Below are 115343 nucleotides of genomic sequence, written 5' to 3'. Positions count from 1 at the left end.
TGGTTTTTTAGGTGAAACAAAAGGTGGTGAACCAGTGCCTATGCGTAAATCAGAAGTAAATAGGATGTTAGGAAAAGTTGATGAACTTTCTGTAAAAGATGAAAATATTGCAATTCCTTTTAATACTGGTGAAACAGTAAAAGTAATTGATGGTCCTTTTAATGGTTTTGATGGAATTGTTGAAAAAGTTAATGAGGAAAAGCGTAAGTTAGAAGTAATGGTTAAAATTTTCGGAAGAAAAACTCCATTAGAATTAAACTATATGCAAGTAGAAAAAATATAATCGTTACACCTATATTTAGATGTGTTTAAAGCTTCCATTTTAAATATATCGTTTTTAAATCTTAAACAATGGCAAAAGAAATAAGTAAGTTAGTTAAACTACAAGTTAGGGGAGGTGCTGCGAATCCGTCGCCACCAGTTGGACCCGCTTTAGGTGCTGCCGGTGTTAATATCATGGAGTTCTGTAAGCAATTTAATGCTCGTACACAGGACAAACAAGGTAAAGTTTTACCTGTTGTGATTACTGTTTATAAAGACAAATCTTTTGAGTTTGTTGTAAAAACACCACCAGCTGCAGTACAATTGTTAGAAGCGGCCAAAATTAAGAAAGGTTCTGGGGAACCAAATAGGAAAAAAGTAGCAAGTGTTTCTTGGGATCAAATTCAAGTAATTGCAGAAGACAAAATGGTAGATATGAATGCCTTTAAAGTTGAATCTGCAATGAAAATGATAGCCGGAACCGCTCGTTCTATGGGATTAACAGTGACAGGTAATGCACCTGCTTAAACTTTAAAAGATATTTAGAAATGGCAATTACTAGAAAGCAAAAAGAAGCTCGTTCTAAGGTAGATAGCTCTAAAGTTTACAGCTTAAACGATGCAGCAACCTTAGTTAAAGAAATTACAACTGTAAAATTTGACGCATCTGTAGATTTAGCAGTACGTTTAGGAGTTGATCCTCGTAAAGCAAATCAAATGGTACGTGGAGTTGTAACATTACCTCATGGAACAGGAAAAGATGTAAAAGTATTAGCATTAGTTACGCCTGATAAAGAAGCAGAAGCTGTTGCAGCTGGTGCTGATTATGTTGGGTTGGATGAATACCTTCAAAAAATTAAAGGAGGTTGGACTGATGTTGATGTGATTATAACTATGCCTAGTGTTATGGGGAAGTTAGGTCCTTTAGGTCGTGTTTTAGGACCAAGAGGTTTAATGCCTAACCCAAAGACAGGTACAGTAACTATGAATGTTGCAAAAGCAGTACAAGAAGTTAAAGCTGGTAAAATTGACTTTAAAGTTGATAAAACAGGTATTGTACATGCTGCTATCGGAAAAGTGTCTTTTGATGCTCAGAAGATTCAGGAAAATGCAAATGAGTTATTACAAACGTTAGTTAAATTAAAGCCAACAGCGGCTAAAGGAGATTATATAAAGAGTATATTTATGTCTTCAACTATGAGTCCTAGTATTGCTGTAGATGAAAAATCTATATCATAGGCACTTAAACTTTTAATTATGACAAGAGAAGACAAATTACAAGTAATACAAGATTTAACAGCAAGATTAGCAGATACAGGTACCATCTATTTAGCAGATATTTCTGGATTAGATGCTGTTACTACTTCAAACTTAAGAAGAGCTTGTTTTAAAGCAAACGTAGAATTATCTGTTATTAAAAACACATTGCTATCAAAAGCAATGGAAGCTTCTGATAAAGATTTCGGAGATTTACCAGCTGTTTTAAAAGGGAATACTTCAATGATGATTTCAGAGGTGTCTAACGCTCCTGCTAAAGTTATCAAAGAGTTCAGAAAAAAATCAGAAAAGCCTCTATTAAAAGGTGCTTTTGTTGAAGAGTCTGTTTATGTTGGAGATGACCAATTAGACGCATTAGTTAACATTAAATCTAGAGAAGAACTTATTGGAGATATTATCTCATTATTACAATCGCCTGCTAAAAATGTTGTTTCAGCATTACAATCAGGAGGTAACAAATTATCTGGTATCTTAAAGACATTATCAGACAAATAAGCACGCGCACAAATAAACTAAATAATAAATTTCAAAACACAATTAAAATGGCAGAATTAAAAGATTTCGCAGAGCAATTAGTTAACTTAACAGTAAAAGAGGTTAATGAATTAGCTGATATTTTAAAAGATGAGTATGGTATTGAGCCAGCAGCAGCAGCTGTAGCAGTAGCAGGACCAGCAGCAGGAGGAGATGCAGCAGATGAGCAAACTGAATTTGATGTTATTTTAAAAGCAGCAGGTGGTTCTAAATTAGCTGTAGTAAAATTAGTTAAAGAATTAACTGGATTAGGGTTAAAAGAAGCTAAAGCAATCGTTGATAGCGCACCAGCACCAGTAAAAGAAGGAGTATCTAAAGATGAGGCTGAAGGTCTTTTAAAATCTTTAGAAGAAGCAGGAGCTGAAGCAGAGATTAAGTAATCTATATTCCTGGTTTTAACTAGGTAAAACAATTAAGGTTTAGGTACTAGAAACATCTGTTTCTGGTCCTAAACCATTTTGTGTATATATTCGTTCTTTATTTTATTACATAAGTAACATTGTAATAGTACGACTGTAAAGAGCTAACGTTAAGTTAGCAAAGCAATTAAAATTGCATTATTGAAACGAGATAGTTTCAAAAAATAATATTTTTAATTTAAAAATAGCATCTCTTTTGGCAACGATAAACACTACTGAAAGAATTAACTTCGCATCATCGCAATTAGGTACCGATTATCCAGACTTTTTGGATATTCAGGTGAAATCTTTCCAAGATTTTTTCCAATTGCAAACCAAAGCTGATGAGCGAGGTGAAGAAGGTTTGTATAAAACCTTCATGGATAACTTTCCGATTACAGATACCCGTAATCAATTTGTATTAGAATTTTTAGACTACTTTGTAGATCCACCAAGATATAGCATTCAAGAATGTATTGAAAGAGGTTTAACACATAGTGTGCCTTTAAAAGCAAGGTTAAAACTTTATTGTACAGATCCTGAGCATGAAGATTTTGAAACTATTGTTCAAGATGTGTATTTAGGAACAATTCCTTATATGACAAATTCTGGAACCTTCATTATTAATGGAGCTGAAAGAGTTGTTGTATCTCAATTACACCGTTCACCAGGGGTGTTTTTTGGACAATCTTTCCATGCAAATGGAACTAAGTTGTATTCTGCAAGAGTAATTCCTTTTAAAGGATCTTGGATAGAATTTGCAACTGATATCAATCAGGTAATGTACGCTTATATTGATAGAAAGAAAAAACTACCAGTAACTACGTTATTCAGAGCCATTGGTTTTGAAAGAGATAAAGATATATTAGAGATTTTTGATTTAGCAGAAGAAATTAAGGTTTCTAAAGCAGGATTAAAAAAAGTATTAGGGCGTAAACTAGCAGCTAGGGTTCTAAAAACTTGGCATGAAGATTTCGTAGATGAAGATACCGGTGAAGTGGTGTCTATTGAACGTAACGAAATTGTTTTCGACCGTGATACAATCATAGAGAAAGAACATATTGATGAAATAATTGATGCAGGTGCTAAAACTATCTTATTACATAAGGTAGATAATGACATGGCCGATTATGCCATCATTCATAATACACTGCAGAAAGATCCTACGAATTCTGAAAAAGAAGCAGTAGAACACGTCTACAGACAATTACGTAATGCTGAGCCGCCAGATGAGGAGACAGCAAGAGGAATTATTGAAAAATTATTCTTCTCTGAGCAACGTTATAGTTTAGGTGAAGTTGGTCGTTTTAGAATGAACACCAAGTTACAGTTAAATGAGCCGATTGATCAGAAGGTATTAACTAAAAATGATATTATTACCATTATCAAATACTTAATTGAGTTAATTAACTCAAAAGCAGAAGTAGATGATATTGATCACTTATCTAACCGTCGTGTAAGAACTGTTGGTGAACAATTAGCAGGTCAGTTTGGTGTAGGTTTAGCTCGTATGGCTCGTACTATTCGTGAAAGAATGAATGTGCGTGATAATGAGGTGTTTACTCCTATTGATTTAATTAATGCGAAGACCTTATCTTCAGTTATTAATTCGTTTTTTGGAACTAACCAGTTATCTCAATTTATGGATCAAACCAATCCATTAGCTGAGATTACACACAAACGTCGTTTATCAGCACTAGGACCTGGAGGATTATCTAGAGAAAGAGCAGGATTCGAGGTTCGTGATGTTCACTATACACACTACGGACGTTTATGTCCAATTGAAACTCCTGAGGGACCGAATATTGGATTAATTTCATCTTTAGCAGTATTTGCAAAGGTTAACAGTTTAGGTTTTATCGAAACTCCTTATAAAAAGGTTATCGAAGGAAACGTAGATGTACACCAAGAGCATATTTATTTAAGTGCTGAAGAAGAAGAAGGAATGAAGTTTGCACAATCTAATTTAGAGGTAAGTGCAGCTGGAGATTTTGTTGGAGATAAATTAATTTCACGTGAAGGGGGAGATTTCCCTGTAGTAACACCTACTGAAATTGATTATATGGATGTTGCCCCTAACCAGATAGCATCTATATCAGCATCATTAATTCCTTTCTTAGAGCATGATGATGCCAATAGAGCCTTAATGGGATCGAACATGATGCGTCAAGCAGTTCCATTATTACGTCCAGAGTCTCCAATTGTAGGTACAGGATTAGAGCGTAGAGTTGCAAAAGATTCTCGTATTTTAATTAATGCTGAAGGACCTGGTGTTATTGAGTATGTTGATGCGAATAAAATAAGAATTAAGTATGATAGATCAGATGAAGAGCGTTTAGTAAGCTTTGATTCAGATGATATTTCTTATAACTTAATTAAGTTTAGAAAAACAAATCAAGGTACGAACATTAACCTAAAACCAATTGTTAAAGTTGGAGATAGAGTTGAAGAAGGTCAAGTACTTTGTGAAGGATATGCAACACAAAAAGGAGAATTAGCTTTAGGTAGAAATATGAAAGTAGCCTTTATGCCTTGGAAAGGGTATAACTTTGAGGATGCGATTGTAATTTCTGAAAAAGTTGTTCGTGAAGATATCTTTACTTCTATTCATATTGACGAATATTCTTTAGATGTTCGTGATACGAAATTAGGAGCTGAAGAGTTAACAAACGATATTCCTAACGTTTCAGAAGAGGCTACTAAAGACTTAGATGAAAATGGAATGATTCGTATTGGAGCAGAGGTTAATCCAGGAGATATCTTAATTGGTAAAATTACTCCAAAAGGTGAATCTGACCCAACTCCTGAAGAAAAATTATTAAGAGCTATCTTTGGTGATAAAGCAGGTGATGTAAAAGATGCATCACTAAAAGCTTCTCCATCATTAAGAGGGGTAGTAATTAATAAAAAATTATTCCAACGTGCTGTAAAAGATAAAACAAAACGAGCAAGAGATAAAGAAGCTATTGCTGTTTTAGAAGCATCTTATGTACACAAGTTTGAAGATTTAAAAGATTTATTAATTGAAAAATTATTTAATCTAATTACAGGAAAAACTTCTCAAGGGGTATTTAATGATTTAGGAGAGGAAGTATTACCAAAAGGTAAAAAATTCACTCAAAAAATGTTAAATTCTGTAGGTGATTTTACGCACTTACACGGAACTTGGACTACCGATAAAGACTTAAATAGATTAGTTGTTGAATTAGTTCACAATTATAAAATTAAAGTTAACGATTTACAAGGTTCTTTACGTCGTGAGAAATTTACAATTTCTGTAGGTGATGAATTACCAGCAGGAATCTTAAAACTTGCAAAAATTTATGTTGCTAAAAAACGTAAATTAAAAGTAGGAGATAAGATGGCAGGACGTCACGGAAATAAAGGTATTGTTGCTCGTATTGTTAGAGCTGAAGATATGCCTTTCTTAGCAGACGGAACACCTGTTGATATTGTATTAAATCCATTAGGGGTACCATCTCGTATGAATATTGGTCAGATTTATGAAACTGTTCTTGGATGGGCAGGTCAAAAATTAGATCAGAAGTATGCAACACCAATTTTTGATGGAGCAAACATCGACCAAATAAACGAGTTAACTGATAAAGCAGGAATTCCACGTTACGGACATACATATTTATATGATGGAGGTACAGGAAAACGTTTCGATCAACCAGCAACGGTAGGTATCATTTATATGATTAAGTTAGGTCACATGATTGAAGATAAAATGCATGCGCGTTCTATTGGTCCTTATTCATTAATTACGCAGCAACCACTTGGAGGTAAAGCTCAATTTGGAGGTCAGCGTTTTGGAGAGATGGAAGTTTGGGCACTTGAAGCATATGGTGCATCAAGTATCTTAAGAGAAATCTTAACCGTTAAATCTGATGATGTATTAGGTAGAGCCAAAACTTACGAAGCAATCGTAAAAGGTGAAACTATGCCAGAACCAGGTTTACCAGAATCATTTAATGTATTAATGCACGAACTGAAAGGTTTAGGATTAGATGTTAAATTAGAGGAATAACAAACAGTGAAATATCATTCGGTAATTAAATTTACCGAATGATAAATCATTTTAAATATACGTCTCATTTAGAGGCAATTTTTAATTCGAATCCATTACTTATTATGGCAAGAAAGAACGAAAAATACACTGTTAAAAAGTTTAACAAAATTTCAATTGGTTTAGCATCACCTGAGTCTATTTTAGAGGCGTCAAGAGGTGAGGTTTTAAAACCAGAAACTATTAATTACCGTACACATAAACCAGAAAGAGATGGTTTATTTTGTGAGCGTATATTTGGTCCTATAAAGGATTATGAGTGTGCGTGTGGTAAATACAAAAGAATCCGTTATAAAGGAATCATTTGTGATCGATGTGGAGTTGAAGTTACTGAGAAAAAAGTACGTAGAGACAGAGTAGGTCACATTAATTTAGTAGTACCAGTAGCACACATTTGGTATTTTAGATCATTACCTAACAAAATGGGGTACCTTTTAGGTTTACCGTCTAAAAAGTTAGATATGATTATTTACTACGAACGTTATGTAGTAATTCAACCAGGTGATGCTAAAACTGCTGAAGGAGAGTCATTAAATAAAATGGACTTCTTAACAGAAGAAGAGTATTTAGATATTTTAGATGCACTTCCACAAGAAAACATGTATTTAGATGATAGCGACCCAACTAAGTTTATCGCTAAAATGGGAGCTGAATGTTTAATCGATTTATTAGAAAGAATTGATTTAGACTCTTTATCATTTGAATTACGTCATAAAGCAAATACTGAAACTTCTAAGCAACGTAAAAACGAAGCATTAAAGCGTTTAAATGTTGTTGAAGCTTTTAGAGATTCTCAAAAAAATAGAGAAAACAATCCTGAGTGGATGATAATGAAGGCTGTACCAGTTATACCGCCAGAATTACGTCCTTTAGTGCCATTAGATGGTGGTCGTTTTGCTACTTCAGATTTAAATGATTTATACCGTCGTGTAATTATCCGTAATAATCGTTTAAAACGATTAATGGAAATTAAAGCACCTGAGGTTATTTTACGTAATGAAAAACGTATGTTACAAGAATCAGTAGATTCTTTATTTGATAACACACGTAAATCATCAGCAGTAAAAACAGAATCTAACAGACCTTTAAAATCTTTATCTGATAGTTTAAAAGGGAAACAAGGTCGTTTCCGTCAAAACTTATTAGGTAAGCGTGTTGATTATTCTGCACGTTCGGTAATTGTTGTTGGACCAGAATTAAGATTATTCGAATGTGGATTGCCAAAAGATATGGCAGCAGAATTATACAAGCCTTTTGTTATTCGAAAATTAATCGAAAGAGGTATTGTTAAAACTGTAAAATCTGCAAAGAAAATTATAGATAGGAAAGAACCAGTTGTTTGGGATATCTTAGAAAATGTAATTAAAGGACATCCTGTTTTATTAAACCGTGCCCCTACATTACACCGTTTAGGTATTCAATCTTTTCAACCAAAATTAATTGAAGGAAAAGCGATTCGTTTACATCCATTAGCATGTTCGGCATTTAATGCGGATTTTGATGGAGATCAAATGGCTGTTCACTTACCATTAGGACCTGAAGCTATTTTAGAAGCTCAGATTTTAATGTTAGGTTCTCACAATATTTTAAATCCTGCAAATGGAGCACCAGTAACGGTACCATCTCAGGATATGGTATTGGGTCTTTATTATATGACTAAAGAAAGAAAATCTACACCTGAAGTGATTATTAAAGGTGAAGGATTAACTTTTTATTCTCCAGAAGAGGTAATTATCGCCTTAAATGAAGAAAGAGTAGACTTAAACGCAGGTATAAAAGTTCGTACAGCAGATGTTGTAGATGGTGAGCACGTAACTAGAATTGTAGCAACTACGGTTGGTAGAGTTTTATTTAATGAAAAAGTACCAAAAGAAGCTGGATATATTAATGAGGTTTTAACTAAAAAATCATTAAGAGGTATTATTGGTGACATTTTAAAAGTAACTAATATTCCTGCTGTAGGAGATTTCTTAGATGAAATTAAAAATATGGGATATAAATACGCCTTTGAAGGTGGTTTATCTTTCTCATTAGGAGATATTATTATTCCTGAAGAAAAGGAAGGAATGATTGCTGCAGCCAATAAAGAGGTTGATGCAATTGTATCTAACTATAACATGGGAATGTTAACAAATAAAGAACGTTACAATCAGGTAATTGATATTTGGGGGTCTGCAAATAACAGATTAACAGAATTATCTATGAAACGTTTACGTGAAGACCAACAAGGGTTTAACTCGGTATTCATGATGCTTGATTCTGGAGCAAGGGGTTCTAAAGAACAGATTCGTCAGTTAACAGGTATGCGTGGATTAATGGCAAAACCTAAAAAATCTACTGCAGGTGGTGGAGAAATTATTGAGAATCCGATTCTTTCTAACTTTAAGGAAGGGTTATCAATTCTTGAATACTTTATCTCAACTCACGGTGCTCGTAAAGGTTTAGCGGATACGGCATTAAAAACAGCCGATGCAGGTTATTTAACTCGTCGTTTAGTAGATGTATCGCAAGATGTTATTGTAAACGAAGTTGATTGTGGTACTTTAAGAGGATTAGAAGTTGCTCCTTTAAAGAAAAATGATGAAATCGTTGAATCTTTAAGCGATAGAATTACAGGTCGTACATCTTTAAATGATGTATATGCACCTAATTCTGATGATATGATTATTGCTGCAGGTGAGTTAATTACATCAAAATTAGCAGATGAAATTCAAGCAAGCGGTATTGATAAAGTTGAAGTTCGTTCGGCATTAACTTGTGAATCTGAAAGAGGAATTTGTGAAAAATGTTACGGACAATCATTATCAACAGGTAAAAAAGTTCAAAGAGGTGAAGCAGTTGGTGTAATTGCAGCACAATCTATTGGAGAGCCTGGTACACAGTTAACATTACGTACTTTCCACGTTGGAGGGGTAGCAGGAAACATTTCTGAAGAGAATAAGTTGATTGCAAAATATGAAGGTAACGTTAAAATAGAAGATTTACGTACTGTTGTTGGTAAAGATAAAGAAGGAAATGAAATAGAAATAGTTATTTCACGTACTGCTGAAATCAAAATTATCGACAAAAAGACAGAAATCGTATTAAGTACTAATATTATTCCTTACGGTTCAATTATCTTTAATAAAGATATGAAAACTATCAAAAAAGGAGATGCAGTATGTCAATGGGATCCATTTAACGGGGTTATTGTTTCTGAATTTGGAGGAAGAGTGAAGTTTAACAACTTAGAACAAGGTATTAATTACTCTGTTGAAGTTGATGAGCAAACTGGTTTCCAAGAGAAAGTAATGATTGACTCTAAAAATAAAAAAATCATTGCTTCATTAATTATTGAAGATGCTGATGGTAATGCGTTACGTTCGTACAGTTTACCTGTAGGTGCTCACTTAATGGTTAGTGATGGTGATAAAGTTCCAACAGGTCATACTTTAGTTAAAATTCCACGTAAGTCTGGTAAAGCAGGCGATATTACAGGAGGTTTACCACGTGTAACAGAATTATTTGAAGCACGTAACCCATCTAATCCAGCAGTAATTGCTCAGATTGATGGTGTAGTATCTTTCGGTAAAATTAAGCGAGGTAATCGTGAAATTATTATTGAATCTAAAACAGGAGATATTACTAAATATTTAGTGAAATTATCGAACCAAATTTTAGTTCAAGAGAACGATTTTATTAAAGCAGGTATGCCTTTATCTGATGGAGCAACTACTCCAGTAGATATTTTAAATATTCAAGGACCTTCAGCGGTACAAGAATATTTAGTAAATGAAATTCAAGAAGTATATCGTTTACAAGGTGTAAAAATTAATGACAAGCATTTCGAAGTAGTAGTACGTCAAATGATGCGTAAAGTTAGAATTATTGATTCTGGAGATACCTTATTACTAGAAAATCAATTAATTCACAAAAATGACTTTATCAAAGATAACGATGCTATCTACGGAATGAAAGTTGTTGAAGATGCAGGAGATTCTGAAAATTTACAAGCAGGACAGATTGTTTCGGCACGTCAATTAAGAGATGAAAATTCTATTTTACGTAGAGCAGATAAAAATTTAGTAGCCGCTCGTGAAGCGAAACCAGCAACAGCTGAACAAATTTTACAAGGGATTACTAGAGCTTCGTTACAAACGAAATCATTTATATCGGCAGCGTCGTTCCAGGAAACTACTAAAGTATTAAATGAAGCCGCAGTAAACGGTAAAATTGATACCTTAGAAGGATTAAAAGAAAATGTAATTGTTGGTAAACGTATTCCAGCAGGTACAGGAATGAGATCTTACGATAAGCAAATTGTAGGACCTAGAGAAGAAATGGAAGAAAATTTATAATTTTTTAATACCTAAAGGCCTCTAAATTTTTAGAGGCCTTTTTTTTTATTAATATTATGGAAAACAATAAAGACCCACAATTAAATATTGAATTAGATCAAGATATTGCTGAAGGAACCTATAGTAATTTAGCGGTAATCAATCATTCATTATCAGAATTTATCGTTGATTTTATCAATATTATGCCAGGTATTCCAAAACCAAAGGTAAAATCAAGAATTATTTTAACACCACAACATGCTAAAAGACTTGCAAAAGCTTTGGTTGAAAATGTTCAAAAATTTGAACAAACAAATGGTGAAATAAAAGATTACGAACAGCCACCTATTCCAATGAATTTTGGAGGAACAACAGGGGAAGCTTAAAAAATAAAAAACGTCTATAATTAGACGTTTTTTTATTTTATCAAATTTTAATAAAAGATATTATTATCTTTTTTATTAGGAATTATTTCTTACTTTTGAATTTTAAAACTTGTAAAAATTATATATGTTTTCAAAATCTTGTGAATATGGTTTAAGAGCAGCTATTTATATCGCAGAGCAATCTAGTTTGAAGAAAAAAGTAGGGCTTAAAGAAATTGCAAGTGCTATTGACTCTCCTGAACCATTTACAGGTAAAATATTACAAATTTTAACGAAAAATAATATAGCAAGTTCTTTAAAAGGACCACATGGAGGTTTTTTTATTGAAGAAGTAAATTTAAAAAAAATAAAACTAAGTAATATCGTATCAGTATTAGATGGTGATACTATTTATACGGGATGTGCTTTAGGATTAAAACAATGTGACCATAACTCACCGTGTCCTTTACATATAAAGTTTATCGAAATAAGAGAAAGTTTAAAAGTAATGCTAGAAGAAACCACTTTATATGATATTTTATATTCAGAAGATAAAAAGAATACTTTTTGGTTAAAGAGGTAACCAAAATCTAAAATTTATATTAATAAAAGATAAAAATATCTTTTTATACTTTTATGTAGGGGAGATTAAAAATAATAATTAAAATTAAATAAAAAGTAATAATGAGAAAAATTTGGACATGGTTTATAGCTGTAGTAGTACTATCCTTTGTGGCGTTAATTTGGGTAGGAACGGAAGTTTATCAAACCCAGCCACCGATACCAAACATGGTAACGGTAAAAAATACAGGCGAAGTTGTTTACACAAAAGAAGATATTCAAATAGGGCAAAATGTTTGGGAATCAATAGGAGGAATGGAAGTAGGTTCTATTTGGGGGCATGGTAGTTATGTTGCTCCAGATTGGTCGGCCGATTGGATTCATAAAGAAGCCGTATTTCTGTTAAATTATTGGGCGAAAAAAGATTTTAATACAGGATATGATGTTTTAAATGTAGAGCAAAAAGCAGCATTAAAAGCACGATTAATTAAAAATATTAAAACCAATACCTATGATACAAGTACAGGAAAAATTCAAATATCAGATGAAAGATTACTAGCGATTAAAGAAAATTCAAAATATTATGCTAGTATTTTTTCTGAAGGATATGAGCAATATGCAATTCCAAAAGGAGCTTTAACTAATGTTGATAAATTAAGTAAGTTAAATGCTTTTTTATTCTGGACATCATGGGCAGCGAGTACCAATAGACCCAATAAAGATTATACATATACGTCAAATTGGCCTCACGAACCATTAATTGATAACACGATTACAGCCGATTCTCAATTATGGTCAGGTTTTTCAATTATATTATTACTATTATTTATAGGGCTTTTAACTTATTATTATATTGTAAATCATGAAAAAGTAGAGGCAGTTACCAACCCAAAATCAGATCCGTTATTAAACATGAAAATGTTTAAATCGCAAAAAGCAGTATTAAAATATTTTATTGTTATTTCATTATTAATTGCATTACAAGTAATTTTAGGTATTGTAACGGTACATTATACGGTAGAAGGACAGGCTTTTTTTGGCTTTAATTTATCAGAATTTTTACCGTATTCAGTAACTAGAACTTGGCATACGCAATTAGCAGTTTTTTGGATTGCTGCCACTTGGTTAGCAACAGGATTATTTTTAGCACCTATAATTAGTGGAAAAGAAATGAAATATCAAGTATTTGGTATTAATTTTTTATTCGTAGCTTTATTGATAATTGTATTAGGTTCTATGCTAGGAGAATGGTTAGGAATTCATCAGTTTTTAGACTTAACAACGAATTTTTTCTTTGGGCACCAAGGGTATGAATACATGGATTTAGGGCGTTTTTGGCAAATATTTTTAGGTATTGGTTTAGTTTTATGGATGTTTATGGTTGGAAGACACGTACTATATGGAATTCGTAAAAAAGATGATTCAAAACATTTATTAATTATCTTATTAATAGCAGTAATTGCTATTGGGATGTTCTTTTTCTCAGGATTGATGTATGGCGAAAATAGTACATTACCTGTAATTAATTACTGGCGTTGGTGGTTGGTACATTTATGGGTAGAAGGATTTTTTGAAGTATTTGCAACTGTAATAATTGCCTATATTTTTTCAAGAATGAAAGTAATATCAATGAAAACAGCAGGGAAAGTATCGGTAGCATCAGCAACTATATTTTTATCAGGAGGAATTATAGGAACACTTCATCATTTATATTATTCAGGAACACCAGTACAGGCAATTGCTTTAGGGGCAACTTTTAGTGCTTTAGAAGTAGTTCCATTAACTTTAATGGGCTTTGAAATTCGTGAAAACTGGAATTTATTAAAAGGAAATAACTGGATACAGCGTTATAAATGGCCTATATATTTCTTTATATCAGTAGCATTTTGGAATATGTTAGGGGCAGGAGTTTTAGGGTTTTTAATTAATCCACCAATTGCATTGTACTATATTCAAGGATTAAATACCACTGCTGTACATGCACATGCTGCATTATTTGGAGTTTATGGAATGTTAGGAATGGGATTTATTTTGATATGTTTACGTTTTTATTCAGATGAATTATGGAATGAAAAACTAATTAGAAATTCATTTTGGCTTTTAAATATCGGTTTAATTTTGATGATTGTATTAAGCATGCTTCCCGTAGGAATTATACAGGCATATACTTCAATTACCAAAGGATATTCATTTGCAAGAGATGCGGAATTATTATACAGCCCAACAGTGCAAACCTTAAAATGGATGCGTATGATTGGAGATACCGTATTTTCAGTAGGAATTGGTTATTTCTGTTATTTTGTTATAAAAGTAACTGTTGGTGCTTTGAAAATGAAAAAAAATGTTAATTAATTTTTAAAAATAGGTTATAAAAAAACTCAGGATAAAATCCTGAGTTTTTTTATATAAATAAGTTTTTAGTTGCAATTTAAAACCCAATAGAAATATCTTTTAACGTTTGTTTATCAAGAATAAAAACTTCTTTTCCTTTTAAATCAATTAATTTTTTCTTTTTAAATTCAGAAAGTAACCGAATTGCCGATTCTGTAGCTGTTCCGATAATATTAGCAATATCTTCTCTTGATAAATGAATCCCTAAAGCCCCATTTTCATTATTTTTAAATTTATTATCAAGGTTTAATAAAGTAGAAGCTAAACGTTGTTTAACCGTTTTTTGTGCCATATCAACAATAAAATCATCTGCAGTTTTAAGAGAAGATGCCATTGTTTTAAGAACATCCATAGTAAATTTTTGGTTCTCTTCTAAATCTCTAACAATTTCTTCTTTAGGGATAAAACAAATCTCCATATCATTTACGGCTATGGCTTTTAAGTTAGAAGCTTCATCATTAATTAAACTCCGTTCGCCTAATAAATCGCCTTTTCTTACCAAATTTACAATTTGATCTCTACCATTATCACTCATTTTTGAAACTTTACAAATACCGTTTTTAATACAAAAAACACCATTTATATGTTCACCTTCTTCAAATAAAACATCACCTTTTTTTACCTTTTTAGAAGTTTTACATCCTGAAATTCTAATTAATTCATCTTTTGTGAGTGATTTTAGAGAGTTAAATTCACGAATAATACATTGTTCACATTTACTCATAATAGTTCTTCATTAAGCTAGTTCAAATATAATCAAAAGCTGATATATATCATATTTTAATTACAATTCTTATAAGACCTTTGCACTAGGCAAACGAGTAAATATGGAAAACGCAAAATGTTTTCATTGTGGTAACGAATGTGATACCAAAACCATCACTATAAAAGAGAAATCTTTTTGTTGTAATGGTTGTAAAACGGTTTTTGAAATTTTTTCAGAAAATGATTTAACCTGTTACTATGATTTTCAAAACAATCCTGGAGCAATTCCAGAAGAAATTCAAGGAAAATATGACTTTCTTGATAATAAAGAAATTACCGATAAACTATTAGAGTTTAATGATGGTAACTTACATGTTGTTAATTTATATATACCTCATATACATTGTAGTTCTTGTATTTGGGTACTAGAAAATTTACATAAATTACAACAAAATATTAGTTCATCACAAGTTGATTTCCCTAAAAAAACAGTTCGAATTACGTATAATTCTGAAATTATTTCTTTAAAAGAAATTGTTTTATTGTTGAGTTCTATCGGATATGAACCTTATATCAGTTTAGAAGATTACGAAGTTGGAAAAAAGAAAGTTGACCGAAGTTTAATTTATAAATTAGGAATTGCAGGTTTTTCTTTTGGAAATGTGATGTTTTTATCTTTTCCAGAATATTTTGAAGTATCTGGTTTTTGGTTAGAACAATACAAAGGAATATTTCGTTGGTTGATGTTTATTTTCTCATTGCCTGTGGTTTTTTATGCGGGGCAAGATTATTTTATATCGGCATATAAAGGGTTGCGCTCTAAAATTTTAAATATTGATGTTCCTATTGCTTTAGGAATTGCTGTTTTATTTATCCGAAGTTCTGCTGAAATTATTTTTGATATCGGAACTGGTTTTTTTGATAGTTTAACAGGCTTAGTTTTCTTCTTGTTATTAGGGAAGTTTTTTCAGCAGAAAACATATAATTTCTTGTCTTTTGAACGTGATTATAAATCGTATTTTCCTATTGCGGTAACCAGAGTTTCATCCGAAGGAAAAGAAGAAAATGTACAAATTTATGATGTTGAAAAAGGTGATAGGCTATTAATTAGAAATCAGGAATTAATTCCTGTTGATGGAATTTTAATTAACGGAAATGCAAAAATCGATTACAGTTTTGTTACAGGTGAAGCAGTTCCTGTAGCTAAAAAATCAGGAGATAAATTATTTGCAGGAGGAAAGCAATTATCGGGAGTTTTAGAAATGGAAGTTTTAACTTCGGTTTCGCAAAGTTATTTAACGCAATTGTGGAGTAATGATGTATTTAAGAAAGATAAAAATTCATCATTTAAAACATTAACAGATAGAATAAGTCAGAATTTTACGGTAACCGTTTTAATAATTGCTTTTATTTCAACTGCATTTTGGCTGTATTATGATGCTAGCAAAGCCTTAAATGTTTTTACTGCTGTCTTAATTATTGCCTGTCCGTGTGCTATTGCTTTAGCAGCTCCGTTTACTTTAGGAAATATGCTTCGGATTTTTGGAAAGAAGAAATTCTACTTAAAAAATGCCACAGTTGTAGAACAATTGGCGGTAATTGATAGTGTTATTTTTGATAAAACAGGAACACTTACAACAAGTAAAGAAAATCAAATTGATTATAAAGGAAGCGAATTGTCATCCGAAGAAAAATCAATATTAAAAAGTGTTTTACGAGCTTCAAATCATCCGTTAAGTAGAATGTTATATGGTTTTTTATCGGCAGAAATGTTGCCTATTGATAGTTTTAAAGAGTACACAGGAAAAGGAATTGAAGCTACTTATAAAAACAGAATTATAAAAATAGGTTCATCATCTTTTGTGAATAATACTGATGAAAAAATTAACTTAGATACTTCTGTACATATTAGTTTTGATGGAATTTATAAAGGAAAATATGTGTTTAAAAATGCGTACAGAAATGGTGTAAAAGAGTTGTTTTCTGAATTAAATACGAATTATAATTTGGCGGTTGTTTCTGGTGATAATGAAGGCGAAAAGAAATTTTTAGAAGATTTATTACCTAAAAACACCTCATTTTTATTCAATCAAAAGCCAGAAGATAAATTAAATTATGTTGAGAATTTACAAAATAAAGGGCAAAGCGTAATTATGATTGGTGATGGTTTAAATGATGCAGGAGCATTGGCACAAAGTAATGTTGGAATTTCATTATCAGAAAATATTAATGTGTTTTCACCTGCTTGTGATGCTATTTTAGATGCTTCAAAATTTAATGAAATTGGCAATTATATAAAGGCATCAAAAAAGGCAATCAAAATAATTAAGTATAGTTTTATACTATCATTATGTTATAATTTAATCGGATTATATTTTGCAACAACAGGACAATTAAAACCTGTAATTGCAGCAATATTAATGCCTTTAAGTTCTATTAGTATTGTTTTGTTTACAACGATTGCAACAAATTTATTAGGAAAAAAAATAAAATAATTTAAAAGATAATTATTATGAAAGTAGCCTCATTTTTAGAAGATATTAAGTTTAATGAACATAAACCAGCAGTATCATTATTATTGGATACTGATTTTTCCAAAGAAATACGTGTTGTCTTTAAAAAAGGACAAGTTATGGAAGACCATCAAGCACCTTTTGCAATAATTGTTCAGGTGATAAAAGGTAGTATTGATTTTGGTGTAAATAATGAAATAAAACAATTAAATGCTGGAGATGTTATTTCATTAAAACCACAAGTAGTACATAATTTAACTGCTTTAGATGAAAGTGTTGTACGTTTGTCATTATCCAAATTAGATACTTTAAAAAGAGTTGAAAACGTATAAAATATATAAAATTGATGCAATTAAATACCTATATAGACCATACTTTACTAAAAGCAACCGCTACAGATAACGATATTATACAACTGTGTGAACAAGCCAAGCAATATGGTTTTTATGCCGTTTGTGTAAATGGCTGTTATGTGAAACTAGCAAAAGAAACTTTAGTGGATTCTGATGTGAAAATAGCCGCTGTTATTGGGTTTCCTTTAGGGGCAATGACTACCGAGGTTAAAATTTTTGAGGCAGTTAATTGTATTGAAAATGGCGCATCAGAAATTGATATGGTTATTAATGTTGGTAAATTGTTAGCTAGCGAGTATGATTATGTTGAAAACGAAATAAGGCTGATAAAAAAAGCCATCGGAAATAATGTTTTAAAAGTAATTTTTGAGAATTGTTATTTATCCGAAGAAAAAATGAAAACAGTTTGTTTACTCGCGGTAAATGCAGGTGCTAACTTTATAAAAACATCGACAGGTTTTGCTACAGGTGGCGCTACTTTTAAACAGATTGAATTGATGAAATTTACGGTTGAAAATAGCGTGCAAATAAAAGCAGCTGGGGGTATTAAAGATATCGAAACAGCAGCAAAATATATTAAACTAGGCGCAACTCGCTTAGGAACATCAGCAGGGGTTTCTTTGGTTACTAAAGGGTTTTCTGAAAATGATAATTATTAAAAAAGGTTGTTTACCTAAAGCGTATCAACTTATTATTGATGCGCTAATTTTTTAGGCTAATTAAGCTGATATTTTAAAAAAAAGACACATGAATTCACTGATACAAAAATACAATATTCCAGGACCTCGATATACGAGTTATCCAACGGTTCCTTATTGGGAAAATGAAACTTTTTCTAAAGATAAATGGATTGAAACTTTTAAAAAATCGTTTATAGAAAGTAATTCATCCGAAGGAATTAGTGTGTATATTCACCTGCCTTTTTGTGAGAGTATTTGTACTTTTTGTGCCTGTCATAAACATATTACAAAAAGACATGAAGTAGAAGAAGATTATATGGATACCGTTTTAAAAGAATGGAATTTATATACCAATTTAGTAGATGAAACGCCAATTATCAAGGAGATTCATTTAGGTGGCGGAACACCTACTTTTTTTTCAAAAGAAAACTTAAAGAAGTTAATTGATGGTTTATTTATCAACGCTAAAAAACATCCGAAGCATGAATTTAGTTTTGAAGGACATCCGAATAATACCACAAAAGCACAATTACAAACCTTGTTTGATGTTGGTTTTACAAGAGTAAGTTACGGCGTGCAAGATTATAATATAAAGGTACAAGAAGCAATACACAGAGTACAGCCTTTTGAAAATGTTGAAAAAGCAACTATTTGGGCAAGAGAAATAGGATATACATCTATCAGTCACGATTTAATTTTCGGATTGCCATTTCAAACCAAAGAAAATGTAATTCATACCATTAATAAAACCAAAGAATTACAGCCTGATAGAATTTCATTTTACAGTTACGCACATGTTCCGTGGGTAAAAGGTGTTGGGCAGAGAGGTTTTAATGAGAAAGATTTACCAAAGAATGAAGAAAAACGTGAATTATACGAAATAGGGAAGGAGCTATTTGCCGAAATGGGGTACGTTGAAATAGGAATGGATCATTTTGCGTTAAAAACGGATAGTTTATATAAAGCAACTCAGGAAAAAACATTGCATCGTAATTTTATGGGTTATACTGCCAATAAAACACAATTAATGATTGGTTTAGGAATGTCGTCAATTTCTGATTCTTGGTACGGATTTGCACAGAATGTAAAAACGGTAAAAGAATATCAAAAAATAGTGAACGAAGGAGAAATTCCTGTTTTTAGAGGACATATTTTATCTGAAGAAGATTTAATTATCCGAAAGCATATTTTAAATATTATGTGTCATTTTACCACTTCGTGGGATGCTGAAAATTTAAAGGTTAAAGGTATTGAAATCCTTTTAGAAAAATTACAAGAAATGCAGGCTGATGGATTGGTTTTTATCGATGGAAATACTCTAACAGTTCCTGAAAAAGCAAGACCTTATGTACGAAATATTTGTATGGCGTTTGATAAGCGTTTACATAATAATAAGCCCGAAACAAAATTGTTTTCGATGACAATTTAGGAGCTTTTATACTTATAAAACAAAGAAGTGTGAAACCAAGGCTTGATAAAACAAGCCTTAGTTTAAAAAAAAGGATTTATATAGTTTATTTCTTATGACACCCTTCACAATATTCATAATACGTAAACTAATTCCTTTAATTATTTTTTATTGAACGTTCTTTTTTAACAAATAAATAACTTTTTTGTGAAAACAATTATTTACTTCGCTATAAGTGTTTTATATCAATTAAATTCCATTTTTTAGTTGTCAAATAGTTTACAATGTGTTAAATGAAAAAAATTAATACTTATTAGTTGTACCTTTGTTTAGATTACGATGCAAATATCGTATTATTTTCCGTTTATGAAAATAATTTACGTATTATTTTACGAATAAATATGGTAGCGAGTAGGATTAAAATATTTATAAGATTTAAAGGGGTGGCTGTTAGTAAGTTAGAGCGAATTATTGGTGCTAGTGATGGTACTTTACGTAATGCTTTAAAGAAAGGAACAGAAATTAATTCAAAATGGCTCGGATCAATTTCCGATAATTTTCCTGATTTAAATTTTAATTGGTTAATTACAGGTAAAGGTAATATGCTTTTAACTGATGAACCTTTAAGTTTAGAAGAGATTAAAAATGAAAAGATACTCGATTATATTTTAGTAAATATAGATGATTTTAAAAAAGAACCTAAAATAAATGCAATAATGGGTTTGTTTTCTAATTTTGAACAGCAAAAAGATTGTCAAAAATTATATGATAAAATTAGAGCTTATGAATGTTTATTAAAGGAGAACAAAAATAAAGAGTAAATTAAACTATTTTGATAATCGTTTTAGTTCGGTATTTAATTCATTTAATTGATTTTCTAATTTAGAAGTAAATTCTGGATACCTTTTTAAAAATACATAAGATATTTTCCAAAAATCAATATTAGTTTCATGAGGTATTATTATTGGAGGTATGTTTACATGGTCGGCTGATAAATAATAATTAGTACCGTCAGTGTTGTAACGTCTAATAAATAACATATCATTAGCTAATGTAATTACTACATCTCCTTTAATTAAATCTTCAGAAATGGTTTTTTCTCCAATTACAATATCTTCAGGAAATAATCCTTCTTCATTAGATACCATAAATAAATTAGTTACTGTAAATGCTAATAATTGAGAGTTTGAAGGTATAGGTAATTTAATAACAGGTAAGTTTTGATAGCTTTTTGTTGTTTTAAAATTATCTATAAACATTTTACTATTCAGTGAATTTACAAACGGAATATCAGTAAAACTAGCTTTTATAACTTGATTTATATCTGTCGTAATCCCTTCATTAAAGCTTAATAATTGATTTACAGTAATGTTTTTAGTAAGAATATCATCTATTGATATGCTAAAATAATTAGCAATCTTTATGATGGTATCAATTTTCGGTTCACTACGTTCTTCTTCGTAAGCACCTAGTGTACCTCTTTTTAGAGAGAATATATCTGCAAAAGCTTGTTGACTAAGTCCTTTTACACTTCGTATTTTTTTTATGTTTTTTCCAAAAAACGACATAGTTTGCTAATTTTATTTGCAAATAACTTAAATAGTATTATATTTGACAAGTCAAAAGTACTAAAATTAGCTAGTAAAATTAGTTAGTTCTAAAATGATTAGCAATAATTCTGAAAAACTAAAAAATAGTACAATTATATGTTTAAGAAATTTGTAAAAGAATAAAATAGATGAAAAAACAATTTAACATTATTAAAAATTACTTGTTAGAGTTAAACTATAATATTACTCATGAAGACCATGAAAAAGGTATTTTAATGATTCAGAATGAAAATGAAGGAATTAATAATCTGATTATAGGAATTGCAAATCCAATTTTAATTATTGAACAATATATTTTTGAAATCAGAAATTTTGATGAAAATATTTTTCAACAATTATTACAAAAAAATAGAGACATCGTTCACGGTGCTTTTGTTTTAGATGAAACGGGTACTAAAGTAATTTTTAGAGATACCTTACAAATTGAAAATCTTGATTTAAACGAATTAGAAGGTTCTATAAACTCATTAAGTTTATTATTAAGTGAATATTCAGAAAACATTATTCAGTTTTCTAAAGCATAATTAAAAAATCAAACTAAAAAAACATATATAAAATGAATATATTTAAAAGATTATTTAACGTAGGAAAAGCAGAGGCAAATTCAGCAATTGATAAAATGGAGAACCCTATCAAAATGACTGAGCAAGGAATTAAAGATATGAAAAATGACTTAACACAAGCATTAGAAGGTCTTGCACAAGTAAAAGCTATGTTAATTCGTTCTCAGAATGATAAAACTCAATTTGAAAGGAAAGCTAAAGATTATCAAAATAAAGCCATGTTAATTTTACAAAAGGCAGGAAAAGGTGAACTTGCTTCTGAAGATGCAGACCGTTTAGCAACAGAAGCATTGGTTAAAAAAGAAGAAAATACAGAGCATGTTAATCGTTGTACTATTGAGGTTACTAATTTTTCAAAATCAGTATCTCAACTAGAAGCAAATGTTAATAGTTTAAAAAATAACATTAGTAAATGGGAAAACGAATTAAAAACACTTAAAGCTCGTGTAAAAGTATCGAAAGCTACTAAGAATTTAAACAAACAAATGGCTGCTATCGATAGTTCTAGTACTGTAAATATGCTAGAAAAAATGAAAGAAAAAGTATCTGAAGAAGAAGCTTTAGCTGAAGCTTATGGAGATATTGCTAACGAATCAAAAAGTATTGATGATGAGCTAGACAAAGCATTAGGTACTAAAAAAACAAGTGCAGCAAATAATCTTGAAGAATTAAAAAAACAAATGGGATTGTAAAATTACTTAAAACTAATTTTAATAATTTTATTTGATAAATTAAGCGTTTCTTTATTTTTAAAGAAGCGCTTAATTGTTAAAAAAGGTTACGTAAAAATAATTTTAGCAACATAATTTTACTTTTAAGAAACATTATATTAATTTTATAGAAAAAAATATATGGGAATACTTGATTTTTTTAAGAAAAAAGAAACAGAAAGACATTTTGATCCAACGAATATTACAATTAGAGATTTAGGAAAAGGATATATTTTTGAATATGCCATCGAAACTTGGACGGTAACCGCTTTATTCGAATACGATTGGGGCGATAATTATTTTACTCGTGAATTTGTTATCAAAAATGGAACTACGGAAAAGTTTTTACATCTTGAAGATGATGGAGGTTTAGTAGTTACTTTATCAGAAAAAATAAAACTAAGAAAATTAGGTGAAACGGTCTGTGATTATATTGATGAAAATCAAAAACCACCTAAAAAAATTGATTTTGAAGGAACTCGTTATTTTTTAGATGAAAAATCACCAGGTTTTTGTAAAGAACTAGACGCTTCAGAGTGGGAAGAATTAATTTCTTATGATTATTTAGATGAAGATGAACAAAAAACACTTTGTATAGAACAGTACGGAGAAGATGAATTTGAGGTAACTAAAGGGATTATTATTAGTGAACTTGCTGTTTCTAATATATTACCTGTTGCAGATACTTATTAATATTAAAATACTAAATTTGGTATCAAATTAATTACAATGAAAATATTCCAAACATTAATTATTTCAAGCATACTACTACTTATAGTTTCTTGTGGAGCAGAACGAAAAAAATATCTTAAATCTCCTTTAGATGAAATTATTACTACTTATATTGATGTAGAAAATTACAGCGTTATTTTAACAGATATGGATTATAAAGAAGATAGCGATGCTTATTTTCATAAATATAAAATTATCCTTGAAAAAAATAATAAAACAACTAAACCGACTGAAGATGATTTTGATATAAAACGTACCGATTGGAAAAAAGTTTCTGCAATCACTTTTGAAGAGCATCAAAAAGATTTAGGAATGACTGTTTTATCAAAGAAAAATGGTGTTTTAGATAAAAAATCGACTCCTGCAGGTTATAATAATTATGTAGGTAATCAAAAATACGGAAGTTGGGAAAGACAAAGTAACGGTTCGTCTTTTTGGGCATTTTATGGACAGTATCATTTTATGAGTAGCCTTTTAGGTGGGGCTAATCGTTACGGAAGAAGTGATTATGATTATTATAGAACTAATAACCGAGGAAGAACTAGTTATTACGGAAGAAATAATACCTACGGAACATCATCAACAGGAAATACTAGTAGTACTTGGAATTCTAAACCTCAGTCATTTAAAGATAAAGTAAGAACCAATGTAAAAAGAAGTGCTACTTCTTTAAGGTCGAAAGGATATAGTTCTAGTAAAAGTTATGGAAGTTCTAGCCGAACAACAAGAAATAGCAACAGATATAGTAGTTCAAGTTCTTCTCGCTCTAGAAGTGGAGGATATGGTAAATAATTGTATAAAATGCTCGTAAACATGAATCAATACATTAATGAATATATAAATATTATAGAAATATATCATTCCTTAGGATATATTATAAGTGGATTTATCATTTTTATCCTTGGAAAAATAGCGTATAAAATGCTACATCCAAGCATCAATATTCAAGATGAATTAGTTGAAAAAGATAATTTTGCATTTATTATTTCTTATGTCGGATATTTTACAGCCTTAATTATTGTTATTGGTGGTGCTATTATTGGCGAAAGTTATGGTTTTATAACTGATATTCAGCATATTTTTATCTACGGAATAATTGCTATAGCGTTATTGCTTTTATCTGTTTGGATTAGCAATAAAGTAATTTTAAATAAGTTCGATTTAAAAAAAGAAATTATTACTGATGAAAATGAAGGTGCAGGTGTTATTGAAGCATCAATTTATATTGCAAACGGACTTATTTTATATGGTGCTTTAATTGGTGAATCTGAAACATTAATATCAGGTATTTTAACTTTCTTAATTTATTGGATTATAGGAAATATAGTACTTATAATTGGTTCTAAAGTATTTATTGCTTGGATGGGATATGATATTCATAATCAAATAGAAAAAGACAATGTTGCTGCTGGAGTTAGTTTTTCGGGTGCTATACTTGCTATTGGAATTATCACAATGAATGCAATTTTAGACCCATTTTTAGACTGGACAACAACGCTTATCGATATTAGTTTACAAACATTATTAGGCTGTTTATTATTACCAGTAATGCGTCTTTTTGCAGATAAAATTTTATTACCAGGAAGAAAACTTACAGATGAAATTATCAATCAAGAAAAACCAAATATTGGTGCAGGTTTAATGGAAGCTTTTGCTTACATCGGAGCTGCTATATTAATTACATGGAGTATTTAAAACAAAATTCTTTTGTATTAAAAGCTGCTATTTTTGCCACAGGATTTGCAGGAATAGTAGCAGAATACACTTTATCGACCTTAGCAACTTATTTTATTGGAAATTCAATTTTTCAGTGGACGATGATTGTTTCCCTGATGCTTTTTTGCATGGGTTTAGGTAGTCGATTGAGTAAATTAATTAAAAAAAACTTAATTCAAAATTTTTTAATTTTAGAAATATCACTTTCTTTAATTGTCGCATTTTCATCGGTGTTGGTTTATACCTTGGCTTCGGTAAGTGATTATTATGGATTTGTCATTTATTCTTTGAGTATGCTTATTGGATTACTTATCGGGTTAGAAATTCCGTTAGTTGTTCGGATAAATAAAGAATACGAAGATTTAAAAAGTAATATCTCCTCTATTTTAGAAAAAGATTACTATGGAAGTCTTATCGGAGGTGTATTTTTTGCTTTTATCGGCTTGCCGATATTAGGTTTAGCATACACACCTTTTGTATTAGGAATTATTAATTTTTTAGTAGCCTTAATTGTTTTTTATCGCTTTAAAGAAAAAATAAATAAGCGTAAAATTATTCGTTTAAAAGCAGTTTTAGTAGTTGTTTTTGGGCTTTTAATGACAGGTATTTCATTTACAAAACCGATTATTCAATGGGGAGAACAAAAGAAATATAAAGACAAAGTTATTTATGCTGAACAAACAGAATATCAGAAAATTGTAGTAACCGAATGGAAAAATGAACATTGGTTATATTTAAACGGAAATTTGCAATTTTGTTCTATTGATGAAAAAATGTATCATGAACCATTGGTACATCCGATTATGCAATTACATCCAAATCCGCAACGAATATTAATTTTGGGTGGTGGTGATGGTTGTGCCGTTCGTGAAATATTAAAATACCCAAGTGTTGAAAAAATTGATATGGTCGATTTAGACCCGAAAATGACAGATTTAGGGCTGAATCATCCTGTGTTACAGAAAATCAACAAAAAAAGTATGAAAAATGATAAATTGAGTATTTTTAACAAAGATGCTTATATTCATTTAGAACAAAATAAAGGTGATTTTTACGATATCATTATTATTGATTTACCAGACCCTAGAAATATTGAATTAGGAAGATTGTATTCACATGAATTTTATTCACTTTGTAACAGAAAATTAAGACCTAACGGATTAATTATTACACAAGCAGGAAGTCCGTATTTTGCAACAAATGCCTATAATTGTATTGGTAAAACAATTGCCTCGGCTGGTTTTAATACGGTAAAACTTCATAATCAAGTATTATCAATGGGAGAATGGGGCTGGATACTTGGAACAAAAAATAAGAATATTAGTTCGAATCAATTAAAAGATAAATTACGAAAAATTGAATTCAAAAATGTTAAAACCAATTGGATAAATAACGAAGCAATGCAATTGATAACATCTTTTGGAAAAGAGTTTTTTAATTCTAAAGATAGTATTGAAGTTAATAAAGTACACAATCCCGTTCTTTATAAATATTATTTAAACGGTAATTGGGATTTATATTAATTATGAATACATCTTACAAACATATAGAAGCAAATATATACAGTCATAAAATTTGGGATAGTTGTACTGTTCCAAAAGTGCTAAAAACAAGGTATGAATGCTTATTAAAAGAGGCTGGTTTTACAATTATTCTTTTTAATGAACATTATTTTCCTGAGCAAGGATATACCTGTTTTTGGTTATTAGGCGAAAGTCATTTAGCAATACATACGTTTCCTGAAAGTGGTAAAAGTTATATTGAATTGAGTAGTTGTAGTAAAGAAAAGCTAGATTTATTTATCAATAAAATAAATCATATAGATGCATAAAAAAATAACAAAATCACTACCTATAAATTTAAAAATCCGATTGCTTTATAGAGGGTTTTCTACAATTTTTATACTTATTCTTCTTTATTTTAGTTTTTTATCGCTTAAATCTAATATGAAAAATATTGATTTTAGAGAGTGTTTTTATTTGAATATTAATACAAACGAAACAAAAGCAACTATTACAGAAGTATATTTTACAGATATAGAAGACGACCAATTTCAAGCAATGGTAAAAGCCTATGAATTTGAATATACTATTGATAAAGAATATCATAGATGGGTATCTTATAATTCTACAGCTAATTTAAAAATAGGTGATGAGGTAAAGATTATTTATAATATTGAAAAACCTACATATAGTGTTATTAAAAATTTTGATTACATACCTAATGGAAATCCATTTTTTTATTATTTGATATTTCCATTAATTACCTTATTTATTTTTAGATTATATATTCGAAACACCGTAAAAGAAATTACAATTTTAAGTAATGGTATTATTACTGAAGGACGATATTTGGGGAAAGAACTCTATTTTTCTAATAATGTAAAAGGTAAATATAGTTATCGAATTAAATTTGCTTATTTTTCTGAGGATAAAGAAATAGAATATGCAACCACTTGTTTAGGTACTATAAAAAAAATTAGAACTAAAAAAGTATGGATAATCTATCATAAAAATAATCCTAAAAAAGCATTAGTAGTAAATAGTTTACCAAAATCAATTGCTAAACATATTAAGAAAAATTGGGTTTAATGAAAAAAAAAGTGCGTAATTTTATTAATAAAAACAAGTATTTTGTAAAGTTTATTTATGCACTTATTGTGTTGAATATTATTGTTTTAATTCTAGAATCTTATCATGAATTAAATATAAAATATAGGTCTTTTTTTCATCTTTTTGAACTGTTTTCGGTAACGGTATTTACTATTGAATATTTTATCAGAATTTGGGTTTCTGATATTACAAAAGAAGATAAAACAGAACGTTTAAACTTTGCTTTTTCTACTGCAGGAATTATCGATTTAATAGCAATACTTCCTTTTTATTTACCATTATTTTTTCCTTTTGATTTAGCAATTATACGTATTCTTCGTTTATTCAGGTTGTTACGAATTTTTAAATTAGGTAGATATTCAAGCTCCTTAAAAACCATAAAATATATATTTAAGGAAACAAAAGCAGAGTTGTCTATTACTATTTTTGTAACTTTTGTTTTAATGGTTTTATCCTCTACGCTTATGTATCATATAGAACATGATGACCAGCCAGAAAAATTTGCAAGTATTGGCGATGCTTTTTGGTGGGCAGTAGCAACATTAACCACCGTTGGATATGGTGATGTGTATCCTGTAACGCCTTGGGGTAAATTATTAGGCGGTGTTATTGCCTTAATCGGAATTGGTTTTGTAGCACTTCCAACAGGAATTATTAGTTCGGCTTTTATTGATAAAATTCAATCTGAAAAACAGCTAAAAAAATCCGAAGAAAAAATTAAAGAAAAAAAATGTAATTGTCCACATTGTGGAAAAAATATTAATGTATGATTTCTAAAAAACACAAATATACTATTCAATTAATAGTCTTTTTATATGTTGTTCATGCTGTAAGTTTTTTTATTCCTATTACTCAATTCGGAATTATACCACGTACTTTTAATGGATTAATAGGTGTTTTTACATCCCCTTTTTTACATGGTGGAATTTGGCATTTAATTTCAAATACACTTCCTTTAATTGTTTTATTAACAGTGCTTAATTTTTTTTATCCGAAGAAAACATTATCTGTAATAATATTTACAATTTTAGTTGGAGGAATGCTTGTTTGGTTATTTGCTAGAAATGCAAATCATATTGGAGCTAGTGGACTTATATATGGTCTTGCTTCATTTTTAATAGCAAATGGTATTTTAGAACGAAAATTTATTCCCATACTTGTTTCTATTACGGTAGCTGTTGTTTATGGTGGATTAATTTGGGGATTAGTTCCATCTTTAAAAAGTCATATTTCATGGGAAGGGCATCTTTTTGGTGCTGTAGCAGGTATTCTTTCTGCATTTTTATTGAAGAATAAACAATATTAATATTGATTACTTTAGCCGATAAATTAAAAAATATATAATGAAAGTAGAAGAGTTAAAAAATAAAAAAGCACAAGAATATAACTTTTTAAAAGATATGTATTCTGATAATTTTTTTCCTGATTTTTTAGTAGATAAATGTAAAGATATTTTATTGAATTTTTGTAAAGAAATTGAATTTAAAAGTATAGTAAACTTAGAAGATTTATATAAATTAGGAGAAAAATATGTTGAAGAACTTAATGAACTTCAAGATGAATTTTACAAAAATGAAAGTGAAATTGAAACTGTAGCTAGAGAATCAATAATGTCTGATTTTGAAAATATTTCAAAAATATATGGATATGAAAATGCTGATATTGAAATATTAGCAGGAAATAGAGATTGGTAAAAATAAACATAAATAACACATCAAAAAACCTCTTAAAAAGAGGTTTTTTCTTTTAATAATATTAGGTTTTTTAACTTTATTTTTTAGTTAGAATACTTTTTTATAAAATGCTAAATAAATCTTAAAACATGATAAATATCATATTTTAATAAGACCTTCAAAACTAAATTTGTACTACAATTATCAGGCAAGATATGAGCGTTATTTATTTACTACTTACACTAAGCATCTTAGTGGCATTAATTTTTTTTATTGCATTTATTGTTTCAGTAAAAAATGGACAGTACGATGATTCGTACACCCCGTCAGTTCGTATGCTTTTTGATGACGAATTGATTAAAGAAGAAACAAAAAAACAATAATTAACAATAGATATTAAATTCAATTAAATTATGGAAATGCAACAATTTTATTACGATAACAAAATCGTAAAAAAATTCATTTACGCCACACTACTTTGGGGAATCGTAGGTTTCTCGGTAGGTTTATTATTGGCATTAATGTTTTTATTCCCAAATATTACAGAAGGAATTTCATGGTTGAGTTTTGGGCGTTTACGTCCGTTACATACCAATGCAGTGATTTTTGCTTTTGTAGGGAATGCTATTTATGCAGGAGTTTACTACTCGTTACAACGATTACTAAAAGCACGGATGGCGAGTAACTTTTTAAGTAATTTTAATTTCTGGGGATGGCAGGCAATTATTGTCGCAGCAGCAATTACACTTCCTTTAGGATATACAAGTTCTAAAGAATATGCCGAATTAGAATGGCCTATTGATATCGCAATTGCACTTGTTTGGGTTGCCTTTGGTGTAAACATGATTTGGACAATATTACAAAGAAGACAGCGTCATTTATATGTAGCTATTTGGTTTTATTTAGGAACTTTTGTAACAGTTGCAGTATTACACATATTTAATAGTTTAGCTTTACCTGTTGGGTTTTTAAAATCATATTCAGTATATGCAGGTGTGCAAGATGCATTAGTACAATGGTGGTACGGACATAATGCAGTAGCATTTTTCTTAACAACACCGTTTTTAGGATTGATGTATTATTTTGTTCCTAAGGCAGCAAACAGACCGGTATATTCTTATCGATTATCAATTGTTCACTTTTGGTCGTTAATATTTATTTATATCTGGGCAGGACCTCACCATTTATTATATACAGCTTTACCAACTTGGGCTCAAAATTTAGGAGTTGCATTTTCAATAATGTTATTAGCGCCGTCTTGGGGTGGAATGATAAACGGATTATTAACACTTCGTGGTGCTTGGGATAAAGTACGTACCGATCCTGTTTTAAAGTTTATGGTAGTTGCAATTACTGGTTACGGTATGGCTACTTTTGAAGGACCAATGTTATCTTTAAAAAATGTAAATGCAATTGCACATTTTTCTGATTGGATTATTGCACACGTACACGTTGGTGCATTAGCATGGAATGGTTTCTTTACCTTCGGGATGATTTACTGGATGGTACCAAGGTTATTTAAAACAAAATTATATTCTACAGCTTTAGCAAATTTTCACTTTTGGATAGGTACTTTAGGAATTATCATGTACACACTACCGATGTATGTTGCAGGATTTGTACAAGCATCAATGTGGAAACAATTCAATCCTGATGGAACATTAGCGTATGGTAACTTTTTGGAAACAGTAGCCGAAATAATTCCAATGTATTGGATGCGTGCTATTGGAGGAAGTATGTTTATTGCAGGAGCATTAGTGATGATTTACAATATGGTAAGAACCATAAAATCTGGTAGTGAAGTTACTGACGATTTAGCCGAAGCAGCACCATTAACAAAAGTATCTAAGCACAGAACTAAAGGAGAAGCATGGCACACTTGGTTAGAAAGAAAACCAATTAAATTAACTATTTATGCAACTGTTGCTATTTTAATAGGTGGTTTAGTTCAAATTGTACCAACTATATTAGTAAAATCAAACATACCAACTATATCGAGTGTAAAACCATATTCACCGCTAGAATTAGAAGGGCGTGACCTTTATATTAGAGAAGGATGTGTAGGATGTCACTCTCAAATGGTACGACCATTTAGATCAGAAGTTGAGCGATATGGTGAATACTCTAAAGCAGGAGAGTTTGTCTATGATCACCCATTTTTATGGGGTTCTAAACGTACAGGACCAGATTTACATAGGCTTGGAAGTAAGTATTCTGATAGCTGGCACTTAAATCATATGTATGACCCTCAAAGTACTTCTCCAGGTTCAATAATGCCATCATATAAATGGATTGTTAGAAATAAGTTAGACAAAAGTAGTACTGAAGATAAAATGAGAGTTATGGTAACTTTAGGAGTTCCTTATACTGAGCAAGAAATAGCAAATGCGCAAGCTAGTATGGATGCACAAGGTGCTAAAATTCAAGAAAACTTACATCAAGATCCTGATTTTGCTAAAAATTATGCTTCTGACAAGAAATATGCGAAAGAAAACGGACAAGAATTTATCGAAATGAAAGATAGAGAAATTGTCGCTTTAATCTCTTATTTACAACGTTTAGGTACTGATATTAAAGTAAAAGATGTTCAAAAACAACTAAGTAAAAAATAGAAAAGATGTTAAAATTCGTAAAAAATCATATGGATAGCATTGCTGGTATTGAAATATACCCTTTGATTTCATTAACAATATTCTTTACATTTTTTGTGGTGTTATTTTGGTGGGTATTTACCGCTAAAAAAGAATACATAAGTAAGGTAAGCGATTTACCTTTAAACGACTAAAACAAATTATTATGAAAAAATATATACAATCAATAGTATCTTTTCTTTTTGTTTTTTCAATGCCGTTTATATTAGCAGTGGCATTTAAGGCATACAAAGAACCTTTTAATTTTTTAGAAAATCCAATAGTTTGGTATATTACAATAGGTTTAGGTTTGGTAGTTCTTCTAAAAGAAGTGTTATCTAATACCTTAATAAATAAGGTGAATGATGCAATGCCAAAGAATTATACAAGAGTTCAATCGGCAATATCATTTTTATTTATCTTTTTAACACCATTTGCATTAGCTAAAGCAATTAGTTCATATGAAAATCCTTATAATATTTTAGAAAATCCATTAGTTTGGCTTGGAATTATAGCCTTCGGATTGGTTGTTTTAGCAAAAGAAGCTTTAACAATAATAGGTGTTAAAAAAGTTGAAGAAATAGCAATGATTAAAGCAGGAATTAATCCTGATGAAGTAGATCATTTTGCTTGGGCAAGAAAATTAATATCTAAATGGACTAAAGCAAAAGCTATAGAAGAAGAAGCTGAAATTGTTTTAGACCATAATTATGATGGAATTAGGGAGTTAGACAATACCTTACCACCATGGTGGGTAGGATTATTTTATATCTCAATTATTTTTGCTGTAGTTTATCTAGTACGTTTTGAAGTTTTAGATGGATATACACAAGTAATGGAATATGAAGAGTCTATTGCACTTGCTAAAAAAGAATTAGAAGCTTATAAATCAACTTCAAAAGAAGCTGTTATTGATGCTGAAACTGTTACTGTTTTAACTTCTGAAAGTGATTTAAAAAGAGGTAAAGCAGTCTTTAATTTAAACTGTGCAGCATGTCATATTGCTGATGGTGGTGGAGGTATTGGACCTAACTTAACCGATAAATATTGGATTTTAGGTGGAGGTATTAAAAATGTATTTACCACTATTACTAATGGAGGTAGAGATGGAAAAGGAATGGTTGCTTGGGGTAAAACTTTAAAACCTAAAGATATTCAAAAAGTAGCAAGTTATATTATGTCTTTCCAAGGAACAACACCTGCAAACCCAAAAGCACCACAAGGAGAATTACATAAAGAGGAGCCTGCTCCTGTAGTTGTTGAATAAAAGACAAAATAAGTATAATTGATTTTTTTAATAGTTGATAATGGAAACACCCAAGAACGAACAATTTAGAGATAGTATAGGTACCATCAATAAAGAAGGTAAGCGTGCTTGGGTGTATCCTAAAAAACCAAGCGGACGATTTTATAAATACAGGTCGTATGTTAGTTATTTTTTATTACTACTATTATTAGCTGCACCATTTGTGAAAATTAACGGAAATCAGTTTTTATTATTCAATGTAATAAAGCGAAAATTTAATATTTTTGGATTCCCTTTTTGGCCACAAGATTTTCATTTATTAGTAGTTTCTATGATTGTGGGCGTGGTGTTTATTATTTTATTTACCGTTGTTTTTGGGCGCATTTTCTGCGGATGGATTTGTCCGCAAACCATCTTTTTAGAAATGGTTTTTAGAAAAATTGAATATTGGATTGATGGCGATAGAGGGAAACAAATTCGCTTAGAAAAACAAGCCTGGAATGCCGAAAAAATAAAAAAACGACTTTTAAAATGGTGCATCTTTTTTATCATTTCATTTTTAATAGCTAATGTGTTTTTAGCCTATTTAATAGGAGGCGATACTGTAATTGAATACGCAACAGGTAATCCGTTAGATAATACAAGTACGTTAATTTCATTATTGATTTTTACAGCTGTTTTTTACTTTATTTTTGCATGGTTTAGAGAGCAAGTATGTGTTATTGCTTGTCCTTACGGAAGATTACAAGGAGTTTTGTTAGATAATAAAACAATTAATGTAGCCTATGACCATGTACGAGGAGAAGGTGAAAAAGGACGTGGAAAATTTAGTAAAAAAGAAGACAGAGCAACTACAGGAAAAGGAGATTGTATTGACTGTGCTCAATGTGTAAATGTATGTCCTACAGGAATCGATATTAGAAACGGAACACAATTAGAATGTGTAAACTGTACCGCATGTATTGATGAGTGTGACCATATGATGGAAAAAGTAGGTTTACCAAAAGGGTTGATTCGTTTTGCAAGTGAAGAAAATATTGAAAAGAAAACACCTTTTCAATTTACCGCTAGAATGAAAGGATATACAGCTGTTTTAGGAATTTTAATAGCTGTTTTAATAGGAATGTTATTTTTAAGAAATGACGTAGAAGCTACTATTTTACGATTACCAGGGCGATTATACGAACATAAAAAAAATGACATAATTAGTAATGTTTATACCTTTAAGGTTATTAATAAAACAACCAAACAAATTGATAATGTAACGTATAAATTACTTTCTCATAAAGGGACGATAAAAACAGTAACCCAAAAGGCTTTTGAAATTCCAAGGCAAGGATTAGCAGAAGGAACCTTATTTATTGAAATGCACCAAGCAGAAATGGAAGATGAAAAAGTACATCTCAGAATTGGTGTTTATAGTGGCGATAAATTAATAGAAACCACAAAAACTAACTTTTTAGGACCAAGAAGTTATCGATAGCTATTATAGCTAACTAAAAATACAAATAAAGTAAGTTGTTTTTTATAAGCGGCTTGCTTTATTTTTAATCATATTAAAACACTTAAGATGAAACTAAACTGGGGCGCGGGTATCGTAATTGCAATTATCGCATTTATGAGTTTTATTCTGTATTTTGTTATATCAATGAGTACAGGAAATAATTACAATCATGATTTGGTATCAGAAGAATATTATCAAAAAGAATTGGTTTTTCAGGGCGATATAGACGCTACTAAAAATGCTAAAGAATTATCAGAAAATATTAAAGTACAAAGAGTATCAGAAGGATTAAAAATCTATTTTCCAACAGCATTTAATCCTACTGATATTAAAGGAAAAGTGTTCCTATACAGACCATCTAATAAACAATTAGATTTTGAAATGCCTATTTCAATTTCTAATACATATTTGCTCGTGCCTGAGAAACGTTTATTGGGTGGTCGATGGAACATTATCGTTTCTTGGAATTACAAAAATACACCTTATTTATTTGAGCAAGAGTTAATTTATTAATGATTTTATCAGCGCTTATATTTGGACTATTAGGAAGTTTTCATTGCATAGGAATGTGTGGACCCATAGCTTTTATGTTGCCTGTTGATAGAAGCAATAAAATTAAACAATTCTTTCAAATTTTAAGTTATCATTTTGGAAGATTATTCACTTATGGCTTAATTGGATTGTTATTCGGGTTATTAGGAAAAGGTTTTTATTTCTTCGGATTTCAGCAGCAACTTTCAATAGTGGTAGGTATTTTAATGATTTTGGTAATTCTTTTACCAAAAACGTTTCAAAAATATAATTTTTCAAAATCGATTAATAAATGGGTAATGAAAATAAAGTCATCATTAGGAAAAGAATTAAAAAAGAAAGGAAATGATACTTTTTTTACTATTGGCTTTTTAAATGGATTTTTACCTTGTGGGTTGGTTTATATGGCTGTTTTTGGTGCAGTGGCTACCACAAATGCTTTGTCAGGAAGTTTATATATGTTTATTTTTGGGTTAGGAACAATTCCGTTAATGACCATAATTGTATATGTTGGTAATTTTGCCAATGCTTTAATTCGAAAAAGAATACAACAAATCATTCCTTATGTAGTAGTTTTTATAGGGATATTATTTATTTTACGAGGCTTGGGCTTAGGAATACCTTATGTTTCTCCATTACCAGTAAGTAATTTAACAGTGCCAATTAAAGGCTGTCATTAAATTGAATTAGCCATAGTAATAGCTCTTTTTATCAATTAAATTTAGTAACTTTAGTGAGTACTAAACTAAATAAATACTAAGATGAAAAAAATAATTGTTCCCGTTGATTTTTCAGTTTATTCTGAAAATGCCTTAAAAACTGCCGCTTCTTTAGCTAAAAAAAATAATGCGGAAATTGTTGTTGTTCATATGTTAGAACTGTCGCATGTTATGATGAATCAATCGGCAAATTTTACGCAATTAGAATCGGTTTTTTTATTAGAATTGGCTAAAAAAAAGTTTACCGAATTTTTAGACAAAGATTATCTATCGGAAATAAAAGTAACACCAATTATTAAACATTTTAAAATTTTTACAGAATTAGATGCCTTAGCAAAGCGTGAAAATGTAGATTTAATTGTTATAGGATCTAAAGGTACAAGTGGTATTGAGGAAATGTTTATTGGTTCAAATACCGAAAAGGTAATTAGATACGCAACTACGCCTGTTTTAGTTGTAAAAGAAACTCCAATTACTTCGAAATTACAAAAAGCAGTATTTGCTTGTGAATTTTCAATTAATGATGTAGGTTCATATTTAACGGCTAAAAATTTCTTTAAAAAACTAGATTGCGAACTAGAGTTATTATATGTAAGCACGCCTACTATTAGTTTTAAAAGCAGTAAAGAAATTGAGCAAAGTATGTTTGATTTTTTTGAAAAAGCAGGTGAAGATGTTTCCTGTGTAAAAAATGTAAAAATTATTTCAGATTATACCGTAGAAAGTGGTGTATTATATTTTGCAGATAAAAGCAATGTCGATATTATAGCTCTGGCAACACATGGGCGCAAAGGGCTTTCTCATTTCTTTGAAGGAAGTATTTCTGAAGATATCGCTAATCATAGTAAATTACCGATAATATCGTTTAAAATATAAGGTATTTTAGTTTTTTAATAATAAATGAGTACGAAAAGCCTAGCCCCGATTGTAGCAATTGTTTGAGCTCCTTTTTTGATTTTTTTCAAAAAAGAGCGAGTGCGAAAAGCGGGAATTAGCTCCATGAAAATATAGTAAAATTACCTAAAAATTAAAGTAAAAAAAACTCGATATTTTATAATATCGAGTTTTTTGTTATTGTAAGAAATATCGAATTACTCAGTTTCTTTATTTTTAATTTCGGTAATAAATTTTTGTAAACGTTTTCCGTAATCAGAGCTTTTAACAGTTTTAGAAAGGCTGTTATTAATGGTGTCTAACAATACAACATTGGCATCAAATAATTCAGATAGAGCAATGTAAGGAGCAGCTTCGCTATTGGCGTTTGCGATGGCAAAATTAGTAGAAAATAAAAAACGACGCTTCATCATTTTTTTATAATCATTTTCTAATTGCTTTACCAATTCAGTGTCTTTGGCGGCACGTGCATCAAAATCTTTTTTAATAAAACCTAAACGTAAATCTTTAAATTTTGTGTCTATTTTATTAAATTTATCCATTACTTCTTGATTTTTAGAGCCTTTTATTTCAGGTTTAAAACCAAATTCGTCTAAGTTATCGTTAATAGTAATGTTTCCTTGTTCACCAAAAAACATAATATGTTTATTATCGGTATTTCCATCAAAAGTTAAAAAATACATTACCGGCGAGCTTACATCGTCTGACAAAGTAAATTTATCGCTTCCTAATAAAGCAACAGAATCAACAGAAACCAAAACGGTATCGTTCATTTTTTGAAGATATAACGTCCCTTTTTTTAATCCTTTAATTTGACCTTTAACAATCATATTTCCTTCTTTTTTAGAAGAACATGCGAAAGCCAATATAGAAAAGGCTAAAACTGCGATAATTTTTTTCATAAGTAAATATAATTTTTAAGTTGCAAATATGCTGAATTCTGTTATAAAGTAGCCGATAATTCCATTAAAATTGTACAGATAATTGCACCAACGGTTCCAATAGCATATCCAAATACGGCTAATAACACGCCAACCGAGGCTAACGATGGGTGAAATGCCTGTGCTATAATTGGAGCAGAAGCGGCACCGCCAACATTGGCTTGGCTTCCTACGGCTAAAAAGAAATAAGGTGCTTTAATTAATTTTGCGACAAAAATTAGTAATCCTGCATGAATAGCCATCCAAACTACGCCAATGGCAATTAAGCCAAGATTATCAAAAATCATAGCTAAATCCATTTTCATTCCGATAGATGCAACTAATATATAGATAAAAATACTCCCTATTTTACTAGCGCCTGCGCCTTCGTAATTTTTGGCTTTTGTAAACGATAATCCAATAGCAATAATGGTTGAAACACTAATTAACCAAAAGAAGCTTGAGCCTAAAAATGAAAAGATATTCTGCCAACCTTTTGATTGAATTCCTGCGATTAAATTACTACAAAAATCACTTAAATATCCAGATGTAAAATGAGCGAAACTAACAGTACCAAAGGCAATTGCTAGCATAAGCATAAAATCGGTTAAACTTGGGTTTCTTTGTACGCTTTTTGTAAAGGTTGACATGGTTTCTTTTAGCTCTTCAATTGCTGAGGTATCGGCTTTTAACCATTTATTAATTTTATCTTTTTTACCAATTCCGATTAATAAAATAGCCATCCAGATATTAGAAACAACAATATCGACAAAGACCATTCCGCCATATTTTTGAGGGTTGTATTTGTAAATTTCTAACATAGCTGTTTGATTTGCGCCTCCGCCAATCCAACTTCCTGCAAGGGTAGAAAGCCCACGCCAAACGGCATCAAAACCAGCTCCTCCAACAGTTTCTGGCGAAAAGATAGAGATTAATAAAATAGCAATTGGTCCACCGATTATAATTCCTACAGTTCCTGTAAAAAACATAATTAATGCCTTTGATCCTAAGTTAAAGATTGCTTTTAAATCGATACTGATGGTCATTAAAATTAAAGCAGCGGGTAATAAAAATCGACTTGCTACATAATATAATTGCGATTTTCCTTTTACAATTTCACCTGCGGAATTTAAACTTTCCCATTCAGGGGAAATTACGCCAAAAGTGGTGAAAAGTGCGGGTATAAAATACGCCATAAATAATCCTGGAACTATTTTGTAAAATTTATGCCAAAAACCGCTAGTTTTTGATTCGGTATAAAATACAAAGCCTAAAGAAATCATTAAAATTCCGAAAACAATGGCATCGTTTGTAATAATTGGTGCTGTCATTAATATCTAATTTTCTGCTAAAGTATCAAAATTATAGCATAAAAAAAGGGAATATTAAAAGTAGGTGTTTCGGTTTTAAATTGTTAGTGTTTATTTTAAAAACCTCTTAATTTATAATTAAATTAAGAGGTTTTTGCTTTTATAAGAGAAAGACAAACAAAATTACTGTTCTTCCTTTTTAGGTTCACGTTTGGCTTGCTTGAGTGTTTGCATAAGCATCCATTCAATCTGTCCGTTTGTTGAACGAAATTCATCAGCAGCCCATTTTTCAATTGCCTTAATCATGTCTTCATTTATACGAAGTGCAAATGCTTTCTTTTTTGCCATTGTTATTTTTTTGCAAAATAAATGATACTATTAAAAATAACGACTATTATTAGCGTAATAATTGCAATCATTTCATCTTTTTTTGATAGGTTTCTAAAATTCGTGTGGCATTCTGTTCTTTTTGAGTGCCGATAAGTAGTTTTTTTCCACTCTTTAAAACAAGTTGTATGCCAATACGACCTTTTACAGTGTATGAATTGTGCTTAATTCCCCAGCCTCCATAGTCTAATATTGGGTTAAATGTTACAACGCTAGCATATTTTAAAGCGCTCCAACTTATTTTTTTAGCCTTTAATTGTATCGGATAAAATTGATAATAAATACCTGTTTCATCTATTGTTGTTGTTAACTCCATACTGAAAAAAAAGAGTGTTAATAGTATAAAACAAACAGTTGATAGTATTAAAACTGAATTCGGCATTGGATTGTCTCCAAAAGGAATTTTTAAAATAAATTGTTGATAAATTCCATATAGGAAAAAACTATTCAACAAAATAAAGAGTAAAATAACCCAAACTTGTGTGAATTTTTGCGCTTCTTTAAATACTTTCATCTTATTTAATGGTTTAAAGTTCCTGTATTTACAATAGGCGAGGCTTCTTTATCACCACATAAAATAACTAATAAATTACTAACCATTGCGGCTTTTCGTTCGTCGTCTAAATCGACAATTTGTTTTTTATTTAATTCTTCTAAAGCCATTTCAACCATCTCTACGGCTCCTTGCACAATTTTATGACGTGCCGCAACAATAGCGGTTGCTTGCTGACGTTTCAACATAGCACTTGCAATTTCTTGGGCATAGGCTAAATAACCAATACGAGCTTCTAAAACCTGAATACCTGCAATAGACAAACGCTCCTCTATTTCTTTTTCTAAAGCTAGACTAACTTCATTAATACTAGAACGTAGGGTAATATCTTCTTTGTGTCCTTCATCTGCAAAATTATCATACGGATACATACTTGCTAATTTACGCACGGCAGCATCGGTTTGTACACGGACAAAATTCTCGTAATTATCAACATCAAAAGCTGCTTTATAGGTTTCGGTAACCCGCCACACTAAAATGGTAGAAATCATTATAGGGTTTCCTAATTTATCATTTACTTTTAAACGTTCGCTATCAAAATTACTTGCTCGTAATGAAATAGTCTTTTTTTTGTATAAAGGGTTTGCCCAAAACAAGCCGTTTTGTTTTACCGTTCCTACATATTTACCAAAAAATAATAATACTTTAGAAGAATTCGGATTTACCAAAATAAAGCCAAGCGATAGTATAAAACCCGCTATTGAAATGACTATAAAACCGATATTTTCATTGATTATTGATGCTACAATTCCGCTAATAACGAGCAGTAAAACGATTGCGAACATTAAATAACCGTTTACTGGATTGATAATTTTTTCTTTTTGCATTTTTTTTAATTTAAAGTGATATCAAAATGATATCGTAAAGATATGTTTAAATTTTTGTTAAAACCAAATGTCTGAGTAAATAAATGTATATTTTTGTAGAAATTTAAAGTAATTTTTATGAAACTTAAGGTATTAGTATTGTTTTGTGTTTTTTTAATAAGCACATCGGCTATCGCAAATAATGAAGATTTTTGGGGTCAAACAGGGCATAGGGCAACAGGAGAAATTGCACAAAATAATTTAACGAAAAAAGCAAAACGTCAGATTGATAAATTATTACAAGGCGAAAGCTTGGCGTTTGTGTCAACATATGCTGATGAAATAAAATCGGATAGAAAAAAATTTGGGAAATTTTACACTTGGCATTATATAAACATGCCGTTAGATGCAAAATATAGTGAGGTTGCTAAAAATCCAAAAGGTGATTTAATTACAGGAATTAAAGCCTGTGTGAAAATTTTAAAAGATAAAAATAGTAGTATTAAAGACAAGCGTTTTTATTTAAAAATGCTAGTGCATTTAATAGGTGATTTACACCAACCATTACATATTGGGCAGAAAGAAAATAAAGGAGGAAATGCAATACAGGTACAATGGCATGGAAAGGGGTCTAACCTGCATAGAGTTTGGGATGGCGATTTAATAAATATGTGGGATATGAGCTATTTAGAATTAGCCGATAATGCAAAGCGTTTATCAAAAGAACAAATTAAAGCACTTCAAAAAGGAACTGTTATCGACTGGATGCAAGACACGCATACATTAACGAAAAAAGTATATGGTTCTGTAAAAACAGGCGATAAACTAAGTTACCGTTATTCGTATGATTATTTTCCTGTGGTAAGAGAACAGTTACAAAAAGGAGGCTTGCGTTTGGCAAAATTATTAAATGAAATTTTTTGTTAAAACAGAGATAGGTAGAGACGTAATTTATTGCGTCTCTATTTTACATAACATTATTTATTGAATTCACTTTAAAATGATGTTATTTTATTGATTTTCATGGAATTAATCATTTAAAATAAAAATAACTTAAAATTAAGCGCTAAAGACTATCAATATGTTTTTAGTGTTAAAAATTGATGCCCCTTATTTTTCCTATCTTTGAAGGGTAAATTATAAAAAGATAACAGATGTTAGATTATGTAGTAATTGGAGGAGCACAAGCGGGATTATCAATGGCGTATCATTTAAAAAAGATAGGCAAAAAATTCATCATTTTAGATGGTGAGAAAGAAATTGGGGCTTCTTGGTTAAACAGATGGGATTCTTTAAAGTTATTTACACCAACAGAATATAATCATTTACCTGGTTTTAAATTTGATGCTCCAAAAGGACATTATCCAACAAAGGTTGAGGTGAGTGATTACTTTAAAAACTACGTGAAAAAATTTGATATCAATGTACAGTTAAACACCTTGGTAACATCGGTTAAAAAAAATGAAAATGGTTTTTTGGTAGGCTATAAAGAGGGTGAAATTCAAACCAAAAATGTTATTGTAGCTACCGGTCCTTTTCATATTCCGTACACGCCACCTTGCCACACTAAAATTTCTGAAAGTGTTTTGCAGATGCATAGTAATTTTTATAAAAATGACAGCCAATTACAAAATGGTGATGCGCTTGTTGTGGGTGGAGGCGATTCTGGTTATCAAATTTTAAACGAATTGTCGAAAGATGGTTCTCGAACGGTTTATTTTTCGGGAGATACCAATGTAAAGTCGTTACCACAGCAATTTTTAGGAAAAACATTATGGTGGTGGTTTACACTTATCGGTTTTTTAAGTTACAGCAAATATAGCTGGATTGGTAAAAAAATAAATTCATCAATACAGCCTGTTATTGGAACGGACGTAAAAGAGATTCTTTCTCGAAAAAATGTGATTGCTGTAGGACGTACAAATAGTGCATTAAACACCGATATTACTTTTGAAAAACAAACGGTTTCTAGCATTAAAAATATTGTTTGGGCAACAGGATATCGCCCAAATTTTAGTTGGATTGAAAGTTTAGAGTTAGACAAAGACGGGTATCCAAAAAATTACAGAGGCGTAAGTACTATTGAAGGTTTATATTTTATCGGTTTACCTTGGATGTTTACCCGTGGATCGGCAACCTTAGGAGGGGTGGCAAATGATGCGAGCTACCTAGCGGATATCATCAAAAACAAATAAATTTCTTATATAAAATATTTTAAATTCAATACTTTTAAACAGATGCAACAAACTACAAATACCATATTAATGGTGCGTCCTGCTAGTTTTAGAATGAACGAGCAAACGGCTGTAAATAATTATTATCAGCAAGAATTAGCCAATATGTTACCTGCCACAATTAACGCAAAAGCACAGCAAGAATTTGATGCTTTTGTTGTAAAATTAAAAGCGGTAGGGGTTGATGTTATTGTAGTAGAAGATACCAAAGAAACAGATACTCCTGATGCCTTATTTCCTAATAACTGGATTTCTTTTCATGAAAATGGCGATGTGGCTATCTACCCAATGTTTGCCGAAAATAGGCGTTTAGAAAAGCGAGAAGATGTATTGACTATTTTAGAGGAACAGGGTTTTAAAATAAATAGTATTGTTGATTATTCTGAAGCCGAAGAACAGGATGTTTTTTTAGAAGGTACAGGAAGCATGATTTTAGATCGTGTGAATAGAAAAGCATATTGCGCTTTATCGCCAAGAGCTGATGAAGAGTTGTTTATTGAATTTTGTGAAGATTTTGAATATACACCCGTAATTTTTACCGCAAATCAAACCGTAAATGGAGAAGTTGCTGCAATTTATCATACTAATGTAATGATGTGTGTTGCCGAAACATTTGCTATTGTTTGTTTAGCTTCAATTGATGATAAGAAAGAAAAAAAATCGGTTGTTAAGCATTTAAAAACAAGCGGAAAACAGGTAATTGCAATTACAGAAGAGCAGGTAGTACAGTTTGCAGGAAACATGTTACAGGTAAAAGGTGCAAATGATGAGCAATTTTTAATAATGAGTTCATCGGCATATAATTCATTAACTGCAAATCAACTTCAGGAAATAAATAAACATACCAGTATAATACACAGTTCGTTAGAGGTTATTGAAACCTGTGGAGGTGGAAGTGCCCGTTGTATGATGGCTGAGGTGTTTTTAAAAAAATAAATATTCTGCATACTAAAACCTTAAAAGTTTAGTTTAGGAGTCATATTAAATAGAATTAAGTAATGAAAAAAGTAATGAAAAAAGTTTCAGTTTTAGCAGCTGTTTCAGTTTTAGCAACATCATGTGTTTCAAAGAAAAAATATGTTCAGTTAGAACAGCAATACAAAGCAACACAAGGTACACTTCAAAAAACAACTCTAGAAAAAGAAGCGTTAGCAGCAAAATTTGCGAAAATTGAAAATAGAGTTGCTATTTATAACTCTAAAATAAATTCATTAAGAGGCATTAATTCAGGGTTAAGAAAACAGAACGATGTTAAATTAGATATGGTGGAAGGTGCTGTAATATCTAATGATATGAAAGTTAAGATGCGTAAAACTTTAGCAAATGTTGATGCTAATTTATTAGCAAATGCTAAAACGTTAAAAGATTCTATGAATTTAGCGGTTTCTTATCAGCTGAAAAAATCAATAAATGTTGCTGAATTAGAAAACTCTGACGATATTAATGTAAACATTGATAAAACAGTAGTAATGATTTCTATTTCAGATAAAATGTTGTTTAAAACAGCAAGTTATAATGTAAATAGAAATGCGTATAAAACGCTTAAAAAATTGGCAGATATCATTAAATCGGAACCTAGTATGGATGTGATGATTGAAGGACACACCGATTCAAGAGGTATTCATAACGAAGTAATTAAAGATAACTGGGATTTAAGTGTAAAAAGAGCTACGTCAATTGTACGTATTTTAGAAAATAAATATAAGGTTAACGCTAGCAGATTAATTGCATCAGGAAGAGGTTCATCTTTACCTTTGGTTGATAATAAAACAAGAGCTAACAGAGCAAGAAACAGAAGAACAAAAATAATTATTTTACCAAACTTAAATAAGTTTTTTGGTTTAATGGCTTCAGAAGAAGTAATTCAGCCATAATAGAAACTAAAATTGAATAAAAAACCAGCCTTTGATGTAAAATTAAAGGCTGTTTTTTTTGTTGTTAATTTCTTTTCTGAAAGATGTATTGCTGATAAATATAGTTAGGTTAACTATATTTACTTTTTAGTACAAATGCCTAGCCCCGATTGAGGCATTTGTTTGAGCTCTTTTTTGATTTTTTTCAAAAAAAGCGAGTGCGGAAAGCGGGAAATTGCTTCAAATAATTTTTAGTAATACACAAAAAAACAGCCTTCATATTAAAAAAATGTGAAGGCTGTTCTAAGAGCCTGTCTAAATTTCATCTAAAAAAGTTTTGTAATATCAAAATAAGAAATCGAATCTGTTCTGTCAAACTGAATTTAGTTCAGTTTCGCATCCTGATTTGCCGTAGTTTTTAGCTTTTTTTGATAATTCTTGTCAATTCGAGTGATTTTAATGACTAAAAGGAATTAAAATTGTATCGAGAATTTGAGTTCTTTTATGTTGATGAATTTTATACAAAAAAGTTCTCGATACAATTTTTTTGAAGGAAAAAAATCACTCGAACTGACAGTTTATTTAATTTTTAAACAGGCTCTAAGTATTTTAAAAACAAATATTAGATGCTTTTTACAAAGTCTAAAAATATTTTTTTATGCAATTCTAAATCCATATTTGCCGAAAGTGAGGCGCGTACAATATAATCTTTGTCGCCTTCTTTGGTGGTTCCTTGGGTTGAGGTTGCAGGAATTGTCCAGTAGCATCCTTTTAATTGTCCGTAACTTACACAAAATTTACTTTCGGTAGGTATTTCGGTAATCATTAGGTTGATTAATTTTAAATTTAAGGCTCTTTTATAAGTCTCTTTTTCGGCATCAGAATTTCCTTTTGTCGGTAAATCTAAAGAGAAAACAGAGGGCGTAAAGCCTTGAGAAGCTAATTCTTCGGATACAAAATTTATTTTTGCGCCTGGTAAATTATCGGTAATAAAAGTTACAAATTCACGGGTGTTTTTATACGCATCTATAATTCGTTGGTTCATAGATGGTAATTGCTTTGCCAATATGTTGTATTGAAGTGCCGTTGCTTGGTTATCGGTAACGTTTAAATGAATGGCTATTTTATCCATTAAGGTTTCCGATTTTTTGTTTCCAACACAATAACCTGCGGTACATTTTCCGCCACTAGGGAATTTTGAGCCACTAGCAAATGAAATAGTACGAACGCTTGATAATATGGCATTTTCTCCTAAAAAGTGAACGTTCGGACAAAAAGTTTGATCTAAAATAAAAACAGGGTCAACAGCGATTGTTCCTGAGTTTGTAGTACGTTTTTTAGTTAAAACAGTTTTTAAATCATCTAAATTAGGAACTTCAACTCTTGGGTTGGTAGGAATTTCAGCAATGATAAAAGGAACAGCGTCTTCTAGGGCTATTTTAGCCAACACAGCATCGATACTCTTTACCATATCGTTACCGCCATCGACTAATAAATCAACAATTTCTACATTTTCAAGACAAGCGGCAACACGTCTTGCTTGGTCGTTGGTACCTCCGTAACAATTTGGTGGAACGACAATTTTAATAGTTTTTCCGTTGTTATTTTGCTGTGCATGGTCAACTAATCCCATTAAAATAGCATATTGAATAGACAGTCCGCTAGAGGCAACCAGCGGGGTTATGGTGCTATCGGTAATTTCTTGGATACTTTTTAAAACCGAAGCCTTATCTTCTAATAAATTGCTTTTAGTAATATCCGAAGAAATTGAACTTGCTTTTTTAACTACAAATGATTGTAAAACAGCTAGTGAATCGGCAGGAGTCATCGCAATACTTTCTCTACGTCTGACGTGTTGAATTTCCGAAATATATTCTTGATTTTCCTTTTTATTTACTGCTAAAACACTTCCTAATTTTGTATTTATATTGATAAAAAAATCAATATTAGGATTGCTATTTATATTGAAATTACAAATTTCTTTTTCTTCGGATATTAAAATAGTACTACCATCAAAATTAGAAATTTTATCAGTAATTTTTTTTAGTTCAAATTTATACCCATAAACATTTTGTAAAACATCGGCATTAAAAGCAGCTGGCAATTTATCGGAATAAATTATTTGGGTGTTTTTATTTTGCTGTAAATTACTTCTAAGAATGGCTAAAATAGGCATTGTAGTAGAAGAAAAACTGATGATGTTTTCAGAATTTAAATCATTCATTTTTGAAATAACCCATTCTAAAACACACGACAAAGGATGTCCAAGTCGAATATAATCGTAAGCGGTAGGCAGTTCACTTAGCGCCGATAATTGACTGTTATTGTTATTAAATAAGCTTTCGAACTGATTTGTAAATTCAACTTTTGCTAATTTTTCATTGTAAATATCTAGTCGATGTGTTGTTAAATTTAACCAATCGGTAGGCATGTTTTTTAGCACTTCATTAATATACTCTTGCATGTTACTGTTTTGCATAATTTTCAACTTTATATAAGCTGTAAATATACAGTAAGTACGGGTATTTTAATACACCTATAAATGCTTTGTTTTATTGTTTTTTAGAGATAAATAAACCATATAAAATAGTAGATTTTATTTTAATGATAAAAAATGAGTTTTACCCTAAAAATATAGTTGGGTTAAATTTAAAAATAATTCCGATAAAATCCGTAAATTCGCAGACCAGAAAAGCTAGAAGATGTTAGATAAAATAAGAATTATAAAGCAACGTTATGACGAAATTTCGGATTTAATTATCCAGCCAGAAGTTATAATGGACCAAAAACGCTACGTTAAATTAAGTAAAGAATATAAAGATTTAGGTAAGGTTGTTAAAAAAGGACAAGAATACCAAAGTTTAACGGACTCTATTGAAGAAGCGAAAGAAATTATAGCCGATGGAAGCGATGCTGAAATGATGGAAATGGCTAAAATGGAAATGGATGACGCTAAAAAGCGTATTCCTGTTTTAGAGGATGAAATTAAGTTTATGCTTATTCCGAAAGACCCTGAAGATGGTAAAAATGCCGTTGTAGAACTTAGAGCAGGTGCTGGAGGTGATGAAGCAAGTATTTTTGCAGGTGAATTATTTAGAATGTATACTAAATATTGCGAAGGTAGAGGCTGGAAAGTATCAACAGTAGATTATTCTGAAGGAACAAACGGAGGTTTTAAAGAAATTCAGTTTGAAGTTTCTGGTGATGATGTTTACGGAACTTTAAAATTTGAGGCAGGTGTACACCGTGTACAACGTGTACCACAAACCGAAACACAAGGTCGTGTACATACATCGGCAGCAACTTGTATGGTTTTTCCTGAAGCTGAAGAATTTGATGTAGAAATTAATCCTAAAGATGTACGTATTGACTTTTTCTGTTCATCAGGACCTGGAGGGCAATCGGTAAATACAACCTACTCAGCAGTACGTTTAACACACATTCCTACTGGTTTAGTAGCACAATGTCAAGATCAAAAATCGCAACATAAGAATAAAGAAAAAGCCTTTAAAGTATTACGTTCTCGTTTATACGACATGGAACTTGCCAAAAAACAAGCAGAAGATGCTTTAAAACGTGGTTCAATGGTTACTTCTGGTGATAGAAGTGCTAAAATTAGAACTTACAATTTTCCGCAAGGACGTATGACAGACCATAGAATTGGTTTAACTTTATATGATTTATCAAATATTATCAATGGTGATATTCAGAAAATTATTGATGAGTTAATGCTTGCAGAAAACACTTCTAAATTAAAAGAATTAGGAGAAACTATTTAATAGCAAATAACACAATATTTTAAAAAAAGGTGCAATCTACATGGTTGCACCTTTTTTTTTATCTTTAGAGAATCATTTTGTAACTTGCTAATAGAGTTATGTGTCTTTTTTAATTTTAAAATAATGAATTTAATTCCTATTAATACTATTTTCAGAAATACAACTAGTAGTTATAAATATTACTGGTGGTTATCTATCATAGAAATATCTTTTTTAGAGGATAAAGAAAACATTTCTTATAATGAGATTATATTTAAAGTTATCAGTAAAATTTGGTATCCAGTTAATTATTTTAAACTTTCATTTGGAAAAAAAGACCGCTGTGCTTTTTTTATAAAAGAAATTCAAAGGGAATATAATTTAGAAGATAATCTAAGTGAAAGAGATTTATATCAATTTTTGATTGAAAATAAAGATAGTAAATTTTTAACTAAAATAACTTCGGAATTAACAAGATATGTTCCTTTTAGATTTATTAGGGCTTGGTATGCTGAACAAACAAGAGGTTTGAAAGATGGAATTATTAATTCTAAAATTTTAGAATTACAAGATAATAAATCACCTTATGCAATAAATACTGAACTCAAAGAAATTAAGATAAATAAAGATTGGGCTTCTTGGATTAGAACTAATTATAATTTAATAAAGTCATATACTTATTTTGAATTAATAAAATATTTAGAGGGCGAAAATCCTCAAACATCAAATTTATCTAAAAAAATAGATAAACCAACTTTAAGAAAACTTTCTACGCCAACAACATATTGGAAGAAATATATTGTAGAAAACCCAAACAAATTAGATGTTTTTGAAAATAAACCATTAATTTCTATGAAAGAACTTAGTATAGACCATTTTCTTCCTTGGAGTTTTTTTACACATGATTTAATTTGGAATCTTCATCCTGTAAGTAAAAATATAAATTCTTCAAAAAATAATTATCTTCCAAAAGAAAAATATTTAACACCTTTTTGTTTTTTACAATATGATTTCTGTGATTTTTTATTAAATGAAAAAGCTAATAAAGTTTTAGAAAATTATTACTTATTATTTAAGTGTTCTAATGATGAATTAAAGAGTATCTCAAAAGAAGAGTTTTCAAAAAAAATCAATAATTACTATCTTCCTCAATATGAAATAGCAAAAAATATGGGATTTAACTGTAATTGGTTTTGGAAATAGTTTTTTCATCAGTAAAATCATCACCTAAAAATAAAAACCCTGTAAACACGGGGTTTACAGGGTGTAAAAGTGGAGACGCCGGGAATCGAACCCGGGTCCAAACAAGCAGTTCAAATGCTTTCTACATACATATTTCTTTCTTAATTTTCGACAAGTAACTGATTAAGAACAATCTGTTAAAAGCTTATCTTCTTTAGTTTCAAAAATCTGTCGAAGCTTCAGGTTTTCTATATTTACTTTTACGATATCCAAAAGTGAAGCGCCGTAAATCAAGGCTATTCGTGGACATAAAGCTTGCACACCTTGTGTGCCGAGGCTAATCTTACTATGATTCGGATTATGCAGCTAAAGCGTAGTTATCTTCGCCGTTTAAAAAGTTGAAATAAAGATTTACGAGTTTCTATTCACTGCTCGGCATGCTTACATTATCGCTGGTCTCGCTGTCAAAACCAGTCGTCCCCAAAATGATAAAATTTAAAAAAATAGTATCAAATATTATTAATATATTTGAATACAGAATGCAAAGGTAATAAAAAACTACTTGTAAAATACATTTAAATCAAGTATTTTCGCTTAAATTGTTGTATTTTCAACAATTATAGATTATTTGTTTAATTTTATACAAAACACATACATGAAATTCGGAATTATTAAAGAACGTAAAAATCCACCAGATAGAAGAGTGGTATTTTCTCCTGAAAAGTTACAAGAATTTAAAGCGCAATTTCCAGCGGCAGAAATAGTAGTAGAAAGTTCAGATATTCGTGTTTTTAGCGATCAAGCTTATAAAGATGCAGGCTTAGAAGTTGTAAGCGATATGTCTGATTGTGATGTATTATTAGGGGTAAAAGAAGTTCCTTTAGAGGCTTTAATTCCGAATAAAAAATATTTTTTCTTTTCACATACCATTAAAAAGCAACCTTACAACCGTGTGTTATTACAAGGAATGTTAGCAAAAAACATTGAAATGTACGATCACGAAACCATCATTAAAGAAAATGGTGCTCGATTAATTGGTTTTGGACGTTATGCAGGTTTAGTAGGTGCTTACAATGGTTTTAGGGCTTTAGGTTTACGTGAAAAATTATTCACTTTACCAAAAGTAGAAACTCTTACTGATTTAGATGCTGTAAAATCTGAATTAGACAAAATTACGTTGCCAAATATTAAAATTTTACTTACTGGGACAGGTAAAGTAGCACACGGAGCTAAAGAAATTTTAGATTATTTAAAAATTAAACAAATTAGTGATGCTTTATATTTAACGGCTGATTTTACCGAGCCTGTATATTGCGTGTCGGATGTGATGGAATATAACAAGCGCATCGATGGTAAAGTAGGTGAGAAGTTTGCTTTTTATAAAGACCCGAGCGGTTATCAAAGTAATTTTATGCCCTATGCAAAAGTGACTGATTTCTTTATAGCAGGTCATTTTTATGGTGATGGAGCGCCGTATTTATTTACTAGACAAGATGCAAAACATGCTGATTTTAAAATTAAATATGTCGCTGATATTTCTTGTGATGTTGATGGTCCGGTAGCAACAACACTTCGTTCGTCAACAATTGCTGATCCTATTTATGGCTATGATGCTCAAACCGAAAAAGAGGTTTGTTTTACATCTGAAAATGCCATAACTGTAATGGCTGTTGATAATTTACCTTGTGAATTACCAAAAGATGCCAGTGAAGGATTTGGAGAAATGTTTTTAGAAAACGTAATTCCAGCTTTTTTCAATGACGATAAAGACGGTGTTTTAAAACGCGCTAAAATGACCACAAAAAACGGAAAATTAGCCGAGCGTTATGCCTATTTACAAGCCTATGTAAACGGCGAAGAATAATAAGTATGTTAGCAGACAAGCAATTTTTAATTGATACAGCCCAAATGCGGATGCCTTTTGGAAAATATAAAGGTTATTATTTGGTTGATTTACCTGAACATTATATTGTTTGGTATAAAAACAAAGGCTTTCCTGCTGGGAAACTAGGTAAAATGATGGGCTTGGTTTATGAAATGCAATTAAATGGTTTGGAAGATATTTTACGAAAAATTAGAAGTTAATTTTTTATTCATATAAAAATCCGCTGTTATTTCAAAATAACAGCGGATTTTTTTTAGATTATTTCTAGCTGATTAGCAGCTTTATTTTTCAATTCTTTAGAGAGTTCTTTTTTATTTTTGATGCCTAATTTTTGTAATTTACTTGCTTGTAAAACCAAATTATCATTTCCTGTACTTAATTGTTTAAATGCGGTATTGTAAGATGTTTGTGCGTTGTCGATATATTTCCCTACTTTTTCTAAATTTTCAATAAAAAGAACAAATTTATCATATAATTTAGCACCTCTTTCAGCAATAGCAATCGAGTTTTGATTTTGATACTCACGCTTCCATAAATCGACAATTAACTTTAATGAAGTTATTAAATTTGTTGGATTCATTAATAAAATACGCTTGTCGTAAGCGTAATTCCAAAGGTTGTGATCGCCTTGCATTGCCGCAATATATGCTGGCTCACTAGGGATGAACATCATTACAAAATCTAAGGATTTATTATAATCATCATAGCCTTTTGTGCTCAATGCAACAATATGATTTTTGATTGCCGAAATATGTGCGGTCAATTCTTGTTTTTGCGTATCGACATCTGAACTAGCAATATATCGGGTAAAGGCATTTAACGAAACTTTCGAATCGATAATTACATTTCTGTTATCAGGATATTTTATAACCGCATCGGGGCGCATTTTTTTACCTTCAGCATCGGAACGAATTGCTTTTCCGTTCTCGTCTTTTAGCTCATGCTCCATAAAATATTCTTCATTTTTACGCAAGCCAGATTTTTCTAAAATACTCTCTAAAATCATTTCGCCCCAGTTTCCTTGGGTTTTTGCTTCGCCTTTTAACGCATTTGTTAAATTGATGGCATCTTGACTAATTTGTTCACTTTTTTCGGCTAATTCCTTAACTTTTTCACCTAAAGAAAAACGCTCTTTACTTTCTTTATTATAAACATCTTCGACTTTAGTTTTAAATTCTTTAATATCTTTATTTAAAGGATTTAATAATTCTTTAATTTTAGATTCATTAACTTCTGAAAAAGATTTGGTATTTTCTTTTAAAATTTGACTCGCAATATTTTGAAATTCAGTATTAAACTGATTTCTAAGTTCTTTAATTTCGTTTTTTTCTCGGCTTAGTTTTTCGTTTGATGAAACAATTTTGGCGTTTGCAGTGGCTAAGTGTTCATTTATTGCATTAAACTTTTCTTTTAGGTTATCATATGCTGATGTTTGTTTTTCAATAGTATCAGCATGTTGTGTAAGTGTATGTTTAGCAGCGTTAAAATTGGCATTTTTAGTAGATAATTCGTTTGATAGGTTTTTATTTTCTGATGTTTTAAGAATAATTTGTTCTTCTAAATTGATAATAAATTCTTGTTTTTCTAAAAGTATTTTTGATATTGAATTATTATTTGCTACTAATGTTGCTTTTTCTTTTTCTAAAAATAACCTATTTTCTTCGGATGCTTTTAATTGATTTTCTTTGTTTGTAATTAGTTTTTCTTTTTCGGAAATAGTTGCAGTTTGTTGTGCTTGCTGATGTTTTGAGGTCGCTTTAAAAGAATCAAATTCTTTATCGATTAAATTAAATGCTGTTTGAGTTTTTTCTTTAATGGAATTAATTTTCGAATTTGTTTTTAAGTTTCCGATAAACCAACCAATAACAGCGCCGAGTAGCACGCCTACAATAAGATAAATAATAGTTTGTTCCATAGCTTTTTTGTTTTTTATAAAGTGTTAATTAGTAGATGTTTAAAATTACTGTTTTTCTTTATTAATGCGCTTAAAAATGTTTTTTTTATTTTAAATAGCTAAACATCATCCTGAATTTAGTTCAGCATCGCATCCTGATTTGCCATGTTTTAGCTTTTTTAATGATTTTTGTCAATTCGAGTGATTTTAATGACTAAAAGGAATTAAAATAGTATCGATAATTTGAAGAGGATTATTCAATTTTAGTTAAAAATAAAGTTTGATGTACTAAATTCCTAGCCCCGATTGAAGCTTTGTTTGAGCTCTTTTTTTGATTTTTCTTCAAAAAAAAGCGAGTGCGGAAAGCGGGAAATAGCTTCTAAAAAATCTTTATTTAAATAGTAATTTATTTTATTAAAAAGATTGCTACAACCTGTTTGTCAATAAGTAAAAAAACTTCGTTGCTGTTTTTAGGAGGAAGAATACTTACAATTGTCTGATTTTTTTCGAAAGAAATTTTTGGTTTTTGAGCATATTTTACACCTTTAAATCCACAATATATAGATTGGTTTTTAGCAATATTTTCAAGGATAAAAGTAATGGGTGTATTTGTTTTTTTAGTAATGATACCAGTAGTTGGAGCTATTAATTTGTATTGTTTTTTAAGGAAATCAGTGGTGTATATTGGTTGCTGAAAGTAGCTTTTTAAAGACATTCGTTTTACACGTAATTGCCATAAAATATCTTCAGGAAAATGGGTTAAAAAATATTTTTCTTTAGGAATATTAAAATAATAATCATTAAAATTACGTTGCCAACGTCCGTTTTTAACAGCTCCTGCTGCCCAAGTAGCATCTAAATATAGCCATTTATTGTTCAGTTTTACAGCATTCCAAGCATGATTCGGTTGGTTATTTACCTTACCAATATCGTTTGAAGAAATTCGAACATTACCTTTTATTATTTCGTTTTCAATATTTAAAAGCGTACAAATATTAGCAAATGTTTGTGCATAATCTTCACAAATTCCACTTCTTCTAGCTAATGTTTTTTTTACAATAGCATCTTTTATAGCTTTAATTTTCGCTTTTTTTTCAGCTTCGTTTCTATAGCTAAACTGTGTTTTTCTGGCACTAAGGTTATTAAATGCAATTAAATCGTATCGAATATTAAAAGCAAGCCAGCTAAATAAGGCTCTTACTTTTTCATTATCAGAAGTAAAATCGGTAGAAATTTTGTCAGCTAATTTTTTGGCGGTAATTCTTTTAGGGTAGGTTTTTATTTTGGCATCAACAATTGAAAAATCTTGAGCCGATAGGGTAGTGCTAGTAATAAGGAGTGCTAAAAATAAATAAAGTTGCTTCATAACAAGAGTTTAAAACAACTTTATTTATCAAAAATTGTGCCTATAAATTATTGACAGTTTTTCTAATGGCTACTAAGTTTGTTAATAGCTTTTCTAAATAATCAAGGTGTAACATATTAGCACCGTCACTTTTTGCATTTGCAGGGTCAAAATGTGTTTCAATAAATAATCCATCGACATTATTAACAACTCCAGCTCTTGCGATTGTTTCAATCATATCGGGTCTTCCACCAGTAACACCACTTGTTTGGTTGGGTTGCTGTAGCGAATGAGTTACATCTAAAACCGTAGGCGCAAATTCACGCATGGTTGGGATTCCTCTAAAATCGACAATCATATCTTGGTAGCCAAACATAGTTCCTCGGTCGGTAATCCATGCTTGTTGGTTTCCTGCATCGTGAACTTTTTTAACGGCGTGTTGCATTGCTTCAGGACTCATAAACTGCCCTTTTTTCAAATTAACAACTTTACCAGTTTTTGCGGCAGCTACCACTAAATCGGTCTGACGTACTAAAAAAGCAGGAATTTGTAAAATATCGACATATTCGGCAGCTTTGTAGGCATCTGAAACTTCGTGAATATCAGTAACCGTAGGAACATTGAAGGTTTCAGAAACTTTTCTTAGAATTTTTAACGCTTTTTCATCACCAATTCCCGTAAAACTATCAATTCTACTTCGGTTTGCTTTTTTAAAACTTCCTTTAAAAATATAAGGAATTTGTAATTTATCAGTAATTGTAAGTACTTTTTCAGCAATTCGCATTGCCATCTCTTCACTTTCAATAGCACAAGGACCTGCTAAAAGGAAAAAATTGTTAGCATTAGTATGTTTTATATTCGGAATAAGATTTAAATCCATGATTTTAAGTTGTAGGTTTTCAACAAAATTAAGAAATTAATTTAGCTATTTTAGCGGTTTTAAATTAAATAAGAATCGACCCTAAAAATTACACCCAAATTATACTGAAATGAAAAACAATATTAAAAAAATAGTATACGTGTCAGCCTTTATTCCGATGTTTTTATCGTCATGTAAAACAGTGAAAAATGATCAGAATAAAACGGCTAAACCTTCATTTGAAGTAATTACAAATACAGCTAAAAAGAGTGTGAAAAAGGCTTTTGTATTTGATTCATTATCGGTTAAAAAACATTTATACACCTTGGCTTCGGATGAAATGCAAGGGCGTAAACCTGGAACTCAAGGGATGGAAAAAGCAACTGTTTATATTGAAAACCAGTTTAAGCGTATTGGGTTAAAAACCTATAGAAATTTGGCTACTTATCGCCAGAATTTTACGCATAAAGGCATTAAAATGAGTAATATTATTGGGGTTTTAGAAGGGAAAAGTAAAAAGGAAGAAATTGTAGTGATTTCTGCGCATCATGATCATTTAGGTGTAAAAAAATCGGTAGAAGGAGATGTGATTTTTAACGGTGCAAATGATGATGCTTCAGGGGTTGTTGGAGTGCTAACATTAGCCGAATATTTTGCTCAAAAAGGTACAAATGAACGTACTATTTTATTTGTGTGTTTTACTGCTGAAGAAATGGGCTTAGTTGGTTCTGATTTTTTTGGAAAAGGAATCGACCCTACCAAATTTGTTGCAGGAATTAATTTAGAAATGATAGGTAAAACGCCAAGTTTTGGTAAAAATACCGCTTGGCTAACAGGGTTTGAACGTTCTGATTTTGGTAAAATTATCCAAAAGAATTTGGTAGGTACAGGGTATCAGTTATTTCCTGATCCGTATGAGAAATTTAATTTATTTTTTAGGTCAGACAATGCTTCTTTGGCACGTTTAGGAGTACCAAGTCATACGTTTTCTACTACGCCAATTGATGTTGATAAAGATTATCATAAGGTTTCTGATGAAGCAAAAACCTTAAATATGGGGGTAATTACTCAAACGATTAAAGCGGTAGCAAAAGGAACAGAGAGTATTATCAACGGAAAAGATACGCCTACAAGGGTTGTTTTAGAAGAGTAATTTTTGTCTGAAATTTATCTTGCTTAATAAATGATTCTATTATAGAGGTTATTATATTCGCAGTAGTTTAATTAAAATAAAAATCCTTCAAAGATGAAAAAAAAATTAGTAAGCTTAGCTATTGTTATTACAATGTTTTCATGTACTAACGATAACGTACTAGAAATGCCTGTACAGCAAAATAAAGAGCTTTCAAAACAGGAAATTAATACGATTATTGAGAAATCATTAAAAACTACAGGACATTTTAATTGGAATACACAAAGTGTAAATACAATTTGGAGTGCAGTAAAACATGGTCAAAATGTTTTAACAATAGGTTATGGTAACTCTAAAAATAGTTTTGCAAGAAGCTCTAAATCGAATGATGTAAAATCTGAAATTATTGAATTAGTACGTGGTTTTCAAAAAACATCAGCTAGAGGAGCTAATACTGAATTATATGCTGATGAAGTAATCAATGTTTTAGATATAAAAGTAACTAATAAACAGGTTATAGCAGCACTTTTAAAAGATAGCAGAGTACGTTATATTGAACCAGGTGGTTATCAATTTGAAGAATCAACTAAAACATCAGCACGTTTAACGGCAAAATCATCTTCAGGAAGCTCGGGATGCGGCTATGGAACGGCAGTTTTAGAACAAAATGATTATAGAACAGTTTTACCTGGTGCAAGAGTTCCTTGGACTTTTGATGCACATAATATTCCAGCTGCTTGGGATTATAGTACGGGTAAGGGAGTTACAGTTGCAATTATAGATTCAGGATTATCACCAGAACAAAAATGGATGAACGAATATTTTAATGACGGATATTCATCAGGAAGAACCGTTGAAAAATATGGTACATTTATAGATTCGTGGTTAATTTGGTCAAAAAATTATGATGGTGTTGATGATGGTTGTGGTCATGGTACAAAAATGGCCGCGATAGCTACAGCTCCTAGAAATGATGACAATTTACCTGTAGGAGTAGCGTATAATGCAAATTTAGTTACTTATAGAGCTGTTGAAAATGTTGTTATAGATGATTATCATGAAAGAAAAGGTGTTGCAGATGCTTTAATTGCTTTAGCTGATAGGGCTGATGTAAAAGTAATTTCAATGTCTATAGGTTTTCCGTTTGGTATTGGTAAAATAGAAGATGCTATAAAGTATGCTTATAGTAAGGGTAAAATGATTTTAGCTGCAGGAGGAACTTCAACATCATACACAACTTGGTATGGTGTTATTTTTCCAGCAAGCATGAAGGAGACCGTTGCTGTAACAGGTATAATGGAAGGAGAAGAATATAATCAATGTGATATTTGTCATACAGGGTCTCAAATTGATTTTACTGTTCAAATGCAGAGAAAAACTGGTGCGGGTAATTTTATAGCGGTATTAAGTTATTTTGATGAACAAGCAAATTATATAGGTGGTTCATCGGCAGCGACAGCAACAACAGCAGGTATTGCCGCTTTGGTATGGGCTAAAAATCCATCTTGGAATAGAAATCAAGTATTACAAAAAATGAAAGAGTCAGCTTCTTTTTATCCGAATAAAAATTCAGAGTTTGGGTATGGAAATATTGATGCCTTAAAAGCTGTTCAATAAAATAAAAATATTTTTAAATATAAAAAACCTCCAATATTAGGAGGTTTTTTATATATCTAAAGTTTAAAATTGATAACGAATACCTAGTCCAAAATCTGAATTAAAACCGTCATAATAATCACCAAAACCAAGTTCTGGTCTAAAATCTAAAGAAATAATTAACGGAATATTAAAATTATATTCAACGCCAATAACACCAGCACCAAATAAATAGGTTTCAGAATCGCCATTTACGTTGACTCCTGAAATGATTTTATCTTTTACTTTCCAAGTTCCTAATCCACCACCAAAACCAGCATACCAATTAAAGTCGTTTTCTAACTGCCAAACCCATTGATATAAACCTGTTGCTTTGAATCCGCTGTAATTGTTATCACCTCTAATTCCTAAATCAATTTCTAATCTATTGATGTTGTTTAGTTTCCTTTGATATGAAATTTCTGCTCCAAATCCGCTATTATCGCCAAAACGGACACCGATGGCATTTTCTGAAATGTCTTGTGCATTTGCAGATACTGTTGCTAAAGTTAAAAAGCTAATGGCTAATAATAATTTTTTCATGTTTTTAAAATTTTAATAATACGTATAACTACAATTTAGATGCCAAACTATTCTATAATAATTCTTTCTCCTTTTGAATGACTACTAAATTCTGGTGCATACATATTTTGTATGGTTGTAATTCCGTTGCTAAAATTACCAGCATTATTTACACGAACATCATATTCGAATACAAAAACACCTTTTGGTAAACGGTCGAAAAAGAAATTTGTAGAAGCGTCTTTTGTTGCTTCATAATAATATAAATTGTCTTGTGATTTATATTGCGAAAGTACATTTATTGGTTCAACTCCTGAAGCTCTCATATCTTTCATGTGTACAAATTCCATGTTTCTATCGCATCGTAATTCGATTCTTACGGTAATTAAATCGCCAACTTTTAAGGTTGTTTTATCGGTAATTTTGATAAGTTCTTTACCTGTATCCGAAGTTATTTTTCTGAATAGATTTTTACGTAATTTTAACGGAGTTTCTGCCGATGTAATTTTATCTAAATCTTCAAAATACTGCCAATATAAACTTCCCCAAGCAATACCTTTTCCTTTTTTAGAAATAGTAACTTCGCTCATATTTGGTGTAATTTCGTTGCCATTCCACGATGTTTTAAAATATCCTGTACCAGCTTCTACTTTTACATTTTCTAATTTAGACGCTTCAATTTTGTTATTTCCAATTTTCACATCCACCATATCGGTAATTGAAAGCCAGTCGCTTCCTTGTAAAAGTAATGCGTAAACGGCTTCGGTAGTTGCTTTGGTTGTTTTCCATCGATTTGTTTGCTTGTTTTTAAGCAACCATATTTTTAAGTTATCAACTGTTTTTGTGTCATTTTCAATTTCAGAAAAAGCTTCAATTAACAAAGATTGCGTTTCTATTGGCGCTTGATAACTATAATATCCTGCAACATTATTTTTCCAATACATTCCTAATTCACTAGAAGTAATACTATTTTCTTTTAATGATTTTAAAATTTTAGAGGCAAGAGTTTTATTGTTATTTCTAAATTGAATTAAAGATATTTGCCCTTGTGCGTATAAATTGTAATCTTTCCAAAAAGTAGCCGTTTGATTTTTATAATATGAAACTGCTGTTTTGGTTTTAGATGCAACATTTATTTCAGGATAAAAACTACGCATATATAAATATTGAATAGTCACATAACTTAAATGATTTTTCTTTAGATATTCTTCAGATGCACTTTGTCCTTTTTTGGCTTTTATTTTATCGGCTTCTTTTAATAAATCAGCATATTGAATTGCTATTTCAGCATCTAAAAAACGAACTGCTTTTTCTAAAACTTGTGTTGTTTTAGTATCAAAATTAGATATGCCTAATTTTTTTAAGTGTCCGAATCCGCTTGCAATATATTGTGTAATATAAGTATTTGGATAATTCCCTCCTTTAAACCAAGGAAAACCTCCGTTACTCATTTGCATATTTTGAAGCTTATTGATAGTATTTTCTTGCTCATTTTTCATTTTATTCAAATCGAATAATAAAGCAATACGCTTCTTTTGTTCGGTTTCCGATTGCGCATCACGAAGCCAAGGAGTTTCTTGAAGAATCAACGATTTTAACTCTTGATTTTTTTCAAGATTCGATAATAATGCATCGCTCGATTTCCATTGCTTAAAAACTTCTTGAATCTTCGGATTTGAATTTGCTATAAAACTTGCCAAAGTATTTGCGTAATATCTTGCAAAAGTTTGTTCGCTACATTCATACGGATATTCCATTAAATACGGCAAAGCTTGCACTGCATACCACGCAGGATTTGAAGTTACTTCTAAAGTTAATTTATGATGTTTTAAACTCGTAGAAGTATTGTTTTTCAATTTATCTAACGTAAAAGTTTTTGTTTGATTCGAATGTACCCACATCGGCAAGGTTTCGGTAACTAACATTTTGTTTGATAAAACAGGCAACACATTTTGTTCTCCATCAGAAAAATTGCCAGCCTTTGCTACAATTTTATATTGAATAGCCTGAATATTTTCAGGAATAGCTAAGTTCCAAGAAACGCTAGTATTTTCTTTTGAATTTACACTAAAATTTTGATTTTTTGTTGAGTTATCTAATAACTGAATTTCTTTTCCTGTAATGGCATCCGTTAAAATTAATTGAGAAACTCCTATTAGTTTTTCTTCGGATAAATTCGAAATTTTCGCACTCAATGTTATATTGTCGCCTTCTCTTAAAAATCGTGGTGCATTTGGTGTAATCATTAACTCTTTTTGAGTTACGGTTGTAAGTGTTTTAGTAGATGATAAAGCTTCTTTTGTGTGTGCTAATAATTGCAATTTCCATTTGGTTAATGCCTCAGGAGTGGTAAAACTAAAGGTGATGTTTCCTTTTTTATCCGTAGTTAAATGCGGATAAAAGAAAGCCATTTCTTGTAAGTTTTTACGAATTTTAATTCCTTTTAAAGAGCTGTTTTTTGGTTTATCATTTACATTAGATTTGTTTTTAGAAAAAGAACTATCTTTAATTTCGGTTAGTTCACTTTCATCAGTTTCTGTTGATTCAATAACAGTTTCTTCAACCTCTTCATATTCTTCTTCAACAACTTCAATTTTAGAAATATTCATGTTCATTCCTCGGCTACTACTTTTACTCATCATCGTTCTGCGACGATAATTTTCACCAAATCTGAATCCAAACCATTTCAATTGATCATATTGTTGATTCGAATAACTATTTGAATACTGTCTATTAAAAACTCGAAAATGTTCATTTCCAAAACTATGATAAGCACTTGCCGAATTTCTACGAGAATAATAAGTAGCTGTTTTTATTGGGTTAAATTGCCAATTATGAGACTTAAATTCATCTAAAGAAGCATCGTACATACTTGCTAAAACTTCCGCCGTTACTTTATTTTTCTTATCATTTTTAATAGTGAAACTCCATTTTTCGGTAGTTCCAGGTTGTAATTTATCTCTAAAAGTATTTGTTTCAATACTGATATTTTCTTGCCCGTTTTCTACTGAAATATTTAATAATCCAGTATCAAAAGAATTATAATTTACAAAATAATATTTGATAGCAAAACCTTTAATATCCTCTTTATGAACAGGGATTTCAATTGTTTTTATCTCATTATTTAGATGAATAAATTTAGTGTCAATCGTTTTATACTCTTTTTCAACCTCAATAATTACGGTCATATCTTTTGATGCCGAGCCAATTTGCACACAAACAGTTTCATCAACATTATAAGACTTTTTATCTGTTTTGATAAAAAATAATTGATTATCCGCTACTTTTTCTTCGGATGTACTCGTAATAGTAAAACTTGCTTTATCGGTTACTTTTTGATTAAATTTATCTGTCGTATTTAAAACAGCGATATATGCTCCCGAAGTCCATTTTTTTAACTTCTTTAAAATAAGTTTTTTTGATTTTTGCGTATCGAAATGTTCTTCAAAAACAAGGCTTCCTTTTTTCCAAGTAGTTTGATTTACTTCTTCTTTAGAATAAGCATCATGCGGAAATAATTTATTGAATTCATTTTCAGAAATATCTTGATAATCAGGTGTATTCCAAGGTCTTTTACGCAACGGATTTTTAGGTGCTTGAAGCTTGTAAATTTTTACAGTTCCTTTGCTAGGTGTAAACTGCCCGTTTAAATTGTTGGTTGTAACAGTTATTTCGTGCTGTTTTTCGTCTTTATTACCTTCCTTATTTATGGTCGAATTAATTTGTAACGAAGCTAATAAAGCATGATATCCAACATTTACAATAGTTGTTGTACTTCGTGTTTCGCCGTTTACATCGGTAATATCTGCGGTAATTTCGTAGTTAAAAACAGGTAAACTTTCTTTGTTTGTGCTTAAATCGGGAATTGCTTTAAATTGAATTGAAAAATTACCTGATGCATCTGTAACGGTTTCTCCGTGTGTAATTTCTTGAGCTTCTACTGATGAATTAGCACCACGCCAATACCACCAACTCGGATACTGCACTTTTCTATGCACACGATATACAACTTTAGCATCAGTAACATTTGCACCAGAAAAAGCTTTTGCAAATCCGTTTACGGTAATATTATCGTTTACCTTAAAAGTTTGAGTAACGGGTTTAAAATCGGTTTCAAATTTTGGACGTTTGTATTCTTCAACTGAAAAATGGAAACGATTATTATTAAAATTATATGTTAAATTATTTTGATTTTTAATTTTTGATGTTAAATAATATTCTCCAGTTAATCCATTATTAGGAAGTATAAATTCTCCAGAAACCGAACCAAATTCGTTTAATTTTAAATCTAGCGTTTTTACTTTTTGCCCGTTAACGTCATTTAATGTAATTTCTACAAATCCATTATTGAAAACTGCTGATTTTTTGCCTTTCTTTTGAATTAAAATCGTTTTAAAGTAAACCGTTTGCCCAGGTCGATAAATACTTCTATCAGTAAAAATAAATGGTTTTATTATAGCATTTTCGATGTTTTTTCTAATCCTATTTTTTTGATGTTTATATAGATAATAATCGCCAAAAATAGCAGTATCATTTTTCGATGTAACTGTTATTGATACATTATAATATCTATTATTACTTATATATGTTGCAAAACCATTTTTATCTGTAATTAATTTTTGATATAGTTTTTTTACATTTCTATGTCCGTTATTTTGTAATAATAATTGGGCATTTTCAATTGGTTTTCCTGTATTTCTGTTTACAACTTGATACTTTGTTGTATTGTTATCAGTATTTTCAATTAACACTAAATTACTTACTTGAATATTTGCAGTAGCGTATAAATTATCACTGTTTAAAATGCTATTTTCATGAGCTACAATTAGATAATTATCTTGCGAAAGTTTCGGAACAATTACTTCTGTGGTGTGCTGTTTATAATCGAATTCATTTCTTAATTTATTATTCCAAGAGGTTACTTTAGTCAGTTTTTTAATAAAATTGATGCGTTTTTCTTCCTTATAAAGATTATTTAATTCCGTTATTTTCTTTTTGTCAATTTTATAAGCAGTAAAATAAAGTTTATCAATATTATTGTAAGTAATTAATAATCGAGAAGCGGTATTAATAGGACTAAATTTTTCTGATAAAATTGATAGTGATTTGTTTGTTATTTGTCCTTTTAAAGCTTTACATTTTTGGGATGCAACACTCTTCGGGAATTTCGAAATTACAGCATCACAAATAACTAATGCTTCTTTATTTTTAAAACGGAAATCTTTGTTTTTAGTATCTTTTTTATTGAATTGATAGCTATTTGCTTGTTGTCTGTAAACTTCTGCAATTTGATGACTATACAATCCTGAAGTAGCATTTTTATGCTGTTTTTCTTCGGATGATTTTAATGTTTGTAAAAATAAATCTTGTTTATCATTAAAAATAGCATGATTACTTACAAAATTTAAACGCTCTAAATCTACCGTAGCTAAGGCTTTTAAATTTTTGTTTTTTAGATGAAAAATAATCAATTCCTGATAAATTTTTAATGCATTAAATTGAAGTGATTTTGTGTCTTTTGTAACTAAGTTTAGTTGCGTAAATTTTTTTGCAGTTCCTATTAATTCAGAATTATCAATTTTAAACTGATAATTTGGTTTTGTAATAGTTGTTTCTGATGTTTGATAAAAATCAAGAGCGTTATGTGCTAAAAAATCAAATAGGCTAGGGCGATATTCTTTTGACCCTTCTACAATGTATAAAATATCTTTAAACTCACGAATATCGGTTTGTTGTAAGGCTGTTTTATTTTCTAATGATTTTTGATAATAGGTGTGAATTTCGGCAAAAAGTGTATCTAAATCCCAAGTTCTAAAATCGATAGTATCAACTTTTTCACTTGTTTTTGTTCTGTTATAAAATTTCCATTTATTTTGATTGAAATATTGCCAATATAAATTTGCTAATACATTTTCTAATACATTTTTTGTAGGAAAACTACTTTTATCAATATGTATTTTAAACTGATTGATAATTTTTAATTGTGCATCTTCTTCTAAAGTTAATGAAAACTTACTTTTATAAAAAAGTGCTTTAATAATTTGTGGCGAATTTTTAGCAACATCCGCTTTAGCGTAAATATTTTCTACTACTTTTAAAGCAGATTTTGGTAAATTTTCTTTTTCAAATTTCTGTACCTTTTCCCAAAGACCTTCGTAATTTTCTTGAGCGTTTAGTGTAGTAGCGAAAAATGTAATCATAAATAACAGTGTTGTGATTTTTTTCATAACGGATGTTTTATAGTATTTAAAGTACAAGTAAATTAATATTGTTCTTTAATTTAGTCTAGCTTTAAAGGTAATTAATAATAGTGAAACTATTGTAATTATTTGGTAAGTCTGTTCAAACAAAAAACGAGCCAATTATTTTGGTTTTTTATTAAAGTATTGCTAATTGCTGTAATAAGGTTGTTAAAATACATTGAAAAGTAGTAAAAACTCCTAGCCCCGATTGTAGTAATTGTTTGAGCTCCTTTTTGTTTTTTTCTTTTTAAAAAAATAAAAAGAGCGAGTGCGGAAAGCGGGAAATAGCTTCAAATTATTATTTTGAAATAGTACGAACGAATTTTCATAGTTTAGTATCTTTACATAAAATTTAGAATAGTTAAATGAGAGTACATTTTATAGCAATCGGCGGAAGTGCAATGCATAATTTAGCAATTGCGCTACATCAAAAAGGAGATATCGTAACAGGAAGTGACGATACAATTCATAATCCATCTAAAGCTCGTTTAGAAAAATATGGGTTGTTACCAAATGAATTTGGTTGGTTCTCTGAAAAGATAACCACTGATGTAGATGCTATAATTTTAGGAATGCACGCCAAAAAAGACAATCCTGAATTGTTAAAAGCACAAGAATTAGGTGTTAAAATTTATTCGTATCCTGAGTTTTTATATGAACAATCAAAAGACAAAACTCGTGTAGTTATTGGTGGTTCTCACGGAAAAACAACCATTACCTCTATGATTTTACATGTGATGAATTATCATGAAAGAGAAGTTGATTACATGGTAGGAGCACAGTTAGATGGTTTTGAAACGATGGTACATTTAACCCAAGAAAATGATTTTATTGTTTTAGAAGGCGATGAATATTTAAGTTCGCCAATAGATATGCGTCCAAAATTTCATTTATACAAGCCAAATATTGCTTTGTTAAGTGGAATTGCTTGGGATCATATTAATGTATTTCCAACTATTGAAAACTATAATGAGCAGTTTAAAATTTTCACAGATTCGCTAATAAATGGCGGAATGATGGTGTATAATGAAGAAGATGCTGTTTTAAAAGATATTGTAGAAAATTCTACTAATCCGATAAAAAAATATCCATATCAAACACCTGAATATTTTATTGATAATGGAGTTACTTATATTGATACTTCAGATGGAGATTTGCCTTTAGAAGTTTTTGGAGAACATAATTTACAAAATATAGCAGGAGCAAAGTGGATTTGTCAGCATATGGGAATTGATGAAGATGAATTTTATGAAGCAATTGCTAGTTTTAAAGGAGCAAGTAAACGTTTAGAAAAAATTGCAGAAAATAAAAGTTCTGTAATTTTTAAAGATTTTGCTCACAGTCCAAGTAAAGTAAAAGCGACTACAACAGCTGTAAAAAATCAATATAAAGAACGTACCGTTTTAGCATGTTTGGAATTACACACGTATTCTAGTTTAAATGCAGAGTTTTTAAAAGAATACAAAGGAGCATTAGCTAAAGCTGATAAAGCAGTTGTATTTTATTCACCAGATGCGGTAAAAATAAAACAATTAAAAGAAGTTACTCAGCAACAAATAGCAACTTCTTTTGAACGTGATGATTTAATTATCTATACAAATCCAGCAGATTTTAAAGAGTTTTTATTTAATCAAAACTTAGAAAATACAGCTTTATTATTAATGAGTTCTGGTAATTACGGAGGATTAAATTTTGATGAGGTTAAGAATTTGATTTAATTTTGTTTAGATGTTTTAAGTTCTTTTATTCTATCAAAAATATAGGTTCTATATTCTTTTAGATAAAATGCTTTTATCATTACTGATAAAGTTTCTTTAGATGTAAAATAAAAAGACCAGAAATTTTTATTTAAAGTAAAAATTTTTGGTCTTTTCATTAATGAAACTTGTTTTTTTACGAAACTTTTAGCCTGTTTTGTTTTTGAATATTCTAAAGAAGTCGGAGCATTAAAAAAATAATTGGTACTTGCTATAAAATTATTCAAATAACCCGATTCATAATGTTTAAAATTACTGATTACTGATTTTGTATTTGTGAATTTTGATAATAAATACACATCGTAAAAGTTTCTAAAAGCAATACTTTTAGTCCATTGTCCTCTATCATTAATTTGTTTATTAAAACAGGTTAATAATAATTGGTTATTATAAGATAATACTGTTGTGGTATCTTTTAAGGTTTTTAAACTCTTTTTTACATCGTTATAAGTAAACCCTTTTTCATTGCGAACCATTTTATAATGAACTTCAATAGCAGTTATTTTACCTTTTTTTGTTAACTTAGGATAATGTCGATTAACAATCGTATTATCAACAAAATTTTCCGATTTTTCACCGTACCCATTTTCTTTTAAAACACGTATTGCTTTTCTAAAATCGTTATTATTTATTAATATATCGGCATCACCAACCATTCGTTCGGCAATATCGTCATATAAACCATCTAATAAATTCCCTGTTCCTTTTAAGAAAATAGGCGTAATATTATTGGCTAATAATAGTGTATTTATTTCTTTAGCTTCTTTAATTATTTGTTGATTTCTATCCCGATTTAAGTCTGTAATATATTTCATATACTCTACTAAATCTTCGGGTAAATAATGCAGGAAATCAGCACGTTTTAAGTTGCAATATAATGCAGGAAATACATAATGACTAGTCGTTATTTTAACAATGTTATCCCAATTGATATCGCTAGTTTTTAATTGTTTTTCAACTAAAATACGATTGTCTTTTTCATGAGTAATCGTTAAACATTTTCCGATAAAAAATAACGTTTCTTTATAATTCATCATTAAAAATTTTATGCACCGTAGCAATCATTTTTTTGTTATCAGAATACGTAAGTTGATAACAAGGTAATTTTTCAAACCAGTTCATAAATTTTTCAGCATTTTTAGGAATTGGCGACAACCAAGAATCTGGCACTAATTGTTCAAAAGCATTTAATTTTGATATTTTAGTAATTTGTAAATCACTGTTTTTTTTATATTTGATGAAAATCAATGCTTTACATGGTAAATGTTGCTGATAATCGGTATTATTTGGGATTAAATACCGCACAATTTTACCTAATCTTTCAAAATTATATTCCGCCGAAGTTTCCAATTCAGGATATATAGGAAGTAGGGTGGGCAAGCTATTTTTTTTGATAGAAATGGCAGACGGAAAACTATAAATATGATTTTTTTCGGCATCAATCGGCACAAAATCGTCAGCTAAACAGGTAAAATCGTTTGCTTGTAATAAGGCTAATGACGTACTTTTTCCGTTACCAGAATCACCTAAAAAAAGCATTGATTCTTTACCATTACTTATCGCTGATGCGTGAAAAACTCCCAGCCATTCCGCTTCTTCTTTTCGGTGGATATGTTCTACAATTTTCATAGAAAATTTTCCTTGAAAATAATGAACTTCATTTAAATTCCAAGTATCAATAATTTGATTATCAATGGAAAAAGAGATGTGATTTTCAGTGCTATAAACTTTGTAATGATGCGTTTCTTTAAAGCTATTTTCGGGATTTTCGATTTCTAAATGTGCAAATTTTGGATGCACTAAATATTTTTCATAATCCGATAAAAAACTCACTTTAAGAATAACAGTATTCATTTTATAATAATAATGATACTCAAATTCTTGAGGAATATTAAGAATAATAGTATTGCTATTATTTTTGCTATCTGTTTTGTTTTCAGAAAGTATATTTTCGGAAATGTCTTGAATAAAATCAATAAGTTCTTGTTCAGGAACGGTTATTTTATCCGCTAAAGTATGGGCAATTTCTTTGTTTGAAAAATTATTATTTAAAAGCGTTATTATTTGAGCAACAACATGTTCAATAACTATATATTGATTTTTATTTTGAAGCCATAAAACGCTTTTACCTTCTATTTGTTTTTTTAGAATCATAGGTTATAAAAATAACAAAACCCCGAAACAATCGAGGTTTTATTATTCAATAATATGGAAAATATATTTAAAGAACAATTAAGAGCCTGTTTAAAAATTAAATAAATTCTCAGTTCTATTGATTTTTTTCCTTTAAAAAAAATGTATCGAGAACTTTTACATAAAATAATTCAAATTCTCGATACATTTTTAATTCCTTTTAGTCATTAAAATTGACAAGAACCATCAAAAAAAAACTAAAAAATACGGTAAATCAGAGTGCGAAATTGAAGTAAATTCAGTTTGATGGATTCGATTTCTTATTTTTCCGTTGTAAAACTTTTTTAGATGAAATTTAAACAGGCTATAAAGAGCTTATTGATTTTTTATTTGTGCTATTATTACGATTTTTTTGTTTTAAAAATTAAGACAATGCTTCTTTTAAAATAGTAATAGGATGTTTTGCTATTCGTTTTGTACCGTCAAAAATTTGATGACGACAACTCGTTCCTGAAGCTACAATTTCCGTGTTGCTATTACAATTTCTAATTTTAGGAAATAAGGTGTCTTCACCAACTTGCATACTTACTTTATAATGTTCTTTTTCATACCCAAAAGAACCAGCCATTCCACAACAACCAGTGTTCATAATAGTAACTTTATAGTTTTCAGGAATATTTAAAATTGAAAAACTAGCATGAGTTGATGACAATGCTTTTTGATGACAATGCCCATGAATTTTTAGTGTTTTAGTATTTGTTGTAAATAATGCTGTATCTATATTTCCTTTTTTATGTTCAGAAGCTAAAAACTCTTCAAAAGTAAATACATTTTTAGCGATTTTTTTAGCAGATAATTTATCATCAGCTAAACGGATATATTCATCTCTAAACGTTAAAATTGCCGAAGGTTCTATTCCTATTAATGGAGTTTCTTCAGATATTAAATCTTTAAAAATAGCTACATTTTTATTAGCCAGCGTTTTTGCTTCGTTTAAAAATCCTTTAGAGATATGACTTCTTCCGCTTTCTTCGTGTGCTATGTTTTTAATTTCATAGCCTAGTTTTTCTAGTACAAATACGGCATCTTTTCCTATTTCAGCATCGTAAAAATTGGTAAATTCATCGTTAAATAAATACACAGTTTTTTTCGATTTTTTCGATTGATGATTTTTAAGCCAAGCAGATAAAGGTTGTTTTGCTAACTTAGGAACAGTTCGTTCTGTGGCAACACCCATTATTTTTTTAGCTAATAAAGTGTTGGTTAAAAAGTTTGTGATAACAGGTATTTTACTACCTAATTTATTATATTTTGCATTATTTGCAAATAAAGTACTTCTAAAAGAATAACCATTTGTTTCTTGATATTGATATAAAAATTCGGCTTTCATCGAAGCGATATCAACATTACTTGGGCATTCTGTGGCACATGCTTTACAACTTAAACATAAATCTAAAACTTCTTTTAATTTTTTAGAGTCGAATTTGTTTTTAGCCGTATTATTTGTTAAAACTTCTCGTAACATATTAGCTCTTGCACGAGTTGTTTCTTTTTCATTTCTGGTTGCTCTGTAACTTGGACATAAAGTTCCACCTGCTTCTGGCGATTTTCTACAATCTCCAGAGCCATTACATTTTTCGGCTAATTTTAAAATTCCTTCACTTTCAGAAAAATCTTGCAATGTTTTTATAACAGGTTCTTTTCTGTCAATTTCATAGCGTAAATTTTTATCCATCGGAAAAGCATCGGTAATTTTTCCTTGATTAAAAACGTTATTAGGGTCAAAGGCTTTTTTTATTTTTCTTAATAACTGATAATTTTTATCACCAATCATTAACGGAATAAATTCGGCACGTACAATTCCATCACCATGTTCTCCACTAAATGAACCTTTATATTTTTTTACTAATTCGGCAGTTTCGGTGGTTATTTTTCTGAATAAAACAACGTCTTCTTTTTTCTTCAGATTTAAAATCGGACGTAAATGTAATTCACCAGCACCAGCATGTGCGTAATAAACGGCATCTTGCTGATATTTATCCATAATTTGAGTGAATTCTTCAATATATTCTGGTAAATCTTCCAAAGCAACTGCTGTATCTTCAATACAAGCAACTGCTTTCATATCGCCAACAATATTTCCTAATAAGCCTAAACCTGCTTTTCGTAAGTGATGTACTTTTGCTATATCATCGCCATAAACTTTAGGATAATGATGTCCGAAATTATTCGCTTTTAAATCTTCAATTAATTTATCAGCTTGAATTTCTGCATCTTCTAAAGTATCCGAAGAAACTTCTAACATTAAAACAGCTTCAGGGTCACCTTGTAAAAAGAATCGGTTTTTAGCTTGTTCTCTGTTATTTTTGGTACAATCTAAAATAACTTTATCCATTAATTCACAGGCATACAATTTATGTTTCATTGCGGTAACCGTAGCTTTTAAACTTTGGTTGATGCTCGTAAAGTGCGGACAAACCATAATACTAAAAGTAGGAGGTAAGTCGTTTAATTGTATGGTAATTTCTGTAGAAAAAACCAACGTTCCTTCGCTTCCTGATAAAAATTTTGCAGGATTTATAGTTGTTTCATTTCCGCCAAATAAATCAGATTTTAAAAATTCATCAACCGCATATCCTGTATTTCTTCTGTGTATTTCTGGCTTTGGAAATTCATTTATAATTTCTTTTTGAATTGCTTCTTGAGAAAGTTCGTTATAAATAGTTTTATAAATAGTTCCTTCTAAAGTTTGATTTATTTTTTTCTGATGAAACTCTTGCGAAGTAATTTCTGAAAAAAGAACATCACTTCCATCAGCTAAAATCCCTTGTATAGAAATGACTTTATCACGAGTAACTCCGTAGCGAATTGATGTACTTCCTGATGAATTATTTCCAACCATTCCACCAATCATACATCTGTTTGATGTTGAGGTGTTTGGTCCAAAAAACAATCCGTAGGGTTTTAAAAATCGATTTAAATCATCTCGAATAATTCCAGGTTGTACAGTTATTGTTTTTTTTTGCTCATCAAAAGCCAATATATTTGTAAAATGTTTTGAAACATCTACAACAATTCCATCGCCAACACATTGTCCTGCTAATGAAGTTCCCGCAGTTCTTGGAATTAACGTAATTTTATTTTTGGTAGCAAAATCAATTAGTATTTTAATATCTTCTGAATCCTTCGGATAGGCTACGGCTAACGGTATTTTTCTATATACCGAGGCATCCGTAGCATATAAAGTTTTATGTAAATCATCAAAAAATAATTGACCTTTTAAGCTTTTATCTAACTTTAATAATAGTGTTTTTTCTGTCATCTTTCAGTTATTCAATAGGGATATTTCTTTTAAAGCAGGTATCAAAGCAAATAAAAGTATCAGTGCCTGCAACACCGTTTATTAAATGTACGTTATCGTATAATATTTTTTGTAAATGCTCATTGTCTTTGGCATAAATTAAGATAAAAATAGCATAATTACCCGATACAAAATTACATTCGGTAATTTCAGGAATTTTTTCTAAAGCCTTCATAACCTCTTTAGCAAAACGAGCTTCCCGCAATCGAATTCCTGTATATGACTTTGTTTTATAGCCTAACATTTTTTCGTCTAAAATAAATTCGGCATTTTTTATAAGTCCTTCGGTGGTGAGTTTTTTTATCCGCTGATGAATTAATGAATTAGAAACTTTTAATTCTTCTGCTATTTGCGAATAGGCTTTTCGAGCATCTGAACGTAGTTTTAAAAGTATTTGTTTATCGATATAATCAAATTGATTATTCATTTTCTATTTTTTAATTAAGATAATGTTATTTTGGTTTTTTTTTATGGTTTAATTTATTGTTTTACCATAAAATAACTTTATGTGATGTAAAATTAGTCATTTTTAGTATTTATTAAAAGGAATATGATTTTATTTGTAGTAAAAATTATCAAAACATGACAACTACACAAATATTTGACAAATTATGGAAAGAGTACACAGAGCGTACACCTTCTGCTCAAAAAATTAAAGATTTATTTACAGAAAAAGGAAATACGGTATACAATGACCATATTGCTATTCGAACTTTTGATGATGTACGTGTAAATATTGAAGTGTTAGCAACACCATTTTTAGAAGTTGGTTATAAAGAGTGTGGAGAATATACCTTTGAAGCTAAAAAATTATATGCAAAACATTACGAGCACACAACTGATAAAAATGCTCCACGTGTATTTATTAGTCAATTAAAAACAAAAGAGTTTTCTACGGAATTACAAGCAACGGTTAAAGATTTAATCGATGGATTATCAGAAGAAGACTTAAATCCTGCCGAATTAGTTTTTAAAGGTCGTTTATGGGAACAACCTTCTTTTGAAGTTTATGAAAAATTACAAGCAGAAACTGAATATGCTGCATGGTTATATGTAAACGGATTTTGTTCAAATCACTTTACGGTAGATGTAAATAAGTTAGACACTTTTAAATCGTTACAAGAAGTAAACGAATTTTTAAAAGATAACGGTTTTAAAATGAATACTTCTGGTGGTGAAATTAAAGGAACTCCAGCCGTTTTTTTAGAACAATCAAGTGTTTTAGCTGATAGAATTCCTGTAGCTTTTAAAAAAGTTACCAAAGAAATTACATCTTGTTATTATGAGTTTGCTTTCCGTCATGCTATGGAAAATGGTGAATTATATTCTGGTTTTATTGCAGGTTCTGCCGATAAAATTTTTGAAAGTACCGATATGAAATTGTAATATTTTATCTAGAAGATTTATTTTTAATAATTTTTAGATGTTAAAAAAAATCGTATATCAATGCTGTAGAGTTTGATATACGATTTTTTTTATTTGATGATTAATTTTTTTAATAATTGAAAACCTGATTACTTAATGTAATGTTTACTTGTCTAATTGTATCGTTTGTTTTACATTTGATAAACTTTTAAACGATAATTATTATGAAATTAGATTATTTATTTCCTTATAAATTTAAAAAGACAGGATGGATTCTATTTGTTAGTTCTGTTATTATTGGCTTGGTTAGCTTAATTTACGAGTATGAACCAAATTGTTTAAATTTTAAAGTCCCTGCTATTTTTATAGATGAAAATAATAAAGTAGGAATGGTTAAAAATAATATTTTAAATGAAATTTTAGGAATTTTAATTATTATAAGCTCTTTACTTGTTGCTTTTTCTAGAGAGGACATAGAAGATGAATATATTTCGAAAATAAGATTAGAGTCGTTAGTTTGGGCAGTATATGTTAACTATGGAATTCTTTTATTTTCTTTTTTATTTATTTACGATCTTTCCTTTTTATGGGTTATGATTTTTAATATGTTTACGGTCTTATTATTTTTTATAATAAGATTTAATTGGAAAATTTATAAACTTTAAAAATCAGCTAATTATGAAGAATACTATAAAAGTTGAAAGAGCCAAAAAAAATATTACTCAAGCGGAGTTGGCTAAATTAGCTAAGGTTAGTAGGCAAACAATAAATGCTTTAGAGTTAGGAAAGTATGTTCCATCAACAGTTTTAGCGTTAAAATTAGCTCATATTTTTGATGTTGAAGTAAGTGTAATCTTTTCTTTAGAGGAGTCTGATTTGTTTTAATATAGTTATTTTTTAACACAAAAAAGCCTTAGATTTTATCTAAGGCTTTTGTAAAATAAACTAAAAATTTAAGTGTTATTTAAAAGTAGAGGTGATGTTTATTGCTACATCATCCCATGTTTTAGAAACACCGTCATCTCCTTTATGTAGGTCTTTACAAGCTTCGTTTAAAGAGGCTAATGCTTTTGCAGCATTCCAATTAGTAATTTTTAAATTCCCTGTTAGGTTAAAAACTTTTCCATTAATTGTGTATGTAAATGGAAATTTTTTAGTGACGCCATTCATGGTAATATCAGCATAACCGTTAGTATCATTTTCTAAGACTAATTTACCAGAAAGTAATTTAGTATTGTCCATAATACCAAAGAAAAATTTCTTAATTTTAAAATCTCTACTTGATTCTTTTGTAAAAACACTACTCACAGGTATTGAAAACTCTGAATTATTAATTGCTTCTTTAACAGTATTTCCTTTTCCATTAGCAGTTATTGTAACTTTTTTAAAAATACCATTTACAGGTGCTTTTTTTGTTGTTTTGTAAGCTGTCCAATTAATAGCATTATTTGCATCTTGTAGTACAAAAGCAAATTTTTCAGCAATAATTTCTTTTTTATTTGTTGTTTCTTTTTTAGGAGTCGAGTTACAAGAAATTAAGCTGCCAATAGCGAAAAGTACGAATAAAGAATAAATGATTTTTTTCATGATAATTATTTTATAATTGAATTTACTAAGTTGATATATTCTTGTTTTGCTTGATTTTCATTCATGCCTCTTAATTGTATCCATGCATTAAATTTAAAGCCATTCCTTAGATTATCATTATCGTTTTCATTAAAAGAAAACATATCTCCTTTTACAGCTTGTTTGTAGTAGCTGTAAAGTCTAAGCATGGTATCAGGAGGTAGTTTTTCTTTAATACTAGAAGCTTTTTCGTAAGCTTCTTTAAATTGTATGTCTAAAGTATTTAGCATAAAAAAATATAATTATATTATATAGTGTATGTATAAATAAACGAAAGGAGCAAGGAAGAATAAACTATCAAGCCTATCTAATAAGCCTCCATGACCAGGCATAATTGTGCCACTATCTTTTATATTTGCTTGTCTTTTAAATTTAGATTCTACTAAATCACCTAAAGAACCAAATACAGTAACAATAATTGCTATAAATATCCAATTTAATATTGAAAAATACTTCGGATATTCTCCGAATTCCCCAATTAAAAAAGCACCTAAAATAGCAAAAAACATACCCCCCATAAAACCTTCAATTGTTTTCTTAGGAGATACTGATTCAAAAAGTTTGTGTTTTCCAAAATTTTTACCAACTAAAAAGGCAAAACTATCGTTTGTCCAAATTAATAAAATTATGTAAATTATAATATTTGGATGATAATTTTCTTTAATAAATGGTAGTTTTATTAAAAAATAAAAAGGTAAAATTAGGTAAACAATATGTAAAGTTATTTTTTGTGATGTTTGTTTCGTTTTTATTGGTTTTGTAGTAATTAAGTAATATAATAATCCTATTAAACCAAGAAAAGAAAATCCGATTAAAAAACCACTAAAATAAAGCGGTATTTTAATAGTAGAAATATAAATAATAGCAATTAAAAGTACATAAGGTAATACGTTCTTTACTTGTAATATTTTTGAAAATTCAAAAATACAAATAGTTGAAAAAACAGCAATTAATCCAATATATGATTCTGCAGAAAAAAGGATTGCTGATATGAAAATTATAGCATAAACAAGTCCTGAAATACTTCTAGTTATTAGGTTTCGCATAGTTTATAAGTCTTCAAAGAGAAGTAAATATAAGTTTTTTGAGTTACTATTACCATAACTTAAAAAACTACCATCTTCAACTTCTATTTTATAATTTGTTGTTGAACAAATATTGGTAGGAATATTACCACTAAAGTGTGTTTTTATACCTGTTAAACCTTCGCTCATATTTTTTACCAACTGACTTGTTGTAGCATATACAATAAAGTTTTCTGAGTGGTAGGGTAATTTTTCACTGCCTAATTGATTTGAAGAAAATAAAATATCACCATTATTGGCAATTAAATGTTCACAAGAAGTAAAAAAAGGAATTTCTTTAGAAGCTTTTACTTGTGTATAAGTTCCTGTTTTTTTAGTGATTTTTAGTAGGTTAAAATCAGAACAGGTAAGTTGTTTCCAGTTATTTTCTTGTAAAATTTGAATTAAATTAATAGATACTTCATCAATAGAAGTACAGTATAAAAATTTACCACCTTTGCTGATAAAGTTATGTACAAAGGAATCATCTAATGATAAATTAACTTCCTGTTCGTTAATTAATTTATCATCAGATGATTTTTTATAGGATTTATATAATTTTTTAAAAAAATTCATTGAAATAAAAACTATTCTTCAATTACGGTGGTTTTTTTTATGTCTTTTTTATCAAAAGGTCTTTCACCGAAAATTTTTTCTAAATCAGCTTTAAACATTACTTCTTTTTCAAGTAATAATTTTGCAAGTTGGCTAAGTTTATCTTCGTGTTTGGTTAATAAATCAATAGCCCTTTGATATTGATTTTCAATTATTTTAGAAATTTCTTCATCAATAACTTTAGCTGTATCATCACTATAAGGCTTTACAAAACCATCATTTCCAGAAGAGTCATAATAAGTAATGTTTCCGACTTTTTCGTTTAAACCATACACAGTAACCATTGCACGTGCTTGTTTAGTTACTTTTTCTAAATCACTTAAAGCTCCTGTTGAAATTTTATTAAAAATCAATTTTTCGGCAGCTCTACCTCCCATAGTAGCACACATTTCATCAAGCATTTGCTCTGTTTGTACAATTTTTCTTTCTTCAGGAAGATACCAAGCTGCTCCTAATGATTGTCCGCGAGGAACAATAGTAACTTTAACTAAAGGAGCTGCATGCTCTAACATCCAACTTACCGTAGCATGCCCTGCTTCATGAAAAGCAATTACTTCTTTTTCTTTTGGTGTAATTACCTTATTTTTCTTTTCTAAACCACCAACAATTCTATCAACAGCATCTAAAAAGTCTTGATGTTCAATAGCTTCTTTATTGTTTCTAGCAGCAATTAAAGCAGCTTCATTACATAAATTAGCAATATCAGCTCCTGAAAAACCAGGTGTTTGTTGTGCTAATAATTCAAAATCGGCATTTTGAGCTAATTTTAATGGTTTTATGTGTACTTCAAAAATTTCTCTACGCTCGTGTAAATCAGGTAAATCAACATATATTTGACGATCAAAACGTCCAGCACGCATTAAGGCACTATCTAGCACATCTGCACGATTCGTAGCAGCTAATACGATAACATTTGTATCAGTTCCAAAACCATCCATTTCTGTTAAAAGTTGATTTAGTGTGTTTTCACGTTCATCATTACCACCTGTCATACTGTTTTTACCTCTAGCACGACCGATAGCATCAATTTCATCAATAAAAATAATTGAAGGTGATTTTTCTTGTGCTTTTTTAAATAAATCTCTAACACGAGAAGCACCTACACCAACAAACATTTCAACAAAGTCAGATCCTGATAATGAAAAGAAAGGAACACCAGCTTCACCAGCTACGGCTTTTGCTAATAATGTTTTTCCTGTTCCAGGAGGTCCTACAAGTAAAGCACCTTTAGGTATTTTACCTCCTAATTTCGTGTATTTTTTTGGTGTTTTTAAGAAGTCTACAATTTCTTGAATTTCTTCTTTTGCACCTTCTAAACCAGCAACATCTTTAAAGGTTGTTTTAACTTTAGTATCTTGGTCAAAAAGTTTTGCTTTTGATTTACCAATATTAAAAATTTGACCACCGCCACCTCCAGAACCAGAACCTCCAGACATTCTTCTCATAAAGAAAATCCAAATACCTATCATTAAGATAAAAGGTAAAAATTCAATAATGGTTGTTACTAAACTTGTCGGTTCTACATTTTTTCTGTCAAAATCAAGATTGTTTTGTGCTTTTTCTTTTTTGATTTCATTTTCGAAATTTTGTAAGTCACCAAAATTATAAGTGTATAAAGGTGCTCCTTTTCTGTATAAAGGAGAATTTGTTATTTTTTTATGTGCTTCTTTTTTTTCAGCCTCACTCTTTAAAAAAATTTGGGCTACATTATTGTTTTCAATAACAATTTTTTCAATATCATTTTCTAATAAAATTTTATTGAATTCGTTTTTTGAAATATTACGAGAGCCTAAATTACTGGAGTTAAAAAAACTTAACCCTAATAAGATTACTAATATTGGAATATATATCCAAAACGAATTAAACGTAAATTTTGGAGCACTTTTTTTCTTATCACTCATAAAACAATGTGTCTAAATTAGTAGGAATTATAGTGTGTTAATTTCCGTGATTTTAGCATCACCCCAAAGGCTTTCAATGTCGTAATAATCACGTACTTCTTTTTGAAAAATATGTACAACAACATGTACATAATCCATTAAAACCCATTCTGAATTTCCTTGTCCTTCAATATGCCAAGGTTTATCTTTAAGTTCTTTGCTTACCATTTTCTGAACAGAACCAGAAATGGCGTTTACTTGTGTGTTTGAGTTTCCTGAGCAAATTATAAAATAATCGCAAACAGTGTTTTCTATTTCTCGTAAATCTAGTAATTGGATTTTTTCTCCTTTTACCTCTTCAATCCCTTTTATAATCACAGAAATCAATTCGTCTGTGCTTGCTTGTTTTTTAGTCATCAAAAAAATTATATTTTTAGCAAAGTTATTATATTTTTGCGAGTAATTTGCCTAATATTAATACTTGTTTTATTCGCAAAGCTTATATGAAAATAATCAAACTTGATGCCATTGGCTCTACGAATTCCTTTTTAAAGGATATGTCAGCAAAAGTTCTGTTAGATAATTTTACAGTTGTAGTAGCTAGAAATCAAACTTTAGGCAGGGGGCAGGTGAATGCAAATTGGAAATCGGAAGGTGGTAAGAACTTGACTTTTAGTGTTTTTTGTAGACCTGAAGCACTTTGTATTGCCGACTTTAAGTATTTGAATTATAGTGTTTCTTTAAGTGTTTATGAACTGCTTATTTCTTTAAAATTACCAAGGCTGGCTATTAAATGGCCGAACGACATTCTGTCAGAAAACAAAAAAATAGCAGGAATTTTAATTGAAAACACCTTAAATATAAAAAATATTAGTACCTCAATTATAGGAATAGGGCTTAATGTGAATCAAAATATTTTTTCAGATGCGTTACCGAATGCTTCATCTGTTAAACGTATTTTAAAAAAAGAGCAAGATATTGACCTTGATTTATTATTAGATAAATTGCTTTTAATCTTAAAAAAAAAATTAGTACGTTTAAATAAAAAAGAATATGTGTCTTTAGAAAAAGAATATTTAAATGTTTTGTATAAAAAAAATGTTCCGAGTATGTTTAAAACAAATCAGAACATTTTATTTATGGGTAAAATTATTGGTGTTTCCGATATAGGAAAACTCCAAATTGAATTAGAAAATGAAACAATTCAAGAATTTGGAATTAAAGAAGTTTCGTTTGCTTAACTAATTTTAGTTTATAATTTTGAAATATTTTCAGTTAAGGTATCAATAAATTTGGTTAATGGTTTTTTCACCATCATTGCCATCATTGGGTTAAATTCACCATTAAAATTTAAAATAACCTCACTTTCTTTTTCTGAAACTTCGCAAATATCTGATGATAAAGTAAATGGTAATTTACTACTTGCTGCACCTAAAGTAATGTTTGAAAATTCAGTTTTTTCTTTGATAACTAATCTTATTTCTGGCATGCCTTTTAAACCGAAAATAAAACTATCGCCATCTACTTCAAATTTTTGAGTGTTTTCTGGCATTAATTGTTCAAAATTTTCTAATTTCATTAAAAAATCAAAAATTTCTTTGGTTGATTTTTGTACAATTACTTTTTTTCCTGCAATATTCATTGTTGATTATTTTTGGTCTTATTTTTCGTTTTGTTTCCACTCGCTAGGTGCAATTCTCCATTGTTCTAATGTACTTAATTCTTGATTAGTAATATACTTACTGTCAAGAGCTTGCTCAAGTAAATGTTCGTAATTACTTAGCGTGGTAAGTTCAATATTATCTTTTTTGAAATTATCGGAAGCAATTTGAAATCCGTAAGAAAAAATAGCAATCATTCCTTTTACAGTTGCTTTAGCTTCTTTTAAAGCTTTTACGGCATTTAAACTACTTGTTCCTGTACTGATTAAATCTTCAATAACCACTACATTTTGCCCGCTTTCTAAATGACCTTCTATTTGGTTTTTACGTCCGTGTTTTTTAGCTTCGGGGCGTACATATATAAAAGGAACACCTAATTCTTGTGCTACTAACATTCCAATTGCAATTGCTCCAGTGGCAACACCTGCAATAACATCTGGTTTACCGTGTTTTGCGATGACTAATTTTGCAATTTCTTCTTTTAAGAAGTTTCTAACAGGTACATAAGATAAGGTAACTCTGTTGTCACAATAAATTGGAGATTTCCAGCCAGAAGCCCAAGTAAATGGTTCTTTAGGGCTTAGTTTAATTGCTTTAATTTGTAGCAGATGCGCTGCTGTTTTTTTTGCTGTGTCTTTGTTGAAGTCCATAACGCAAATGTATAAAGTTTTTGTTAATGATAAACCAATAATTAGTACAATTTCGGTTAAAACGATGCTGATTTTATTGGTTTTGTTTGCAAAAATACAATTATTAAAGAAACTTAGTAGGCTCGCTTAGTACTCTTATAAAATAGAGTGCACAAATTTTTAGCCCCGATTGAAGCAATTGTTTGAGCTCCTTTTTTTGATTTTTTTCAAAAAAAGAGCGAGTGCGGAAAGCGGGAAATAGCTCCAAAAAGAAAAAAATAGTGTCATTCTGTCATTTTTAATAAGAAACAAGTTTATTTTTCTGCCAAAACATAAGTAATCAACTGTTGGCACACACTTTGACTATTACAACTTGTAAAATTGAATTAAAATTTAAGATATAGTATTATGAGTAAAATTATAGGAATTGATTTAGGAACCACAAATTCATGTGTTTCTGTAATGGAAGGTAACGAACCAGTTGTTATCCCTAATTCAGAAGGAAAAAGAACTACGCCATCTATCGTAGCATTTATTGAAGGTGGAGAGCGTAAAGTTGGTGACCCTGCAAAAAGACAAGCAGTAACTAACCCTACAAAAACAGTTTATTCTATTAAACGTTTTATGGGGAATAAATTTTCTGATTCTTCAAAAGAAGCAGCAAGAGTACCTTATAGCGTTGTAAAAGGAGATAACGATACTCCACGTGTAGATATTGATGGTCGTTTATATACGCCACAAGAAATTTCTGCAATGGTATTACAGAAAATGAAGAAAACTGCAGAAGACTATTTAGGTTCTGATGTTTCTGAAGCTGTAATTACTGTACCTGCTTACTTTAACGATGCACAACGTCAGGCTACAAAAGAAGCTGGTGAAATTGCTGGTTTAAAAGTTAGAAGAATTATTAACGAACCAACTGCAGCTGCTTTAGCATATGGTTTAGATAAAGCAAGTGAAGATAAAAAAATCGTTGTTTTTGATTTTGGTGGTGGAACACATGATGTTTCTATCTTAGAATTAGGAGACGGTGTATTCGAAGTATTAGCTACTGATGGTGATACTCACTTAGGTGGAGATGATGTTGATGAAAAAATTATTAACTGGTTAGCAGAAGAATTTCAAGCTGAAGAAGCAATGGACTTACGTAAAGACCCAATGTCTTTACAACGTTTAAAAGAAGCTGCTGAAAAAGCTAAGATTGAATTATCTAGTACTACTTCTTCTGAAATTAACTTACCTTATATTACTGCTACTGCTTCAGGACCTAAGCACTTAGTTAGAACTTTAACAAGAGCTAAATTTGAGGCTTTAATTGATGATTTAGTAAAAAGAACTATTAAGCCTTGTCAAACAGCTTTAAAAAATGCTGATTTATCTATTGATGAAATTGATGAAGTAATTTTAGTAGGTGGTTCTACTCGTATTCCTGCTATTCAGGAAGCTGTTCAAAATTTCTTTAAAAAATCACCAAGTAAAGGAGTGAACCCTGATGAAGTTGTTTCTTTAGGAGCTGCTATTCAAGGGGGAGTTTTATCTGGAGATGTAAAAGACGTATTATTATTAGATGTTACGCCTTTATCTTTAGGAATTGAAACAATGGGGAACGTATTTACAAAGTTAATTGACGCAAATACTACTATTCCTACTAAAAAATCTCAAGTATTTTCTACGGCTGTAGATAATCAACCATCTGTAGATATTCACGTGTTACAAGGTGAAAGAGCAATGGCTGCTGATAACAATACTATTGGACGTTTCCAATTAACTGATATTCCTCCAGCTCAAAGAGGTGTTCCTCAAATTGAAGTAACTTTCGATATTGATGCTAACGGAATTATCAAAGTATCTGCATCTGATAAAGCTACAGGTAAAACTCAAGATATTAAAATTGAGGCTTCTTCAGGATTATCAGAAGAAGAAATTGAAAAAATGAAAGCAGATGCTGAAGCAAATGCTGATGCTGATGCGAAAGCAAAAGAAACTGCTGAAAAAATCAACGAAGCTGATTCTATGATTTTTCAAACTGAAAAGCAATTAAAAGAATTTGGTGAAAAATTATCTGCAGATAAAAAAGCGCCAATCGAAGCTGGTTTAGTTGAATTAAAAGCTGCTCACGAAGCTGGAGATATTTCTAGAATTGAAGGTGCTTTAACTATCGTTAATGACGCATGGAAAGCAGCATCTGAAGAGATGTATGCTGATAAAGGTGCAGGAGCTCAGCAAGCAGCACAGCCTAAAGCTGATGACCAAGCTGATAACGTAGAAGATGTAGAATTCGAAGAAGTTAAGTAATTTTTAACCTCTAACATATTTAAAAACCCATTACAAGAAATTGTAATGGGTTTTTTCATTTTTAGTTGTTTCATAAAACGGAATCTAAAGTATATTTGAATAAATTTAAAATTAATAAAAATGAAAATAGTTTTAGTAATTATTTCAGTAGTAAGTTTAATGAGTTTTACAACAATTGAAAACGCAACTGAAAATTTAAGAATTGAAAAAGAAGAAATTACGCTAGGAAGTAGCATTTCATTAGTAAATGATACAAAAGATAAGGTTTCTATTTATACAGGTACTGGATTTGTAAGTTTAAATAAAGGTTCTAAAACAAGTATTTCTTGTAAAGTTGGTAAAGAAGTACGTTGGGCAAATAAAGGAAGAAAAGGAAAAGTTATTTTTAAAATAGAAAGTAAGCATTGTGGTAAAACATTAAAGCTTTCTAAGTTATAGATTGATGTTTAATTTGATAAAAAGCCAAAACTAATTTGTAGTTTTGGCTTTTTTATTGTCAATTAATTTTAAGCATGAAATTTCATAAATTTAATTTTTTTAAACATACTTATTGCGAATTTGAATCAAAAGAAATTACTTTTTTTGATGATAAAACGCCACATTATAAAAGTAAATCAGGCAGTTTGTACTTTTATGCCGATAACGGCGTGTATCGATACTCAAATCATTGGGGAAGAGTAGCAAATTGTCGCTGGAAAATTCAAGGAATTGAAGTGTATAAAAGTCAAGATTATTATGTAGGTTTTGCTAATTGGAATGATTTTTATCCGTTAAATAATTCCGATAAAGTATTTTATTTAAAAGTAGATTATACAACTAAGCAAGTTAAAATTCAGCGTTTAAAAAACGAAGATAAAAGTAATTACTTTTTAATGACATCAGAATTTGCACATCAGCGTTTAAAACAGATTCAAACTTTATTTAAAGAATATAAATGGGCAACTTATTTTGAGCAAGATATTGATATTTTAAGAGAGATAATTATTAATAAATTGATAACAAGTGCTAAAGCAATTCAAGAATTAAAAAGGGAGTTAAAAGAGCTTTAAAATTATTTTTTTATATAAACCTTGTTAACGCCTAAATTAAAACCTAATCGAAAATCATTATCTGTCCCAAGTCTATGAATGGCAACTTTTCCTAAAGGAATTTTACCAAATTCACTATAAGTAATAGGCTGATTGTTTAAATATAATTCGCCTTTAAATAATTTTTTAGTGGTATAAATATTCTTACTTTTAATATTGCTATTACTATATTGATAGGCATTTATAGATAAAATATTATTGCTATTTGTGTAGCTACAATAAATGCCATGAATGTCCCAAAAAAGATAGTGATTTGTTGTTTGTAGTTCTCTTTCAGGCTTACCTAAAATAGTAACTAGAGTGTTGTAACTTGTAGGAAAAGTAATCGGTATTTCATTGATGGTAATAAAATCAATATTGCATTTAATTATTATTTTTTCAGCTTTTTTCTTTTTAAAAAAGTTAAATTTCATAGGCTATTTATAGTTAAGCAAATATTTTTTAAGAAGTAAATGGCGAATTTAAAGAATAAAATTTAACTTTTAAGTAAGTTTGTATAGCTTCTAATCAAAGAAAATAAAAAGAAGTAATAGTCTAGTGTTTTTTTAAGAATGATAAAGTTGTTTTTACTTTATATAGGAAGTATTTTAACCATGTAAATAATAAAAAATGAGTGTTACAAGAAATATTAAATGTCCAAAATGCGGGTTATTTAATACCGATAAAGAGTATTGTGAAAACTGTAATACCTTAATTTCTGATAAAAAAAAGCGTGCCTTAAAAAAAGAAGCTCTAAAAAAAATACAGTTAACAGAAGCGAAGCAAAAAATAGCAAATCCGAATTTGGCAGAACGTTTAAAAAAGCATCCTTTCTTTTTATACAAAATACTAGGTTGGGTTTTATATTCTGCTTTTTTATTAGTGAGTATTATAGGTGCAGGGCTAGCTTGGTTTATAGCAATGCTTGCAGCTGGTTAATATGAGAAAAATTAGCTATATCTATGCTGTCTTTTCACTTTTTTTAGGAACAGCAATTTATGTTGCTCAAAAAATGAGCTTTAAACTTCCTCGAATTGTTCAATTTTATATGAATGATTTTTTAATTATGCCAATCGTATTAACCATTAGTTTATTCATTTTAAGATGGAGTAAAAACAATGAAAACTATCAAATTCCGCTTTGGATTATTTTGTATATATGTGGTTTTTACGCCTTTTTGTACGAATATTTGTTGCCTAAATTTTATTTAAGATATACAGCAGATAGCATTGATGTTCTTTTATATTTTATAAGTGGTTTTATATTTTTTATCCTTCAGAAAATACCCGATAAAAAGTGGTTTTAATGAAGAGCCTTATTTTTTTGTTTTTCAAATTGAATAATATTGCTTTTAACTTGCTGATAAACAGTGTCTTTTACCTCGGCGTATGATATATTATAGCTTCGTTTTATTGCGTTGATATTTGTAGGAAATTGAGCTAAAATAGCATCGTAATACGCATCAATTTTTTTCTTTTTAGGTAATTTGTATTTTAATTTTAACTGAAAACGTCTTAATAAAGCACTGTCAATAATAGCAATATGATTTGTTGCGGCAATAAGCATGGCAGTATCGGATAAATTATCCATTTGCTGAATTAAAGTGTTTACTAAGCGTTTCATTTCACCAGAATCTTTAGCGTCATAATCTCTCATTTTACCGATAAAATCAAATTCATCGATAAATAAAATGGCATCTTCATAAGAGGCTTCCTTAAATATTTCAGAAATATTTTTACCTGTTTCTCCTAATTTAGATGATACAAAACCACCTAAATTAAGGGTAATTACTTTTTTGTTTAATGCCTTACCAATCGCATTTGCCGTAGCTGTTTTTCCGCAGCCTGTATGCCCGTGTAAAATTATTTTATTATCAACAGGAATATTATATTTATCAAGCGCTTCCATATAACTAAACTCCTCAATTAATTGATGTATGCTATTTTTTACCTTTTTACTTAAATGAAGTTCATCGAGCGATAAGACTTCTTTTTTAGTTTTTAAAGTTGTTTTATGGTAGGTCATTTTTACTTTTTTGTAAAGGTAAATATTAATTTATCAAAATCAAATTAACTTTAAAAAATGGGGTTTTATCCATCGAAAAAAACACCTAAAAAATTAATTGAATTATTGATTATAAAAATTAATGATTCTTTGTGAAAAAATGAATACTAAAAGCATAATTTTTGTATTTTTATCATGTAATTAAGTTCTTTGAAAGAAATCCAATTTCTATAATTTTTCATACAAATTACCTATAAAATAGCTTACTTAAATAACGAATAATTGCCCAAAACAAATGGAATTAAACTTAACAAAACCAATTATATTTTTTGATTTAGAAACCACAGGAATCAATATTGCAAAAGATAGAGTGGTAGAAATAGCTATCTTAAAAGTGTATCCAAACGGAAACAAAGAAAGCAAAACATGGTTGGTAAACCCTGAAATGCCAATACCTTTAGCATCATCAGAAATTCATGGAATTACTGATGAAAAAGTGGCAAAAGAACCTACTTTTAAAGAGTTATCAGTAAGTATTAACCAAATGATTGAAGGCTGTGATTTAGCAGGTTTTAATTCAAATAGGTTTGATATTCCTGTTTTAGCCGAAGAATTAATGCGTGCTGGCATTGATTTTGATATGACTGACCGTAAGGCGGTAGATGTTCAAGTAATTTTTCATAAAAAAGAACAACGTACTTTAAGCGCTGGTTATCAATTTTACTGTGGTAAAGAATTAGTTGGTGCACATGGAGCAGAGGCTGATACCAATGCTACTTACGAAATTTTATTAGCACAGTTAGATAAATATGAAGATATTCAGAATACTGTAGATGCGTTAAGTGAATATTCAACACACGGTAAACGTGCCGATTTTGCTGGTTTTATTCTGATAAATGAAGAAAATCAAGAGATTTTTTCTTTCGGAAAATATAAAGGGCGAACTGTTGAAGAAGTATTTAAAGAAAACCCAGGTTACAATTCATGGATTCAAAATGCTGATTTTCCGTTGTACACCAAAAAAGTATTGCGAGAAATTAAAGCACGTATGGTAGTGCCAAAAAAGCAATTAAGCGACACTGAAAAATTACAAGCACTACAACAAAAATTTAATTTAAGATAATTTTAATAATTATACCATTTTTAAAATAAAAATTTTATAATAGGTATCAAAATCAATAAAAAATGTTTACAGAATATAATAATTTACCAAGTAACTCAAGAGTTTGGGTTTATCAAGCTGATAGAGAATTTAATATAGAAGAGGTTGAGTATATTTGTGCAAAAGCAATCCTTTTTATTGATAGCTGGACTCGTCATGGTGCTGATTTAAAGGGTTCATTTACTATAAAATACAATCAGTTTTTTGTGTTAGGTGTCGATGAAAACGTAAACAGTGTATCTGGTTGTTCTATTGATTCTTCTGTTCGTTTTATTAAAGAATTAGAAAAAGAATTAAGAATTGATTTAATGGATAAGATGAATGTTTCTTTTAAAGATGATGATGATATTAATATAGTTAAATTATCAAAATTTAAGGAATTAGCTAAAGATAAAAAAATTACATCAGAAACTGTAGTTTTTAACAATATGGTAAATACAAAAGAAGATTTTGAAACAAATTGGGAAGTAACGGCTAATAAAAGCTGGCACAAACAATTTTTAGTATAATTTAGATATTTTAATTCCTCAATTCATTTTTTAAATGATTTGAAATTGACTTTAATTATTGTGTAAATAATAATTAAAGTCAATAAAAGTACGCAGAAAGATTATGAAAAAGATATTGATATTACTAACAATTGCACTTACACAAACATTAACAGCTCAACAATCAATACAAGCTCCAACAGATCCTTTATTGGCTAAAAATATTGAACATCAAAAAATATGGGTAGATAGTATTTTAAAAAATATGTCTATTGATCAAAAAATAGGACAGTTATTTATGATACAAGCCTATTCGAATAAAGGTAAAAAGCATCAAGATTTTATAAATAACATGATTCGTAAATATCATGTAGGGAATTTAATTTTTATGCAAGGAACTCCCGAAAAACAAGTTCACTTAAATAATGAATATCAAGCAATATCAAAAGTACCATTGCTAATCGGTTTTGATGGTGAATGGGGCTTAGATATGCGTTTAAAAAATACCTATCGCTTTCCTTGGAACATGACTTTAGGCGCTATTAATAATGATGAATTGTTAACAGCAACAGGTAAAAGAATAGGGAAGCACTGTAAAAGAGTTGGAATTCATATTAATTTTGCCCCCGTAGTTGATATCAATACAAACCCAAAAAATCCGATTATTGGAAATCGTTCTTTTGGTGAAAATAAACAAAATGTTACTAGAAAAGCAATCGCTTTTACAAAAGGAATGCAAAGTGTTGGTGTATTGGCAAATGCCAAACATTTTCCTGGGCATGGCGATACCGCTACCGATTCGCATTTAACATTGCCAACGGTTAATTTTGATGAATTTCGTTTAGATTCAGTAGAGTTATATCCGTATAAAAAAATGTTTCGACAAGGACTGGCAAGTGTTATGACGGCACATTTAAGTATTCCTGCATTAGAGCCGAACGAAAAATTACCAACCTCATTATCAAAAAAAGTGGTGACTACTTTACTGCAAGAAGAACTAGGTTTTAAAGGTTTGGTAATTACCGATGGTTTAAACATGAAAGGAGCTGCCAATTATGCAACAGCAGCTGACATTAATATAGCTGCAATTTTAGCAGGTAATGATATGTTGCTAATTCCTCAAGATGTTCCTGGTACGATACGATTAATAAAAGACGCTTTAGTAGCAGGAGATTTAACACAACAACGCTTAAATTTTTCGGTTAAAAAAATATTAAAAGCCAAATATTTAGTAGGCTTACATAAATACAAATCTGTTGAAACAGAAAATATTTCTTCAGATATAAATTCGCCTTACGATGAAGTTTTACACAGAAAATTGATAAAAAATGCCATTACTGTAGTAAAAAATAACGAGGCTATTTTACCTATTAAAAATTTAAAAGATAAAAAAATAGCTTATGTATCTTTAGGCGATGCTAAAGGAGATTCATTTGTATCAATGTTAAAAAATTATACAAACGTTGAGGTGGTTTCTGCAAAAAATATAACTGTTTTATTACAGAAATTACAAAAATATAACTTAGTTGTTGTTGGTTTTCATAAATCGAATAAAAACCCTTGGAAAGGCTATCATTTTTCAAACAAAAATATGGTTTGGTTACAGGAAATAGCAAAAAATAAAAAAGTTATTTTAGATGTATTTACCAGTCCTTATAGTTTGCTAAAAATACCTTCTTTTGAAAATATAGAAGGCGTTGTAGTTTCGTATCAAAATAGTGTTTTATCACAAGAATTATCGGCACAAGCATTGTTTGGAGCTTTTAATTTGAAAGGGAAATTACCTGTATCTATTAATGAAAATATTAAAGAAGGTACGGGTCTTTTTGTAAAAGGAATTAATGTTTTACAATACACAATTCCTGAAGAAGCAGGTATTTCATCAGAAAAATTATCAATAATAGATAAAAGAATAGATACTATTTTAATGAAAAGGATGGCGCCAGGTGGTCAAATATTTGTAGCTAAAAATGGAAAAGTAATTTATAATAAAAGCTTCGGACATCATACTTCTTTAAAAAGAATGCCCGTAAAAAGCTCAGATATTTACGATGTAGCATCTTTAACAAAAATACTAGCTTCTTTACCAATGATAATGAAGGCTGAAGAGGAACAAAAAATAAGTTTATACTCTAATTTAGGCGATGTTTTACCTCGGTATAAAAACTCGAATAAAGACACTGTTTTACTAAAAGAAATACTGTCGCATTATGGTCGTTTACGCTCTTGGATTCCGTTTTATTTACAAACCAAGGATAGCGAAACAGGTAAAAATTCAGCAAAGTATTACCGAAAAAAAAGAACAGTAGATTTTAATATTAAAGTAGCTAAAAACCTGTATTTAAAAAATACTTATAAAGATTCAATATATAAGTATATTGTAGACGCAAAACAACGAAAAAAACCAGGATATAAATATAGTGATTTAGGCTATTATATGTTTAAAGAAATTTTAGAATTAAAATACAAGCAACCTTTAAATAAATTGGTAGAAGAATCTTTTTACAGTCCATTAGGAGCTAATAGAACAACTTATTTGCCTCTTGAAAAGTTTAAAAAATCGGATATTGTACCAACAGAACGTGATAATTATTATCGAAATCAATTAGTGCATGGTTATGTACATGATATGGGGGCTGCTATGATTGGCGGGGTAGGAGGTCACGCAGGTTTGTTTTCAAATGCTAATGATATTGGTAAAATAATGCAACTTTTTTTACAAGGAGGAAATTATGGCGGTATCCAATATTTAGCTCCAGAAACTATTGATAAGTTTAATAAACGTCATTATGAAAACAGAAAAGTACGTAGAGGCTTAGGTTTTGATAAGCCGCAATTAAACCCCCGAGTAAAGGCTACTTGTGGTTGTGTTTCTGATAAAAGTTTTGGGCATAGCGGTTTTACGGGAACGTATACTTGGGTTGATCCGGCAACAGATATTGTCTATGTTTTTTTATCAAACAGGGTATATCCTACTATGAGAAATAGAAAGTTAATTAAAAGTAATATCCGAACGAAAATTCAAAAAGATATTCAAGATGCTATTTTAATGGCAGAGTAATTTTTTTATAAAAGGGCTATTTTTGATGCTTAAAATTAATGCTTAAAAGTATATTCTATAATATTTGCACCCATTTTTAAGGCTTTTATTCTTGTTTTTTCAGGGTTGTTATGAATTTGATAATCTTCCCATCCATCACTTAAATCACTTTGATAATCATAAAAAGCAACCAATCTACCTTTGTAAAATAACCCAAATCCTTGGGCAGGTTTTTTATCGTGTTCATGAATTTTAGGCAGTCCTTTATCAAAAGAAAATGTTTGGTGATAAATAGGGTGTTGGTTAGGTATTTCTTGAAAATTAAGTGTAGGAAACACTTTTTTCATCTCTCTTCGGATGTATTTATCTAAACCATAATTGTCAGATATATGTAAGAATCCACCAGCGGTTAAGTAGTTTCTTAGTACAATTGTTTCTTCTTCAGAAAAAAAAATATTACCATGCCCTGTTATAAAAACAATAGGGTAATTATTAATAGTATCATCATCAAGCGTTGTTGTTTGAGTTTTTAAATCAATAGCAGTATGAATATTTTTATTACAAAAGTTAATTAAATTAGGTAAAGCTGTCGGGTTTGCATACCAGTCACCACCACCTTTATATTTTAAAACTGCAAGTTGTTGTGCGCTACTAAAAGAGTAGTTTATCAATAGTATGAAGAATAATATGTTTTTCATCTAATAAATCTTTATACAAAAGTAAACAAAGAATTAGGCAATAAAAAACACCAATATAGCGATTGGTGTTTTTAATAGGATACTCTTCTTTTTCATTATTAATAAACTTAATAATTTCGTAAATATGTTGTTTTAAATTTGTGTTACAAATTTAAGTTTAAAAGTATAAAAATAGTTCGAAATCATCCATTTTGGATGATTTCGAACTATTTTTATAAGTAATTTCAATTATTTTTTAATTAATGAGGCCTTTTTAAACTGAACAGGGGTGTAACCAGACTGTTTTTTAAAAACAGTAAAAAAAGTTGATTTTGAATTAAATCCGGATTCTAAGCCAATCGAGGTAATTGTATAGTTTGAATAATTAGGGTCTAGTAAAAGTATTTTTGCTTGTTTTACCTTTTTTTCATTCAAATAATCGGTAAAAGATTTACCAGCAACTTTATTTATAATTAAAGAAAGTGTACTAGAACTTAGTTTTGTGTCTTTTGAAAGGTGTTGTAAAGTATATTTAGGAACTAAAAATTTTTTATTATTAGTAATAAAAGTATCTATTTCTAAAAACTGTTCTTTGTATTTATCAATATTGATATTTTCTATGTTTGGGCTTGTAGTAGTAGGTTTTTTATCAGTATCTGTTTTAAAATTAGTATTTAGGTCTGTTTTAAAATCTGTATCTGAATCTGTTAATAATGTTTTTCTTATTTGTTTACGTTCTTTTGATATTCTTATTTGCCTTAATCCTTGATAGCCTAGCCAGTATATGAGTATTGTTGTGTAAACCCTAAGTGGATAATAAGAAAAAATAAAACTTGTAAAGTTCAATTTTATTTTAATAGAAAGTGCAAATAACCATAGTACATATCCAACAGCGGTTAGTTTAAAAAAAGTATGCAACCATTTTAGACTATCAAAAGCAATAATTTTAGATTTGATTTTTTCTTTTCTATTAAGTACAAAAAAAGAATAAATAAAAATAATTAATGAAACCAATAAGCTAAGTCCTTCTTCAAATGAACTGTATTGTTCGTATATACGGTTTAATTTTTCAGGAGAATCAGGAATATTGTAATTATACATAAAAGTAACCTGTGTAATTACGATTATTAAAAACATTGGGAGTATTATTTTTAATAAATTGTACGATTTTTTAGCTATTTTTAAATAGTGAATTAAAAACATATACAAAAAAGGCATCGCTAAAAAGTGCCAAGGAATTTGTAGGTAATTTAAGGAAAATTTATGCTGTATTAAATTTCGTTCCAATCCCCAAGATTGAATATTATTCAAAGAGATAACAAAAATTAATAAATTTAAATATCTCATACTTTTTTCTCTTCCATTTTTAGAACAAAGAAGTATGATGTTAAACGCAAAACCATGTAAAGCGCTAACAATTAGAAAGAGATCAAATATATCTTTAATATTCACTATAAATTTTTGGTATCAAATATACAGTTACTGATGAATAAAAGCAATACTTTGTACCACATTTAAACCAGCGGTTTCGGTTCGTAACCTGTTATCACCTAACGAAATTGGCTTAAAATTATGATTTAAAGCATAATCAATCTCTTTTGATGAAAAATCTCCTTCAGGTCCTATTAAAATTGTGTATTTTTCATTTTTATCAGCAATATTTTTCAATAATTTTTTTTCAATATTTTCTTCACAGTGTGCTATAAATAATTTAGAAGTAGCATCTTGTTTTAAAAATTCTGATAATTTAATAGGCTCATTTAGTTTAGGTAATGTAAATTGTAAAGATTGCTTCATTGCTGCCTGTACAATTTTATTTAATCGATTAATTTTAACGATTTTTCTTTCAGAATTATCACAAATAATAGGTGTAATTTCATCAATACCAATTTCGGTAGCCTTTTCTAAAAACCATTCTAACCTATCGTTATTTTTAGTTGGGGCAATGGCAACGTGTAGGTAATAATCTCTATTATTTGGTTTTTCTTCATATTTTACAACCGTTGTAAGGCATCTTTTATCATTAGCAATTGTTATTGATACCGAAAATAAAAAACCAGCACCATTGGTTATTTGTAAAATATCGCCTTCTTTTTTTCTTAAAACACGTACAATATGCCTACTTTCTTCTTTATCAAAAGTAATTTGTGTTGTTTCTGTGGTAATATCAGGATTAAAAAATAACTGCATTATTATAAATTAAGTTTATAAGTTCTTCTTCTTTTGTGAGTTGTCGGATTAAAATCTTTCCAAATTTGATGAATTGCTATATTGTCTTCTAATTCAGGAGTTCGAATACAATTTATGATGCCTTTTTTAGCAAAAGTTTCACAATATTGTTTAAAAATAATAGCAATAACACCTTTGTTTTGATATTCAGGAGCTACACCAATTAAGTAGAAGGTAACATCTTTTGAATTTTTACGAGCATTTAATAAATGAAATAATCCGAATGGAAAAAGTTTACCGTTAGCTTTTTGAAGTGCTTCTGAAAAAGAGGGCATAACAATGGCAAAGGCAACTAATTTATCATTTTTATCAACCACAAATTTTATATATTCAGGATTGATAAAACTAATGTATTTTTCTTTAAAATGTGTTATTTGTGCATCAGAAATAGGTACGTATGTTGATAATTTAGAGTATGATTTGCTAAACAATTCAAACATTTCATCAACATAGGGCATTATTTTTTTTGTTGAAGTAAAATCTAAGGGTTTTAAGCCGTACCTTCTTTGAATTAAGCTGCTTGCTTTACCATATTTTACTTCATCTACATTTTTAAAAAGGAATTTATTTTCTAAGTATTCTTTTTCTTTTTTAAAGCCTAATTGCTCAAAATGATTTGCATAATACGGGTGATTATACCAAGTAATCATGGTTCCGATATGGTCAAAACCATCGACTAAAACACCTGTTTTATCTAAGTTATTAAAACCAACGGGTCCTTCAATAAATTCTAGGTTATTATCTTGCCCAACTTCTTTGACCTTGTTGAGTAAAGCTTGGGTAACTTTTATATTATCAATAGCGTCAAACCAACCGAAACGCATTTTTTTGATGCCTTGTTTTTCAATTTCATAGGTGTTGATAATTGCTGCAATTCTTCCTACAATTTTATTATTTTCTAGGGCGATAAAAAAATGTGCATTTGCATATTCAAAAACAGGGTTTTTATCTTTGTCAAAATTATCAAGTTCGTCATTAATAATAGGAGGAACCCAGTTTTTATTGTCTTTATAAAGAGAAAAAGGAAACTTTACAAATTGTTTCATTTCTTTTTTAGAAAATATTTCTTTAATTTTAATCATAGAGCAAATGTAATATTTTTAATCGTCCTTTTTTTCTTCTTTCTTTAAGTCTTCTTCAAGTTTTTTTATTTCTTTTTCGAGTTTTAATCGTTCTTTTTCTTTACGTTTAGCTTCTTTTTCGGCTTTTTTCTGAATATTTTTTTCAAGTTTTAATCGTTCTTTTTCTTTGCGTTCTGTCTCTTTATTTCTATCTTTTTCAGCTTTTAAACGTTCTTTTTCTATATTTTTTAGTTTTTTTTCTGCTTTCTTTTTAGCTTTTTTTTCTGCTTTCTTTGCTTCTTTTATTGTTTTTTTCTTTTCTTTTTTATCCTCTTTCGTTATCATTTCAATTAATGATTTAGAACGAGTTCTTCTAGGTTTATCAATGGTTATTTTTTCTTCTTTTTCACCATTTTTAACAGTAATAGTTTGTTTGTTTTTATTTTTGAACAAACCTTTAACTTTGGCGATTAAACGACCAAAAAAACCTTTGTTTTCGTCATAATTTTCTTCTTCTTGTTCTTCAATTTTATTTCCAAACTCATCTACTTCTAAAAATTTATCTTGGTGCTTATTTAATCGGTAAGAAGCACCTATACCAGCATACATTCCAACTTCATTTTGTTGTAAAGTTCCTCTAAGACTTGCGTTAAATTGTAAATTTTCATTATATAAATAAGCTGCTCCAACACCTATATTTGTTTTGTTTTTATATTGACTAGATGTTCCTTCTATTTCCGCAAAAGCAGACCAATAATCGTTTAAGTTTTTGGTAGCGGTAACGATGTATGATAATTCTTTAAAATCACTACTAATATAATTATAAAAAACATTTGTAATAACATATAATTTGTTTGATAATTCATTTTGTAGTAAGATTCCTGCTTTTGCATTGATGCCTCCTTTTTGATGGTAATCTGTTAACACACTTCCAAAATTAGCACCTACATAAACACCAACATGCGGAATTAATCTTTTATAATCAAAAGAATGTCTTTTTTTCCAACTTCTAATTTCTTTTTTTTTATCGTCATATTTAGGCGCATACACTAAATATTTAGCTGCTAAAGTAAGTTTACTTAAGCCTATTTTACTAGTATATGATTCAAAGACATTTTTAAAAGCAATTTTATCTTTTTGAAGGCTTGTATTTATGTTAAATTCTAATTTTTCCGTAAAAAAACTTGTTCTAAATAAAAGATTTAACCCTAAGGCTTGAGGATTACTAAAGGTAGGCGTTGCTTTTGCTTTTCTAAAAAACACTCCTGTTTCAAATTGATAAACACCTAGGCCAACACTATAAGGGCTTTCAGAAAACCCTGGACGATTTGAGTTTATAACCGTTGTGTACTGAGCATTCACAGCTGGGCAAGTGCAAAAAATAAAAAGCAAAAGGAGTTTCTTAATCATGTTATAACATTGATTTATACAATTAATACAAACATACATAAAATAGAAATTACTATTTAATATAAGTTTTGTAAAGTCTTAACGGTTTGTTTTGCTTCAAATTGTTATTTTTGATTAATTTTTTATTAAAAAGTGAATATGACACACATCAATGAAGCAGGAATAGCAGGTCTTTTTAAAATGATACTATATATTCTGGCGTTTTATTATATTTCTAAATTTCTAATGAAATTATTTGGTCCTTACTTATTAAAAAAGGCAGTAAATAAAGTTCAGAAAAAGGCGGAACAGCAATTTAACAATCAGCAACAACAGCAACAACAAAATGATGTTGAAACAGGAAAAACAGTAGTTGATAAAAAACCACAAAATATACAACAAAGCAATAATTCGGTAGGAGAATATGTTGATTTTGAAGAAATAGATTAACTTTTATATTTATTATGAATTATAAAAAAATGATGCCCTTTGCAATTACGCTTGTTGTTTTTGCAATTATATCGTTGTTGTATTTTAACCCAGTTTTAAGCGGTAAACAAATAAAACAGAACGACATTACTCAGTTTATAGGAATGTCAAAAGAAGTAAAAGACTATCGAATTGAAAAAGGAGAAGAACCATATTGGCTAGGAAATGCCTTTAGCGGAATGCCTGCATATCAGGTAAGTGCCTATTATCCGAATGATTTTGTACGTTATATTGATAAAGCAATTCGTTTTTTACCACGCCCTGCGGATTATTTGTTTTTATATTTCTTCGGATTTTTTATCTTATTAACAGCTTTAAAAGTTGATTGGAAATTAGCTGTTTTAGGAAGTTTATCCTTTGGTTTTTCGACCTATTTAATTATTATTTTTGGAGCAGGACACAATGCAAAAGCCCACGCAATCGGTTATATGCCGATGGTAATTGCGGGTGTTTTATATATCTTTAGAAAAAAATATTTAGTAGGATTTGTAATTACTGCTTTGGCGATGGCTTTAGAAGTTTATACAAATCATCCGCAAATGACGTATTATTTAGGTTTTTGCTTGCTGATATTGGCAATTGTTGAATTTATTGAAGCTTTTAAAACTAAAAATTTATCGGTATTTGTAAAACAAGCTGTTGTTTTAGTTGTAGCGATGGCGATTGGTTTAGGTGTAAATTCAACTCGATTATTATCGATGAAACAATATGGCGATTTTAGTACGAGAGGGAAATCGGCATTAACGATTAACCCAGATGGTTCTCCAAAAGAAAAATCAACAGGATTAGATAAAGCGTATATTACAGAATATAGTTACGGAATTGCTGAAACTTTTAATTTGATAATTCCTCGTTTTATGGGCGGTGGAACTGTTGAAGAATTAGGTGAAAATTCTGAATTTTATCAAACTTTAGAAAAAAATGCAGGTAGAAATGTAGCTAAAGAATATTCGAAACAAGTTTTAACCTATTGGGGAACACAACCAATTGTAGAAGCTCCCGCATATATTGGAGCAATTTTATTTTTCTTGTTCTTTCTAGGTGTTTTCTTGGTAAAAGGACGTTTAAAATATTGGTTAGTATCGGCAACTATTTTTTCAATAGTATTGAGTTGGGGGAAAAATTTTGCAGGAATCACTAACTTTTTTATTGATTATGTTCCGTTGTATAATAAGTTTAGAGCAGTTTCATCGATTCAAGTAATCGCAGAATTATGTGTTCCGTTATTAGGAATTATTGCTTTACGTGATTTGTTTTCATCAAAAGTAGCATCCGAAGAAAAAGAAAATGCCTTAAAAAATGCCTTTTATGTTTTAGGAGGAATTACTTTATTATTTGCACTTTTTGGGTCAAGTTTATTTGCTTTTGAAGGATTAAGAGATGCACAATATCAACAATTACCAACGTTAATAGATGCTTTAATTTCCGATAGAAAAGCCATGTTATTTAATGACAGTGTTCGTTCTTTTTTATTGATTTTAGCATCAGCGGGGTTATTATGGTTTTATCTGAAAGGGAAATTAAAACAAATTCCTGTTATACTAATTTTAGGTGTTTTAATTGTTTTTGATTTAGTTTCTGTTGATATTAAATACGTAAATAAAGAAGATTTTACATCAGCAAGAAAAGTGTTAAAACCATTTACAGTAACTCAAACTGATAAAGAAATTTTAAAAGATAAGAGCCATTATCGTGTTGCAAATTTTAGTGTAAATCCTATGCAAGATGGAAGAACATCGTATTTTCATAATTCGATAGGAGGATATCATGCAGCTAAAATGAAGCGATATCAAGAATTATTTGATTATCAAATTTCTAAAAATAATATTGAAGTATTAAATATGCTAAATGCAAAATACTTTATTGTTGGTGATAATAAATTACAAAAAAATAAGGATGCAAACGGAAATGCATGGTTTGTAAATAATTTAAAAATTGTTACATCGGCAGATGAAGAAATAGTTACTTTAGATAGTTTAAATACCAAAACATCAGCTGTAATTAATGGAAGAGAATTAAAAAGAAGTCCACAAGGGTATATGGATTTTAATAATCAATTTAAAACAGATTCAACAGCTATAATTTCATTAATAAAAAATGATGTTACAACCTTATTTTATAAAACTGATACACAAGAAAATCAGTTTGCTGTATTTTCAGAAATTTATTATAAAGATGGTTGGAATGCTTATTTAGATGATGTTAAAACGGAACATTATCAAGTTAATTATGTCCTTAGAGGTATGGAAATACCAAAAGGAAAACATGAAATTATCTTTAAATACGAGCCGAAAATAATACAAACAGGAAATAAAATTACGTTATTTTCATACGCTTTATTATTGTTTATTCCGATGGGATGGTTTTTTATCCGAAAGAAAAAAAATAAAAAGTAAACTTACAATTGTTGTTTAAATACTAAAAATGTACAAAAAACTCCCTAAAAAAAGATATCATCATACATTAGAATTTTTAAAGAAAAATGTGCCTGCACCTGCAGTTATTTTAGACTTAGGTGTTCGAAACCCTTTTTCTGAAATTATGGAAGAAAATGGTTATACAGTTTATAACACAGAAGGTGAAGATTTAGATTTGTTGCCCGAAATAGTTAAAAATTATAAAGTAGATGTTGTAACGGCTTTTGAAATTTTTGAGCATTTACTAGCTCCTTTTAATGTTTTAAGAGCTATTGAAACTACAAAAATTGTAACAACTGTACCTTTAAAATTATGGTTTGTAGATGCTTATAGAAGTAAAGATGATATGTGGGATAGACATTATCATGAATTTGAAGATTGGCAATATGATTGGTTATTAGAAAAATCGGGCTGGAAAATTTTAGATACTAATAAATGGACAAGCCCTATAAATCAAATAGGAATTAGACCAATTTTAAGAAAGTTTACGCCAAGATATTACGCTGTTTACGCAGAAAAACAGTTGTAAAAACATGAAAAAAGACATCAAAATAGGCAAGAGGATAGGAATGATTTTAGATAAAACATTTCCGCCTGACCCTAGAGTTGAAAATGAAGCAATTGAGTTACTAAAACAAGGACATCAAGTGTTTTTGTTTTGTTTAACTTACGGAAATCAAAAAAAAAATGAGCTTATAAATGGCATTGAAGTAGTTCGATATTCATCAAATAAAATAGAATACAAATTATCGGCTTTAGCCTATACAATTCCGTTTTATTCTTATTTGATGAAAAATAAAATTGCTGATTTTTTAGCCGTTTATAAAATCGATGTAATTCATGTACACGATATGGTGGTTGCTGAAGCTGTTTTTTTAGCGAATAAAAAGCAACTTCCTATAGTGTTAGATTTGCACGAAAATCGTCCGCAGATAATGAAGTTTTATCCGCATTTAAAAAAGTTTCCTGCCAATGTTTTAATATCAGTAAAAAAATGGCAACGTAAAGAAACTGAACTTATCAATAAAGCATCAAAACTGATTGTTGTAACCGAAGAAGCAAAAAAAGAAATTTTAAGCAGAACTAAAATAAAAGCTACAAATATTGCAGTTGTTCCTAATACGGTTCGAAAATCTTTTTATCAGAATATTGAAACATCAGCTAAAAAAGATACAACTTTCAATTTATTATATATCGGTGATACAGGCGAAAGAAGAGGTTTGAAAACAGTTATAGAAAGTTTACCAAAATTACAAAAGAGTATTAAAAATATACGATTTGTAATTGTTGGAAAAGTAAGTTTAGCTCTTAAAAATACTGTAAATAAACTAGCTTTAAATGATGTAGTTATTTTTGAAGGATGGCAAAATGAAAGTACTTTTCAAAAATATATTATTAATAGTGACATTTGTTTATCGCCATTACACAGAAATATTCATCACGATACAACGTACGCAAATAAACTTTTTCAATATATGAGTTTAGCCAAACCTTTGTTGGTTAGCAACGCAACAGCTCAAGAAAATTTAGTGAAACGGGTAAATTCTGGTTTAGTACATGAAGCCGAAAATATAGCCGATTTTACAGCAAAAATTTTGGAATTATACAATAATACTTCTTTAAGAGAAACGTTAGCAATTAACGGAAAAGAGTTTGTAAACAATCGTTTTACTTGGGATAAAACATCAGAAGAATTAATTAATTTATACGCTAATTTATAATTTGAAAGTACTAATTATTACTTATTATTGGATTCCTGCAGGAGGTTCGGGAGTACAACGTTGGTTAAAATTTGTAAAATATTTACGTGATTTTAATATCGAACCTGTTGTTTATACTGTTGATGAAGCTAAGTATCCAATTATTGATGCTTCTCTCGAAAATGATGTGCCAAAAAATATTGAAGTTATCAAAAAATCAATTTATGAACCGAACGATTTTTTATCAATATTTAAAAAGAAGGAAACCAAAACAAGTGCGGGTTTTTTAAATCCGAATCCAACTTTTTTTGGAAAAATATTACAATATATAAGAGCAAATTATTTTATTCCTGATGCTCGTAAATTTTGGATTAAACCATCAGTAAAATATTTAAAAAAATATTTATCAGAAAATAAAATTGATGCCATTATTACTACGGGCCCTCCGCATAGTTTGCATTTAATCGGCTTGAAATTAAAGCAAAAATTAAACATAAAATGGATTGCAGACTTTCGTGACCCGTGGACAGATATTGATTATTTTCATCAGTTACCGTTAACTAAAAAAGCCATTAAAAAACATCATCAATTAGAACAACAAGTTTTAAAAAATGCGGATGCAACGCTCGTAGTTGGCGAAACTATGAAAGAAAATTACAAGAAATTTTCAAAAAACATTCATGTAATAACCAATGGATATGATTCATCAGAAAATGAAAAAAATAAGGTTGTTTTAGATGATAAATTTTCAATAACACATATCGGTTTGATGAATTCTGATAGGAATCCGATTATTTTATGGAAAGCTTTGTCTGAATTATCCGAAGAAAATAACACTTTTAAAAATGATTTAGAGATAAAACTAATTGGTAAATTATCGGATGATGTAATTGCTGATTTAGAAAAATATCAATTTAAAAATGTTGAAAAAATAAATTACGTTCCACACAAAGAAGTCCAAAAATATCAGAATAATTCACAAGTTTTATTACTTGCTGTAAACAAAGTTCCAAGTGCAAAGGGAATTATAACAGGTAAAATTTTTGAGTATTTACAAGCAAAACGCCCTATCTTAGCAATCGGTCCTGAAGATGGCGATTTAGCAGAAATCTTAAAAAACACCAATTCAGGAACTGTTGTTGATTTTGATGATAAAGAAGCAATTAAAAAAACGGTTTTAAGTTTGTATAAAAGTTATAAAGAAAACAGTTTGCAAGTTTCATCAAAAAATATAGAACAATATCACCGAAAGGAGTTAACCAAAAAATTATCAGTAATACTTAAACAAGTAGTAAATTCTTGAAAAAAATAGTAACTATATTAGGAGCTAGACCTCAGTTTGTAAAAGGTGCGGTGTTAAGCAGAGTCATAAAAAATCATCAAGAAATTGAAGAGGTAATTGTACATACAGGGCAACATTTTGATGCCAATATGAGCGCTGTTTTTTTTGATGAAATGCAAATTCCGAAACCAAAATATAATTTAAACATCAATGGTTTAAATCATGGAGCGATGACTGGACAAATGCTAGAAAAAATTGAAGAAATTTTACTAGCAGAAAAACCCGATGCAATTGTGGTTTATGGTGATACAAATTCTACGGTTGCAGGCGCTTTATCAGCAAAGAAATTACATATAAAAGTAGTGCATATCGAGGCTGGTTTACGTTCGTATAATATGCAAATGCCAGAAGAAATAAATCGAATTATAACTGATAGAATTGCCGATTTATTAAGTTGTCCGACACAAGTTGCTGTGGATAATTTAAAGAAAGAAGGTTTTGATAATTTAGCGATTAAAATTGAGCAACATGGCGATATTATGAAAGATGCTGTGGAGTTTTACGGTGCTTTTTCCGAAGAAAAATCAACAGTTATTGCCGATTTAAACTTGACAAAAAAGGACTTTGTATTAGCAACTATTCATCGTCAAGAAAATACAGATAATAAACAAAAACTCACCAATGTTTTTTTAGGATTAGAGGATATAAATAAAACAAAAAAAGTGATAATGCCGTTGCATCCTCGGACAAAAAAAATGCTCGATTTATACGGATTAAAACCAAAAATCACTTTTATAAATCCTGTTGGTTATTTTGATATGCTCGAACTTTTAAAAAATTGTAATTTAGTGGTTACCGATAGTGGCGGACTTCAAAAAGAAGCTTTTTTTAACAAAAAATATTGCATTATTGCCAGAGAAGAAACTGAATGGACAGAGCTTGTAAGCAATGGTTATGCTAAAATAACGGCTACAAATCCGCAAGAAATTACGACAGCTTATAACCAGTTTTTAAAATCAACAAAAGATTTTAAAGAAGCATTATACGGTAATAATGTTGGCGAAAAAATATATCAATCAATCATCAAATTAATAAATTCATAAATTGGGAATCGTATTAAAACAATCACTTAAAAACACCATAATTATCTATTTAGGATTTTTAATTGGTGGGATAAATACTATATTTTTATATGCTCGTTTTTTAAAAGATGAATATTACGGTTTAGCAACGTATGTATTTGCAGCGTCTAATTTATTAATGCCTGTTATGGCATTAGGTATTCAATTTACTATTATTAAGTTTTTTTCTGCCTATAAAACCAAAAAAGAAAAAGATAGTTTTTTAAGTTCCATACTTTTTTTACCCTTATTAGTAGCCTTGCCTATTGGTTTTTGTTGGGATATTTTTCATAATTTAATTATGAGTTATATAGCAAAAAGTGATGTTGAAGGTAATTTAATTATCGAAAATTACACGATTTATATTTATATAATTGCCGTTTGTTGTGCGTATTTTGAAGTCTTTTATTCGTGGGCAAAAGTACAAATGCAATCGGTTTTTGGGAATGTTTTAAAAGAACTTTACAATAGGGTGGCTATTATGACCTTATTATTTGCCGTAAATTTTGATATCATAACCAAACAAGAATTCTTATATTATATGGCTTTAGCCTATATAATACGAACTTTTTTGATGCTATTTTATGCGTTTAAATTATACACGCCTAAGCTAAGTTTTACATTGCCTTATAATTTTAAAGAAGTTTTACGTTATTCATTTTATATTCTTTTGGCAGGAAGCGCAGGTGCATTAGTTTTAGATATTGATAAAGTAATGATACCGGGAAAAGAAGGTTTTGCAACCGCTGCATATTACGGAGTAGCGTTGTTTATAGGAAGTTTTATTGAAGCGCCAAGTAGGGCGATGGGGCAAATTTTACAGCCATTAACATCAAAAGCTATTAATGAAAATAATGATAATGAAACTAAAAGTTTGTATCATAAAAGTGCTATCAATTTATTATTAGTTGGAGGTTTATTTTTTATTTTGGTTAACTGTAATGTTGATGAATTATTTAAAATAATGCCTAATAAAAATTATGCTGGTGGTGGTTTAGTAGTTTTATTAATTTCTGGAGCAAAATTATTTATGATGTCTTTAGGGAATAATGGAGCTATTATTCAAAACTCAAAATTTTATAAAATAGTAATGCCAATTGGTCTTGGAATGGCTTTTATGGTTACTTATTTGAATATATTTTTTTACAATAAAGTAGGTATGGGAACGGAAGGTTTAGCCCTAGCTACTTTATTAGCCGTGTTAACTTTTAATGCCTTTAAACTTTGGTTTGTGCATCATAAATTAAAAATGTTTCCATATACCTTAAAAACTTTGCAAATGGTTTTTATAATTTTAGGAGTGTTTTTAGCCTTTTATTTCTGGAATTTCTCCGTGCCAGAATTCTCTGTAAAAAACTTTAGAATAGATCCGTTAATTAACATCATTTTAAAAAGTATTTTAATTATTCCTGCGTATTTATTTATAGTGATTAAGTTCTCAATTTCAGAACAGATAAATAATTTAGTGAGTAGATTTATTAAAATTTAATTTTTTTTTGAAGCTATTTCCCGCTTTCCGCACTCGCTCTTTTTGTTTGAAAAAAACAAAAAGGAGCTCAAACAATTGCTTCAATCGGGGCTAGGGGTTTTAGGTTTTTCAAGTTTATATCGAGTTCATTCAAGGGTATTCTGATTTGCTAAATAAATAAAATAGCATCGATAATTATTGTTTATTAGCAATATTTTTAATGCTATTTTTTTGAAGTATTAATCAGTAACTTTTACAACATAGGTAGCTATAATATTAGTGTCAATTTTTAAATGAATATCGTAATTACCCTTTCTTTTAAATTTGTATTTAAAAGAAATCAGCGTATTATTTTTTTTAAGATCGTATATTTTTAATTGCCGTAAATCATCACCTGAAAAATAAACTAATGTAATTTTTTTAGATGAATTGTCTTTTAATGATTTTAAACTGAAATTAATAACCTGTTTTTTTTTGGTTATTATGTTCATTTTTTTAGGAAATAATGGTACTATTTTATGTCTAAAAATTTCACCATAAACTAAAGGAGATTCTGTAAAATTTGAAACGGTTTGTGTCGTGTTTAGCAACCATTTTTGCTGTAAAGGATAATGATTTTTAGAAAATAATACAGGGTCTGTTAAAAAGTATCCTGTATTATAATCTGTAATAAAAGAATTATTTTCGTCAAAATATCCGCTAGACCACGTGGCATCACATAAATACCATTTATTGTTAAGTTTAACCGAGTTCCAAGAATGATTTATATTTTCTAGCGTATCAATATTAGAAGATACCGTTCTGCCGTAACCATTAATAATTTTAGATTCAATATTTACAATACTAGCCATTTCTTTAATTAAGTAGGCATAACCAGTACACATTGTTTTTTTATGTTTCACCAATTTTTTAAATACTATTTTTTTATAACTAGTATTCCAATTAGATAAAGAAACACTATCATTTTTAAACTTTTCACGCATTCTAGTTACTTTATTATGCGTTTTAGCATCTGCTTTAATATTTGTAGCAACCCAAGTGTAAATAGCTCTAAATTTCTCAACATCGGTACTTAGTTTATATGTTAATTTATAACAGAGTAGCGGTAAGTTTTTTAAGTTTTCGTTACGATTTAGTTTTGCAATATTATCGGCTTTGGTAAAATTAATATCTTTAAAATCTGATATTTGGGCATTTATTAAATTGACGTAAATAATAAAAAACAAGCCGATACTTTTTTTCATTCTAATTTATTTTTAAGATTTTTTAGAACGGTACACTTTTTTAACAGCGACTTTACCCATCAATAGACAAGAGTCTTGAGTCATAGTAACTTTTAAATTTAGAGTATTTACAGAATTATTATTTTGAATTACTACTTTTTTATTATCCATTCCTATAAAACTAAAAATTAAAATATCTCCTTTTTTTAGTAATTCTGGAAATGTAAAATCACCTTCAAAATTTGTTTCTGTACTAGAAGTAGTTCCTTTTAAAATAACACTTACACCTGGCAAAGGCCCTGATTCATCAGAAACAACTCCTTTTACAAGAATATCTTTTTCTTCATTATTTAGGTCGATATTATTTTTATCAATAGGCGTATTTTTTTTTTGTGCTTGAGTTGTATTAAAAGAAAATAAAGACAATACAGCAAGTCCTAAAGTTGCTAAAAAACCATATTTTTTTCTTCGGATAGGTTTTTCGTTATAAGTTGTTAATTGTTTTTTATTAAACTGTCCGCAAGTATTTTTAGATGTATTATTTTTAAAATAATAGCTAATTTCTTGTGCGGTCATTTTTGTAAAATCAATTACTTCTTTATCACAAGAATTACAAAAACCACCTAATTTTGTAGGTTTAAATTCGTTAAATTTTTCTGAACAGGCGGTGTTAATTTCTAAGCTAAATTGATTTTTCATGTTTTTTTAGCTAAAGGTACAAAATAATAGGAATCAATAAATAAGGCTTACAAGTTATTCGCCAAAAAAACCTCTTTGAATAAACAAAGAGGTTTAGAAAAAATAGGGTTATTTAATTGAAAATTTACTCTATTACAACTTCTTTGTTTAGTAATAATTTTTCAATAACAGGTTTCATTTCTTCAAAAGTAGTATCCGATTTTACATCAGAATGATAACGTATTTTTATCATTGCTTTATCAAAAGCAGATAATGTATTAGCCGTTGGTACGCCGCACATAACAGAAGAACTACAGTATTTGTCACTACTATGACCTAATCCTAAAACGTGTCCTAATTCGTGAAATAATAGCGAGGTATTACTACCTGTTTCTACCCAAATTCTACCTTCATTAATAATTCTTTCACCAGCATAAGAACTCGATGACCATGAGGTAGTTCCGTAACCAATAGCACCGCCTGTATAACTATAAATATCTGACCAAAAAGAAGCTAATTCATCTTTAGTAGAATTATACAAATGTACATTCGATTCTTTTGCACTTTTTACCAAGCTAATTTTTGTTCCATCAGAAAATAATGGATTATAAGTGTCTAAAACTTCTTTTACGATCTTTTTATATTCGGATGTAATATTTCCATCTAAAAAGATTGAAATTTCTTTTGTCCATTTTAAATCATCAACAATAGCTTCATATTCTAATAAGAAATCTTGTTGTTCTGCACTAAGATTTTTACTAGGGGTTTGCGTCTGTGTTTGCGTTTCAGTTTCGTTAAGTTCGGTAATAGTATCATCGTCTTTACTACATGATAAACTAACTAAACCGATTGATAAAAGTAACAGTAATTTTTTCATAATTGGGGGATGTTTGTATTGATTAAGGATGTAAAAACCTCTTTGAGTTAACAAAGAGGTTTTAGATATTAAAAAGTAATATTATTATTTGATTAATTCGTAAGAACGCTTGATAAAGTTCGTTAAAGCTTCACCATGTAATAAGTTTTGCGATAACTTCGCTAAATCGAAAGCTTGTGTAATTAAATCTGCTTTTTTGTCTTCATCAGCATTTAAAATTTCAGAAACTAAAGGAGAATTTGTATTTACAACTAAGTTATACATTTCAGGTAAATTACCCATTCCCATCATTCCACCTCCACCACCAGAAGCTTGCATTTCTTTCATTCTACGCATAAACTCAGGTACTGTAATTATAAATGGAGACGAAGAAGAGTCCATTGCTTCTAATTGAACAGTATAAGTTTGTGATGCAATTACACCTTCAATAACAGGTTTTAAAGCCTCTTTTTCTTTATCAGTTAATTTAGAAATAACCGCTTCATCTTTTTTGATTAAGTTATCAATAAAATCAGAATCTACACGTACAAACTGAACTTTAGTTTCTCCAGCAGTTTCTAATTTTTGCATTAAATGCGATACAATTGGAGAATCTAAAACAACAACTTCGTATCCTTTAGCCGTAGCTTCTTGAATATAACTGTGTTGTGCTTCTTTATTAGATGCGTATAAAACGATGTGATTTCCGTCTTTATCTGTTTGATTATCTTTAGTTTTTTCAACTAATTCATCAAAAGTAAAATAAGTATCGGCAACAGTTGGATATAAAGCAAATTTCTTAGCTTTATCCATAAATTTATCTTCCGATAACATTCCGTATTCGATAATTACTTTGATATCATTCCATTTTTGCTCAAAATCAGCTCTATCTTTTTTGAATAAAGAACTTAATTTATCAGCAACTTTTTTAGTAATGTAACCAGAAATTTTCTTCACAGCTCCGTCAGCTTGTAAACCAGAACGAGAAACATTTAAAGGAATATCAGGAGAATCGATAACACCTTTTAACATCTGTAAAAAGTCAGGAACAATTCCTTCAACATTATCAGTTACATATACTTGGTTTTGATATAATTGGATTTTATCCTTTTGCATATCTAAACTCTGGGTTAACTTAGGGAAGAATAAAATTCCTGTTAAGTTAAACGGATAATCTACATTTAAATGAATGTGAAATAACGATTCTTCAAACTGCGTAGGATATAACTCTTTGTAAAAGTTCGTGTAATCTTCATCATTTAAATCAGCAGGTGCTTTTGTCCAAGCTGGGTTTGTGTTGTTGATAATGTTATCAACTTCAATTTGTCTGTGAGGTTCAGTAGTTTCTTTACCATCAGCATCTGTAGTAGTTGCAGGAGTAAATTCAGGGTCGTTTATTTTGTTAGTTCCAAATTTAATTGGCACTTGATTAAAACGATTGTATTTGTTTAATAAACCACCAATTTTAGCTTCTTCTAAAAATTCTAAAGAATCATCAGCAACGTGTAAAATAATTTCTGTACCTCTGTCAGCTTTATCATGCTCAACTAAAGTAAATTCAGGAGAACCATCACAAGTCCAATGAGCAGCAGGAGCATCTTTAAAAGATTTAGAAATTAATTCTACTTTATGAGCTACCATAAAAGCAGAATAAAAACCTAAACCAAAGTGTCCAATTACACCAGTCTCGTTTTTATCGTCTTTGTATTTATCTAAAAATTCTTCAGCTCCAGAAAATGCAATTTGGTTGATGTATTTTTCAACTTCATCAGCAGTCATTCCTAAACCTTGATCTTTAATTGTAATTGTTTTAGCATCTTTATCAATACTAATTTCAATTTTAGCATCTCCTAATTCAGTATTTGCCTCACCAATAGAAATTAAGTGCTTTAATTTAGTAGTTGCATCTGTTCCGTTTGATATTAACTCACGTAAAAAAATTTCGTGATCAGAATACAAGAACTTTTTAATCAGTGGAAATATATTTTCTACCGACACATTAATACTTCCTTTGCTCATAATTATATATTTTGTTTGATATTATTTTCTGATAAGTAATTAGTCAAAAAAAATACCAAAAGAAGTTTTAACGATAGTATATGACAAAATGACATTTTTAAGTCAGTTTTATATCCTAATGAAAATGCCTATTTTTGTAGTCTACAAACAAGCAAACAATAGAAATCAACCAAAATATATGTATAGTTCAAAAATAACAGGATTGGGTTATTATGTGCCAGAAAATGTGGTAACAAATAATGATTTAACAGCATTCATGGAAACTTCAGATGAATGGATTCAGGAGCGAACAGGAATTGAAGAACGTCGTTGGATAGATCCTAAAACAGAGGATACAACTGCTGTTATGGGTTTTAAAGCGTCAAAAATAGCTATTGAGCGTTCGGGATTACAAAAAGAGGATATCGATTTTATTATTTTTGCAACCTTAAGCCCTGATATGTATTTTCCAGGAGGAGGCGTGCAGGTGCAAGAAATGTTAGATTTACCAACAATCGGAGCTTTAGATATCCGTAATCAGTGTTCTGGTTTTATTTATTCCATGTCGGTTGCCGATCAGTTTATTAAAACAGGAATGTATAAAAATATTTTGGTAATTGGTGCCGAAAATCATTCAGGTGGTTTAGACAAATCAACAAGAGGAAGAAATGTTTCTGTAATTTTTGGTGATGGGGCAGGAGCAGCTGTTTTATCAAGAACTGAAGAGAAAGGTAAAGGGATTTTATCATCTCATTTACATTCAGAAGGTAAACACGCTAAAGAATTAATGTTAGAAGGACCATCTACAGGTCGATGGGTTCCTGAATTAATTAAAAATAACGATCCAGATGATATTTCTTATTACCCATATATGAATGGGCAGTTTGTATTTAAGCACGCTGTAACACGTTTTTCGGAAGCGATTATAGAAGGTTTACAAGCAAACGATTTACAGAAAGGAGATATTGATATGTTAATTCCGCATCAAGCAAATTTACGTATCGCACAGTTTATTCAAAAGAAATTTCAATTGTCTGACGATAAAGTGTATAATAATATCATGAAATACGGAAATACGACGGCGGCATCTGTAATTATTGCCTTAACCGAAGCTTGGGAACAAGGGAAAATTAAAGACAATGATTTAGTTGTTTTAGCTGCTTTTGGTAGTGGATTTACTTGGGGTTCTGTTGTAATTCGTTGGTAGTTTTTAGCCCCGATTGAAGCAATTGTTTGAGCTCCTTTTTTTGATTTTTTTCAAAAAAAGAGCGAGTGCGGAAAGCGGGAAATAGCTCCAAAAAAAATATATTAAAAAAATCCGAAGAACGTATCTTCGGATTTTTTTTGATGTTTAAATTAAAGGCTACATAAAACCACCGCCTTGTTTTTCATTATTATCTCTACGTCTTCTTTGTTTAGCCTTGTTTTTACCGCCACCAAATCGGTAATTAAAACCTAAATAAGCTGTTCTGCTTTCCCAATTAAACTGCCCTGTTTGGGTGTATGGGTCTGTTGCATTAAAACTAAATTTCATGCCTTTAAAAATATCATTTACTTTAAACGAAAGGCTTCCTTTTCCTTTTAAAATACTGTAGCGAGCGCCTGCATTAACCATCCACATTGGGTCAACATTAAATTGTAAATTTTTATTCGCACCTCGATACATAGCGAATAATTGAAATTTTAATTTTTTAGAAGCCGAAAAACTATTGCTTAATCGTGCATTAAAAGCAGTGTTTTCTACTTGTTTTTCAACATTGCTAACAAGCCCTTTTAATGTTTGCGAATAAAGGTCTAAACTGGCATTGGTACTCCACCATTTTGTAATGCGATAATTACTAGACATTTCAAAACCATATCGGTTATTTCCATCAAAATTCTGATCTGATTTTAGTTGTTTTGTATTGGTATTATCCGAAGGATCTTTGTATAAAATAGTTGAAATTTCGTCGGTTACTTTTCTGTAAAATGTACCAAATGTAAGCGAACCTCCTTTTATTTTACGGGTGTAATTTAACTCAAATGAATTGGTAAACTGCGGTTTTAAATTAGGGTTTCCAACCGATGTAATTAAAGGCGTACTCCATTCTCTAATCGGGTTTACTTGGCTAATAGAAGGTCTGTCAACCCTACGGCTATAACTTAATTGATACTGATTTTTTTCTGATGGATTAAAGGTGAAAAAAGCAGAAGGATAAATGCTGAAAATATTATCAGTATAAGGTTTAGTTTCATTTTTATTGGTAAAACTTCCTTTTACGTCGTATTGTTCAATACGAGCACCTAATTGCATGGTTAATTTGTTAAATTGGTGTCCGTAGTTAATATAACCAGAAAAAATATCTCGATTATAAGTAAAAGCTGATTTTCCGATAGCCTCTATAATAGGTACATCACTAGCGTCAAGCACTAAATTACCATTAGTATCTATTTTATAACCATCTTGATCTGTATTGTTATTATTTTTGGTTTGGTTTGTTCTGTATTCTAAACCAAGTTCTAATTTACCATTTTTTGATATTGGCTTTGTATAATCAAGATTAATTAAGGTATTATTTGCCTTGTTTTTAATGGTATTAAAATAATTCAAGAATTTATATTCAGGGTCAGTTGCTAGTATAATAGTTTCATCATTTGTCGCATCTTCATCATTTTCTGAATCAGAATAAGTTGCTTCAAATTCTAAATTATGCCCTTCTTGGCTAAAGTCGATTTTATAATTCATGTTATAACTTGCCGAATTATTGTTGTTATCGGAAGTATTAGGGGCATTTTGAGCAAGTGTATTTGCAAGGCCATATACTTTTACCACCCCATCGTTAAAACCATTCGTTCTGTTTTGAGTAGTATAAAATGATAAAGTATTTTTATTATTAATATAAATATCAGCACCGAGTTTTACTAAATATGATTCTCTGTCGTTATCAAAAATAAAATTTTGACTAGAAGCTCCTTCTCCTGTTCTTACAATTGAACCATAATTATGGCGTTTACCGCCATTGTAGCCTAAATTAGTATAGAAGTTAACTTTACCCGTTTTATAATTCATATTTAATGAAGCATTATAACGGGTGTTTTCTCCTTGTGTAATTCCGGTATTAATTGCCCCGTTAAAACCAATATTAGCGCCTTTATTTAAAATGATATTGATAATTCCACTCATTCCTTCAGGATTATATTTTGCTGATGGATTGGTAATTAATTCAATACTTTTAATAGAAGTTGCGGGTATTTGCTGTAATAATTGAGCCGTACTCATATTGGTTGGTTTTCCGTCAACTAAAACACGTACATTTGAATTTCCACGAAGGCTTAATGCGCCCGATTGGCTATCGACACTTACTGATTGCACGTTGTTTAATAATTCAGATGCTGTTGCACCTGCCGATGCCAAATCTTTACCTACGTTAATTACTTTTCTGTCTATTTTTTGAGTTACAGTAGATGTCTCTGCACGTACTATAACTTCATCCAAAGCCGTACTATCTTCGGATAAAGAAATTGTACCTAAAGATACTTTTTTGTTTTTATTACTAATCGTAATTGATTTAGATACTGTTTTGTATCCTATAAATTGAATTTCGATTGTATTTTTTCCTTCAGATATATTTTTGATACTAAAAGTACCATTATCATTTGTTATACCACCCGTTAAAATTTTATTAGAAGTATTTTTGATTATGATATTTACATAAGGCAATGCTTCTTTCGATACTTCGTCAATTACTTTACCCGAAATAATACCAATTTTTAGAGGTTTTTTATTTTGAGCAAATAAACTAACACTAAATACTATAAAAAGGAATAGAAAAAAATTCTTCATTTTGTTTTTTTGTTGGTTAATTTTCTTTTGTATTTTTAATAATTATATATATAATAAGGTGTAATACTACTTACAAGACTTATTATTAGTTGTTTTGTTACAAATATTAACTATATTTAATAAATTATTAACATTTGTAATGAAAAAAACATTGGTCATAGGAGCTTCTTTAAATCCTACAAGATATTCAAATATTGCTATAAAAAGATTGGTTGAAAAACAGGTTGAGGTAATAGCTATCGGTCTAAGAAGTGGTAGTATATTAGGTGTAATTATAACCACAAAAAAAACAGCGTTTACTGCTATTGATACCGTTACATTATATTTAAACCCTGAGCGTCAAAAAGCCTATTATGAGTATATAATTTCGTTAAAGCCTAGGCGTATAATTTTTAATCCAGGAACAGAAAATAAGGAATTTTACGCTCTTTTATTAGCAAATAAAATTGAATATGAAGTAGCCTGCACCTTGGTATTATTATCGGCGAATCAATATTAATTATTAATATTGATTGAGTTATTACTTGTGGTATATTGTTTTCCTGCTTCTGCTAGCTCAACATTTTCAAAAACAGTTTGTGCTTCTTTTTTAAAAGCCTCAATATTTGAATACCTGCTAGAATAATGCCCGATAATTAATTTTTTTACACTTGCTCGCTTAGCAATATTTCCAGCTTGTTCGGCAGTAGAATGTTTTGTTTTTTCACACAAATCTTCCCTATCTTTTAAAAAGGTAGCTTCATGATATAATAAATCTACATTTTTAATAATAGGAACAATATCGGGTTTGTAGGCGGTATCACTACAAAAAGCATAACTTTTTGCTGGTGCTGGAGCAATGGTTAATTCAGTATTAGGAACAATTTCGCCTGTAGCGAGTGTAATATCTTTCCCTGCTTTTATATTATGATAATCGGCTCTATTTATTTCGCCATCGTACAATTCAATATTTCCGATGTGTAATTTTCGTGGTTTTTCTTTCTCTTTAAATAAAAATCCATTGGTATAAACACGATGATCTAAAGGAATTGTATGTACGGTAACTTTATCGTCTTCAAAAATTAATTCACTTTCTGTGGATGTTAATTCATGAAAAAATAATTTGTATTTAGTCCACGATTTGGCTAATTTTAATTGAAGAAGGGTAATTTCTTTAATTCCTTTAGGTCCGTAAATATGTAAATCTTTTTCACGGTTTAAAATACCAAAAGTAGAAACAAGCCCGATTAATCCAAAAAAATGATCGCCGTGTAAATGAGAAATAAAAATATGGTTGATTTTAGAAAAACCAATTTTA

Annotated in this window: 104 protein-coding genes and 1 other RNA gene (2 of these 105 only partly in view); 66 read left to right on the top strand and 39 right to left on the bottom strand. The window is 29.7% G+C overall.

Annotation, left to right across the window (positions count from 1 at the left end; all coding sequences use genetic code 11):
* From nusG to ABNT14_RS08995, 10 genes are all read left to right on the top strand, one after another.
* Positions 1–283: the 3' portion of a transcription termination/antitermination protein NusG gene (gene nusG, locus ABNT14_RS09040; RefSeq protein WP_058886291.1), read on the top strand. The gene continues 266 nt to the left of window position 1, outside the view; the window shows 283 of its 549 coding nt (coding positions 267–549); the start codon falls outside the window, past its left edge; it ends in the stop codon at positions 281–283.
* A gap of 68 nt (positions 284–351) precedes the next feature.
* The gene (rplK, locus tag ABNT14_RS09035) at positions 352–789 is read left to right on the top strand and encodes a 50S ribosomal protein L11 (RefSeq protein WP_058885599.1); all 438 of its coding nucleotides are present in this window, start codon (positions 352–354) and stop codon (positions 787–789) included.
* 20 nt (positions 790–809) lie between these two features.
* Positions 810–1499, top strand: a complete 690-nt coding sequence (gene rplA, locus ABNT14_RS09030; protein WP_101902916.1) for a 50S ribosomal protein L1 — start codon at positions 810–812, stop codon at positions 1497–1499.
* 18 nt (positions 1500–1517) lie between these two features.
* Positions 1518–2033 (top strand): 50S ribosomal protein L10, encoded by a 516-nt coding sequence (rplJ, locus tag ABNT14_RS09025; protein ID WP_101902915.1) that lies wholly within the window; start codon positions 1518–1520, stop codon positions 2031–2033.
* A 47-nt stretch (positions 2034–2080) separates the two neighbouring features.
* Positions 2081–2452 carry a 50S ribosomal protein L7/L12 gene (gene rplL, locus ABNT14_RS09020; RefSeq protein ID WP_058885596.1) on the top strand — a complete coding sequence of 124 codons (372 nt, stop codon included), beginning with the start codon at positions 2081–2083 and terminating at the stop codon, positions 2450–2452.
* Positions 2453–2687: 235 nt separating this feature from the next.
* A complete protein-coding gene (gene rpoB / locus ABNT14_RS09015; RefSeq protein WP_101902914.1) occupies positions 2688–6500 on the top strand; it encodes a DNA-directed RNA polymerase subunit beta in 3813 nt (1270 codons plus the stop codon).
* 104 nt (positions 6501–6604) lie between these two features.
* Complete coding sequence (gene rpoC / locus ABNT14_RS09010) at positions 6605–10876, top strand: DNA-directed RNA polymerase subunit beta' (RefSeq protein WP_101902913.1); 4272 nt, start codon at positions 6605–6607, stop codon at positions 10874–10876.
* Positions 10877–10932: 56 nt separating this feature from the next.
* On the top strand, positions 10933–11241 hold the full coding sequence (locus ABNT14_RS09005) for a DUF3467 domain-containing protein (protein ID WP_101902912.1): 309 nt from the start codon (positions 10933–10935) through the stop codon (positions 11239–11241).
* 124 nt (positions 11242–11365) lie between these two features.
* Positions 11366–11803, top strand: coding sequence for an RrF2 family transcriptional regulator (locus tag ABNT14_RS09000; RefSeq protein ID WP_101902911.1), 438 nt, complete (start codon positions 11366–11368; stop codon positions 11801–11803).
* A 101-nt stretch (positions 11804–11904) separates the two neighbouring features.
* The gene (locus ABNT14_RS08995; RefSeq protein WP_101902910.1) at positions 11905–14133 is read left to right on the top strand and encodes a nitric-oxide reductase large subunit; all 2229 of its coding nucleotides are present in this window, start codon (positions 11905–11907) and stop codon (positions 14131–14133) included.
* A 76-nt stretch (positions 14134–14209) separates the two neighbouring features.
* Here the strand turns inward: ABNT14_RS08995 and ABNT14_RS08990 are convergent, their stop codons facing one another.
* Positions 14210–14896: a Crp/Fnr family transcriptional regulator gene (locus tag ABNT14_RS08990; RefSeq protein ID WP_101902909.1), complete on the bottom strand. Its 687-nt coding sequence runs from the start codon at positions 14894–14896 to the stop codon at positions 14210–14212.
* 103 nt (positions 14897–14999) lie between these two features.
* Here ABNT14_RS08990 and ABNT14_RS08985 point away from each other — a divergent pair, with 103 nt between their 5' ends.
* The 5 genes from ABNT14_RS08985 to ABNT14_RS08965 all read left to right on the top strand — a co-directional run bounded on the left by ABNT14_RS08985 (position 15000) and on the right by ABNT14_RS08965 (position 20652).
* On the top strand, positions 15000–17372 hold the full coding sequence (locus ABNT14_RS08985) for a heavy metal translocating P-type ATPase (protein ID WP_101902908.1): 2373 nt from the start codon (positions 15000–15002) through the stop codon (positions 17370–17372).
* Between the two features lie 17 nt (positions 17373–17389).
* Positions 17390–17722, top strand: coding sequence for an AraC family ligand binding domain-containing protein (locus tag ABNT14_RS08980; protein ID WP_101902907.1), 333 nt, complete (start codon positions 17390–17392; stop codon positions 17720–17722).
* Positions 17723–17736: 14 nt separating this feature from the next.
* Positions 17737–18402 carry a deoxyribose-phosphate aldolase gene (gene deoC, locus ABNT14_RS08975; RefSeq protein ID WP_101902906.1) on the top strand — a complete coding sequence of 222 codons (666 nt, stop codon included), beginning with the start codon at positions 17737–17739 and terminating at the stop codon, positions 18400–18402.
* Between the two features lie 88 nt (positions 18403–18490).
* On the top strand, positions 18491–19852 hold the full coding sequence (gene hemN, locus ABNT14_RS08970; protein WP_101902905.1) for an oxygen-independent coproporphyrinogen III oxidase: 1362 nt from the start codon (positions 18491–18493) through the stop codon (positions 19850–19852).
* Between the two features lie 296 nt (positions 19853–20148).
* Complete coding sequence (locus ABNT14_RS08965) at positions 20149–20652, top strand: hypothetical protein (RefSeq protein ID WP_101902904.1); 504 nt, start codon at positions 20149–20151, stop codon at positions 20650–20652.
* A 6-nt stretch (positions 20653–20658) separates the two neighbouring features.
* Here ABNT14_RS08965 and ABNT14_RS08960 read toward each other — a convergent pair whose 3' ends face one another.
* Positions 20659–21399 (bottom strand): helix-turn-helix domain-containing protein, encoded by a 741-nt coding sequence (locus tag ABNT14_RS08960; protein ID WP_101902903.1) that lies wholly within the window; start codon positions 21397–21399, stop codon positions 20659–20661.
* A 170-nt stretch (positions 21400–21569) separates the two neighbouring features.
* Here ABNT14_RS08960 and ABNT14_RS08955 point away from each other — a divergent pair, with 170 nt between their 5' ends.
* The 19 genes from ABNT14_RS08955 to ABNT14_RS08865 all read left to right on the top strand — a co-directional run bounded on the left by ABNT14_RS08955 (position 21570) and on the right by ABNT14_RS08865 (position 36953).
* Complete coding sequence (locus tag ABNT14_RS08955; RefSeq protein WP_058885585.1) at positions 21570–21965, top strand: hypothetical protein; 396 nt, start codon at positions 21570–21572, stop codon at positions 21963–21965.
* A gap of 32 nt (positions 21966–21997) precedes the next feature.
* Positions 21998–22696 (top strand): PspA/IM30 family protein, encoded by a 699-nt coding sequence (locus tag ABNT14_RS08950; RefSeq protein WP_058885584.1) that lies wholly within the window; start codon positions 21998–22000, stop codon positions 22694–22696.
* Positions 22697–22855: 159 nt separating this feature from the next.
* Positions 22856–23407, top strand: coding sequence for a DUF4178 domain-containing protein (locus ABNT14_RS08945; protein ID WP_058885583.1), 552 nt, complete (start codon positions 22856–22858; stop codon positions 23405–23407).
* Positions 23408–23443: 36 nt separating this feature from the next.
* A complete protein-coding gene (locus ABNT14_RS08940) occupies positions 23444–24238 on the top strand; it encodes a hypothetical protein (RefSeq protein WP_101902902.1) in 795 nt (264 codons plus the stop codon).
* Positions 24239–24259: 21 nt separating this feature from the next.
* On the top strand, positions 24260–25141 hold the full coding sequence (locus ABNT14_RS08935; RefSeq protein ID WP_234984996.1) for a DUF350 domain-containing protein: 882 nt from the start codon (positions 24260–24262) through the stop codon (positions 25139–25141).
* A complete protein-coding gene (locus ABNT14_RS08930) occupies positions 25129–26685 on the top strand; it encodes a polyamine aminopropyltransferase (RefSeq protein ID WP_101902901.1) in 1557 nt (518 codons plus the stop codon). The genes ABNT14_RS08935 and ABNT14_RS08930 overlap by 13 nt, the downstream gene beginning before the upstream one ends.
* Positions 26686–26687: 2 nt before the next feature.
* Positions 26688–26993, top strand: a complete 306-nt coding sequence (locus ABNT14_RS08925; protein WP_200809380.1) for an S-adenosylmethionine decarboxylase — start codon at positions 26688–26690, stop codon at positions 26991–26993.
* 115 nt (positions 26994–27108) lie between these two features.
* The gene (locus ABNT14_RS08920; protein ID WP_101902899.1) at positions 27109–27753 is read left to right on the top strand and encodes a hypothetical protein; all 645 of its coding nucleotides are present in this window, start codon (positions 27109–27111) and stop codon (positions 27751–27753) included.
* Entirely contained in the window at positions 27753–28544 is a 792-nt protein-coding gene (locus tag ABNT14_RS08915) for an ion transporter (protein ID WP_058885578.1), read from the top strand. The genes ABNT14_RS08920 and ABNT14_RS08915 overlap by 1 nt, the downstream gene beginning before the upstream one ends.
* Entirely contained in the window at positions 28541–29080 is a 540-nt protein-coding gene (locus tag ABNT14_RS08910) for a rhomboid family intramembrane serine protease (protein ID WP_058885577.1), read from the top strand. Before ABNT14_RS08915 ends, ABNT14_RS08910 begins: the two co-directional genes overlap by 4 nt.
* A gap of 37 nt (positions 29081–29117) precedes the next feature.
* Positions 29118–29468: a DUF5713 family protein gene (locus ABNT14_RS08905; protein WP_200809379.1), complete on the top strand. Its 351-nt coding sequence runs from the start codon at positions 29118–29120 to the stop codon at positions 29466–29468.
* Positions 29469–29662: 194 nt separating this feature from the next.
* Complete coding sequence (ccoS, locus tag ABNT14_RS08900; RefSeq protein ID WP_101902897.1) at positions 29663–29830, top strand: cbb3-type cytochrome oxidase assembly protein CcoS; 168 nt, start codon at positions 29663–29665, stop codon at positions 29828–29830.
* A gap of 30 nt (positions 29831–29860) precedes the next feature.
* Complete coding sequence (ccoN, locus tag ABNT14_RS08895; RefSeq protein ID WP_101902896.1) at positions 29861–32059, top strand: cytochrome-c oxidase, cbb3-type subunit I; 2199 nt, start codon at positions 29861–29863, stop codon at positions 32057–32059.
* Between the two features lie 5 nt (positions 32060–32064).
* On the top strand, positions 32065–32232 hold the full coding sequence (locus tag ABNT14_RS08890) for a cytochrome C oxidase subunit IV (protein WP_058885574.1): 168 nt from the start codon (positions 32065–32067) through the stop codon (positions 32230–32232).
* Positions 32233–32243: 11 nt separating this feature from the next.
* Positions 32244–33344, top strand: coding sequence for a cbb3-type cytochrome c oxidase N-terminal domain-containing protein (locus tag ABNT14_RS08885; RefSeq protein ID WP_232113621.1), 1101 nt, complete (start codon positions 32244–32246; stop codon positions 33342–33344).
* Between the two features lie 40 nt (positions 33345–33384).
* A complete protein-coding gene (gene ccoG / locus ABNT14_RS08880) occupies positions 33385–34806 on the top strand; it encodes a cytochrome c oxidase accessory protein CcoG (protein WP_101902895.1) in 1422 nt (473 codons plus the stop codon).
* 87 nt (positions 34807–34893) lie between these two features.
* Positions 34894–35340, top strand: coding sequence for a FixH family protein (locus ABNT14_RS08875; protein ID WP_101902894.1), 447 nt, complete (start codon positions 34894–34896; stop codon positions 35338–35340).
* Positions 35340–36038, top strand: coding sequence for a sulfite exporter TauE/SafE family protein (locus ABNT14_RS08870; protein ID WP_101902893.1), 699 nt, complete (start codon positions 35340–35342; stop codon positions 36036–36038). Before ABNT14_RS08875 ends, ABNT14_RS08870 begins: the two co-directional genes overlap by 1 nt.
* A gap of 81 nt (positions 36039–36119) precedes the next feature.
* Positions 36120–36953 (top strand): universal stress protein, encoded by an 834-nt coding sequence (locus ABNT14_RS08865; RefSeq protein WP_101902892.1) that lies wholly within the window; start codon positions 36120–36122, stop codon positions 36951–36953.
* Positions 36954–37168: 215 nt separating this feature from the next.
* On the opposite strand, the gene ABNT14_RS08860 is transcribed toward ABNT14_RS08865, so the two are convergent.
* From ABNT14_RS08860 to ABNT14_RS08840, 5 genes are all read right to left on the bottom strand, one after another.
* Positions 37169–37873 (bottom strand): DUF4369 domain-containing protein, encoded by a 705-nt coding sequence (locus ABNT14_RS08860; protein WP_101902891.1) that lies wholly within the window; start codon positions 37871–37873, stop codon positions 37169–37171.
* A 41-nt stretch (positions 37874–37914) separates the two neighbouring features.
* Positions 37915–39222 (bottom strand): DUF819 domain-containing protein, encoded by a 1308-nt coding sequence (locus ABNT14_RS08855; RefSeq protein ID WP_101902890.1) that lies wholly within the window; start codon positions 39220–39222, stop codon positions 37915–37917.
* A 162-nt stretch (positions 39223–39384) separates the two neighbouring features.
* Complete coding sequence (locus ABNT14_RS08850; RefSeq protein ID WP_101902889.1) at positions 39385–39549, bottom strand: Arc family DNA binding domain-containing protein; 165 nt, start codon at positions 39547–39549, stop codon at positions 39385–39387.
* A 67-nt stretch (positions 39550–39616) separates the two neighbouring features.
* Positions 39617–40102, bottom strand: a complete 486-nt coding sequence (locus ABNT14_RS08845; RefSeq protein WP_101902888.1) for a hypothetical protein — start codon at positions 40100–40102, stop codon at positions 39617–39619.
* 5 nt (positions 40103–40107) lie between these two features.
* On the bottom strand, positions 40108–40968 hold the full coding sequence (locus ABNT14_RS08840) for an SPFH domain-containing protein (RefSeq protein ID WP_101902887.1): 861 nt from the start codon (positions 40966–40968) through the stop codon (positions 40108–40110).
* A gap of 117 nt (positions 40969–41085) precedes the next feature.
* Here ABNT14_RS08840 and ABNT14_RS08835 point away from each other — a divergent pair, with 117 nt between their 5' ends.
* The 4 genes from ABNT14_RS08835 to ABNT14_RS08820 all read left to right on the top strand — a co-directional run bounded on the left by ABNT14_RS08835 (position 41086) and on the right by ABNT14_RS08820 (position 45055).
* Complete coding sequence (locus ABNT14_RS08835) at positions 41086–41874, top strand: S1/P1 nuclease (protein WP_101902886.1); 789 nt, start codon at positions 41086–41088, stop codon at positions 41872–41874.
* A 227-nt stretch (positions 41875–42101) separates the two neighbouring features.
* A complete protein-coding gene (locus tag ABNT14_RS08830) occupies positions 42102–43142 on the top strand; it encodes a flavin-containing monooxygenase (RefSeq protein ID WP_101902885.1) in 1041 nt (346 codons plus the stop codon).
* A 42-nt stretch (positions 43143–43184) separates the two neighbouring features.
* Complete coding sequence (gene ctlX / locus ABNT14_RS08825; protein ID WP_101902884.1) at positions 43185–44117, top strand: citrulline utilization hydrolase CtlX; 933 nt, start codon at positions 43185–43187, stop codon at positions 44115–44117.
* Positions 44118–44191: 74 nt separating this feature from the next.
* Positions 44192–45055, top strand: a complete 864-nt coding sequence (locus ABNT14_RS08820; protein WP_101903378.1) for an OmpA family protein — start codon at positions 44192–44194, stop codon at positions 45053–45055.
* Positions 45056–45656: 601 nt separating this feature from the next.
* Here the strand turns inward: ABNT14_RS08820 and ABNT14_RS08815 are convergent.
* Positions 45657–47513 carry a PLP-dependent transferase gene (locus tag ABNT14_RS08815; protein ID WP_101902883.1) on the bottom strand — a complete coding sequence of 619 codons (1857 nt, stop codon included), beginning with the start codon at positions 47511–47513 and terminating at the stop codon, positions 45657–45659.
* A 223-nt stretch (positions 47514–47736) separates the two neighbouring features.
* On the opposite strand from ABNT14_RS08815, the gene prfA reads away from it, so the two are divergent.
* The gene (prfA, locus tag ABNT14_RS08810) at positions 47737–48813 is read left to right on the top strand and encodes a peptide chain release factor 1 (RefSeq protein ID WP_101902882.1); all 1077 of its coding nucleotides are present in this window, start codon (positions 47737–47739) and stop codon (positions 48811–48813) included.
* 123 nt (positions 48814–48936) lie between these two features.
* Complete coding sequence (locus ABNT14_RS08805; RefSeq protein ID WP_101902881.1) at positions 48937–49995, top strand: HNH endonuclease domain-containing protein; 1059 nt, start codon at positions 48937–48939, stop codon at positions 49993–49995.
* 67 nt (positions 49996–50062) lie between these two features.
* Here ABNT14_RS08805 and ssrA read toward each other — a convergent pair.
* Positions 50063–50456, bottom strand: a transfer-messenger RNA (tmRNA) gene (ssrA, locus tag ABNT14_RS08800).
* A 173-nt stretch (positions 50457–50629) separates the two neighbouring features.
* Here ssrA and ABNT14_RS08795 point away from each other — a divergent pair.
* The gene (locus tag ABNT14_RS08795; protein ID WP_101902880.1) at positions 50630–51838 is read left to right on the top strand and encodes an NAD(P)-dependent oxidoreductase; all 1209 of its coding nucleotides are present in this window, start codon (positions 50630–50632) and stop codon (positions 51836–51838) included.
* Between the two features lie 5 nt (positions 51839–51843).
* Positions 51844–52059, top strand: coding sequence for a DUF3820 family protein (locus tag ABNT14_RS08790; RefSeq protein WP_101902879.1), 216 nt, complete (start codon positions 51844–51846; stop codon positions 52057–52059).
* A gap of 53 nt (positions 52060–52112) precedes the next feature.
* Here the strand turns inward: ABNT14_RS08790 and rmuC are convergent, their stop codons facing one another.
* The 3 genes from rmuC to kdsA all read right to left on the bottom strand — a co-directional run bounded on the left by rmuC (position 52113) and on the right by kdsA (position 55978).
* Complete coding sequence (gene rmuC / locus ABNT14_RS08785; protein WP_101902878.1) at positions 52113–53774, bottom strand: DNA recombination protein RmuC; 1662 nt, start codon at positions 53772–53774, stop codon at positions 52113–52115.
* Positions 53775–54159: 385 nt separating this feature from the next.
* The gene (locus ABNT14_RS08780) at positions 54160–55119 is read right to left on the bottom strand and encodes a transglutaminase domain-containing protein (RefSeq protein WP_101902877.1); all 960 of its coding nucleotides are present in this window, start codon (positions 55117–55119) and stop codon (positions 54160–54162) included.
* Between the two features lie 40 nt (positions 55120–55159).
* Positions 55160–55978, bottom strand: coding sequence for a 3-deoxy-8-phosphooctulonate synthase (gene kdsA / locus ABNT14_RS08775; RefSeq protein ID WP_101902876.1), 819 nt, complete (start codon positions 55976–55978; stop codon positions 55160–55162).
* A 139-nt stretch (positions 55979–56117) separates the two neighbouring features.
* Here kdsA and ABNT14_RS08770 point away from each other — a divergent pair, with 139 nt between their 5' ends.
* Together ABNT14_RS08770 and ABNT14_RS08765 are read left to right on the top strand one after the other, a co-directional pair.
* A complete protein-coding gene (locus ABNT14_RS08770) occupies positions 56118–57110 on the top strand; it encodes a M28 family peptidase (RefSeq protein ID WP_234984994.1) in 993 nt (330 codons plus the stop codon).
* A 93-nt stretch (positions 57111–57203) separates the two neighbouring features.
* A complete protein-coding gene (locus tag ABNT14_RS08765) occupies positions 57204–58706 on the top strand; it encodes a S8 family peptidase (protein ID WP_101902874.1) in 1503 nt (500 codons plus the stop codon).
* Positions 58707–58769: 63 nt separating this feature from the next.
* On the opposite strand, the gene ABNT14_RS08760 is transcribed toward ABNT14_RS08765, so the two are convergent.
* Together ABNT14_RS08760 and ABNT14_RS08755 are read right to left on the bottom strand one after the other, a co-directional pair.
* Positions 58770–59267 carry a hypothetical protein gene (locus ABNT14_RS08760; protein ID WP_101902873.1) on the bottom strand — a complete coding sequence of 166 codons (498 nt, stop codon included), beginning with the start codon at positions 59265–59267 and terminating at the stop codon, positions 58770–58772.
* Between the two features lie 47 nt (positions 59268–59314).
* Complete coding sequence (locus ABNT14_RS08755; RefSeq protein ID WP_101902872.1) at positions 59315–65473, bottom strand: alpha-2-macroglobulin family protein; 6159 nt, start codon at positions 65471–65473, stop codon at positions 59315–59317.
* A 380-nt stretch (positions 65474–65853) separates the two neighbouring features.
* Between ABNT14_RS08755 and ABNT14_RS08750 the strand changes: the two genes are divergently transcribed.
* Positions 65854–67206, top strand: a complete 1353-nt coding sequence (locus ABNT14_RS08750; RefSeq protein WP_101902871.1) for a UDP-N-acetylmuramate--L-alanine ligase — start codon at positions 65854–65856, stop codon at positions 67204–67206.
* Here the strand turns inward: ABNT14_RS08750 and ABNT14_RS08745 are convergent.
* From ABNT14_RS08745 to ABNT14_RS08730, 4 genes are all read right to left on the bottom strand, one after another.
* Entirely contained in the window at positions 67203–68279 is a 1077-nt protein-coding gene (locus ABNT14_RS08745) for a nucleotidyltransferase family protein (protein WP_159459539.1), read from the bottom strand. The genes ABNT14_RS08750 and ABNT14_RS08745 overlap by 4 nt on opposite strands.
* Positions 68269–69399 carry a hypothetical protein gene (locus ABNT14_RS08740; protein ID WP_101902869.1) on the bottom strand — a complete coding sequence of 377 codons (1131 nt, stop codon included), beginning with the start codon at positions 69397–69399 and terminating at the stop codon, positions 68269–68271. Before ABNT14_RS08740 ends, ABNT14_RS08745 begins: the two co-directional genes overlap by 11 nt.
* A gap of 403 nt (positions 69400–69802) precedes the next feature.
* The gene (locus tag ABNT14_RS08735) at positions 69803–72700 is read right to left on the bottom strand and encodes an FAD-binding and (Fe-S)-binding domain-containing protein (protein WP_101902868.1); all 2898 of its coding nucleotides are present in this window, start codon (positions 72698–72700) and stop codon (positions 69803–69805) included.
* A gap of 7 nt (positions 72701–72707) precedes the next feature.
* Positions 72708–73166: an Lrp/AsnC family transcriptional regulator gene (locus tag ABNT14_RS08730; RefSeq protein ID WP_101902867.1), complete on the bottom strand. Its 459-nt coding sequence runs from the start codon at positions 73164–73166 to the stop codon at positions 72708–72710.
* 155 nt (positions 73167–73321) lie between these two features.
* Here ABNT14_RS08730 and ABNT14_RS08725 point away from each other — a divergent pair, with 155 nt between their 5' ends.
* The 3 genes from ABNT14_RS08725 to ABNT14_RS08715 all read left to right on the top strand — a co-directional run bounded on the left by ABNT14_RS08725 (position 73322) and on the right by ABNT14_RS08715 (position 74989).
* Entirely contained in the window at positions 73322–74125 is an 804-nt protein-coding gene (locus tag ABNT14_RS08725) for a DUF1338 domain-containing protein (RefSeq protein ID WP_101902866.1), read from the top strand.
* Between the two features lie 203 nt (positions 74126–74328).
* A complete protein-coding gene (locus ABNT14_RS08720; protein WP_101902865.1) occupies positions 74329–74769 on the top strand; it encodes a hypothetical protein in 441 nt (146 codons plus the stop codon).
* A gap of 13 nt (positions 74770–74782) precedes the next feature.
* Positions 74783–74989, top strand: a complete 207-nt coding sequence (locus ABNT14_RS08715; RefSeq protein ID WP_101902864.1) for a helix-turn-helix transcriptional regulator — start codon at positions 74783–74785, stop codon at positions 74987–74989.
* 75 nt (positions 74990–75064) lie between these two features.
* On the opposite strand, the gene ABNT14_RS08710 is transcribed toward ABNT14_RS08715, so the two are convergent.
* From ABNT14_RS08710 to rsfS, 6 genes are read right to left on the bottom strand one after another with little or no spacing between them, the layout of a single operon-like run.
* Entirely contained in the window at positions 75065–75691 is a 627-nt protein-coding gene (locus tag ABNT14_RS08710; RefSeq protein WP_101902863.1) for a YceI family protein, read from the bottom strand.
* 5 nt (positions 75692–75696) lie between these two features.
* Positions 75697–75960 carry an acyl-CoA-binding protein gene (locus ABNT14_RS08705; RefSeq protein WP_101902862.1) on the bottom strand — a complete coding sequence of 88 codons (264 nt, stop codon included), beginning with the start codon at positions 75958–75960 and terminating at the stop codon, positions 75697–75699.
* A 12-nt stretch (positions 75961–75972) separates the two neighbouring features.
* Positions 75973–76776, bottom strand: coding sequence for a phosphatidate cytidylyltransferase (locus tag ABNT14_RS08700; protein WP_101902861.1), 804 nt, complete (start codon positions 76774–76776; stop codon positions 75973–75975).
* 3 nt (positions 76777–76779) lie between these two features.
* Positions 76780–77370: a hypothetical protein gene (locus ABNT14_RS08695; protein WP_101902860.1), complete on the bottom strand. Its 591-nt coding sequence runs from the start codon at positions 77368–77370 to the stop codon at positions 76780–76782.
* 11 nt (positions 77371–77381) lie between these two features.
* Positions 77382–79310, bottom strand: coding sequence for an ATP-dependent zinc metalloprotease FtsH (gene ftsH, locus ABNT14_RS08690; protein ID WP_101902859.1), 1929 nt, complete (start codon positions 79308–79310; stop codon positions 77382–77384).
* Positions 79311–79337: 27 nt separating this feature from the next.
* Positions 79338–79706, bottom strand: coding sequence for a ribosome silencing factor (gene rsfS / locus ABNT14_RS08685; protein WP_101902858.1), 369 nt, complete (start codon positions 79704–79706; stop codon positions 79338–79340).
* Positions 79707–79792: 86 nt separating this feature from the next.
* Here rsfS and ABNT14_RS08680 point away from each other — a divergent pair, with 86 nt between their 5' ends.
* Entirely contained in the window at positions 79793–80530 is a 738-nt protein-coding gene (locus ABNT14_RS08680; RefSeq protein ID WP_101902857.1) for a biotin--[acetyl-CoA-carboxylase] ligase, read from the top strand.
* 11 nt (positions 80531–80541) lie between these two features.
* Here ABNT14_RS08680 and ABNT14_RS08675 read toward each other — a convergent pair whose 3' ends face one another.
* Positions 80542–80931, bottom strand: coding sequence for an orotate phosphoribosyltransferase (locus tag ABNT14_RS08675; RefSeq protein WP_101902856.1), 390 nt, complete (start codon positions 80929–80931; stop codon positions 80542–80544).
* An 18-nt stretch (positions 80932–80949) separates the two neighbouring features.
* Positions 80950–81600 carry an orotate phosphoribosyltransferase gene (gene pyrE / locus ABNT14_RS08670; RefSeq protein ID WP_101902855.1) on the bottom strand — a complete coding sequence of 217 codons (651 nt, stop codon included), beginning with the start codon at positions 81598–81600 and terminating at the stop codon, positions 80950–80952.
* 387 nt (positions 81601–81987) lie between these two features.
* Between pyrE and dnaK the strand changes: the two genes are divergently transcribed.
* The 3 genes from dnaK to ABNT14_RS08655 all read left to right on the top strand — a co-directional run bounded on the left by dnaK (position 81988) and on the right by ABNT14_RS08655 (position 84923).
* Positions 81988–83874, top strand: coding sequence for a molecular chaperone DnaK (gene dnaK / locus ABNT14_RS08665; RefSeq protein WP_101902854.1), 1887 nt, complete (start codon positions 81988–81990; stop codon positions 83872–83874).
* A 120-nt stretch (positions 83875–83994) separates the two neighbouring features.
* Entirely contained in the window at positions 83995–84312 is a 318-nt protein-coding gene (locus ABNT14_RS08660; RefSeq protein ID WP_101902853.1) for a hypothetical protein, read from the top strand.
* A gap of 74 nt (positions 84313–84386) precedes the next feature.
* Entirely contained in the window at positions 84387–84923 is a 537-nt protein-coding gene (locus tag ABNT14_RS08655) for a hypothetical protein (protein WP_101902852.1), read from the top strand.
* 2 nt (positions 84924–84925) lie between these two features.
* On the opposite strand, the gene ABNT14_RS08650 is transcribed toward ABNT14_RS08655, so the two are convergent.
* Entirely contained in the window at positions 84926–85375 is a 450-nt protein-coding gene (locus ABNT14_RS08650; RefSeq protein WP_101902851.1) for a hypothetical protein, read from the bottom strand.
* A gap of 196 nt (positions 85376–85571) precedes the next feature.
* Between ABNT14_RS08650 and ABNT14_RS08645 the strand changes: the two genes are divergently transcribed.
* Together ABNT14_RS08645 and ABNT14_RS08640 are read left to right on the top strand one after the other, a co-directional pair.
* Entirely contained in the window at positions 85572–85880 is a 309-nt protein-coding gene (locus ABNT14_RS08645) for a hypothetical protein (protein ID WP_101902850.1), read from the top strand.
* A 1-nt stretch (position 85881) separates the two neighbouring features.
* The gene (locus ABNT14_RS08640; protein ID WP_101902849.1) at positions 85882–86247 is read left to right on the top strand and encodes a hypothetical protein; all 366 of its coding nucleotides are present in this window, start codon (positions 85882–85884) and stop codon (positions 86245–86247) included.
* Here the strand turns inward: ABNT14_RS08640 and ABNT14_RS08635 are convergent.
* A complete protein-coding gene (locus tag ABNT14_RS08635) occupies positions 86244–86966 on the bottom strand; it encodes an AAA family ATPase (protein WP_101902848.1) in 723 nt (240 codons plus the stop codon). The two genes, ABNT14_RS08640 and ABNT14_RS08635, sit on opposite strands and share 4 nt — an antisense overlap.
* 274 nt (positions 86967–87240) lie before the next feature.
* Between ABNT14_RS08635 and ABNT14_RS08630 the strand changes: the two genes are divergently transcribed.
* From ABNT14_RS08630 to ABNT14_RS08620, 3 genes are all read left to right on the top strand, one after another.
* Complete coding sequence (locus ABNT14_RS08630) at positions 87241–88068, top strand: 3'-5' exonuclease (RefSeq protein WP_101902847.1); 828 nt, start codon at positions 87241–87243, stop codon at positions 88066–88068.
* 62 nt (positions 88069–88130) lie between these two features.
* Positions 88131–88616 carry an ABC transporter ATPase gene (locus ABNT14_RS08625; RefSeq protein WP_101902846.1) on the top strand — a complete coding sequence of 162 codons (486 nt, stop codon included), beginning with the start codon at positions 88131–88133 and terminating at the stop codon, positions 88614–88616.
* A 103-nt stretch (positions 88617–88719) separates the two neighbouring features.
* Positions 88720–91656 carry a glycoside hydrolase family 3 N-terminal domain-containing protein gene (locus ABNT14_RS08620; RefSeq protein WP_101902845.1) on the top strand — a complete coding sequence of 979 codons (2937 nt, stop codon included), beginning with the start codon at positions 88720–88722 and terminating at the stop codon, positions 91654–91656.
* A 35-nt stretch (positions 91657–91691) separates the two neighbouring features.
* On the opposite strand, the gene ABNT14_RS08615 is transcribed toward ABNT14_RS08620, so the two are convergent.
* The 5 genes from ABNT14_RS08615 to ABNT14_RS08595 all read right to left on the bottom strand — a co-directional run bounded on the left by ABNT14_RS08615 (position 91692) and on the right by ABNT14_RS08595 (position 96964).
* The gene (locus tag ABNT14_RS08615; protein ID WP_101902844.1) at positions 91692–92333 is read right to left on the bottom strand and encodes a DUF4159 domain-containing protein; all 642 of its coding nucleotides are present in this window, start codon (positions 92331–92333) and stop codon (positions 91692–91694) included.
* 228 nt (positions 92334–92561) lie between these two features.
* Positions 92562–93659: a helix-turn-helix domain-containing protein gene (locus ABNT14_RS08610; protein WP_101902843.1), complete on the bottom strand. Its 1098-nt coding sequence runs from the start codon at positions 93657–93659 to the stop codon at positions 92562–92564.
* 132 nt (positions 93660–93791) lie between these two features.
* Positions 93792–94502 (bottom strand): 16S rRNA (uracil(1498)-N(3))-methyltransferase, encoded by a 711-nt coding sequence (locus tag ABNT14_RS08605; protein WP_101902842.1) that lies wholly within the window; start codon positions 94500–94502, stop codon positions 93792–93794.
* Between the two features lie 2 nt (positions 94503–94504).
* On the bottom strand, positions 94505–95623 hold the full coding sequence (locus tag ABNT14_RS08600) for a GTP cyclohydrolase (protein WP_101902841.1): 1119 nt from the start codon (positions 95621–95623) through the stop codon (positions 94505–94507).
* 18 nt (positions 95624–95641) lie between these two features.
* The gene (locus ABNT14_RS08595; RefSeq protein WP_159459537.1) at positions 95642–96964 is read right to left on the bottom strand and encodes a transporter; all 1323 of its coding nucleotides are present in this window, start codon (positions 96962–96964) and stop codon (positions 95642–95644) included.
* A gap of 186 nt (positions 96965–97150) precedes the next feature.
* On the opposite strand from ABNT14_RS08595, the gene ABNT14_RS08590 reads away from it, so the two are divergent.
* Genes ABNT14_RS08590 through ABNT14_RS08560 form a run of 7 tightly spaced genes read left to right on the top strand, consistent with a single transcriptional unit; the run spans position 97151 to position 105489 of the window.
* Positions 97151–97441 carry a DUF4834 family protein gene (locus ABNT14_RS08590; RefSeq protein ID WP_101902839.1) on the top strand — a complete coding sequence of 97 codons (291 nt, stop codon included), beginning with the start codon at positions 97151–97153 and terminating at the stop codon, positions 97439–97441.
* Positions 97442–97470: 29 nt separating this feature from the next.
* The gene (locus ABNT14_RS08585) at positions 97471–99876 is read left to right on the top strand and encodes a YfhO family protein (RefSeq protein WP_348719382.1); all 2406 of its coding nucleotides are present in this window, start codon (positions 97471–97473) and stop codon (positions 99874–99876) included.
* A 28-nt stretch (positions 99877–99904) separates the two neighbouring features.
* A complete protein-coding gene (locus tag ABNT14_RS08580; RefSeq protein ID WP_101902837.1) occupies positions 99905–100426 on the top strand; it encodes a methyltransferase in 522 nt (173 codons plus the stop codon).
* A gap of 4 nt (positions 100427–100430) precedes the next feature.
* Positions 100431–101618, top strand: a complete 1188-nt coding sequence (locus ABNT14_RS08575) for a glycosyltransferase family 4 protein (protein WP_101902836.1) — start codon at positions 100431–100433, stop codon at positions 101616–101618.
* Between the two features lies 1 nt (position 101619).
* Positions 101620–102900, top strand: coding sequence for a glycosyltransferase family 4 protein (locus tag ABNT14_RS08570; RefSeq protein WP_101902835.1), 1281 nt, complete (start codon positions 101620–101622; stop codon positions 102898–102900).
* On the top strand, positions 102897–103982 hold the full coding sequence (wecB, locus tag ABNT14_RS08565) for a non-hydrolyzing UDP-N-acetylglucosamine 2-epimerase (protein WP_101902834.1): 1086 nt from the start codon (positions 102897–102899) through the stop codon (positions 103980–103982). The genes ABNT14_RS08570 and wecB overlap by 4 nt, the downstream gene beginning before the upstream one ends.
* 1 nt (position 103983) lies before the next feature.
* Positions 103984–105489, top strand: coding sequence for a lipopolysaccharide biosynthesis protein (locus ABNT14_RS08560; protein ID WP_101902833.1), 1506 nt, complete (start codon positions 103984–103986; stop codon positions 105487–105489).
* A 218-nt stretch (positions 105490–105707) separates the two neighbouring features.
* On the opposite strand, the gene ABNT14_RS08555 is transcribed toward ABNT14_RS08560, so the two are convergent.
* From ABNT14_RS08555 to htpG, 4 genes are all read right to left on the bottom strand, one after another.
* A complete protein-coding gene (locus ABNT14_RS08555; protein ID WP_058885500.1) occupies positions 105708–106712 on the bottom strand; it encodes a transglutaminase domain-containing protein in 1005 nt (334 codons plus the stop codon).
* Positions 106713–106724: 12 nt separating this feature from the next.
* Positions 106725–107390 (bottom strand): carboxypeptidase-like regulatory domain-containing protein, encoded by a 666-nt coding sequence (locus ABNT14_RS08550; RefSeq protein WP_058885499.1) that lies wholly within the window; start codon positions 107388–107390, stop codon positions 106725–106727.
* 124 nt (positions 107391–107514) lie between these two features.
* Positions 107515–108246 (bottom strand): DUF2927 domain-containing protein, encoded by a 732-nt coding sequence (locus ABNT14_RS08545; RefSeq protein ID WP_101902832.1) that lies wholly within the window; start codon positions 108244–108246, stop codon positions 107515–107517.
* 84 nt (positions 108247–108330) lie between these two features.
* Positions 108331–110244, bottom strand: coding sequence for a molecular chaperone HtpG (gene htpG, locus ABNT14_RS08540; RefSeq protein ID WP_101902831.1), 1914 nt, complete (start codon positions 110242–110244; stop codon positions 108331–108333).
* Between the two features lie 178 nt (positions 110245–110422).
* Between htpG and ABNT14_RS08535 the strand changes: the two genes are divergently transcribed.
* Positions 110423–111430, top strand: a complete 1008-nt coding sequence (locus tag ABNT14_RS08535) for a beta-ketoacyl-ACP synthase 3 (RefSeq protein ID WP_101903376.1) — start codon at positions 110423–110425, stop codon at positions 111428–111430.
* A 156-nt stretch (positions 111431–111586) separates the two neighbouring features.
* Here the strand turns inward: ABNT14_RS08535 and ABNT14_RS08530 are convergent, their stop codons facing one another.
* The gene (locus ABNT14_RS08530) at positions 111587–114046 is read right to left on the bottom strand and encodes a TonB-dependent receptor domain-containing protein (protein ID WP_101902830.1); all 2460 of its coding nucleotides are present in this window, start codon (positions 114044–114046) and stop codon (positions 111587–111589) included.
* Between the two features lie 139 nt (positions 114047–114185).
* Between ABNT14_RS08530 and ABNT14_RS08525 the strand changes: the two genes are divergently transcribed.
* Positions 114186–114545 carry a CoA-binding protein gene (locus tag ABNT14_RS08525; RefSeq protein ID WP_101902829.1) on the top strand — a complete coding sequence of 120 codons (360 nt, stop codon included), beginning with the start codon at positions 114186–114188 and terminating at the stop codon, positions 114543–114545.
* Here ABNT14_RS08525 and ABNT14_RS08520 read toward each other — a convergent pair.
* Positions 114542–115343 carry the 3' portion of a ribonuclease Z gene (locus ABNT14_RS08520; protein WP_101902828.1) on the bottom strand. 143 nt of this gene lie beyond the right edge of the window, so the window shows 802 of its 945 coding nt (coding positions 144–945); the start codon falls outside the window, past its right edge — the gene reads right to left on this strand; the stop codon is at positions 114542–114544. The two genes, ABNT14_RS08525 and ABNT14_RS08520, sit on opposite strands and share 4 nt — an antisense overlap.

The sequence above is a fragment of the Tenacibaculum dicentrarchi genome (genome assembly GCF_964036635.1).
GTDB classification, from domain to species: Bacteria; Bacteroidota; Bacteroidia; order Flavobacteriales; family Flavobacteriaceae; genus Polaribacter; species Polaribacter dicentrarchi.
Note: the sequence above shows the minus strand (reverse complement) of the source record. Positions and strands in the feature narration are given on the sequence as shown.

What these genes read in the sequence shown, in the direction of transcription:
- rplK (WP_058885599.1), top strand. Translation starts at nt 352, where the DNA reads ATGGCAAAAGAAATAAGTAAGTTAGTTAAACTACAAGTTAGGGGAGGT.
- rplA (WP_101902916.1), top strand. Translation starts at nt 810, where the DNA reads ATGGCAATTACTAGAAAGCAAAAAGAAGCTCGTTCTAAGGTAGATAGC.
- rplJ (WP_101902915.1), top strand. Translation starts at nt 1,518, where the DNA reads ATGACAAGAGAAGACAAATTACAAGTAATACAAGATTTAACAGCAAGA.
- rplL (WP_058885596.1), top strand. Translation starts at nt 2,081, where the DNA reads ATGGCAGAATTAAAAGATTTCGCAGAGCAATTAGTTAACTTAACAGTA.
- rpoC (WP_101902913.1), top strand. Translation starts at nt 6,605, where the DNA reads ATGGCAAGAAAGAACGAAAAATACACTGTTAAAAAGTTTAACAAAATT.
- ABNT14_RS09005 (WP_101902912.1), top strand. Translation starts at nt 10,933, where the DNA reads ATGGAAAACAATAAAGACCCACAATTAAATATTGAATTAGATCAAGAT.
- ABNT14_RS09000 (WP_101902911.1), top strand. Translation starts at nt 11,366, where the DNA reads ATGTTTTCAAAATCTTGTGAATATGGTTTAAGAGCAGCTATTTATATC.
- ABNT14_RS08995 (WP_101902910.1), top strand. Translation starts at nt 11,905, where the DNA reads ATGAGAAAAATTTGGACATGGTTTATAGCTGTAGTAGTACTATCCTTT.
- ABNT14_RS08990 (WP_101902909.1), bottom strand. Translation starts at nt 14,896, where the DNA reads ATGAGTAAATGTGAACAATGTATTATTCGTGAATTTAACTCTCTAAAA.
- ABNT14_RS08985 (WP_101902908.1), top strand. Translation starts at nt 15,000, where the DNA reads ATGGAAAACGCAAAATGTTTTCATTGTGGTAACGAATGTGATACCAAA.
- ABNT14_RS08980 (WP_101902907.1), top strand. Translation starts at nt 17,390, where the DNA reads ATGAAAGTAGCCTCATTTTTAGAAGATATTAAGTTTAATGAACATAAA.
- deoC (WP_101902906.1), top strand. Translation starts at nt 17,737, where the DNA reads ATGCAATTAAATACCTATATAGACCATACTTTACTAAAAGCAACCGCT.
- hemN (WP_101902905.1), top strand. Translation starts at nt 18,491, where the DNA reads ATGAATTCACTGATACAAAAATACAATATTCCAGGACCTCGATATACG.
- ABNT14_RS08960 (WP_101902903.1), bottom strand. Translation starts at nt 21,399, where the DNA reads ATGTCGTTTTTTGGAAAAAACATAAAAAAAATACGAAGTGTAAAAGGA.
- ABNT14_RS08955 (WP_058885585.1), top strand. Translation starts at nt 21,570, where the DNA reads ATGAAAAAACAATTTAACATTATTAAAAATTACTTGTTAGAGTTAAAC.
- ABNT14_RS08950 (WP_058885584.1), top strand. Translation starts at nt 21,998, where the DNA reads ATGAATATATTTAAAAGATTATTTAACGTAGGAAAAGCAGAGGCAAAT.
- ABNT14_RS08945 (WP_058885583.1), top strand. Translation starts at nt 22,856, where the DNA reads ATGGGAATACTTGATTTTTTTAAGAAAAAAGAAACAGAAAGACATTTT.
- ABNT14_RS08940 (WP_101902902.1), top strand. Translation starts at nt 23,444, where the DNA reads ATGAAAATATTCCAAACATTAATTATTTCAAGCATACTACTACTTATA.
- ABNT14_RS08935 (WP_234984996.1), top strand. Translation starts at nt 24,260, where the DNA reads ATGAATCAATACATTAATGAATATATAAATATTATAGAAATATATCAT.
- ABNT14_RS08930 (WP_101902901.1), top strand. Translation starts at nt 25,129, where the DNA reads ATGGAGTATTTAAAACAAAATTCTTTTGTATTAAAAGCTGCTATTTTT.
- ABNT14_RS08925 (WP_200809380.1), top strand. Translation starts at nt 26,688, where the DNA reads ATGAATACATCTTACAAACATATAGAAGCAAATATATACAGTCATAAA.
- ABNT14_RS08920 (WP_101902899.1), top strand. Translation starts at nt 27,109, where the DNA reads ATGAAAAATATTGATTTTAGAGAGTGTTTTTATTTGAATATTAATACA.
- ABNT14_RS08915 (WP_058885578.1), top strand. Translation starts at nt 27,753, where the DNA reads ATGAAAAAAAAAGTGCGTAATTTTATTAATAAAAACAAGTATTTTGTA.
- ABNT14_RS08910 (WP_058885577.1), top strand. Translation starts at nt 28,541, where the DNA reads ATGATTTCTAAAAAACACAAATATACTATTCAATTAATAGTCTTTTTA.
- ABNT14_RS08905 (WP_200809379.1), top strand. Translation starts at nt 29,118, where the DNA reads ATGAAAGTAGAAGAGTTAAAAAATAAAAAAGCACAAGAATATAACTTT.
- ccoS (WP_101902897.1), top strand. Translation starts at nt 29,663, where the DNA reads ATGAGCGTTATTTATTTACTACTTACACTAAGCATCTTAGTGGCATTA.
- ccoN (WP_101902896.1), top strand. Translation starts at nt 29,861, where the DNA reads ATGGAAATGCAACAATTTTATTACGATAACAAAATCGTAAAAAAATTC.
- ABNT14_RS08890 (WP_058885574.1), top strand. Translation starts at nt 32,065, where the DNA reads ATGTTAAAATTCGTAAAAAATCATATGGATAGCATTGCTGGTATTGAA.
- ABNT14_RS08885 (WP_232113621.1), top strand. Translation starts at nt 32,244, where the DNA reads ATGAAAAAATATATACAATCAATAGTATCTTTTCTTTTTGTTTTTTCA.
- ccoG (WP_101902895.1), top strand. Translation starts at nt 33,385, where the DNA reads ATGGAAACACCCAAGAACGAACAATTTAGAGATAGTATAGGTACCATC.
- ABNT14_RS08875 (WP_101902894.1), top strand. Translation starts at nt 34,894, where the DNA reads ATGAAACTAAACTGGGGCGCGGGTATCGTAATTGCAATTATCGCATTT.
- ABNT14_RS08870 (WP_101902893.1), top strand. Translation starts at nt 35,340, where the DNA reads ATGATTTTATCAGCGCTTATATTTGGACTATTAGGAAGTTTTCATTGC.
- ABNT14_RS08865 (WP_101902892.1), top strand. Translation starts at nt 36,120, where the DNA reads ATGAAAAAAATAATTGTTCCCGTTGATTTTTCAGTTTATTCTGAAAAT.
- ABNT14_RS08860 (WP_101902891.1), bottom strand. Translation starts at nt 37,873, where the DNA reads ATGAAAAAAATTATCGCAGTTTTAGCCTTTTCTATATTGGCTTTCGCA.
- ABNT14_RS08855 (WP_101902890.1), bottom strand. Translation starts at nt 39,222, where the DNA reads ATGACAGCACCAATTATTACAAACGATGCCATTGTTTTCGGAATTTTA.
- ABNT14_RS08850 (WP_101902889.1), bottom strand. Translation starts at nt 39,549, where the DNA reads ATGGCAAAAAAGAAAGCATTTGCACTTCGTATAAATGAAGACATGATT.
- ABNT14_RS08845 (WP_101902888.1), bottom strand. Translation starts at nt 40,102, where the DNA reads ATGAAAGTATTTAAAGAAGCGCAAAAATTCACACAAGTTTGGGTTATT.
- ABNT14_RS08840 (WP_101902887.1), bottom strand. Translation starts at nt 40,968, where the DNA reads ATGCAAAAAGAAAAAATTATCAATCCAGTAAACGGTTATTTAATGTTC.
- ABNT14_RS08835 (WP_101902886.1), top strand. Translation starts at nt 41,086, where the DNA reads ATGAAACTTAAGGTATTAGTATTGTTTTGTGTTTTTTTAATAAGCACA.
- ABNT14_RS08830 (WP_101902885.1), top strand. Translation starts at nt 42,102, where the DNA reads ATGTTAGATTATGTAGTAATTGGAGGAGCACAAGCGGGATTATCAATG.
- ctlX (WP_101902884.1), top strand. Translation starts at nt 43,185, where the DNA reads ATGCAACAAACTACAAATACCATATTAATGGTGCGTCCTGCTAGTTTT.
- ABNT14_RS08820 (WP_101903378.1), top strand. Translation starts at nt 44,192, where the DNA reads ATGAAAAAAGTTTCAGTTTTAGCAGCTGTTTCAGTTTTAGCAACATCA.
- ABNT14_RS08815 (WP_101902883.1), bottom strand. Translation starts at nt 47,513, where the DNA reads ATGCAAAACAGTAACATGCAAGAGTATATTAATGAAGTGCTAAAAAAC.
- prfA (WP_101902882.1), top strand. Translation starts at nt 47,737, where the DNA reads ATGTTAGATAAAATAAGAATTATAAAGCAACGTTATGACGAAATTTCG.
- ABNT14_RS08805 (WP_101902881.1), top strand. Translation starts at nt 48,937, where the DNA reads ATGAATTTAATTCCTATTAATACTATTTTCAGAAATACAACTAGTAGT.
- ABNT14_RS08795 (WP_101902880.1), top strand. Translation starts at nt 50,630, where the DNA reads ATGAAATTCGGAATTATTAAAGAACGTAAAAATCCACCAGATAGAAGA.
- ABNT14_RS08790 (WP_101902879.1), top strand. Translation starts at nt 51,844, where the DNA reads ATGTTAGCAGACAAGCAATTTTTAATTGATACAGCCCAAATGCGGATG.
- rmuC (WP_101902878.1), bottom strand. Translation starts at nt 53,774, where the DNA reads ATGGAACAAACTATTATTTATCTTATTGTAGGCGTGCTACTCGGCGCT.
- ABNT14_RS08780 (WP_101902877.1), bottom strand. Translation starts at nt 55,119, where the DNA reads ATGAAGCAACTTTATTTATTTTTAGCACTCCTTATTACTAGCACTACC.
- kdsA (WP_101902876.1), bottom strand. Translation starts at nt 55,978, where the DNA reads ATGGATTTAAATCTTATTCCGAATATAAAACATACTAATGCTAACAAT.
- ABNT14_RS08765 (WP_101902874.1), top strand. Translation starts at nt 57,204, where the DNA reads ATGAAAAAAAAATTAGTAAGCTTAGCTATTGTTATTACAATGTTTTCA.
- ABNT14_RS08760 (WP_101902873.1), bottom strand. Translation starts at nt 59,267, where the DNA reads ATGAAAAAATTATTATTAGCCATTAGCTTTTTAACTTTAGCAACAGTA.
- ABNT14_RS08755 (WP_101902872.1), bottom strand. Translation starts at nt 65,473, where the DNA reads ATGAAAAAAATCACAACACTGTTATTTATGATTACATTTTTCGCTACT.
- ABNT14_RS08750 (WP_101902871.1), top strand. Translation starts at nt 65,854, where the DNA reads ATGAGAGTACATTTTATAGCAATCGGCGGAAGTGCAATGCATAATTTA.
- ABNT14_RS08745 (WP_159459539.1), bottom strand. Translation starts at nt 68,279, where the DNA reads ATGAATTATAAAGAAACGTTATTTTTTATCGGAAAATGTTTAACGATT.
- ABNT14_RS08740 (WP_101902869.1), bottom strand. Translation starts at nt 69,399, where the DNA reads ATGATTCTAAAAAAACAAATAGAAGGTAAAAGCGTTTTATGGCTTCAA.
- ABNT14_RS08735 (WP_101902868.1), bottom strand. Translation starts at nt 72,700, where the DNA reads ATGACAGAAAAAACACTATTATTAAAGTTAGATAAAAGCTTAAAAGGT.
- ABNT14_RS08730 (WP_101902867.1), bottom strand. Translation starts at nt 73,166, where the DNA reads ATGAATAATCAATTTGATTATATCGATAAACAAATACTTTTAAAACTA.
- ABNT14_RS08725 (WP_101902866.1), top strand. Translation starts at nt 73,322, where the DNA reads ATGACAACTACACAAATATTTGACAAATTATGGAAAGAGTACACAGAG.
- ABNT14_RS08720 (WP_101902865.1), top strand. Translation starts at nt 74,329, where the DNA reads ATGAAATTAGATTATTTATTTCCTTATAAATTTAAAAAGACAGGATGG.
- ABNT14_RS08715 (WP_101902864.1), top strand. Translation starts at nt 74,783, where the DNA reads ATGAAGAATACTATAAAAGTTGAAAGAGCCAAAAAAAATATTACTCAA.
- ABNT14_RS08710 (WP_101902863.1), bottom strand. Translation starts at nt 75,691, where the DNA reads ATGAAAAAAATCATTTATTCTTTATTCGTACTTTTCGCTATTGGCAGC.
- ABNT14_RS08705 (WP_101902862.1), bottom strand. Translation starts at nt 75,960, where the DNA reads ATGCTAAATACTTTAGACATACAATTTAAAGAAGCTTACGAAAAAGCT.
- ABNT14_RS08700 (WP_101902861.1), bottom strand. Translation starts at nt 76,776, where the DNA reads ATGCGAAACCTAATAACTAGAAGTATTTCAGGACTTGTTTATGCTATA.
- ABNT14_RS08695 (WP_101902860.1), bottom strand. Translation starts at nt 77,370, where the DNA reads ATGAATTTTTTTAAAAAATTATATAAATCCTATAAAAAATCATCTGAT.
- ftsH (WP_101902859.1), bottom strand. Translation starts at nt 79,310, where the DNA reads ATGAGTGATAAGAAAAAAAGTGCTCCAAAATTTACGTTTAATTCGTTT.
- rsfS (WP_101902858.1), bottom strand. Translation starts at nt 79,706, where the DNA reads ATGACTAAAAAACAAGCAAGCACAGACGAATTGATTTCTGTGATTATA.
- ABNT14_RS08680 (WP_101902857.1), top strand. Translation starts at nt 79,793, where the DNA reads ATGAAAATAATCAAACTTGATGCCATTGGCTCTACGAATTCCTTTTTA.
- ABNT14_RS08675 (WP_101902856.1), bottom strand. Translation starts at nt 80,931, where the DNA reads ATGAATATTGCAGGAAAAAAAGTAATTGTACAAAAATCAACCAAAGAA.
- pyrE (WP_101902855.1), bottom strand. Translation starts at nt 81,600, where the DNA reads ATGGACTTCAACAAAGACACAGCAAAAAAAACAGCAGCGCATCTGCTA.
- dnaK (WP_101902854.1), top strand. Translation starts at nt 81,988, where the DNA reads ATGAGTAAAATTATAGGAATTGATTTAGGAACCACAAATTCATGTGTT.
- ABNT14_RS08660 (WP_101902853.1), top strand. Translation starts at nt 83,995, where the DNA reads ATGAAAATAGTTTTAGTAATTATTTCAGTAGTAAGTTTAATGAGTTTT.
- ABNT14_RS08655 (WP_101902852.1), top strand. Translation starts at nt 84,387, where the DNA reads ATGAAATTTCATAAATTTAATTTTTTTAAACATACTTATTGCGAATTT.
- ABNT14_RS08650 (WP_101902851.1), bottom strand. Translation starts at nt 85,375, where the DNA reads ATGAAATTTAACTTTTTTAAAAAGAAAAAAGCTGAAAAAATAATAATT.
- ABNT14_RS08645 (WP_101902850.1), top strand. Translation starts at nt 85,572, where the DNA reads ATGAGTGTTACAAGAAATATTAAATGTCCAAAATGCGGGTTATTTAAT.
- ABNT14_RS08640 (WP_101902849.1), top strand. Translation starts at nt 85,882, where the DNA reads ATGAGAAAAATTAGCTATATCTATGCTGTCTTTTCACTTTTTTTAGGA.
- ABNT14_RS08635 (WP_101902848.1), bottom strand. Translation starts at nt 86,966, where the DNA reads ATGACCTACCATAAAACAACTTTAAAAACTAAAAAAGAAGTCTTATCG.
- ABNT14_RS08630 (WP_101902847.1), top strand. Translation starts at nt 87,241, where the DNA reads ATGGAATTAAACTTAACAAAACCAATTATATTTTTTGATTTAGAAACC.
- ABNT14_RS08625 (WP_101902846.1), top strand. Translation starts at nt 88,131, where the DNA reads ATGTTTACAGAATATAATAATTTACCAAGTAACTCAAGAGTTTGGGTT.
- ABNT14_RS08620 (WP_101902845.1), top strand. Translation starts at nt 88,720, where the DNA reads ATGAAAAAGATATTGATATTACTAACAATTGCACTTACACAAACATTA.
- ABNT14_RS08615 (WP_101902844.1), bottom strand. Translation starts at nt 92,333, where the DNA reads ATGAAAAACATATTATTCTTCATACTATTGATAAACTACTCTTTTAGT.
- ABNT14_RS08610 (WP_101902843.1), bottom strand. Translation starts at nt 93,659, where the DNA reads ATGAGATATTTAAATTTATTAATTTTTGTTATCTCTTTGAATAATATT.
- ABNT14_RS08605 (WP_101902842.1), bottom strand. Translation starts at nt 94,502, where the DNA reads ATGCAGTTATTTTTTAATCCTGATATTACCACAGAAACAACACAAATT.
- ABNT14_RS08600 (WP_101902841.1), bottom strand. Translation starts at nt 95,623, where the DNA reads ATGATTAAAATTAAAGAAATATTTTCTAAAAAAGAAATGAAACAATTT.
- ABNT14_RS08590 (WP_101902839.1), top strand. Translation starts at nt 97,151, where the DNA reads ATGACACACATCAATGAAGCAGGAATAGCAGGTCTTTTTAAAATGATA.
- ABNT14_RS08585 (WP_348719382.1), top strand. Translation starts at nt 97,471, where the DNA reads ATGATGCCCTTTGCAATTACGCTTGTTGTTTTTGCAATTATATCGTTG.
- ABNT14_RS08580 (WP_101902837.1), top strand. Translation starts at nt 99,905, where the DNA reads ATGTACAAAAAACTCCCTAAAAAAAGATATCATCATACATTAGAATTT.
- ABNT14_RS08575 (WP_101902836.1), top strand. Translation starts at nt 100,431, where the DNA reads ATGAAAAAAGACATCAAAATAGGCAAGAGGATAGGAATGATTTTAGAT.
- ABNT14_RS08555 (WP_058885500.1), bottom strand. Translation starts at nt 106,712, where the DNA reads ATGAAAAAAAGTATCGGCTTGTTTTTTATTATTTACGTCAATTTAATA.
- ABNT14_RS08550 (WP_058885499.1), bottom strand. Translation starts at nt 107,390, where the DNA reads ATGAAAAATCAATTTAGCTTAGAAATTAACACCGCCTGTTCAGAAAAA.
- ABNT14_RS08545 (WP_101902832.1), bottom strand. Translation starts at nt 108,246, where the DNA reads ATGAAAAAATTACTGTTACTTTTATCAATCGGTTTAGTTAGTTTATCA.
- htpG (WP_101902831.1), bottom strand. Translation starts at nt 110,244, where the DNA reads ATGAGCAAAGGAAGTATTAATGTGTCGGTAGAAAATATATTTCCACTG.
- ABNT14_RS08535 (WP_101903376.1), top strand. Translation starts at nt 110,423, where the DNA reads ATGTATAGTTCAAAAATAACAGGATTGGGTTATTATGTGCCAGAAAAT.
- ABNT14_RS08530 (WP_101902830.1), bottom strand. Translation starts at nt 114,046, where the DNA reads ATGAAGAATTTTTTTCTATTCCTTTTTATAGTATTTAGTGTTAGTTTA.
- ABNT14_RS08525 (WP_101902829.1), top strand. Translation starts at nt 114,186, where the DNA reads ATGAAAAAAACATTGGTCATAGGAGCTTCTTTAAATCCTACAAGATAT.